103 protein-coding genes and 5 pseudogenes (1 of these 108 running past the window's edge) are annotated in these 115,343 nt (G+C 64.8%); 58 read left to right on the top strand and 50 right to left on the bottom strand.

Translation table 11 applies throughout. From position 1 onward, the window contains the following. The first annotated feature begins 429 nt into the window (after nt 1-429). The 3 genes from AB0J47_RS17555 (at nt 430) to AB0J47_RS17565 (ending at nt 3,763) form a co-directional block, all read left to right on the top strand. Complete coding sequence (locus AB0J47_RS17555) at nt 430-1,770, top strand: lipase family protein (RefSeq protein WP_364346553.1); 1,341 nt, start codon at nt 430-432, stop codon at nt 1,768-1,770. A gap of 722 nt (nt 1,771-2,492) precedes the next feature. Then, nucleotides 2,493-3,134, top strand: a complete 642-nt coding sequence (locus tag AB0J47_RS17560; RefSeq protein ID WP_364346555.1) for an integrase core domain-containing protein — start codon at nt 2,493-2,495, stop codon at nt 3,132-3,134. A gap of 257 nt (nt 3,135-3,391) precedes the next feature. Continuing rightward, nucleotides 3,392-3,763 carry a pyridoxamine 5'-phosphate oxidase family protein gene (locus AB0J47_RS17565; RefSeq protein ID WP_364346557.1) on the top strand — a complete coding sequence of 124 codons (372 nt, stop codon included), beginning with the start codon at nt 3,392-3,394 and terminating at the stop codon, nt 3,761-3,763. On the opposite strand, the gene AB0J47_RS17570 is transcribed toward AB0J47_RS17565, so the two are convergent. The 3 genes from AB0J47_RS17570 to AB0J47_RS17580 all read right to left on the bottom strand — a co-directional run bounded on the left by AB0J47_RS17570 (nt 3,755) and on the right by AB0J47_RS17580 (nt 6,007). Continuing rightward, on the bottom strand, nt 3,755-4,645 hold the full coding sequence (locus AB0J47_RS17570; protein WP_364346559.1) for an alpha/beta hydrolase: 891 nt from the start codon (nt 4,643-4,645) through the stop codon (nt 3,755-3,757). The two genes, AB0J47_RS17565 and AB0J47_RS17570, sit on opposite strands and share 9 nt — an antisense overlap. After that, entirely contained in the window at nt 4,642-5,610 is a 969-nt protein-coding gene (locus AB0J47_RS17575) for an alpha/beta fold hydrolase (protein WP_364346561.1), read from the bottom strand. Before AB0J47_RS17575 ends, AB0J47_RS17570 begins: the two co-directional genes overlap by 4 nt. A gap of 157 nt (nt 5,611-5,767) precedes the next feature. Continuing rightward, nucleotides 5,768-6,007 carry a hypothetical protein gene (locus AB0J47_RS17580; RefSeq protein WP_364346563.1) on the bottom strand — a complete coding sequence of 80 codons (240 nt, stop codon included), beginning with the start codon at nt 6,005-6,007 and terminating at the stop codon, nt 5,768-5,770. A gap of 474 nt (nt 6,008-6,481) precedes the next feature. Here AB0J47_RS17580 and AB0J47_RS17585 point away from each other — a divergent pair, with 474 nt between their 5' ends. The 5 genes from AB0J47_RS17585 (at nt 6,482) to AB0J47_RS17605 (ending at nt 13,454) form a co-directional block, all read left to right on the top strand. After that, nucleotides 6,482-9,220: a LuxR C-terminal-related transcriptional regulator gene (locus tag AB0J47_RS17585; RefSeq protein WP_364346565.1), complete on the top strand. Its 2,739-nt coding sequence runs from the start codon at nt 6,482-6,484 to the stop codon at nt 9,218-9,220. A 273-nt stretch (nt 9,221-9,493) separates the two neighbouring features. Next, on the top strand, nt 9,494-9,727 hold the full coding sequence (locus tag AB0J47_RS17590) for a hypothetical protein (protein WP_364346567.1): 234 nt from the start codon (nt 9,494-9,496) through the stop codon (nt 9,725-9,727). A 736-nt stretch (nt 9,728-10,463) separates the two neighbouring features. Continuing rightward, nucleotides 10,464-11,198 carry an SDR family oxidoreductase gene (locus AB0J47_RS17595; RefSeq protein WP_364346569.1) on the top strand — a complete coding sequence of 245 codons (735 nt, stop codon included), beginning with the start codon at nt 10,464-10,466 and terminating at the stop codon, nt 11,196-11,198. A 215-nt stretch (nt 11,199-11,413) separates the two neighbouring features. Continuing rightward, on the top strand, nt 11,414-12,130 hold the full coding sequence (locus AB0J47_RS17600) for a class I SAM-dependent methyltransferase (protein ID WP_364346571.1): 717 nt from the start codon (nt 11,414-11,416) through the stop codon (nt 12,128-12,130). Nucleotides 12,131-12,620: 490 nt separating this feature from the next. Next, nucleotides 12,621-13,454 (top strand): NAD(P)H-binding protein, encoded by an 834-nt coding sequence (locus tag AB0J47_RS17605; RefSeq protein ID WP_364346573.1) that lies wholly within the window; start codon nt 12,621-12,623, stop codon nt 13,452-13,454. 438 nt (nt 13,455-13,892) lie between these two features. Here the strand turns inward: AB0J47_RS17605 and AB0J47_RS17610 are convergent, their stop codons facing one another. Continuing rightward, nucleotides 13,893-14,096 (bottom strand): hypothetical protein, encoded by a 204-nt coding sequence (locus AB0J47_RS17610; RefSeq protein WP_364346575.1) that lies wholly within the window; start codon nt 14,094-14,096, stop codon nt 13,893-13,895. Nucleotides 14,097-14,302: 206 nt separating this feature from the next. On the opposite strand from AB0J47_RS17610, the gene AB0J47_RS17615 reads away from it, so the two are divergent. From AB0J47_RS17615 to AB0J47_RS17625, 3 genes are all read left to right on the top strand, one after another. Continuing rightward, nucleotides 14,303-15,235 carry a haloalkane dehalogenase gene (locus AB0J47_RS17615; protein ID WP_364346956.1) on the top strand — a complete coding sequence of 311 codons (933 nt, stop codon included), beginning with the start codon at nt 14,303-14,305 and terminating at the stop codon, nt 15,233-15,235. A 220-nt stretch (nt 15,236-15,455) separates the two neighbouring features. After that, nucleotides 15,456-15,947, top strand: a complete 492-nt coding sequence (locus tag AB0J47_RS17620) for a MarR family transcriptional regulator (protein WP_364346577.1) — start codon at nt 15,456-15,458, stop codon at nt 15,945-15,947. Nucleotides 15,948-16,216: 269 nt separating this feature from the next. Next, the gene (locus tag AB0J47_RS17625) at nt 16,217-16,498 is read left to right on the top strand and encodes a hypothetical protein (protein ID WP_364346579.1); all 282 of its coding nucleotides are present in this window, start codon (nt 16,217-16,219) and stop codon (nt 16,496-16,498) included. Between the two features lie 128 nt (nt 16,499-16,626). Here the strand turns inward: AB0J47_RS17625 and AB0J47_RS17630 are convergent, their stop codons facing one another. Then, complete coding sequence (locus tag AB0J47_RS17630) at nt 16,627-18,153, bottom strand: MFS transporter (RefSeq protein ID WP_364346581.1); 1,527 nt, start codon at nt 18,151-18,153, stop codon at nt 16,627-16,629. Next, complete coding sequence (locus AB0J47_RS17635; protein WP_364346583.1) at nt 18,150-19,031, bottom strand: alpha/beta fold hydrolase; 882 nt, start codon at nt 19,029-19,031, stop codon at nt 18,150-18,152. The genes AB0J47_RS17630 and AB0J47_RS17635 overlap by 4 nt, the downstream gene beginning before the upstream one ends. A gap of 68 nt (nt 19,032-19,099) precedes the next feature. Here AB0J47_RS17635 and AB0J47_RS17640 point away from each other — a divergent pair, with 68 nt between their 5' ends. After that, complete coding sequence (locus AB0J47_RS17640; protein WP_329408038.1) at nt 19,100-19,738, top strand: helix-turn-helix domain-containing protein; 639 nt, start codon at nt 19,100-19,102, stop codon at nt 19,736-19,738. A gap of 184 nt (nt 19,739-19,922) precedes the next feature. Here the strand turns inward: AB0J47_RS17640 and AB0J47_RS17645 are convergent, their stop codons facing one another. From AB0J47_RS17645 to AB0J47_RS17655, 3 genes are read right to left on the bottom strand one after another with little or no spacing between them, the layout of a single operon-like run. After that, nucleotides 19,923-20,474 carry a TerD family protein gene (locus AB0J47_RS17645; protein ID WP_364346586.1) on the bottom strand — a complete coding sequence of 184 codons (552 nt, stop codon included), beginning with the start codon at nt 20,472-20,474 and terminating at the stop codon, nt 19,923-19,925. Between the two features lie 18 nt (nt 20,475-20,492). After that, nucleotides 20,493-21,782, bottom strand: coding sequence for an ArsB/NhaD family transporter (locus AB0J47_RS17650; RefSeq protein WP_364346588.1), 1,290 nt, complete (start codon nt 21,780-21,782; stop codon nt 20,493-20,495). Nucleotides 21,783-21,810: 28 nt separating this feature from the next. Continuing rightward, nucleotides 21,811-22,263, bottom strand: a complete 453-nt coding sequence (locus AB0J47_RS17655) for a CBS domain-containing protein (protein WP_364346590.1) — start codon at nt 22,261-22,263, stop codon at nt 21,811-21,813. 311 nt (nt 22,264-22,574) lie between these two features. Between AB0J47_RS17655 and AB0J47_RS17660 the strand changes: the two genes are divergently transcribed. Together AB0J47_RS17660 and AB0J47_RS17665 are read left to right on the top strand one after the other, a co-directional pair. Next, nucleotides 22,575-23,789: an FAD-dependent monooxygenase gene (locus tag AB0J47_RS17660; protein WP_364346592.1), complete on the top strand. Its 1,215-nt coding sequence runs from the start codon at nt 22,575-22,577 to the stop codon at nt 23,787-23,789. A gap of 61 nt (nt 23,790-23,850) precedes the next feature. Then, the gene (locus AB0J47_RS17665) at nt 23,851-24,114 is read left to right on the top strand and encodes a hypothetical protein (RefSeq protein ID WP_364346594.1); all 264 of its coding nucleotides are present in this window, start codon (nt 23,851-23,853) and stop codon (nt 24,112-24,114) included. Nucleotides 24,115-24,253: 139 nt separating this feature from the next. Here the strand turns inward: AB0J47_RS17665 and AB0J47_RS17670 are convergent, their stop codons facing one another. After that, nucleotides 24,254-26,407 carry a hypothetical protein gene (locus tag AB0J47_RS17670; RefSeq protein WP_364346958.1) on the bottom strand — a complete coding sequence of 718 codons (2,154 nt, stop codon included), beginning with the start codon at nt 26,405-26,407 and terminating at the stop codon, nt 24,254-24,256. 253 nt (nt 26,408-26,660) lie between these two features. Here AB0J47_RS17670 and AB0J47_RS17675 point away from each other — a divergent pair, with 253 nt between their 5' ends. After that, nucleotides 26,661-26,777 (top strand): multicopper oxidase domain-containing protein, encoded by a 117-nt coding sequence (locus tag AB0J47_RS17675; RefSeq protein ID WP_364346596.1) that lies wholly within the window; start codon nt 26,661-26,663, stop codon nt 26,775-26,777. Here the strand turns inward: AB0J47_RS17675 and AB0J47_RS17680 are convergent, their stop codons facing one another. The 7 genes and pseudogenes from AB0J47_RS17680 to AB0J47_RS17710 form a co-directional block, all read right to left on the bottom strand. After that, entirely contained in the window at nt 26,778-27,350 is a 573-nt protein-coding gene (locus AB0J47_RS17680) for a nitroreductase family deazaflavin-dependent oxidoreductase (RefSeq protein ID WP_364346598.1), read from the bottom strand. Then, on the bottom strand, nt 27,347-28,084 hold the full coding sequence (locus AB0J47_RS17685; protein ID WP_364346960.1) for an ABC transporter ATP-binding protein: 738 nt from the start codon (nt 28,082-28,084) through the stop codon (nt 27,347-27,349). Before AB0J47_RS17685 ends, AB0J47_RS17680 begins: the two co-directional genes overlap by 4 nt. Continuing rightward, nucleotides 28,059-28,685: a TetR/AcrR family transcriptional regulator gene (locus AB0J47_RS17690; protein ID WP_364346600.1), complete on the bottom strand. Its 627-nt coding sequence runs from the start codon at nt 28,683-28,685 to the stop codon at nt 28,059-28,061. The genes AB0J47_RS17685 and AB0J47_RS17690 overlap by 26 nt, the downstream gene beginning before the upstream one ends. A gap of 111 nt (nt 28,686-28,796) precedes the next feature. Further along, nucleotides 28,797-29,243, bottom strand: a complete 447-nt coding sequence (locus tag AB0J47_RS17695; protein WP_364346602.1) for a chloride channel protein — start codon at nt 29,241-29,243, stop codon at nt 28,797-28,799. A 40-nt stretch (nt 29,244-29,283) separates the two neighbouring features. Beyond that, nucleotides 29,284-29,775, bottom strand: a pseudogene (locus tag AB0J47_RS17700) (chloride channel protein); the annotation flags it as partial. 555 nt (nt 29,776-30,330) lie between these two features. Further along, on the bottom strand, nt 30,331-30,930 hold the full coding sequence (locus tag AB0J47_RS17705) for a nuclear transport factor 2 family protein (RefSeq protein WP_364346604.1): 600 nt from the start codon (nt 30,928-30,930) through the stop codon (nt 30,331-30,333). A gap of 1 nt (nt 30,931) precedes the next feature. Continuing rightward, entirely contained in the window at nt 30,932-31,765 is an 834-nt protein-coding gene (locus AB0J47_RS17710) for a TauD/TfdA family dioxygenase (RefSeq protein WP_364346606.1), read from the bottom strand. Nucleotides 31,766-31,859: 94 nt separating this feature from the next. On the opposite strand from AB0J47_RS17710, the gene AB0J47_RS17715 reads away from it, so the two are divergent. Beyond that, nucleotides 31,860-33,395, top strand: coding sequence for a zinc-binding dehydrogenase (locus AB0J47_RS17715; protein ID WP_364346608.1), 1,536 nt, complete (start codon nt 31,860-31,862; stop codon nt 33,393-33,395). Nucleotides 33,396-33,565: 170 nt separating this feature from the next. Further along, nucleotides 33,566-33,901 (top strand): pentapeptide repeat-containing protein, encoded by a 336-nt coding sequence (locus tag AB0J47_RS17720; protein WP_364346610.1) that lies wholly within the window; start codon nt 33,566-33,568, stop codon nt 33,899-33,901. A gap of 305 nt (nt 33,902-34,206) precedes the next feature. Here AB0J47_RS17720 and AB0J47_RS17725 read toward each other — a convergent pair whose 3' ends face one another. Further along, nucleotides 34,207-34,572 carry a hypothetical protein gene (locus AB0J47_RS17725; protein ID WP_364346612.1) on the bottom strand — a complete coding sequence of 122 codons (366 nt, stop codon included), beginning with the start codon at nt 34,570-34,572 and terminating at the stop codon, nt 34,207-34,209. 886 nt (nt 34,573-35,458) lie between these two features. Between AB0J47_RS17725 and AB0J47_RS17730 the strand changes: the two genes are divergently transcribed. Beyond that, nucleotides 35,459-36,253: a hypothetical protein gene (locus AB0J47_RS17730; RefSeq protein WP_364346614.1), complete on the top strand. Its 795-nt coding sequence runs from the start codon at nt 35,459-35,461 to the stop codon at nt 36,251-36,253. Nucleotides 36,254-36,270: 17 nt separating this feature from the next. On the opposite strand, the gene AB0J47_RS17735 is transcribed toward AB0J47_RS17730, so the two are convergent. Next, nucleotides 36,271-36,432: a hypothetical protein gene (locus tag AB0J47_RS17735; RefSeq protein WP_364346616.1), complete on the bottom strand. Its 162-nt coding sequence runs from the start codon at nt 36,430-36,432 to the stop codon at nt 36,271-36,273. Between the two features lie 475 nt (nt 36,433-36,907). On the opposite strand from AB0J47_RS17735, the gene AB0J47_RS17740 reads away from it, so the two are divergent. The 4 genes from AB0J47_RS17740 to AB0J47_RS17755 all read left to right on the top strand — a co-directional run bounded on the left by AB0J47_RS17740 (nt 36,908) and on the right by AB0J47_RS17755 (nt 39,452). Next, complete coding sequence (locus AB0J47_RS17740) at nt 36,908-37,087, top strand: hypothetical protein (RefSeq protein WP_364346618.1); 180 nt, start codon at nt 36,908-36,910, stop codon at nt 37,085-37,087. 254 nt (nt 37,088-37,341) lie between these two features. After that, nucleotides 37,342-37,770, top strand: a complete 429-nt coding sequence (locus AB0J47_RS17745; RefSeq protein WP_364346620.1) for a DoxX family protein — start codon at nt 37,342-37,344, stop codon at nt 37,768-37,770. A gap of 530 nt (nt 37,771-38,300) precedes the next feature. Then, nucleotides 38,301-38,786, top strand: a complete 486-nt coding sequence (locus AB0J47_RS17750; protein ID WP_364346622.1) for a hypothetical protein — start codon at nt 38,301-38,303, stop codon at nt 38,784-38,786. A gap of 273 nt (nt 38,787-39,059) precedes the next feature. Further along, entirely contained in the window at nt 39,060-39,452 is a 393-nt protein-coding gene (locus AB0J47_RS17755; RefSeq protein ID WP_364346624.1) for a hypothetical protein, read from the top strand. A 138-nt stretch (nt 39,453-39,590) separates the two neighbouring features. Here AB0J47_RS17755 and AB0J47_RS17760 read toward each other — a convergent pair whose 3' ends face one another. Then, on the bottom strand, nt 39,591-39,797 hold the full coding sequence (locus AB0J47_RS17760) for a hypothetical protein (RefSeq protein ID WP_364346626.1): 207 nt from the start codon (nt 39,795-39,797) through the stop codon (nt 39,591-39,593). A 542-nt stretch (nt 39,798-40,339) separates the two neighbouring features. On the opposite strand from AB0J47_RS17760, the gene AB0J47_RS17765 reads away from it, so the two are divergent. After that, the gene (locus AB0J47_RS17765; RefSeq protein ID WP_364346628.1) at nt 40,340-41,749 is read left to right on the top strand and encodes a pentapeptide repeat-containing protein; all 1,410 of its coding nucleotides are present in this window, start codon (nt 40,340-40,342) and stop codon (nt 41,747-41,749) included. A 255-nt stretch (nt 41,750-42,004) separates the two neighbouring features. On the opposite strand, the gene AB0J47_RS17770 is transcribed toward AB0J47_RS17765, so the two are convergent. The 3 genes from AB0J47_RS17770 to AB0J47_RS17780 all read right to left on the bottom strand — a co-directional run bounded on the left by AB0J47_RS17770 (nt 42,005) and on the right by AB0J47_RS17780 (nt 44,466). Then, nucleotides 42,005-43,060, bottom strand: coding sequence for a site-specific integrase (locus AB0J47_RS17770; RefSeq protein WP_364346630.1), 1,056 nt, complete (start codon nt 43,058-43,060; stop codon nt 42,005-42,007). Between the two features lie 3 nt (nt 43,061-43,063). Continuing rightward, nucleotides 43,064-43,489 carry a hypothetical protein gene (locus AB0J47_RS17775; protein ID WP_364346632.1) on the bottom strand — a complete coding sequence of 142 codons (426 nt, stop codon included), beginning with the start codon at nt 43,487-43,489 and terminating at the stop codon, nt 43,064-43,066. A 479-nt stretch (nt 43,490-43,968) separates the two neighbouring features. Next, nucleotides 43,969-44,466 (bottom strand): hypothetical protein, encoded by a 498-nt coding sequence (locus tag AB0J47_RS17780; protein WP_364346634.1) that lies wholly within the window; start codon nt 44,464-44,466, stop codon nt 43,969-43,971. A 32-nt stretch (nt 44,467-44,498) separates the two neighbouring features. On the opposite strand from AB0J47_RS17780, the gene AB0J47_RS17785 reads away from it, so the two are divergent. Genes AB0J47_RS17785 through AB0J47_RS17795 form a run of 3 tightly spaced genes read left to right on the top strand, consistent with a single transcriptional unit; the run spans nt 44,499 to nt 46,130 of the window. Beyond that, nucleotides 44,499-44,864, top strand: a complete 366-nt coding sequence (locus AB0J47_RS17785; protein WP_364346636.1) for a hypothetical protein — start codon at nt 44,499-44,501, stop codon at nt 44,862-44,864. Nucleotides 44,865-44,916: 52 nt separating this feature from the next. Continuing rightward, entirely contained in the window at nt 44,917-45,723 is an 807-nt protein-coding gene (locus tag AB0J47_RS17790) for an MBL fold metallo-hydrolase (protein WP_364346638.1), read from the top strand. Next, a complete protein-coding gene (locus tag AB0J47_RS17795; RefSeq protein WP_364346640.1) occupies nt 45,714-46,130 on the top strand; it encodes a nuclear transport factor 2 family protein in 417 nt (138 codons plus the stop codon). Before AB0J47_RS17790 ends, AB0J47_RS17795 begins: the two co-directional genes overlap by 10 nt. 308 nt (nt 46,131-46,438) lie before the next feature. Here AB0J47_RS17795 and AB0J47_RS17800 read toward each other — a convergent pair whose 3' ends face one another. Both AB0J47_RS17800 and AB0J47_RS17805 read right to left on the bottom strand, forming a co-directional pair. Beyond that, nucleotides 46,439-47,605 (bottom strand): beta-ketoacyl synthase N-terminal-like domain-containing protein, encoded by a 1,167-nt coding sequence (locus tag AB0J47_RS17800; RefSeq protein ID WP_364346642.1) that lies wholly within the window; start codon nt 47,603-47,605, stop codon nt 46,439-46,441. Between the two features lie 85 nt (nt 47,606-47,690). Continuing rightward, a pseudogene (locus AB0J47_RS17805) lies at nt 47,691-47,822 on the bottom strand (DNA-binding protein); the annotation flags it as partial. A gap of 44 nt (nt 47,823-47,866) precedes the next feature. Here AB0J47_RS17805 and AB0J47_RS17810 point away from each other — a divergent pair. Continuing rightward, nucleotides 47,867-48,295, top strand: coding sequence for a hypothetical protein (locus AB0J47_RS17810; protein WP_364346644.1), 429 nt, complete (start codon nt 47,867-47,869; stop codon nt 48,293-48,295). Between the two features lie 158 nt (nt 48,296-48,453). On the opposite strand, the gene AB0J47_RS17815 is transcribed toward AB0J47_RS17810, so the two are convergent. Both AB0J47_RS17815 and AB0J47_RS17820 read right to left on the bottom strand, forming a co-directional pair. Next, on the bottom strand, nt 48,454-49,389 hold the full coding sequence (locus tag AB0J47_RS17815) for an alpha/beta hydrolase (protein WP_364346646.1): 936 nt from the start codon (nt 49,387-49,389) through the stop codon (nt 48,454-48,456). Nucleotides 49,390-49,830: 441 nt separating this feature from the next. Beyond that, nucleotides 49,831-50,757 (bottom strand): LysR family transcriptional regulator, encoded by a 927-nt coding sequence (locus tag AB0J47_RS17820; protein WP_364346648.1) that lies wholly within the window; start codon nt 50,755-50,757, stop codon nt 49,831-49,833. Between the two features lie 134 nt (nt 50,758-50,891). Between AB0J47_RS17820 and AB0J47_RS17825 the strand changes: the two genes are divergently transcribed. From AB0J47_RS17825 to AB0J47_RS17835, 3 genes are read left to right on the top strand one after another with little or no spacing between them, the layout of a single operon-like run. After that, a complete protein-coding gene (locus AB0J47_RS17825) occupies nt 50,892-51,986 on the top strand; it encodes a tartrate dehydrogenase (protein ID WP_364346650.1) in 1,095 nt (364 codons plus the stop codon). Between the two features lie 35 nt (nt 51,987-52,021). Beyond that, nucleotides 52,022-53,449: a C4-dicarboxylate transporter DctA gene (dctA, locus tag AB0J47_RS17830; RefSeq protein WP_364346652.1), complete on the top strand. Its 1,428-nt coding sequence runs from the start codon at nt 52,022-52,024 to the stop codon at nt 53,447-53,449. Between the two features lie 31 nt (nt 53,450-53,480). Further along, on the top strand, nt 53,481-54,623 hold the full coding sequence (locus tag AB0J47_RS17835; protein WP_364346654.1) for a glycerate kinase: 1,143 nt from the start codon (nt 53,481-53,483) through the stop codon (nt 54,621-54,623). A gap of 515 nt (nt 54,624-55,138) precedes the next feature. Here the strand turns inward: AB0J47_RS17835 and AB0J47_RS17840 are convergent. The 4 genes and pseudogenes from AB0J47_RS17840 to AB0J47_RS17855 form a co-directional block, all read right to left on the bottom strand. After that, nucleotides 55,139-55,420, bottom strand: a pseudogene (locus tag AB0J47_RS17840) (PPOX class F420-dependent oxidoreductase); the annotation flags it as partial. 95 nt (nt 55,421-55,515) lie between these two features. Beyond that, complete coding sequence (locus AB0J47_RS17845; protein ID WP_364346656.1) at nt 55,516-55,752, bottom strand: hypothetical protein; 237 nt, start codon at nt 55,750-55,752, stop codon at nt 55,516-55,518. A gap of 44 nt (nt 55,753-55,796) precedes the next feature. Continuing rightward, a complete protein-coding gene (locus AB0J47_RS17850) occupies nt 55,797-56,435 on the bottom strand; it encodes an NAD(P)H-binding protein (RefSeq protein WP_364346658.1) in 639 nt (212 codons plus the stop codon). 37 nt (nt 56,436-56,472) lie between these two features. After that, a complete protein-coding gene (locus AB0J47_RS17855) occupies nt 56,473-56,844 on the bottom strand; it encodes a DoxX family protein (protein WP_364346660.1) in 372 nt (123 codons plus the stop codon). A gap of 154 nt (nt 56,845-56,998) precedes the next feature. Here AB0J47_RS17855 and AB0J47_RS17860 point away from each other — a divergent pair, with 154 nt between their 5' ends. Next, on the top strand, nt 56,999-57,688 hold the full coding sequence (locus tag AB0J47_RS17860) for a TetR/AcrR family transcriptional regulator (protein ID WP_364346662.1): 690 nt from the start codon (nt 56,999-57,001) through the stop codon (nt 57,686-57,688). Between the two features lie 484 nt (nt 57,689-58,172). Continuing rightward, on the top strand, nt 58,173-59,504 hold the full coding sequence (locus AB0J47_RS17865) for an ATP-binding protein (protein WP_364346664.1): 1,332 nt from the start codon (nt 58,173-58,175) through the stop codon (nt 59,502-59,504). Nucleotides 59,505-60,308: 804 nt separating this feature from the next. Here AB0J47_RS17865 and AB0J47_RS17870 read toward each other — a convergent pair. From AB0J47_RS17870 to gabT, 5 genes and pseudogenes are all read right to left on the bottom strand, one after another. After that, nucleotides 60,309-61,127, bottom strand: a complete 819-nt coding sequence (locus tag AB0J47_RS17870; RefSeq protein ID WP_364346962.1) for a CoA ester lyase — start codon at nt 61,125-61,127, stop codon at nt 60,309-60,311. Between the two features lie 205 nt (nt 61,128-61,332). Further along, nucleotides 61,333-62,802, bottom strand: coding sequence for an NAD-dependent succinate-semialdehyde dehydrogenase (locus AB0J47_RS17875; RefSeq protein WP_364346666.1), 1,470 nt, complete (start codon nt 62,800-62,802; stop codon nt 61,333-61,335). Continuing rightward, nucleotides 62,799-63,125, bottom strand: a pseudogene (locus AB0J47_RS17880) (alcohol dehydrogenase); the annotation flags it as partial. The pseudogene AB0J47_RS17880 and the gene AB0J47_RS17875, both read right to left, overlap by 4 nt. Nucleotides 63,126-63,283: 158 nt before the next feature. Next, the gene (locus tag AB0J47_RS17885; RefSeq protein WP_364346668.1) at nt 63,284-64,537 is read right to left on the bottom strand and encodes a Glu/Leu/Phe/Val dehydrogenase; all 1,254 of its coding nucleotides are present in this window, start codon (nt 64,535-64,537) and stop codon (nt 63,284-63,286) included. Then, nucleotides 64,534-65,856 carry a 4-aminobutyrate--2-oxoglutarate transaminase gene (gabT, locus tag AB0J47_RS17890; protein ID WP_364346964.1) on the bottom strand — a complete coding sequence of 441 codons (1,323 nt, stop codon included), beginning with the start codon at nt 65,854-65,856 and terminating at the stop codon, nt 64,534-64,536. The genes AB0J47_RS17885 and gabT overlap by 4 nt, the downstream gene beginning before the upstream one ends. A 90-nt stretch (nt 65,857-65,946) precedes the next feature. On the opposite strand from gabT, the gene AB0J47_RS17895 reads away from it, so the two are divergent. Further along, nucleotides 65,947-66,831 (top strand): LysR family transcriptional regulator, encoded by an 885-nt coding sequence (locus AB0J47_RS17895; RefSeq protein ID WP_364346670.1) that lies wholly within the window; start codon nt 65,947-65,949, stop codon nt 66,829-66,831. 6 nt (nt 66,832-66,837) lie between these two features. Here AB0J47_RS17895 and AB0J47_RS17900 read toward each other — a convergent pair whose 3' ends face one another. The 3 genes from AB0J47_RS17900 to AB0J47_RS17910 form a co-directional block, all read right to left on the bottom strand. After that, on the bottom strand, nt 66,838-68,166 hold the full coding sequence (locus tag AB0J47_RS17900) for an NAD-binding protein (RefSeq protein ID WP_364346672.1): 1,329 nt from the start codon (nt 68,164-68,166) through the stop codon (nt 66,838-66,840). Between the two features lie 377 nt (nt 68,167-68,543). Beyond that, nucleotides 68,544-70,376 carry a hypothetical protein gene (locus tag AB0J47_RS17905; protein ID WP_364346674.1) on the bottom strand — a complete coding sequence of 611 codons (1,833 nt, stop codon included), beginning with the start codon at nt 70,374-70,376 and terminating at the stop codon, nt 68,544-68,546. A 116-nt stretch (nt 70,377-70,492) separates the two neighbouring features. Continuing rightward, on the bottom strand, nt 70,493-71,389 hold the full coding sequence (locus AB0J47_RS17910) for a LysR family transcriptional regulator (RefSeq protein WP_364346676.1): 897 nt from the start codon (nt 71,387-71,389) through the stop codon (nt 70,493-70,495). 209 nt (nt 71,390-71,598) lie between these two features. Between AB0J47_RS17910 and AB0J47_RS17915 the strand changes: the two genes are divergently transcribed. Then, a complete protein-coding gene (locus tag AB0J47_RS17915; RefSeq protein ID WP_364346678.1) occupies nt 71,599-72,477 on the top strand; it encodes a carbon-nitrogen hydrolase family protein in 879 nt (292 codons plus the stop codon). Nucleotides 72,478-72,500: 23 nt separating this feature from the next. Beyond that, the gene (locus tag AB0J47_RS17920) at nt 72,501-73,877 is read left to right on the top strand and encodes an APC family permease (RefSeq protein WP_364346680.1); all 1,377 of its coding nucleotides are present in this window, start codon (nt 72,501-72,503) and stop codon (nt 73,875-73,877) included. 1,633 nt (nt 73,878-75,510) lie between these two features. Here the strand turns inward: AB0J47_RS17920 and AB0J47_RS17925 are convergent. Then, the gene (locus tag AB0J47_RS17925) at nt 75,511-75,765 is read right to left on the bottom strand and encodes a 3-hydroxyacyl-CoA dehydrogenase NAD-binding domain-containing protein (protein ID WP_364346682.1); all 255 of its coding nucleotides are present in this window, start codon (nt 75,763-75,765) and stop codon (nt 75,511-75,513) included. 682 nt (nt 75,766-76,447) lie between these two features. Between AB0J47_RS17925 and AB0J47_RS17930 the strand changes: the two genes are divergently transcribed. The 4 genes from AB0J47_RS17930 (at nt 76,448) to AB0J47_RS17945 (ending at nt 83,629) form a co-directional block, all read left to right on the top strand. Beyond that, nucleotides 76,448-76,606, top strand: coding sequence for a hypothetical protein (locus AB0J47_RS17930; RefSeq protein ID WP_364346684.1), 159 nt, complete (start codon nt 76,448-76,450; stop codon nt 76,604-76,606). Between the two features lie 49 nt (nt 76,607-76,655). Further along, nucleotides 76,656-81,185, top strand: a complete 4,530-nt coding sequence (locus AB0J47_RS17935; RefSeq protein ID WP_364346686.1) for a hypothetical protein — start codon at nt 76,656-76,658, stop codon at nt 81,183-81,185. A 789-nt stretch (nt 81,186-81,974) separates the two neighbouring features. After that, nucleotides 81,975-83,129 carry an ImmA/IrrE family metallo-endopeptidase gene (locus tag AB0J47_RS17940; RefSeq protein ID WP_364346688.1) on the top strand — a complete coding sequence of 385 codons (1,155 nt, stop codon included), beginning with the start codon at nt 81,975-81,977 and terminating at the stop codon, nt 83,127-83,129. After that, nucleotides 83,126-83,629 (top strand): hypothetical protein, encoded by a 504-nt coding sequence (locus AB0J47_RS17945; RefSeq protein WP_364346690.1) that lies wholly within the window; start codon nt 83,126-83,128, stop codon nt 83,627-83,629. Before AB0J47_RS17940 ends, AB0J47_RS17945 begins: the two co-directional genes overlap by 4 nt. On the opposite strand, the gene AB0J47_RS17950 is transcribed toward AB0J47_RS17945, so the two are convergent. From AB0J47_RS17950 to AB0J47_RS17970, 5 genes and pseudogenes are all read right to left on the bottom strand, one after another. After that, entirely contained in the window at nt 83,621-84,466 is an 846-nt protein-coding gene (locus AB0J47_RS17950; RefSeq protein ID WP_364346692.1) for a DUF6602 domain-containing protein, read from the bottom strand. The two genes, AB0J47_RS17945 and AB0J47_RS17950, sit on opposite strands and share 9 nt — an antisense overlap. A 241-nt stretch (nt 84,467-84,707) precedes the next feature. Further along, the gene (locus AB0J47_RS17955; RefSeq protein ID WP_364346976.1) at nt 84,708-85,556 is read right to left on the bottom strand and encodes a hypothetical protein; all 849 of its coding nucleotides are present in this window, start codon (nt 85,554-85,556) and stop codon (nt 84,708-84,710) included. A 69-nt stretch (nt 85,557-85,625) separates the two neighbouring features. After that, a pseudogene (locus AB0J47_RS17960) lies at nt 85,626-85,772 on the bottom strand (DUF4236 domain-containing protein); the annotation flags it as partial. 670 nt (nt 85,773-86,442) lie between these two features. Continuing rightward, on the bottom strand, nt 86,443-87,495 hold the full coding sequence (locus AB0J47_RS17965; protein ID WP_364346694.1) for a tyrosine-type recombinase/integrase: 1,053 nt from the start codon (nt 87,493-87,495) through the stop codon (nt 86,443-86,445). Further along, the gene (locus AB0J47_RS17970) at nt 87,492-87,764 is read right to left on the bottom strand and encodes an AbrB/MazE/SpoVT family DNA-binding domain-containing protein (protein WP_364346696.1); all 273 of its coding nucleotides are present in this window, start codon (nt 87,762-87,764) and stop codon (nt 87,492-87,494) included. Before AB0J47_RS17970 ends, AB0J47_RS17965 begins: the two co-directional genes overlap by 4 nt. Before the next feature lie 623 nt (nt 87,765-88,387). Between AB0J47_RS17970 and AB0J47_RS17975 the strand changes: the two genes are divergently transcribed. Together AB0J47_RS17975 and AB0J47_RS17980 are read left to right on the top strand one after the other, a co-directional pair. After that, a complete protein-coding gene (locus AB0J47_RS17975) occupies nt 88,388-89,644 on the top strand; it encodes a tyrosine-type recombinase/integrase (protein WP_364346698.1) in 1,257 nt (418 codons plus the stop codon). A gap of 282 nt (nt 89,645-89,926) precedes the next feature. Continuing rightward, nucleotides 89,927-90,700, top strand: coding sequence for a hypothetical protein (locus AB0J47_RS17980; protein ID WP_364346700.1), 774 nt, complete (start codon nt 89,927-89,929; stop codon nt 90,698-90,700). An 811-nt stretch (nt 90,701-91,511) separates the two neighbouring features. On the opposite strand, the gene AB0J47_RS17985 is transcribed toward AB0J47_RS17980, so the two are convergent. Further along, a complete protein-coding gene (locus AB0J47_RS17985) occupies nt 91,512-92,495 on the bottom strand; it encodes an LpqB family beta-propeller domain-containing protein (RefSeq protein WP_364346702.1) in 984 nt (327 codons plus the stop codon). Between the two features lie 125 nt (nt 92,496-92,620). Then, nucleotides 92,621-94,012 (bottom strand): hypothetical protein, encoded by a 1,392-nt coding sequence (locus tag AB0J47_RS17990; RefSeq protein ID WP_364346704.1) that lies wholly within the window; start codon nt 94,010-94,012, stop codon nt 92,621-92,623. A gap of 184 nt (nt 94,013-94,196) precedes the next feature. On the opposite strand from AB0J47_RS17990, the gene AB0J47_RS17995 reads away from it, so the two are divergent. The 4 genes from AB0J47_RS17995 to AB0J47_RS18010 all read left to right on the top strand — a co-directional run bounded on the left by AB0J47_RS17995 (nt 94,197) and on the right by AB0J47_RS18010 (nt 99,750). After that, nucleotides 94,197-94,388: a hypothetical protein gene (locus AB0J47_RS17995; RefSeq protein ID WP_364346706.1), complete on the top strand. Its 192-nt coding sequence runs from the start codon at nt 94,197-94,199 to the stop codon at nt 94,386-94,388. 200 nt (nt 94,389-94,588) lie between these two features. Then, nucleotides 94,589-95,833, top strand: a complete 1,245-nt coding sequence (locus AB0J47_RS18000; protein ID WP_364346708.1) for a site-specific integrase — start codon at nt 94,589-94,591, stop codon at nt 95,831-95,833. Further along, on the top strand, nt 95,830-98,220 hold the full coding sequence (locus AB0J47_RS18005) for a site-specific integrase (protein WP_364346710.1): 2,391 nt from the start codon (nt 95,830-95,832) through the stop codon (nt 98,218-98,220). The genes AB0J47_RS18000 and AB0J47_RS18005 overlap by 4 nt, the downstream gene beginning before the upstream one ends. Before the next feature lie 177 nt (nt 98,221-98,397). Continuing rightward, nucleotides 98,398-99,750: a hypothetical protein gene (locus tag AB0J47_RS18010; protein ID WP_364346712.1), complete on the top strand. Its 1,353-nt coding sequence runs from the start codon at nt 98,398-98,400 to the stop codon at nt 99,748-99,750. Nucleotides 99,751-100,000: 250 nt separating this feature from the next. Here the strand turns inward: AB0J47_RS18010 and AB0J47_RS18015 are convergent, their stop codons facing one another. The 3 genes from AB0J47_RS18015 to AB0J47_RS18025 all read right to left on the bottom strand — a co-directional run bounded on the left by AB0J47_RS18015 (nt 100,001) and on the right by AB0J47_RS18025 (nt 103,864). Beyond that, nucleotides 100,001-100,936, bottom strand: a complete 936-nt coding sequence (locus AB0J47_RS18015) for an NYN domain-containing protein (RefSeq protein WP_364346714.1) — start codon at nt 100,934-100,936, stop codon at nt 100,001-100,003. Next, complete coding sequence (locus AB0J47_RS18020; RefSeq protein ID WP_364346716.1) at nt 100,933-101,586, bottom strand: hypothetical protein; 654 nt, start codon at nt 101,584-101,586, stop codon at nt 100,933-100,935. Before AB0J47_RS18020 ends, AB0J47_RS18015 begins: the two co-directional genes overlap by 4 nt. 1,468 nt (nt 101,587-103,054) lie before the next feature. Then, the gene (locus AB0J47_RS18025; RefSeq protein ID WP_364346718.1) at nt 103,055-103,864 is read right to left on the bottom strand and encodes a helix-turn-helix domain-containing protein; all 810 of its coding nucleotides are present in this window, start codon (nt 103,862-103,864) and stop codon (nt 103,055-103,057) included. A gap of 886 nt (nt 103,865-104,750) precedes the next feature. Between AB0J47_RS18025 and AB0J47_RS18030 the strand changes: the two genes are divergently transcribed. The 13 genes from AB0J47_RS18030 to AB0J47_RS18090 all read left to right on the top strand — a co-directional run. Then, the gene (locus AB0J47_RS18030; RefSeq protein ID WP_364346720.1) at nt 104,751-105,410 is read left to right on the top strand and encodes a hypothetical protein; all 660 of its coding nucleotides are present in this window, start codon (nt 104,751-104,753) and stop codon (nt 105,408-105,410) included. Continuing rightward, nucleotides 105,407-106,660 carry a cutinase family protein gene (locus AB0J47_RS18035; RefSeq protein ID WP_364346722.1) on the top strand — a complete coding sequence of 418 codons (1,254 nt, stop codon included), beginning with the start codon at nt 105,407-105,409 and terminating at the stop codon, nt 106,658-106,660. Before AB0J47_RS18030 ends, AB0J47_RS18035 begins: the two co-directional genes overlap by 4 nt. Nucleotide 106,661: 1 nt before the next feature. Continuing rightward, entirely contained in the window at nt 106,662-107,801 is a 1,140-nt protein-coding gene (locus AB0J47_RS18040; protein WP_364346724.1) for a lipase family protein, read from the top strand. A gap of 79 nt (nt 107,802-107,880) precedes the next feature. Further along, on the top strand, nt 107,881-109,377 hold the full coding sequence (locus tag AB0J47_RS18045) for a cutinase family protein (RefSeq protein WP_364346726.1): 1,497 nt from the start codon (nt 107,881-107,883) through the stop codon (nt 109,375-109,377). Nucleotides 109,378-109,753: 376 nt separating this feature from the next. Then, a complete protein-coding gene (locus tag AB0J47_RS18050) occupies nt 109,754-110,206 on the top strand; it encodes a hypothetical protein (RefSeq protein ID WP_364346728.1) in 453 nt (150 codons plus the stop codon). A 3-nt stretch (nt 110,207-110,209) separates the two neighbouring features. Beyond that, nucleotides 110,210-110,863: a hypothetical protein gene (locus AB0J47_RS18055; RefSeq protein WP_364346730.1), complete on the top strand. Its 654-nt coding sequence runs from the start codon at nt 110,210-110,212 to the stop codon at nt 110,861-110,863. Then, a complete protein-coding gene (locus tag AB0J47_RS18060) occupies nt 110,860-111,156 on the top strand; it encodes a hypothetical protein (protein ID WP_364346732.1) in 297 nt (98 codons plus the stop codon). Before AB0J47_RS18055 ends, AB0J47_RS18060 begins: the two co-directional genes overlap by 4 nt. A 162-nt stretch (nt 111,157-111,318) precedes the next feature. Then, nucleotides 111,319-112,152, top strand: a complete 834-nt coding sequence (locus AB0J47_RS18065; protein ID WP_364346734.1) for an alpha/beta hydrolase — start codon at nt 111,319-111,321, stop codon at nt 112,150-112,152. After that, nucleotides 112,149-112,382 carry a hypothetical protein gene (locus tag AB0J47_RS18070; RefSeq protein ID WP_364346736.1) on the top strand — a complete coding sequence of 78 codons (234 nt, stop codon included), beginning with the start codon at nt 112,149-112,151 and terminating at the stop codon, nt 112,380-112,382. Before AB0J47_RS18065 ends, AB0J47_RS18070 begins: the two co-directional genes overlap by 4 nt. A gap of 22 nt (nt 112,383-112,404) precedes the next feature. Further along, nucleotides 112,405-113,043: a hypothetical protein gene (locus tag AB0J47_RS18075; RefSeq protein WP_364346738.1), complete on the top strand. Its 639-nt coding sequence runs from the start codon at nt 112,405-112,407 to the stop codon at nt 113,041-113,043. Between the two features lie 15 nt (nt 113,044-113,058). Further along, nucleotides 113,059-113,859, top strand: a complete 801-nt coding sequence (locus tag AB0J47_RS18080) for a hypothetical protein (RefSeq protein WP_364346740.1) — start codon at nt 113,059-113,061, stop codon at nt 113,857-113,859. Beyond that, nucleotides 113,856-115,316, top strand: coding sequence for a hypothetical protein (locus tag AB0J47_RS18085; RefSeq protein ID WP_364346742.1), 1,461 nt, complete (start codon nt 113,856-113,858; stop codon nt 115,314-115,316). The genes AB0J47_RS18080 and AB0J47_RS18085 overlap by 4 nt, the downstream gene beginning before the upstream one ends. After that, nucleotides 115,313-115,343: the 5' end (the start) of an SCO6880 family protein gene (locus AB0J47_RS18090; RefSeq protein WP_364346744.1), read on the top strand. The gene runs 1,442 nt beyond the window's last position; the window shows 31 of its 1,473 coding nt (coding positions 1-31); its start codon is at nt 115,313-115,315; its stop codon lies beyond the right edge, outside the window. The genes AB0J47_RS18085 and AB0J47_RS18090 overlap by 4 nt, the downstream gene beginning before the upstream one ends.

Genomic DNA, 115,343 nt, shown 5'->3' on the forward strand with positions numbered 1-115,343 from the left:
GCCGCCTCCCGATGGCGCCGACGCCACCAAACCCGCGTCCGACAAACCAAATACCATCGACAACGACTGTCACACAACGAAATACAACTGTCGTGTTAATACTCCAGCCGGACTCCGTGATCGTTGATGCTGCTGGTCAGGGCGCTGAAAGTGGGGCGGCCACGGCGTGATCATGTTGTGCCGTTGGCGGTCGAAACGCATCGACGCCGAGGAGTTCTACCGGCTGCTCGACGGCGTCGTCATCGACGATGTCATCGCGCGGACACACGAGTGAGAGTCGCTGACACTGATCCGGCGTGCTGTGGAGCGATCAGTAACTATGTTACTGTCCCGTAGCGCGCAGCTGTGGCGGGTCTCATTCCGTCGAGTGTTATGCGGCCTAGGGCACTCTGGCGACGGCGCCAGGGTGGGAGTTGAAGAGGGTTATTGATGCAGCAGCAGGGTTGGCGGCGTCCCGCGCCGGGATTGTCGACATACACCGGACGGCTGGCTCTGGTGGCGGCCGTGGCCTGCGGGACCGTGGTGGCCGGGGTCGGAACCAGCGCGCCGCAGGCGGCGGCCGCGCCGGTGAGCGCGTTCTACACCCCGCCCGAGCAGTTCTCGTCGCAGCCGGGCGCGGTGATCAAGACCGAGCCGATGACCGTGTTCGCGGCCCCGCCCAGTGTTACCGGGTGGCCGGTTCGAGCCGAGCGCATCATGTATACGACGCGATACCAGGACGGTTCCCCGGCCGCGGTGACCGGCACCTATGTGGAGCCGACCAACCCGTGGCGAGGCTCGGGTCCGCGCCCGACCGTGGTGATCGGTCCCGGGACCGCCGGTCAGGCCGACCACTGCGCGATGTCGGTGGCGTTCTCGACCGGCGTGACCATCACCGCCGACCCGTCGGTGTCGCTGTCGGCAAATCAGGAAGCGCCGTCGGCCGCGGTGTGGAGTGCTCTCGGCGCCCGTGTCCTGGTGACCGACTACATCGGACTCGGGACACCGGGTATGCACACTTTCGCCAACCGGATCGAAGGCGCCCACGCCATCCTCGACGGTGCTCGCGCGGCGCAGCACCTGGGCGGTGTCGGACCGGAAACCCCCGTGGTGTTTTGGGGTTACTCCCAGGGCGGGGGCGCGACAGCGGGGGCGGCGGAGATGCAACCGGACTATGCGCCGGAGTTGAACCTCAAAGGCACCTGGGCAGGTGGGCCGGTCGCCGACCTTGCCGCGATCCTGCAGCGCATCGACGGCGCACTTATCGGTGGCGCCATCGGTTTCGCGATCAACGGACTGCTCGCTCGCTATCCCGACCTGCACAAAGCGGTCGACCGAGTGACCAGCCCCGCTGGACGCGCCATGCTCGATACGCTGAGCACCGAATGCATCGGGGATGTCATCACCCGTCAGCCCTTCCTGAAAACGAGCACGCTGACAATCGATGGCCGTTCGCTGACAGAGCATCTCGACGCGATTCCGGAAGCGGCGCCCGCCTTGGCCGACATGCATGTCGGCAGTCTGACCCCGAGGACGCCGGTTCTGATCACCAGCGGCCTCAATGACGACACGGTGCCGTACGGGCAGGCTCGTCGGCTGGCCGAGGAATGGTGCGCGAAGGGGGCGGCGGTCACCTTCCGCACCAACGATCTGCCGCCGATCTTCTCCGGCGCAACAATCCCCAACCATTTCGGACCCGAGATCATCGACGGATTCGGACCCGATAACGCGATCACGTACCTACTCGATCGGCTCGCCGACAAACCGGTCGCCGGCTGCACTATCGACTGACCGGTGTGTGCGTGTGCTCCGACTCGCCGGAGTCGGCGGATCAGAGCACACGCCTTCCGGCACAGCGGACATGGCCGGATGCCTCGACACCAGCCCGACTTGGATGCGGCGCACCCCCAGCCAACCCCCGATCGCTCTCGTGACCTCTTGCGGAAAAGCGATCGGGGTGGGGTTTGGACCGCGTCCACGATCGAACCCTTCGCCGGGCGCTCATAATTCGGATGCCACGTAGGGGCCATTAGAAGGAGCGTCGACAAACCGAGGCAAAGCTTCGGCAACGCGACCGAGACTTGCAAGAGCACCTCGACCTCGCGGTCACCGCGATCCAACGCCTGAGGTTGGAAAACCACCGACTGCGGCAAGAACTCGAGGCAGCCCACGCAATCACGCCACTTCGCCCTGGGCACGGGCTCAGCTCTGACCGCCATCGGTGACTGCTGTCGCCGCAGTGGCCCCGCGAATGACCGTCGGCAATGGCGACTATCGTGCGTCGCCACGCGGGGTGGCTGGACAAGAATCGATCAAAGCAGTTTGTCGGACGCAACTGGGTCTCGCCAGATTTCTCGACACCGCCTAGGGCCGGCCTGGGGACATCGCAAGATCGCCGCCATGATGCGCGCGACGGATACGAGGTATCCACCTCGACGGTGGAGCGGGCACTGAGGCGTCGCGGTTTGCTGCTGCCACGCGAGTATCGCGCCGACCGGAAATCATGGGCAGTGTTGCGACGCAAGGTATTCCGCGATCCACCCACGCAACGCAATCGGGTATGGCAGACCGATTTCAGCGAGTTCGAGACAACCGGTGGCGGTATCCGGCGGATCTGCGCGGTGATCGACTACGCCACCAAGTACTGCCTAGCGGTCGCCGTGACACCGACCGCCCGCGGCGCCGACGCACTCGCCTGCCTGACGCTCGCGGTCACCGAGGCCGAGAGAGTTCTCGGGCTGGGTGACCTGCGGGCTGACCGAGGGCTGACCGAGGTAATCGGTCCGGCCGGCGAAGTGCTCGGCATGGTGCCCGCCCCGATCGCGGTGGTGTCGGATAACGGTCCCTGTTTTCGCGGGGAGGTGTTCAAGACCGCTTTCGCTGGGCCGGACCCGTTGCTCCGGCATGTTCGCACGCGGGTGCGTTCACCGCAGACAAACGGTGTGATCGAGCGGCTCTTCGGCACCTTGAAGTACGAGCACCTGTTCCGCGGAGTGATCACCGACGGTGACGCTCTGGACATGGAAGTCCACCGATTCCGGATTATCTACAACTCGATCAGACCGCACCAGGCGCTCGGCGATCGAACACCGATTACGGCCTTCTCAGCCACCGCCAGTGAGGAGGCAGCGGACGCGGGTCCCTGCTCTGGCTGAATGATTGCGTCGGGTAACCCTTCGGTCTGACGTCGTGCCTCGGCGTCAATGTCTTCCCGCAGTGGGGTCGGCGACGATCTACCGCATCACTTGGGTTACGCCGGAACGGCTTGCCGATACCTGCGCTAACCGATGAGTTTCCCGGCGCGTTCACGTCTTTTATCAGTAGCCACGCAAAACCTGTTGGAGAGCGTGGAGGTCGGCTTGCTGCCGCTGTTTCACTGGTGTCGCATGCCTCGGTGACCGAAGGAGGTGACATGTCAGACTGTGAACCGGATGTTGTGCTGGGGCCGTTCTCGTCTCCGGACGCGCAGGCGACGCCGTGGGCGTCGGCGTTGGCGGTCGTCGGTGCGGCGGAGGTGTTCTGGCTTTCCACAGTGCGCCCGGACGGGCGACCGCACGTGACGCCGTTGCTGGCGGCGTGGAGTCTGGGTGGGTTGTGCTTCACCACGGGCGACAGGGAACGCAAGGCGCTTCTCGTGCCGACAACGGTTGGCGATCAAGTAAGCAGATCGCCAGGTGTCACATCGATCCGTTGTGCCCCAACGAGATCGGGATACCCACGTCGGACGAGTGAATCCCCAAAACCTATCCACTTTGTCCCGACGTACATGGGCGAGTCACGCTGACCGGGATGTTCCGCGCGGCGGCTCGGTTGTACGTGATGGGCTAGCGAACTGCCGGATGACCCGGGCGAGTCTGGCTGGTTGGTCGAGTGGGATGAGAGTGTAACTATCTGCTATCTCGATCAACTGTGCGTGGGGGAGCAATTCGACCAGGCGTCTGCCGTGTTCGGGTGGCATCACCCGGTCGTCGGCCGCCCAAACCACGAGGACGGGGCGGTCGAAGCTCGGCAGATACTCGGCTGAGGCGAGCAAGAAGCTCGTATCTGCCGCCGCGGCTCGCAGCATTCGCACTGTGTCGCGACGGATCTCCGGCTGAGTCAGGGGCGGCTCCATCCAACCGGCGACCGTTGCGTCTCCGCGTTTGGTAAGCCACCCGAACGCGAGCGGGCTGTGCCGGAGCATCCGGAACCGCATTTGCTGCATGAACAGCCCGAACAGTGCTGGCGAGAGCTTGCCGGTGAGCATGAGCAGCTTGCCGGTCAGCCCGGGAGGGAAGTTGTCGAACGCCTCGCACGAGACGAGTACGACCCGCCCCACGCGTTGTCGCGCGAGTACAGTGCCATCGCCCATGAGTAGCTGGACAAGCGCGCCGCCGGTGTCATTGCCGACGAGGGTCACGTCGTACAGGTCGAGGCGGTCGAGGAATTCCGCGACCAGCTGGGCTATCGCGGGCAAAGAAAGGTCAGCCTCGGCGTGCATCCCGTGCCGATGCGCGCCGAGCGGCAATGTCGGCGCCACGCATCGGTGGTCGAGGGATAGTTCGGCAATTGGTCCGTCCCACAGTGAAGCGTCCATCATCAATCCGTGCAGTAGCACAATCGGGGGGCCGTCACCGCCGGTGTCTTGGTAGTCGATAGTTCCCGCGGACAGCTCGATCTGCTTCATACCTTTTGCTTCCGCGAGGTATGGGGGATGCCGGAGTGATTCGCTGCCGGATGATCGAATAGGTGCCGGTGCAGGAAGGATAACTGCGCCTCGACGGCTTGCTCGTGCTTATCCAAGAACGGGGCGTAGTGGGGACCGGATATTTCGACGAGCTCCCCGCGTGGAGCGCGGCTCGCCGCCTTCACGGATGGCTTGACGAGCGACGTCTGATCGCGGTCACAGACCATGACAAGTAGCGGCGACTGCACCTGGGACGCGGCGCGGCCGGGCCGATAGAGAGTGAAGCGAAGCGCGGTACGGGCAGCGACCGTCTGCTGCCAGTCCGGGTACATGTGCGAACGCAGTGCGAGTCCGGTATCGAGTCCGTCCGGCGTCGTGAGCATCGCGACGGTCCCGGGCTCTCCGACGAGCGGCACCAATCGCGGTGGACGCCCCACGAGACTACCGAGGGCATCGACAACGCCCCGGCCGGTGAAACGTAGCATCGCCAGTGGCTTCTGGTGGCGCATGGCGTTGCGGCTGAGGGCCGGACCGTCGGGGTTCGGTGTCTGTGCGATCGCCGCGCCGAGCTGCGGGTTGCGTGCCGCGACCCGGAAGATGTGACCGCCGGAGGCGGAGAACCCCCAGACCGCGAGTTTGGTCGGATCGACTCCCGGCAGAGTCCGGGCGAAGTCGATCGCGGCCTGCCAATCGTTGAGCTGGTTTCTGGCCGAAAAGGCGAGGCGTGGCTGCCCGTCGCTCTCACCGACGCGGCGGTAGTCGAAGGCGAGGACCGCAAACCCCGCATCGTTGAATCGCTTCGCGAACTGGTCGGTGGCCGGCTCCTTGGGTACCGCGAACCCGCCTGCCATGATCACGCAGGCGCCGTTGGTTCCCCGATAATGCCAGGCGGCACATACGGTGTCGCCGCTGACGAATCGAACCTTCTCCCGATCGACGGACTCGGGTGTGTCTTGTTCGGTCATTTGGAGCTTTCCTCTTCTGATAGTTGGGCGCTGATCGGTATGGCTGCTAGCTCCGGTATCCGCGTCGCTGGTGGTGACGGGCTCCTTATCTCGGGTGCCCGCGGGATGTGGTGAAAGAATCGGGCCCCGGCGTCCGAGTGCCGGTTGCGTCTCATTGCTACGTTCCATCCCTGGCTTCGTCGGGGCTCAGTCGACGCACCGAGACCAGACATAGCCCGAGGTCGCGGACTTTGGTCAGAACACCGTGCAATGCGGGTTGATCAGCAATCAGGCCAAAGATGGCGGTCTGACTGGCCTCGCCGTTGACCTGCAGTCCGCCGAACCAGTCGGCCCACCGATCGTCGAGGAGGCCATCGACGCGGATCTCGTAATGCGCCGGCCATCCCGAGCCCTTCACACCCCCTCACGGTCCTGGCACAGAACCAATGCCCGGCCGCATTGGCGCTGCCGCTCGAGGAGCCAGAGGGCGGCGGGCCATGGCATGGGGCAACGCGTTACGCGTAGGGAGCGCCTCCCCGGCGCCTGAGGGACAGGTCGTGTATTGGTCGAGACTGAGCGCATCCATTCCCGATTCCTCCCGCTGATGGCCATTTCCGTAACCGATACGCTACGAACGCCCCCAGACCGGCGCGTCACCCAAAGGTGGATATACAGGTGGAATCTCCGAAGACGCGTCCGGCCCAAAAGTGGTACTAGGGCAGGCCCAGGATTCTCTCGTTGCCGCCCATGCCGGGCGGTCCGCAGCGGGAGTGCCTGGTTGGCCGCCATTACAATCGGCCCAGCCAGCAACCGAGCTAACCATCGCTGGACGTGCTGAGCGGTGGGTTACCGACGGCTGAGCCCGCCCGCGGCTTACCCGTTACGAGGTGCCATGTCCGAGCAGGATGCGCTGCTAGCCACCAAATTGCGTGTGCCCGGGCTGCGCCTGGGCTTCGTGCCCCGCCCGCGGCTCGTGGGTCGGCTCGACGCAGATCTGAAGCCGGGGCTGGTCCTGGTCTGCGCTCCGGCAGGGTTCGGCAAGACGGGCTTGCTGGCCGAATGGGCTCGAAGTGGCCGACGGCCGGTTGCCTGGCTATCGCTTGATGCGGCGGACAATGACCCGGCGCGGTTTTGGCGGCACGTGGTTGCGGCGCTCGATCGGGTGCGCCCGGGAATCGGCGAGCAGGTCGGCCCGCTGCTGGGCCCGCCTGCCCCAACCTCGTTCGAAGGACTGGTGACGGCGCTGATCAACGAACTCGACGCCTGGTCTGGTGAGGATGAGGTACTGCTGGTCCTCGACGACTACCACCTGATTGATGCACAGGCGGTTCACGCCGCGCTGACGCTTCTGCTGGAGCACCCGCCGACAGGTCTGCGGCTTATGCTGGCCAGCCGGTCCGACCCGCCGCTGCCGCTAGCGCGGTTGCGGGCCCGGGGTCAGCTGGCTGAACTGCGCGCCGACGAGCTCCGCTTCGCACCGGACGAAGCAGCGGCGCTGCTGCGTGGAGCGACTGGCGGCGGCTTGCCCGACGCGGTAGTAACGATGCTTGCCGCCCGCACCGAGGGCTGGGCAGCCGGACTGCAGTTGGCCGGCCTCTCGCTGCGAAGCCAGGCGAATCCCGCCCAGTTCGCAGCAGCGTTCAGCGGCAGCCACCGCTACATCCTGGACTACCTGGCAGGGGAGGTTCTCGAGCAACTGAGCGAGCAGGTGCGCGGGTTCCTGCTGGAGACCTCAGTGCTCGAGCGCCTCAGCGGGGAGCTCTGCGACGCCGTCACCGGCCGGGCGGATGGTCAGGAGATGCTGGAAGGGATCGAGCTGGCCGGCCTGTTCCTCGTACCGCTGGATGAGGTACGCGGCTGGTGGCGCTATCACCATCTGTTTGCCGAGCTGCTCCGCGCCCAATTGCAGCACGAACAGCCCGGACGGGCCTCAGCACTGCACCGGAACGCGGCAGCCTGGTGCGAGGCGCATGGGCTCGCCGACGAGGCCGTACACCACGCATTACGTGTGGACGACACAGCCTGGGCTGCGCGGATGATCGAACGGTACTTTGACGGGATCTTCCGTCAGGGCGAGCAGGCGACGGTGCATCGTTGGCTTTCCGAACTGCCCGCCGAGCTCATCCAGTCACGGCCCCGCCTGTGCCTGGCACAGGCGTGGATGGCGCTCGTGGGTAGCAACATGGACGCGGCTGGGCCGCGGCTCGACGCTGCTCAGCGGACGTCTGCAGACGCTGGTGAAGAGCCGTTCGAGCCGTCGGTCGGCAGACCCGCGAGCTGGCTGGCGAACGTCCCCGCAGCGATCGCACTCGGTCGTGCCTGGCTCGCCTATTTGCACCGCGATGCCGAGGGAACGGCCGCGTTCGCCGCACGGGCACTGGCCGAACTCGGTGAGGACGAGTGGATGCTGGAGTCCGTAACCTGGTGGCAACTGGGCTTGGCCGAATGGCTGCGTGGCAGGCTCGAAGAAGCCGAGCGGGCTTTCACCTCGAGCATCGCCCAGTGGCAGGCGGCGGACGAGTGTTCCCTGGCTGTTCGAGGTTACTACCACCTCGGCCAGGTGCAGCGCGCCCAAGGCCGCCTGGACGCAGCACTCGGCGCATACCAGCAGGCACTCGAGATCACCGCACGACCCGGTGTGTCCACTCTGTCGACTGCTGGCATGGGGTACGTCGGCATGGCGGAGGTGGCCTACCAGCGAGGCGAGCTTGATGCGGCCCTCCGGGACGTAACAGAGGGCATCCCACACTGCCGGCAGCTAACCTACACTCAGCCGCTGGCCGCGGGGCTGACAACGCTGGCCTGGATTCGGCAGGCCAAGGGTGATCCGGCCGGGGCGATGGAAGCGATCGGCGAGGCCGAGCAGCTCACGTTGGGCACAGCCATGGCTGACCTGTTCAACCCCGTTCCAGTGCAATGGGCGCGGTTGCACCTCGCACAGGGCGACGTTGTCGCGGCGGCCCATTGGACGAAGGAACGCGCCCTGAGCGCGGAGGGCGAGCCGGACTATTCCCGGGAGCCTGAGTATCTGGTGCTGGCCCGGTTGCTGCTCGCACAAGACTTGCCCGACCCGGCACTTGCACTGTTGGAAAACATGCTCGCGGCGGCGGCCACCCAAGGCCGTGTGGGGAGCATCATCGAGATCCAGGCGCTACAGGCGCTGGCCCTCGCCGCTCGCGGTGCGGAGAAAAGCGCTGTCGACGCACTGGCCAATGCGCTCACACTCGCCTGCCCGCAAGGCTATGTTCGGGTTTTCGCCGACGAGGGTGCCCCGATGGGCGTCCTACTCCGCCGACTGATCGCGGCCCAGCAGGCGGACCACGCAGCCCGCGGCGTGCCCCTCGGATATGTGGCCCGGGTGTTGCAAGCGCTCAGCCACAAGCACGTCGTCCAAGGTTCCGGGTCGAGTGCCGCGGCATTGGTGCCGGGCTTGGTCGAGCAACTGACCGCCCGTGAGCGCGACGTTCTGGGCCTGCTGGTCGCAGGCAGATCGAATCGGTGGATCGCCGACGAGTTGGTGGTCAGTGTCGACACCGTCAAGAAACACCTCACCCATATCTTCGGCAAGCTCGGCGCCGTCAACCGCACCGAGGCTGTCGCCCGGGCGCGGCAACTGGGTTTGATTCGCTAGAGCAGCGCTTCACCTTCACCGAGGCAGCTCAACGGAGGTGCGGGCCTGCGATTTTCGCGTCCAACGCAACGTCTGGTTCACATCCTGCACAGCCGTCAATCGGCCCGAGCACGAAATCAGCTTCGACAACGGCTGGGTGACCGAGAAGGCGCTGGCGTCCAGAACATCCGCACGAAATTTACTCTCCTCCAACACTATTGACTAGCCGATCGTATGGAGCATGGGCGTCACAGTCTGCCGGCCCCGGTGACGAGGGCGGCCGAGGTGTGTCCGGTGGAGTTGCGTGACGAGCAGCTGCGTGAGGCCTTGTTGGTGCGCTACCGGGCCGAGCGGATCGAACTGACGACGCCGGGGCGGATCGACCGCCTGATCAGTTCGGCGCGGGCGACTTTCGAGGATCAGTTCTGTAAGCGCACCGTGTCACGGCTGAGTGAGCTGTCGGGCGACCGGTTGAACAACCCTGGTCGCGGTCGGTGTGATCGGCTGTGCGAACGTGCTGACGGGTGAGCGGAAGTCGGTGCTGGCCAAGGGGTTCAGGATCAGTCGGGAGACCGTCTACAGCTACCTGCGTGTGGAGGTTGTCACAGGCTGAGCCGGGACCCGCAGCTGCCCGAGATCGTCTTCGCTGATGAGCTCGGGCTCGCTGTCGTCCTAGTCGTCGAAGCAGCGACGTAGCTGGATCTCGTCGAGATATTCGCGGATACCTATCCCGGATCACGAGAGCAGCGGCACGTTCGGCGATTGCGAGCACGCTCGCGTTCGGGCTCACGTCGGTGAGTTCGGGCATGACGGCTGATCAATCAGAGAATGCTCGAATTCGGCTATCGCGCGGAGGATATGGAAGAACATGCGGATGCCGCCCCGTTCGCAGACCGAATCCTGACGGGTGTCGACGCCCGCGAGGTCGCCGTCGGCCCAGAAGCACATCGTCAACCAAACCAGCAGACCACTGCTGGTAGAGGCACTAATCGCCGCTAAAAGGTGGGCTTAGCGCGAGACTGGCTCAGACCGAGAAGGTCGGGCTCAGCATGGTTGCGACGACCGCGATATTTCGATAAGATGATATCGAAAACATATAATATCAATTCGACAAGATATGATTCGGGTAGCGCCTCGAAGGATCATCGAGGCTCCGGCCGAACGCCAGGCGCCACGACCGCGACTCCAGGTGTGCGTTCCCTGCCGTGCCGACCGCTGATTACGCAGTTTGCTGAGCTTCATCCACCTATCAATGGAGAATTTCATGTCGAATACCGATCGTGTCGCCGTTGTCACCGGCAGTGGGCGCAGCATCGGCCGGGCGATCGCGCTGCGTCTGGCTGCAGACGGGGCGAAGGTCGTCGTCAACTACAAGAGCAATGCCAAGGCTGCCGAGGAGGTCGCCTCTGCGATCGAAGTAGCCGGTGGGCGGGCCACCGTCGTGCAGGCGGATGTGACCGATCCGGCTCAGCTGACGTCGCTGTTCGATGCTGCGGAACGCAGGTACGGCGGGCTGGATGTGTTCGTGCACAATGCCTACGGGTTCGCTGCCGGGCCGATCGCCCGGGCGTCCGACGAGGACTACGCGCGGTCGTTCGCCGCCAACTCCCGGGCCACGTTCGTCGCGTTCCGGGAGGCTGCCGAGCGAGTACGCGACGGCGGCCGGATCGTGTACATTTCGTCGTCGGCCACCCGGGCGAGCGACCCGTCCATGTCGTTGTATTCCGCGAGCAAGGCGGCGGGTGAACAGTTGGTCCGGGCCTTCGCCCGCGAGGTGGGGCCACGGGGAATCACCGTGAACAGCGTACTGCCGGGGCCGACGAATACCGATGCGATGCAGCCCATGAAGGAGATGTTGACGGAGCGGGCCGCCCGGACACCACTGGGCCGCTTCGGTGAGCCGGAGGACATCGCCGATGTCGTCGGTTTCCTGGCCTCTCATGATGCTCGATGGGTGACCGGTCAGAGCATCGCCGCCGACGGGGGCCTCACAGCGTGACAGGCCGGCCATGCACCGCGACATCTCACGGGCTTGGCCGTTGACAGCGCGGGATACAGGTCACGGTCGCCGGCGTCGCGACAGTAGCCGGCGTGCCCCCTGCGCCGCCCCGTTGGTTCAGGCAAAAAAGCGTGTCCAACCGGATCCGCCACCGGAACCCGCGCAGTCGCATAGTCGCCGAACGTCGACCGTTTTGTTAGAAAGGACCAGGCCAGATGGCCGAGAGCAGTGCAGTATCGAACAACGAATCAGGCGCAGTCGACTTCGACCTGGTGTACCGCGGCGAAACAGCCGCCCAGGGCTTGAGCTTCGAGCGGGTGCCCTGGGACATCGGTAGGCCGCAGCCGCTGCTCGTGGAGTTCGAGAAGCGGGGCAGTATCACCGGCGAGGTACTCGACGCCGGTTGCGGACCGGGCGATACCGCCATCTACCTGGCCGGTCTCGGGTACCAGGTAACCGGGCTAGACATCGCGGCCACGGCGATCGACCAGGCAAGCCGCCGGGCGGCGGAGCAAGGGGTGTCGATGGTGTTCGAGGTCGCCGACGCAACCGTCCTCGACGGATATGACGGCCGGTTCGACACGGTCGTCAGCAGTCAGCTCATTCACTGCCTGAATCCCGAGCAGCGCCGCGCGCATGTGGCCGCGCTGACCCGGGTGCTCAAACCTGGCGGCCGGTTGATCCAATTCAGCGCCAACTTCGCCGACGGTGTCGAAACCTTCGGGCTGTATTCCATCTCGGAGGACGAATTGCGTACCACGTTCACGGCGCCGGACTGGTCGATCGTCGGTCTGCGAGCCGGCCGTATGGAGGGCACCAGGCCGCCTGAGCCGTTGTTGAATCAGTTCGCACAGTACAACTTCCATCCTGAATTCACTGATGACGGACTGATGCTGATGCCCGTCTTGGCACTGGAAGCGCAGCGGCTCTGACGAACTCGCCAGTGCGGGTGGCTCGTACAGCACTGACCCAGCGCGGTGTCGGCTGAGCCCGATCGGACGTTTACGCTGCGCGGGCGCGGCGCATACGTCCCAGTGGTCGAGCTCAACCGAGCCGTCGCGATCGTCCGAGCCGGCGACCCCCGCTGCGGCGTTGCGCGCCGTCAACCGCCTCGACTTTGATGGCTACCTCTACTTTCACTCGACCCGCAGAGTTGTTGCGGCTTGTCGGCCGTGATGCCGAGGCCCGAGCGGCGTGCGGCCGGGCGCTCGAGCCACCTCGACCCGAGCGGAGGATTCCTGACCCGGCGGGTCGAACAGACCGTTCGATGAGACCGACAAGGCGACTCACCCCTTGTTCGACACCGACCATGCCGGAACCGCGGCGATTGCGCCTCTCATATTATATGAAATCAATATTTTATGAGATAAAATGGTTCATGTCGGCCGGATTGATCCGGGACCAACTCGAGAAGGAGCTGCTATGTATCTCGTCACCGGCGCAACAGGGGTGATCGGTCGACCGCTTATGGACACGCTCCTTGCGAGCGGAGCGCAGGTCAGGGCGGTGACCCGACAGTCCAACGTGAGCCTGCCCCAAGGGGCCCACGCAGTGACAGCCGACGATCTCGACTCCGCCCTGCAGGGCGTCGACTCCCTTTTTGTTCATCCACGAGCGACTAAGGACGACATCGCGAGCCTGCTCGCTCACGCCGCCGAACACCGTGTCGGACGTGTGGTGGTGATGTCGGCGATCAACGCCGACGACGATGTGTCGTTGCAGCCTTCGTGGTTCAACGGTGACCGCAATACCGAGGTCGAACGCGCGGTTGTGAACAGCGGATTGCCGTGGGTGAGCGTGCGGCCGAGTTCGTTTGCGATGAATACGCTTACGATGTGGTCCGGTCAGGTTGCCAACGGCGACATGGTGTTCGGTCCGTTCGCCGAATTCGCTGAGCCACTGATCCATGAGTGGGATGTCGCCGACGTGATCGCACGTGCCATGGTCGATGATGCGCTGCTCGGCCGAACGATCCCGATTACCGGCCCCGAGGCGCTGCGTATGGACCAGCTTGTCGCCATCATCGGAGAAACGCTCGACCGGCCATTGGGTTTTCAAGAGGTTCCCTCCGAGATGGCCGCCAAGGGCATGATCGCGCACGGGCTCGACAAGCAGTTCGTGGACGCCCTGATGGCTCGATACGCCCGCGAGATCAAACAGCCGCTCACGGTGACCAGCAATGTCGAGGACATCCTCGGCCGTCCAGCTCTCCCATTCGCCACCTGGGTAGCCGATCACAAGGATGACTGGTCATAACCCGCAGTATTCAGCTCCCGACGCACGGCGTAGGGGTGTGCGGCCGAGCACGACAGCGCGCTGTCGATACGGTCATGTGCTTTGCGTGGCTTCTCGGTGGGTGAGAACGACTTCGTCGAGCCAGTTTCCGTAGGTCAACGGGTGTGGTCGGCGCGTGTGTTCCCCCAGGGCGCGGACGTTCTGCAGGCGGATGGTTGTGGAGCAGTTTCGGCCACGACCACCGTTTTCGTGGTTGTAGGCCCTGGCCGCCAGCACTCGATACATACCGCCAGCGCGGTCTCGTTCCGTCGTGAATGTGGCCGGACCCACCTCATTGGGAAGCCGGACCACTTGTGCCGCAGGAGATTCCAGGGGTTAGCCGGTGCCGCAATGTCGCCGCCGACCACTGCTGCTCTGAGGTAGCGGTGTAGGGAGGTCTTCGGGACACTGGAGGCATTGTCACGCGTCCCACCTGGAAGCCCTCGCCATCATCACCAGCAGTCGATGCAGGACCTTCGCGGGACCGGGGGCAGCCTCACCGTTCAACTCGACGGCGGCGAACGCCTCCGCCAGCGCTGGCGCCGGCGCGAACACGCCGTGACGGAAGCAGTTGTGGCTCAGGTCGCTACGCCACCGTTTGTAGTCGCTGACCACCCGCGCCAACGTGTCGCCTTTCGCGCCACTGACCCGGGGATATTCGTGATCAGCACACGTTGGCCCCGGTACGGGACCGCTGCAAGCCTCATTTGAGGCTATATGAAGTTCATATAATATGATAAAAATATTGTAGTTCGTAGGGTATCGGCCGTGCGAGAGTGAGGAGCCTGACGATGGCCAACGCAAGAGTTCGCGTGGGTGCTGCGCAGACGATGTCGGTGTTGCGCACGCCGGAAGAGCGGTTCGAAGGCTTGCCCGGCTATCCGTTTGCACCGCACTACACCGATATCGACGCTGGTGATGGCGCTGGCACGCAGCTGCGGGTGCACTATCTCGACGAACGTCCTGTCGACCCGGCGCGAGCGTCGGGGCAGACCATCCTGCTGCTACATGGAGAGCCGTCGTGGAGCTTCCTGTACCGGCACGTGATACCACCGTTGGTCAGCGCCGGGCATCGCTGTGTAGCGCCTGATCTCGTCGGGTTCGGCAAGTCGGACAAGCCCATCGACCGTTTCGTGTACACGTATCAGAGCCACGTCGACTGGCTGGCGCGAACGGTATTCGATCGCCTCGACCTTCACGACATCACGATGGTGTGTCAGGACTGGGGAGGTCTGCTGGGGCTGCGGTTGCTGGCGGAGCATCGAGAGCGGTTTCGTCGCGTGATCGCGACGAACACCTCGTTCCCGACCGGCGACCAGGACCTCGGAGGTTCCTTTGCGCTGTGGCTTCAGCTCAGTCAGCGTTCGAATCCCTTCGACATCGGCCAGGTCGTCGACCGTGGCACCGTGACCGATCTCGATCCGGCGGTCCTGGCGGCGTACAACGCACCGTTTCCCGATGAGTCGTATCTGGCGGGCGCTCGCCAATTTCCCCTACTGGTGCCCATCGCGCCGTTCGACGACGCTGCAGCGGCGAACCGCAAGGCGTGGGCCGCGCTCGGGATGATGCGGATCCCGTTCTTGTGCGCGTTCAGCGACAAGGATTACGGGGTCGGCGGTGGGGACCGGGTGTTTCGTGAGCACGTTCCAGGCGCCGCTGGGCAACCGCACGTCACGATCGCCAACGCTGGTCACTTTGTGCAGGAAGATCAGGGGGCCGCTCTGGCCGCCATCGTCGACGAATTCATCCGATCGACTCGCTGAACCGGTCGCGGGGTGTGCCGTCCCGGCCGTGGCGGAAACCGCCCGTCGAACGAGTTGTTTGGTGCCGACATGGCGGCGGGGGCGCATCGAATTGCGGTCTTCAACGTCATTCCGGTCTGATGATGCGCGTTCGCTCGTGGTTCGCGGCGCGCCATTTCTATGCTTGCGCGGTTCTGCGTATGATATGTAAGCCGTATAAACGTGGGCGAGGTGGCGCAGGATGAGTTCAGTAGCAGGCCGTGCTCCGACGCGAAGCCGGCGGAGGTTGACGGCTGACGTGCGGGAAGCATTGCGTGACTTGAATATTCAGTTGTCGCTGCTCAATCGGAGGTTTGGTGGCCGCGTTGAGGTCAAGGATGTCGATTGGACGTGCCTGGATCTGATCAACCGATATGGCCCGCTGTCACCTACGGCGCTGGCACGTCGTGCCGGGTTGCATCCTGCGACGATGACGGGGATTTTGGATCGGTTGCAGAAGGGGGGATGGATCGTGCGCGAGCGTGATCCAGAGTCCTCGGATCGTCGTGCGGTCATGTTGCGTGCTGTGCGCGAACGGAATTCCGAATTGTTCGAGTTGTTCTCCGGGATGAACAACCGCATGGATAAGTTATGTGCTCGATATTCGGTGGCCGAGCTCGAAGTGATCGCAGACTTCCTGCAGCGGACCGGCGAGGTGGGGCACGAGGCAGCGGAGGAGTTGGCGGAAGGCTGAGGGGTAGCAGCCCATTGGTGTTGCTGGGTTTTCTGGCCGTCGGTAGTACGCTCGTGCGCGGCTTCGTCCTCGGTGAATTAGCTCGCCCTTTGGCCGTCCCGGCGCTATCGGCAGTCATCTGCGATGAAAGCGTAAAGCTAGCGATGGGGCTTCCAAGCTTCTCGCGTAGGTGGCGTGTCGGCGCTATTTGCTGCCGATTCCGTGCCGCGCTGCGGTCCGGAGTGCCTTGGATCAGTGAGCAGCATGAGCGGATCGCGTACCACTGTGGAGTGAAGCCGTCTTCTCGGGCGCGTCCTGACGACGGCGACGCCATCCGGCTCGCGGGTCTGTCGGGGCTGCGAGTTGCGCGCCGCCAGGTGCGGTGGAGTCGTGTGGTCTCGCTCGACTTGCACCTTTCCAACATCACCAGTCGCTCGGCGTTCCTTGTCCTTGCCGAGGAGGACAAGCGTGCCTTTCTCTTCGAGGAGCGCAGGCGACTACGGGAGATGTTCCCCGGCGAGGCGGTGGAAGAGACCTACGTGGTTGATTTGCTGATGACCACTCGTCCGTGACGTGCTCCGGTGTCCGGGAATTCGCAAGGACGGTCAGCCGACTCCGGCGACAGGGGGATGCATCGAATCTCGGATGTCTTTCTCACTGCGCGTGCGGCAGCGTTCACGCCATTGGGCGGCGCCGGGGCTCAGGCCAGGGTCGTCGAGTTGGATTCGTTCACCTGGGCGGGAAGGACGTGCGGGAACCGTCGGCCTGGCAGCGCGACCAGACCTGCAACGGCCGCCGCGTAGCAGAGTGCGGCGACCACGGCGCAGCTTACGGAGAGGCCGGACAGGAACGAGTCCTGCGCGGCCGTGAGCAAACTCGGATTGCGTGCGGCGATCCCGAATGCGACCGGCACCGAGTCAGCGGCTTCAGCAGCCTGCCCGGTCGTAGCGAACGCGCTGTCGAGCAGGCGGGAACCGAAGATCGATGAGAACACAGAGCCGACCACGGCGACTCCGAGCGTCGAGCCCAACTCGCGAGTGGCATCGTTGACCGCCGAGCCGACACCCGCCCGAGACGCGGGTAGCACGAGCATGATCGACTCCGTCGCCGGGGTCGAGATCAGACCCATGCCGAGGCCCATGAACATCATCTGCGGGACGATCACGGTCCAGTAGGGCGTGCCGACGTCCGCGGTTCCGGCAATCCACGCCATGGCGGTGCCGAACGACAGGAGCCCGGTGACCACCACAGCGCGTGTACCCAAGCGCGGAGCGAGCAGCCCGCCGACTACCGAGGCAACCGCGATCGATAGCGCGACCGGGAGAATGCGGGCGCCGGTGGAAAGTGGGCCGAACTCGCGGACTACCTGGAAGTACTGGGTGATGAGGAAGATGAAGCCCGATAGCGCGAAGAAGGTGACCGCGACCGCTGCGCTGGCGGCGCTGAAGCGTCGATCCGTGAACAGTCGGACGTCGAGCATGGGGTGCTCGGCCGCGCGTTCGGCCACCACGAAGGCGACGGTCAGTCCGGCAGCGATCGCGAACCCGATCACCGTGGCGCTGCTACGCCAACCGCGCTCGGGGGCCTCGATCACCGTGTATACGAGCACTCCGAGCAAGGCGATCGAGCTGGTCAGGCCCCGGAAGTCCAGGGCAGGCACGGAACGGTCGCGGGATTCGGGCACCAGCAGGAATCCGAGAACGGCGGCCACGAGCGCGAGTGGCACCAGTGCCCAGAACACGCTGCCCCAGTAGAAGTGCTCGAGCAGCAATCCGCCGGTAACTGGGCCGGAGGCGACGCCGACCCCGACGATCGCACCCCACCCGCCGAGCGCGGCGGCGCGCTGTCGGCGGTCGGGGAAGGTGTTGGTGATGATCGAGAGCGTTGTGGGGAAGATCAGCGCGGCGAATGCTCCCATGCCGAAGCGTGCCGCGATCAGCGCGACCGTGCCGTCGACCATGGCTCCTACCGCGCTGGCGGCGGCGAATCCGAGGAGCCCAGCCAGGAGTGCTGGTCGTCGTCCGTGGCGATCCGAAAGGCTGCCCGCCGCCAGCACCAACGTGGTGAACGCGAGGTTGTAGCCGTCGACGACCCACTGCAGTCCACGGGTGCCCACATCGGACTCGGTCGCGATGCTGGGCAGCGCGACATTGACGATCGTGATGTCGAGGTTGATGGCGAGCACCGCGACGTAGACCGAAACAAGGATTCCGGCCTTGCGACTCACGAGGGTTCCTTCAACCACCAGTCGCGGATCGCGGCCGCGAACCGGTCGGGTGCGTCGGACTGCACGAAATGCCCTGCGCCTTCGACGATCACGGTGTGGTGGTTGGGGAAGAGCTGCTCCCATTGCCGTCGCTCCTTGTCCCCGAACACGACGTCGGCGTTGCCCCAGATGATGAGCGTCGGGAGTGACGCGAGGCCGGGAAGGCCGGCTTCGACATCGGCGAGAAGGGCATGACTGGCGGTAATAGACCGGGGCAGTACGGCTGACGCTTGGCGCCGATCGGAGGTGGCGAGCGCCTTGCGGTAGTGGCCTATCTCCTCGACGGTCGGCTTCCGCAGTCGGTGCCCGATGGGGATCGTCGCCTCGACGAACAGGTTGAACTGCCTGATCAGCAGACGCCCCAGGGGGCCGCCCATCACGTGAGAGGCGATGTGCGCCTTCGGATCACCATTCATCGGCCAGCCCCAGGTGTTGGTCAGCACCAGACGCTCGAAGGCGGCGGGCCGCTGCTCGACGGTGGCGAGACCGATGGGGCCACCCCAGTCGTGGGCCACGAGGGTGATCTCGCTCAAAGCCAGAGCGTCGACGAAGGAGGTGACGATGTGGATGTGTTCCTCGGGTAGATGCCGATAGTCCGGGCGGGCCGTTGACAGGCCGAAGCCGGGGTAGTCGAGTGCGATGCAGCGGAACTCGTCTCGCAGGGCACCGATCACCTCGCGATACACAAACGACCAGGTCGGGTTTCCGTGCAGGAACAGCAGTATGGGCCCCGAACCTTCATCGACGTAGTGGATCGTGTGCCCGTCGATGGCCACGAACCTGCTCTCGAACGGGAACAGTTCGTCGTCAACCCATGCAGGTCTTTCCATCTCGGTCATGACTCCACCTCACTTCGCGACTACACTTGATATAGTCACGTGAACTTTAGAATGTCAAGCAGGTGGAGATGAGTCGAAGTTACGGCCAGTACTGCGGTCTTGCCCGGTCGCTCGATGTCGTGGGCGACCGGTGGAATCTGCTCATCGTCCGCCAGCTCCTGGTGGCTCCCGCCCGCTACCGCGAACTGCTCGATGGGCTCCCCGGCGTGGCCACCAATCTGCTCTCCGACCGGCTCCGCGACCTCGAGGCCGCAGGCGTCGTCGAGCGCCGGCTTGCCGAACATGGCAACGCGGTAATGTACGCACTCACCGCGTGGGGTGCCGGGTTGCGCGAGCCGATCGAAGGGCTCATCCGGTGGTCCACACCGCTGATGGTGCGTGGCCCCGCCAACGACCGCTTCCGTCCCGAATGGCTGGCTGTGGCTCTCCCGGCCTTGCTCCGCGGCAAGGTGGATGCAGATCGATCATCGACGGTCGGGGTTGGGATCGACGGTCAGATGTTTCAGGTGCGGTCGACCCGCTCGGGCCTGGATGTCAGTCCGCACGATGGTCGAGCCCTTGATGCCGTCGTGCGCGCAGAGGCCGCGATCGTTCTCGGCCTGGCGGCAGGCATGCTCGACCTCGACGCAATCCGTACACTCGTCGACATCGAAGGTGACGAGACAGCCCTGCGAGCCATCTTCGGTGCGCGACAAGCCCCCCAATGACGCGGCTCCGTGCGTCGATGACCACCCCCAAGCTGGCTTGCCGATTCCTCTGGACACTCGCCGCTGGTACGTCTGCCAGCGAGGCACTGGTTCGCCGAGCAAGCTGAGAGAAGGCTCGCCGACAACCATCTTTCCGGTATCGGCGCCGACGCGGTCACGACATCAACGTTCTGTCCCACAACAGCTAGATCAAGAATGCCCGCAGTTGGGGGATCGCCTCGACCGGGTGTTGTGCGCGGATGGCTTCGCCGATCGCGTCGAACCGCCACACCCCGTTCATGCGGGACAGTTTGCCCATGACCAGGCCGGTGTGGGTTCCACCGCCGGTCAGGTCGTAGCGGGCGATTTCGGTACCGGACACGCCGTCGACCAGGCGGCAGAACGCGTTCTCGATCTGGTCGAAGGTTTGGCCGGAGTAGGAGGTGACGATGAAGACGACGGTGGTGACCTCAGGGGGTAGTCGGGTCAGGTCGACGGTGATTATTTCGTTGTCGCCCTTGCCTTCTCCGGTTGTGCTGTCGCCGAGGTGTCGTACCGAGCCGTCGCGGGAGCTGAGTTGTTCGTGGTAGACGACATCGACGATCTGGTCGGCGGCGAACAGCAGCGCCGCCGCGTTCAGGTCGATGTCGACCGACCGCGAGCGCAACCAGCGGCGGGCGCGGACCGGATCCCAACCCAGCGCCATGGTGACATGGTTGAGGGCCGCTCCGCTTTGGTCGCGCAGCGTTACGAACAATGGTTTCTCCCTTTGTTGTCAGGCGAATATGAAGTAGCGCAACCACAGATACGGTGCGGCGACCGCGATGGTGATGGCGGTGACGACCGCGCCCTTGCGAGTGAATTCCCAGAACGAGATGGGTGCTCCGGCGCGGGCGGCGATGCCGAGCATCACGACGTTCGCGCTGGCGCCGACCGCGGTCAGGTTGCCGCCGAAGTCCGAGCCCAGGGTCAGCGACCACCACAGGGCGTCGGTGTGCCCGGGGTTGTCGATTCCGGCCGCGAGGTCGGCGACCAATGGGCTCATCGTCGCGACGTATGGGATGTTGTCGATGATCCCGGACAGCAGCGCCGACACCACGAGAATCAACATGACGGCCACCAGCGCGCTACCGCCGGTGGCGTCGGTGGCCCAGCCTGCCATCGTCTCCACTACACCGGTCTTCACCAGTGCGCCGACCATCACGAATAGTCCGGCGAAGAACAGCAACGTTTCCCATTCGACTCCGGACAGGTAGTCGGTGGGTTCGGTGCCGGAGATCAGGACCAGCACCCCGGCGCCGAGCAGCGCGACCACCGAGGGATCGATGTGTAGCAGTGAGTGGCCCACGAATCCGGTGAACACCGCGAGTAGTACGACGCCGCATTCGATCAGGAGTCGGCGGTCGCGTATGGCTTCACGTTCGTCCAGTGCCATCACATCGGCGATCCGTTCAGGGGCGGCGTCGAAGGAGCCGCGGAACAGTCTCGGCAGGATCAGGGTGAACACCACCAGTTCCAGTACCACGATTGGCGTCATGTGTAGGAGGAAGGCGTTGAACGACAATCCGCTTCGGCTGGCGATGATGATGTTGGGTGGGTCGCCGATCAAGGTCGCGGCGCCGCCGATGTTGGAGGCGAATACTTCGGCGATCAGGAACGGTGCGGCGCGGATGCCGAGTCGGTCGCACACGAGCAGGGTGACCGGTGCGATCAATAGCACGGTGGTGACGTTGTCCAGGAACGCCGAAGCGACGGCGGTGATCAGAGTGAGCAGGATCATCACCCGCACTGGGGATCCCTTGGCGCGCTTGGCCGCCCAGATCGCGGTGTATTCGAAGACGCCCGTTTGACGCAGTACCCCGACGATGATCATCATCCCGAACAGCAGCAGGATGACATCCCAGTCGACGCCGGTGTCGTGGGAGAAGAACGCCTCCCCGGAATCGAGCACTCCCAGTGCGAGGATCACCGCCGCGCCACCGAGCGCGGCTTTGGTTTTGTGGATGCGTTCGGTGGCGATGAGCAGATACGCCACTACGAATGCGGTGACCGCGATGGTGGTCACCGTGGTCCACCCATGCGCGGGCAGCCGTTTACATCGCGGCGAGTGCCACCTGCAGTAACCGTGATGCGGTGATCACGCCGATCATCCGGGTTCCGTCGACCACCGCGATCAACGGGCATCGGCAGCGGGCCATCAGGGCGGCGACTTCGATCACGGTGTCGTCGGCGCGGGCTACCGGCAGGACGGTTTTGGGTTTCGATTCCGGGAGTAGATCGCCGACGGTCTTGCCGCGCAATGCTTCCGCGACCCGATCGGCCATCGATTCCGACAGCACCCCGGCCAGCGCCGGATCGTCCTGGACATATCCCGGCACCAGGAACCGCACCACCTGCGACGCCGGTAGCACCGCCTGGGGCACCCGGTCGGCGTCGGTCACCACGATGCCCGGCAGCCGATGCTCGGCCAGCAGCCTCGCCGCCGCCGACGCCTCGGAATCCTTGGTCACCGACGGATAGTCCTCGGCCATTTGACTTGCGTGCACACCAGCACGATACGACCGCCCGACCCCACACCGACACATATCGACCATCGACATCGTCACGATCAACCGTCGCCGTAGCGCCCGCCACCATGAGCCACCCCTTCGCCGGACCGCCCGACCCGCCGACCGGGTCGGGTTGCCGACCAGACTTCCCGGCGCACCACCCGTAAAGATGCCGTAAAAACGCCAGTTGAGCAAACCGTGGGCGCGGAGGGCAGCGCTCGATTCGATCCGTGAAGAAGTCGGGAGGTGCAGGATCGAATATGGGTCCCTGCTGCGGGCCGATGAGTTCGATAACCCGAGGTGCACCGATGCGCATTCTGATTTCCGGGGCCAGCGTCGCCGGACCCGCGCTCGCCTACTGGCTCAACCGGTACGGATTCGACGTCACCGTTGTCGAACGCGCACCAGCGCCGCGCAAGACGGGCGGCCACGCGGTGGATCTGTTCCGACCGGCCATGGCGATCGTGGAGCGGATGGGAGTAGCCGAGGAGATCCGAGCGAAGGCCACCGGGACCGATACGCTCGTGATACACCGGCCTGCCGCGCGTCCGGTAACACTCGATCTGCGCAAGATGTTCACAGCTGTCTCCGACAACCACGTCGAGATCATGCGCGACGATCTCAGCGAAATCCTCTACAACACAACATGTTCCGACGTCGACTACATCTACGCCGACTCTATCTCCGCGATCAGCGACGACGGTCATGTCACCTTCGAACGCAGCCCGGCACAGCGCTTCGACGTGATCATCGGAGCCGACGGGCTGCACTCGAATGTGCGGGCACTGGTCTTCGGCCCGGAGTCCCGATTTTCCACCTGGCTCGGCGCCTATCTGGCGATTTTCTCCGTCCCCAACTACTCGAATCTGGACGGGGTGATGGAGATGATTGTGGACGTCGGTCGGGTCGCTGGCGTCTACGGTGCCGCCCACATCGATGATGGGCGCGCGGGGTTCTTTCTGCGCCCGCCGCAACCGTTGGACTACCACTATCGTGACATCGAGCGGCAGAAACAGTTGCTGCGTGAGCACTTCGGCGATATGGGATGGCAGGTGCCTCGGCTGCTGGCCGAGCTGGAGAACACCCCGTCGTTCTACTTCGACTCCATCACGCAACTGCGGTTGGACACTTGGTCGCGTGGCCGGGTCAGCTTGGTCGGTGATGCCGCGTACTGCCCAGGCCCGGCGGTCGGTGGCAGCACCAGCATGGCTGTGGTCGGTGCCTATGTTCTCGCGGGTGAACTCGCTGCCCACTCCGGCGACTACGCCGCCGCGTTCGCCGCATATGAACACGAGATCGGCGACTATGTCCGCCGCAGCCGTCGTTTCGCCGTTGCCGCCGCGAAGACTATCGTTCCCGCCCAACGCTACCAGCTGTGGGCAATGGTCCAGGCGGTGCGCCTGATCGACATCTTGCCCGCACCGCTCGCCCGTGCCGCCGCCGAACTCAACGCCAAGGGGGTGCGCCTGCACGACTCGATCACCGTCAAGGACTACGCGGGATTCGACAAAACTCGCGGGTAGTTCGCAACCGATTCTCGACGTCGCGCACGGTGATGCGACGGTCTCGCGGCAGGTGTCCCAGGTGTCGCGCACCATAGCGGCTAGCGCGGACCCCGATCTGAAAAAGCAGATCGGCACGATTCTCGCGGGTAAAGGCAGCATCCGCGATCTCACGTGCGTCGAATCATTCAATCGGACGATACCCATTGTAGTGCAGCGCTATTCACAGATGACCGACGCCCAGCGCAACCAGTTGGCAGAGCAAGCGCAGGCCGGAACTGGCAAGGCTGCGCAGCCAACCACCGGCACCCGCTCCTGGGCTCGAGCCTCAGACGCCAGATCCTGAACCGGCTCCCGCATCTGCATGACCAATCCAGGAGCACCAGCCGTGACAGCTGTCCGAGGACATCATCGAGGGCCGACGACGAGTATTTCCGCGAACGATGGCATGATCAGCGTCGGAGTTCGGGAAGTAGCCCCAGCTGCTATGAGACGCTCGCCAATACCCGCTCTGGCTCGTCCGGTACGTGGTCCTGCGACGACGGCAGGTCTTCGTCACGCCGTCGCGGTCGGAGGTGTCCCCACTGCAATGCGCAGATGCCCGCGATCGCGGCCAGCGCGGTCGCGATGCCGATTTTCCAGCCTGGTGGTCGCCAGGTGAGGATCAGTTCGCTGTTGTTCGTGCCAGCTGGAATATCGAGGGCGACAAAAGTTTTCGCCACCATATGGTATGGGATGTCGCGGCCGTCGAGGGTGGCTCGGTAGCCGGGCCAGGCTAGCCGTGCGAAGACGACCCGGCCGCCGTTGGCCGAGGTCACCCGGATCCTGCTGGTGAGGCTGGTGCGCTCGGCCGAGGTGGCGGTGACGCCGGTGGTGTCGGCGATGAGGCCGTTCTTGGTCGAGATCGGGCCGCCGTCTCGTTCGAGGACCCAGATGTAGCGCTCGTGACCTGGATAGTCGACCCATTTCCAGCCGGGCGGCGCGGGATGGTTGCCCGCCTCCGGATACTGCGCCCGTTGCAGCACAACCCTGTCGACCTTCATCAGGTCGACAATCGTTCGGCCCGTGGATGATTCGGTATCGAAGGCGCGTCGGTAGGCGTCCGGGCAGGTGCTGCCGTCCCAGCCCATGCACAGAATGGCGCTGAACGCCGCATAGCCGATCGGGGTGTAGGCGTTGACGTAGTCCAGTCCCATGTTCTTCGCGTAGTTGCCGAAGGACAGGGATCCGTAGGCACCGGCCAGGCTCATGTCGTCACCCCGCAACAGCGCGCGATCGGCGAGTTGCAGTGTGACACCGTCGAAATGGGGGAACGTGGCCGTCATTTCCGAACGCCGCTCCGGGAAGCCGTAGGACATCGGCGTCGGTGGCGCACTGTGCACCTGCCAGTAGGCGATCGGGAACATGGACACGATGGTCAGCACGCATCCGATGGCGACGCCTCGGGTGCGGACGAGCCAGACCGCGGCGGCCCCGAGCGCCGCGACCGCCGCGGCGGCGGCGAGATGCCGCAGCACATCGTGCGGGTCCGCGGAAAACGAACGCACGAATAGCAATCCGATCAGCACGCCAGCGGCGATCCCGCGTTGGCGCCAGTGCGCGAAGCTGCCGTAGCGGCTGAGCAATACGCACACCAGCACCAGTAGTGCGAGAGCGACCATCGGCAGCACGCGTGCCGGCCACCGTAGTGGCCCGATGCGGCCCGGCCCGGCGCACCACATCAGTACCGCTGTCGCGAAGAGAGTGACCCCGCTTAGCTCGCGTGCCGAGGCTCGAGCTGCCCGCCAGTCGATGAACGCCAGCGCCGGAATAACGAACCAGGCGATATAGACCATCGGCAGCGGCTGGACATATCCCCACCAGCCGGTGAACGCGGGCACGGTACTGGGCAGGCTCGCGTTCAGCGATTCCGACCACGGCACGGTCAGAAAGGGGTCGTTGAGAATTCGTTCGTTTCCCCGCCAGGTCACCGGCGAGGACAGCATTCCGGGCAGGTAGGTTTCCAGGCCCGCCAAGCCCGCGCATCCGGCGGCGAGCAGCAGCCGCAGCGATGGTGCCCACCGCCGCTGGTAGATCGCCTCACCCACCGCGACCGCGACGATCATCAACGCGGATTCGACTGCGGGAAACACATATTGGACCGAGATCGCCAGATACAGGAAGACAAAGACCGGAATCGGTCCACTACGACCCCGCGCGTAGCGGACCGCCGACGCCCAGGCGTGCACCATCCACGCGGTACCGGTGAGCGAGGTTGCCCAACTGGCCTCGTCGAAGAACAGGAACCATCCGCTCAACGGGAAGGCCACACCCGCGACCGCGGCCCATTGCGGGCGGGCGCTGTAGACCAGGCAGATCCGGTAGGCCCCGAGCGCGGCGATGATCGAGAAGATCAGCTTCACCACGGTGACGTAGAGGGCGAGATTGTCGACCGAGGGCGCGATCAGATCGACCAGCAGTTGCGGCGGGTTGTAGAGGCCCGCCTCTTCCATCGAGTAGTTGCCCGACATCCATTCCCATGGCACGAGCGCGGGGAAGTGGCCCCCGCGCAGCTGCCTGCCGAGCATCACCCACATCGGGCCGTACTGGGATTCGGTGTCGTCGGTGTAGAAGTGGCGGGCGTTGGCGAGTAGCACCATCGCATAGCCCGTGACCACACCCAGTGCGGTAATCGCCGCCCATCTACCCACGTCTTTCCGCGATTCGATTGCCGCGCCAGCCACCACGAGCTCCAGACCCTACCGGAAAGAGGCACTCTGCAACAGTTGCCATATGCATATTTCTCGGGCGGTCGGCGGCGCAGCGAGACCGACCGCGCACCCTGCACCGGCATGGCAGCACCGTCGTGATCCCGGGCCATCGCACCGACGTCGCCGTGCTACTGCCGCCGGCATGATTACCGCGGACATGCGCCCCGATAACCCGGTATCCGGGAAATTCCGCTGCCATGTCGACGACCACATGATGGAAGGTATGACCACTCGCCGCGAGGTCCGTGCTCGATCGTGATCAGGACGCGGCCCTCGATACGTTCAGCCGTACCATCGGCAGCGTGTCGACCGGTCTGCCGGTTGCGTGTTCGATGGTCTCGCGCAGCTTGTCCCAGGCGCCGGGGTGGTGGTGGATGTAATGTTCGAGCGCGGTGGACGATTCGTCGTTGGTCATCGGAGTCGCGGTCGCGGCGAGGTTGCGTCGGATGCCGGTGGAGATCCGGACGTGTGGATGTGCCTGGATATTGCGGTACCACTGGGCTTTCGTGCCGAATCCGGAGACGATGACGAACTCGTCGGGCGCGGGCCGGTCGACGACCTCGAGTACGACGAATCGGCGTTCGCCGGATGTGCGCCCGATGTGTTGCAGCATGAGCATCCGTGTGCCGAACAGGAATCCGAGCCCGGCTCGGTAGAGCCAGATGGGCGCTCGCACCAGCCATCGGGTCTGCAGGGCTCGGGCACCGAGCTGGGTGGCGAGGTTCGGTGAGGCCGTTTCCGTTCTCCTCCAGTAGGTTTCAGCAGCGGGGCTTACTGGGCTCAGCATCTTCTTGGGCAGCACGCGATTCGATGCCAGGAGCACACCGATCACCACCTGATGGTCGCGGCGTCGACGGGGGCGGCGTTGGTGTCGGCAGAGACGATGCGGCCGTCGCGCATACGGACCACGCGGTCGGCGATCTCGGCGGCAACCTCGTTGTGGGTAACCGTCACCACACCGCGGCCCGCGCGGCTGGTGCGCTGCAGCAACTCGAGTACACCGCGTCCGGTGGCGACATCCAGCGCACCGGTGGGTTCATCGGCCAGTACCAGGTCCGGGTCGGTCGCCAGCGCACGCGCGATCGACACCCGCTGCTGCTGACCGCCCGACATCTGGGCCGGGAAGTGATCCGCGCGGTCGCTCAGCCCGACCGCCGCCAGCAGATCCGGAACCTGGCGGCACTCGCCGCGGCCGGTCAGCTCGACGATGACCTCGACGTTCTCCCGCGCGGTGAGACTCGCGATCAGATTGAAGAACTGGAACACGAAGCCGACGTGATCGCGCCGGAACGCCCCGAGAGCCGCCGGGTGTTTTCCCGAAATATCTTGGCCCGCAACGATTACCGATCCACTGTCGGCTGATTCGATGCCGCCGATGATATTGAGCAGCGTGGTCTTGCCCGAGCCACTGGCACCCAGTATCGCCACCAGCTCGCCCGGTGCGACGTCGAGGTCGATATCGGTGAGGGCGTGCACGGCGGCCTCGCCCTTGCCGTAGGTCTTGCACACTGCGTGCAGGTGGAATCCACCGCGCGGTCGGTCAGTCGTCGGTGCGCTCGCATTCATCTGTTCGGTCACCGGAAATTCCTTCGCTATCTGGGATTTCGGTCAATCCCGCCGCCCGGAGCAGCGGGCCGGTCACGTTCACCGCGCGCAAGGTGGGGTCTATGATGCGGTGCAGGATCGGGCCGTCGACAAGTGCTAATACCACCGCTGCGGTGGCTTCCGGGTCCACAGTCGATCCCTGCTCACGCAGCCATGCGGTCATCGCAGCGCGCGCTTCGGCGACGAAGCGCCCCAACTCGATTCGCAGCCGCTCATGGCGGGTGGCGGCCAGCATCATCTCGCTCATCGCCACCGTTGCCGTGTCCGTCCCGGTGTAGGAACCGATCGCGATGAGCATCTGCGTCATCGCGGCAGGTCCGGATGCCGCGAGCACCCCGGCCATCACGGCGTCGTATTCCGTGCGTGCCAACTGCAACGACGCATCGACCAGCAGGTCGGTCACCGATGGGAAGTGGTAGTGCACCAATCCTGGGCGCACACCCGCGCGTTCGGCGACCATCCGAGTGGTCACCGCACCCCATCCCTGCTCCGCGATCAGCTCAACAGCCGCCGCCATCAGCTTGGCGCGCGTTTCCTGTCCCTGCTCAGCCGCCGTAACCACGGATTTCCTCCCATCGGAGCCCGTATTGGGCAATCGCCTTGGGCGGTTACCCAATCAACAATAGTAGCACTATGCAACAATTGCTATAGGCAATTTCGGGTGATCGGCCTTTCAATGCGCGCGTTCGACATCGGTGTCGTCTCGCGACACAGTCCGCGTGCAGATCGTGTCCTTCGACAACAGTCGTGCCGTGAGAGTGGCCATCGTGACCGCGGCCAGCAGTGGCAGGATCCTCGGGTATTCGCCGGTGAGCTCGAACACGATGGTCACCGCTGTGATCGGGGCGCGGGTGGCGGCGCCGAGCGCGGCGCCCATGCCGATCAAGCCGTAAGAGCCTGCGGATGCGGTGGCATCGGGCAATAGATGATGGGCGATATCCCCGAACGCGACTCCGGCCATTGCGCCGATGAACAGCGTCGGTGCGAATACGCCACCGGAACCGCCGATGCCGCGGGTCAGGCTGGTCGCGAGCATCTTTGCCACCAGCAACACCAGCACCAGCCCGATCGCGTAGCGGCCTCGGATCGCGGCCTCGAGCGCTGGATAGCCCAACCCCATACAGCTGTGGCAGTGCCAGCAGCATTGCCCCCAACGCCAGCCCGCCCACGGCGGGACGTGCCCACTCCGGTCCTCGCCACACCCGATCGCACAGGCGTCGCACCAGAAACAGCACTTTCGAAAAGCACACGCCGACGACTCCGGCGGTAATGCCGAGCATCGGATACAGGACGTATTCGACCGGATCGTGAACAGCGAACTGTGGCAGCGACAGCAACGGCTCATCGCTGCGCATCACCTGCCCGATGACGCTGGCCGCCGCACTCGACAACGCGACCGCGACAACCGATTCAACGGTGTAACTGCGCAGAATCAACTCCAACGCCAGGAACGCCCCGGCCAAGGGAGCGTTGACCGCGGCCGCGACACCCCCAGCGGCCCCACAGGGGACCAACAGCCGCATCCGCGACGCGTCGAGCCGAAAGGTCTGCGCCACAGCCGATCCGGTCGCCGATCCGATCTGTACGACCGGCCCGATCAGACCCGCCGACCCACCGCCGCCGATGCACACCGCCGACGCCAGCGCTCGCACTCAGCGGGGTGTGCGAGGGATCGCTCGTGCACATGTCCGTCTCAGTTGTGCGGTTGCCGTGTGTAAGAGGGCGAGCGAACCTGTACTCGCGCACGCGAAGGCGTCACCGGTGACGGAACTGTGTGCTGCGAGCGGCTTCGCTGTCGCGGGCCACGTCTGACTGCCCGAGCCGGCGGGGAAGGTGCATGAGGAGGTGATCGAGCACGTATTTGCTTCAGATTTGACGCAAATACGTGCTCGAGTAATGCGCGAGAGGGGACTTGAACCCCTCAGTGCGGCAGATTTGCCTGAACCATGTGTTCGATGACATCTAATATAGGTAATTGCTGTGGTGGTTTCAATGTTGGCGGTGGCGTGTTCTGCCGTAATCGGCTGCGGCTGAGCGTCTTTCATACCGGCCGCGGTCCCGGCAGTGGGCGCTCCATCGGGGGCGGGTTGGTGAAGTGCGGTCAGGAAGGCGGCCAAGATAGTGGCCGCCTCGGTAGCGTGCGTGACGGGGGGCGGCGGCAGGCGTACCCGGCACCCCAGGTGTGCTCCTTGTTGTCGAAGCGGGGGTCAGCGGCCTTCGGGCCGGGCAGATTCGGCGGCCGGACTCCAGCGTGCCGGGGCCGGTGTCTGCAGGAGCAGCGGACGCCGGTACGACAGGTCGTCGGTGTTCCCGGTGCCCTTCTGATAGCCCTGGTCGGTGAAGAAATTCGAGTTCAGAACCGAGGCGTCGGCGGTGAACATGACCTCGACCGTGGAGCGGCGCAGGGCGATTCGCCAGTGGCCGTCGCGGCGTTCGAGGCGGTCGAGGTAGCGGCCGCTGATGAATTGCGCTGTGCGACGGTCGGTTCCGAGTAGCACCACGATCGAATAGCTCTCGCAGTGCGCGGTGTCGCCGTCGATGTCGCACGTGTGGGTGGTGATGTTGTGGGTGTGCACCCGGGAGGACGCAGCGTGGGCGGTGTTGGCCCACTGCGCGTAGTCGGCTCCGGTGTTGGTGGCGTTGCCGTGCTCGTCGACCGCGTCGGGGTGGTAGGCGCTGGTGATCAACTCGCTGTCGTGGCGGTCGCAGCCGCGGGCGTGGCGCGCGATGCAGTCCAGGATTTCCGCGCGGTCCTCGAGGTAGCGCACGCGCCGCCCCAGCGCGGCCAGGTCGGGTTCGCTCGACATCTCAGGCGACCGCCTCGACACCGACCACAGTTGTGCGGTGCATGAGCCGCCGCGAGGTCGGCTCGAAGGCGACGGCACGGTGCAACATTCCGGTGTTGTCCCAGACGACCAGGTCACCGCGACGCCACCGATGCCGGTAGGTGAACTCCGGCCGAGTCGCCCACTCCAGCAGCCGGTTCAGCATCGCACGCCCGTCTTCGATCGGGCGGCCGACGATATGGTCGGCGATCGCGCCAATCAACAGCGACTTGCGACCGCTACGCCGGGTCCACACCAACGGGTGAATCCGGGTGGGGACCCGCGCCCACGCGGCCCGCTCGGCATCGGTGGGATCGGGATTCGCGAGCAGTTGCGCGGCGGTGAAGCTGTGCTGCACCCGTAGACTGTCCAGCTCCGCCTTCTCCTCGGCGGACAGCGCCTGGTAGGCGAGGAAGGTATCGGCGAAGTCGGTGTCGCCGCCGGTGTCGTCGACCTCCCGCGCGGCGAGCAGAGTAGCCCGCTGCGGGACCTCGAGGGTGGCGCCGTCGATGTGCCAGTGAAAATTGCCCTTGCGATAGGAGGCCAGCACGGCACCGGTTTTCGCCGGGTCGAGAGTGATCGTCTCGATCTCGGCGAGTCGATGCTCGCCGGTGCGCGAGGCCACCGGCTCGCCCAGGAGACGGGTGAACGCGACCAGATCGTCGTCGGCGATGTGCAGTTCGCGGTAGATCACCACCCCGTATTCGTCCAGGGCCGCCCGGCAGTCGTCGGCGGCCGCGCGGCCGACCAGATCACGACCCGCGACGCCGTGGAATTCCACGCCGAACGGGTCCAGGGTATTGACGGTGACCGTCATCGCGATCCCTCCTTACTGGTGGTCCGTACAAAATGACTGTAAGCCATATTCGAGAATGCTATTCTCGTTTCGGGCAAACATATGGTGTCCGTGGATGGCCGGCAATCCGAGTGCCGGTGGTATCGGAGGACAGGCGATGGGGTTGCAGCGGGGCGTCGGCTCGCGGGGGTCGCAGGCCCGCAAGCAGATCGTGCGGGCGGCAGGCACACTCATGCGTGAGCAGGGGTACGCGGCGGTCACCTTCCGCAGTACAGCGACCGAGTCCGGCGTGACGCCGGGGTTGGTCCAGTACTACTTTCCATCACTCGACGAGTTGTTCATCGCGGTGCTGACGAGGTGGACCGACCGGGCCGTGACGCGTCTGGCCCGGGCCGCCGAGACCGACCGGCCGTTGCGCGCGGTGTGGGCATACGCCAATGACCCGACCGGAACGAAGCTGCTCCTGGAGTTCATGGCGCTGGCCAACCACCGCAAGGCCATCGGACCGGTGATCGGCGAGGGCGGCGAGCGGGTGCGGCAAACCCTGCGCGCGACGCTCGATCACGCTGTGCGCCGATATCACGTTGCGGGCCACGATATTCCGCCCGCCGCGGCCGCCTTCCTGATGTCGGCCATACCCCGGATGCTGCATCTCGAGGAAATGTTCGGCACCCATACCGGCCACGCCGAAACGGTCGAGCTGATCGAGAACCTGCTCGACGAGCTCGAACCGCGCGCCACGACCATGAAAGCCATCCGCCAGAACAGTTTCGGTGGTCCCGAGGTGCTGGAGACCGTCGATCTGCCGCGGCCGGTGCCACGCACCGGCGAGCTGCTGCTGCACATGGCGGCGACCGCGATCAACCCCGTGGACTGGAAACTGCGGACCGGCGCCGTGACACACCTCGGGCCGCCGCCGTTCACCCTCGGGTTCGATATCAGCGGCACCGTGATCGAAGCAGGTCCGGAAGTCATCGAATTCGAGCCGGGTGATGAGGTTTTCGGCATGATCTTCGGCCGCACAGGAACCTATAGCGAGTATGTGGTCGCCCGGGCCGATTCTCTCGCGACCAAGCCACCCCGCCTGGATCACCCGCATGCGGCAGCTTTGCCGACCGCCGGACTGACCGCGTGGCAGGCGCTGGAACTGGCGCAACTGCGCGGTGGGGAACGGATTCTGGTCCACGCCGCGGCCGGTGGGGTCGGTCACCTCGCCGTGCAGCTCGCGGCGCTGCGCGGCGCGCAGGTGCTCGGCACCGCCCGTGCCGTCAACCATGATTTCCTGTACTCACTCGGCGCATACACGCTGATCGACTACACGACAACCGATTTCACTACGGCCATCGATCCGGTCGACGTCGTGCTCGACCTGGTCGGTGGCGGCTACGGCACCCGCTCGCTGAGCGTGCTGCGCCACGGCGGCCGCTACATCACCGCCCAGGACTCCGACGCGGCCGACGACGCGCGCTGCCGCCGCGTGACCGGACGGCCGTCCGCCACCGACCTGGCGATGATCGCCGAGCTGGCCGATGACGGCCGACTGCGCGTGCACATCGACCGGATCATGTCGCTCACCGATGTCCGCGCCGCCCACCACCTCGCCGAATCCGGCCGCACCCGAGGCAAACTGGTCCTTACGCCCTGGTCCTGACGCCGCAGATGGACTGGTGAAGTAGCGGTGTTGCATCCGTGCAGTGTTCGCCTGTCCGGGGGCGTTATTGTCCGCTTTGGCGTATTCCGAAGGGCGATGACTACTCGTCGAATTTCATGGGTTCGTGTGAGGTGCGGTCGCGGCCGAAGTAGGTTTCGTGTTCGTCATCGGTGAGCCTGTTCTCGTTCGGCATCGTCCATTTCGACGGTGCCACTTTCAGCAGCGACGCCTGGTTCGGCGGAGCAACCTTCAGCGGCACCGCCCGGTTCCAGGGCGCGACCTTTTCCGGCAGCGCCGGGTTCGTCCAGGCGACTTTCAGCCGCGCCGCTTCGTTCGGCAGGGCGACCTTCAGTGCCGACGCCATGTTCAGCGGAGCAGCCTTCAGCGCCAACGCGGCGTTCAGCGGAGCGGCTTTGCTCAGGGGTGTGCCTCTACGGCACGAGCCCGAAACGTTTCGCGCGATCGGTGAACGCCCAGGAGGTGAACGCCGTGATCGGAGTGGATGATGGTGGCGCCCGGTCGGGTGCCCCGGTTGGCGATCGCCATGCCCAAAGCGTTGGTCACCCGCGCCGCGGTCTGGCTGGAATCAATCGACCAACCCACCACCCGCCGGGAGAAGCGTCGAGCACGACCGCGCAATACACCTTGCCTTCGCCGTCACCTGCTCGGGGGTCGAGGAACATGTTTGAGAAATCCGGCGCTTAGCGCTTACCGCATATAGCCGCACACTATGTGCGGTTGCTCTTATGCCGACCTGGGGAAACGACCCTTCCCGGGGTGTGACGACTCCGGAAACTATGTGCGGTAGGGCTTACCGCCAGATCTGACGGACTTGGACCCCACGGGCCTCCTCGCGCTGTACGGCGGCGACCTGCTGTACGGCCGCGAAAGTAGCTACCGGTCCCGACCGAACAGAAGCAGCTGGGCCTCGGGGTAGGTGCCGCCCAGGATCCGCCGGCACCGCGCGCAGCTGACCTCCGCGCGAGTCGCGACGAGCGCGCCCGGATCCCACCCCCGCCACACCGGTCCGGCACACCAACTCGGGCACCTCCTCCCCACCGACCCACTGCCCGAGCCGCACCGCGTGCACGGTGCGGCCGGATCGGACGAAGGCGTGGATCCCGGGGGCACCGAATTTCGCCCGCGCGGCGTTGGCGAGCGGGCTGATGTCGGTCATGGCCGAGAAGATACCGAGCCACCCCGACATACCGGGCCGTCACGTGTGCCACACACAGAGACATCCCCTTCCGCGCGCTCTGCCAGTCCTGTCCATTCCGCTTCAACCTTGCGGACAGCGCCGCGCTGATCTGCAGGCCGCAAGGTACATTCGAACAGTTCGGCGGGCGGTTGTTCGGACCTACCTTGCGGATTCGACGGATCGTGAACGCTCGGAGCGAGTTACATGTGAGTCCGGGTATCCGTAGCCGGGTCCCGGTACGTAAGAGCGGACGCCGTCAAACCCCGCGATAGCCAGCCCGGCCGACGGGCAGCGATCAGCTCAGCAGCCCGGTCGAGGTCGAGATTGCTGAGGTCGACGCGGCGTTCCACAAGGGCATTCGTAACCTCCATCGACACCCTGGCCGGATACCGCAGCAGCCACTGGCCGGTCCAGCCACGAGCAAAGCCCTGATCCACTGAGGCCATTTTCACCGTTCACGAATGCGCCCGATCATCCCGGACCGACGTCGGAAATCACCGCACCACAAGCGCGCGGACCATCCAGAAACCAAATCGGTGGAATCAGGCTGAAATCAGAACCCGAACTTACTGACTCCAAGTAGAGTAAGCCGACCGAATTAGAGATAGTCCCGGCCAGCATGATCACACTTGGCTAGGCTGCATTGCAGCAGGACCTCTCCATCTGCCGTGGCTACGGCGCACTCGACCTCAACAACTGTTTCCCAACGCCAGCACGATGCTCGCGTAGGGTCCCCAGGGCGCGAATGCCCGGGTCGGCAGCACGGACAGCTACATCGTTTCGCCACCTTGCCTGGAACAGCTGAGTCCTTCAAACGTCGTCTCATCTCGCTGTGTAGCACCTCACCCGCAGACAAGGAGCAGTCATGACCGAGATCAGTCAATCCCAGCTGCGCCGAGAGGCCGTGGAGATCACGCTGTGGCAGATGCCTTCCCACAAGCCGGACGCCGCCACGATGTCCGAGCTTTCGCAGTTCGACTCTGAGAGCGCCGAACTGGCGGTGGGCAACATAGCGGTGGAAGACGGCAGCTCGCTGCCCGATCTGGGGCCTTTGAGTAAATTCAGCACGTGGGAGTCGGTCGCCGCCACCCTCATGCGCAAGGCCGCGAGCCTCAGCGGCTTCAACCCGGAGAGCACGGCCTTCGACCCGGTCGCTTGGAACAACTACATCTATAAGTTTTCCGCGATGCCGGCTTTCTCAGGCTACCGAAATGACACCCGCTCTACGTTCATCTCCCCGCTGTCCCTGGGGAAGGTCGTCGACGCGGTGGAGGACTTGGCCCAGAGCTTCATGACTCCGGAGAACTTCAACGCCGTCATGGAGACCATCAAGAAAATAGGCCAGCTGGCGCTCGAGAACCAAGGGGAGGCAGAGAAACAAAGCTTCCAGCAGGTCGGGCTCCTGTCGCGCAATCGCGGCAATCTCTACCTCGGCGTCGTCCGGACCGAGGTGACGATGATGTACAAGGCAGGCAAAGGGTACGAGCAACTGCAGCAGGACCTCTCCATCTGCTGTCGCTATGGCGTGCTCGACTTCGACAATTGCATTCGCAACGCCAGCACGCTGCTCCAGTGGGATCCCGTGGACATGACTGAGTGGGAGGGCGGGACGGCCAGCGCCTCGTACTCCCCCAACCAATGCCCCGCCTGGAACCAGTAGTCGGTTCAAGACCCTTTCTACAATCCACCGGACTCCCAGGACGAGCAGATGGTGTACGCCACCACCCGGGTAGCGTCGTCCGGATGCCGTTGCACGCTGTCGACGGTGCCGGTGTACGTCCCGTGCCTCGGGATCGACGGGGCGGCCGTCGATGTCGCTGCACCACTCGATGCGGTCACCCACCGCGATCTCCTCGCCCATGGCCGTGGCTATCGCCCGCGTCGCGGATCTTTCCGGCCCGTGGGGTCCAAGTCCGTCAGATCTGGCGGTAAGCCCTACCGCACATAGTTTCCGGAGTCGTCATTCCCCGGGAAGGGTCGTTTCCCCAGGTCGGCATAAGAGCAACCGCACATAGTCGGAACCTATGCGCGGTAACCGCTTAGCGCCGGTTTTCGCAGAAATGGGCTGGCCACCGGGAAACCTGCTGTTCAGGACGTTGCTGATCACGCTAGCGCCGAATCCGGCGGACTTGGACCCCACGGGCCTGCTCGCCGCCGGGTTCAGGTTTGGCGACCAAGATTGAGCCGCTCATCACCAACCCAGCTAGCGACGAACTAACGACTCAGGACACTAGCGATCAGCTGGCGTGGTTCGTCCTCGGCTTCGCCGCAGTAGCAGCCGTCGCACGTCGCGCATGAGCCGCAACCATCGCAAGTGCGGGAGCAGTCGGGTGCCACAGTTCGCGTGCACGTCGTCGTGGTGCGCCCGCGCGATGCGCCAGCAACGGGGGTAGGCCCGCAAGGCGTGCAGATCCCTGCGGCCGGGATCGTGCGCACCGCTACCGACACTTACCGCTTGTCCACACTGTGGCTGATCGCCCTATCTGTCACCTGATCAGTCAATCTGTCACCGAGCGTTTGCTGGAGTATCACTGTGGCTCGGAGTTGCCCCGCTCGGCGGCATTTCAGTGCGCGATCGGGATCAGTTCGAATCCGAGGACCAGCTCCGGCCAGAAACACAGCCCACATTCAGTCCCGACGGCGCGGTGAAGATTCTTTCGACCGCGGCGATGAATTTTCCGAACCACCCCCGTCCTTACCGGTGAACGCGCCACCAACCCGGCGCTACCGACCCAGAAGGATGACCAAATGACCGCCGTCACCGCCACCCAGACCACCGCCTCCGTCCGCCCCGGCAAGATCCGCAACCGTGTCCTGTGGACTCTGCAGATCGTGCTCGGTCTGTTCTTCATCATTGCCTCCGGCGGCCCGAAGCTCCTCATCCCGCAGACCCTGATGGAAAACAACGCCACCGCTTTCTCGATCCCGTTGGCGCTGCTGGTCTTCATCGGTCTCGCCGAGGTCGCGGGCGGCATCGGACTCGTGGTGCCCCGACTGACCGCGGCCGCCGCGATCGGCCTGGCGATTGTCACCTTCCTTGCCGCCGGCTTCAACGCCTTCGTGGCCGGAACCCCGGAATTGGCGCCGTTCCCGCTGGCGCTCACCGCGATCTTCGCCTGGATCGCCTACGAACGCCGGGCCTCGATCACCGCTCTGCGCGCGCTGATCCAGCGATGACCCGCGCATAACGCCCGGCTACCGGCGGCACCCCAGCCGCCGGTAGCCGCGTTGTGCGTGACAGGGGACGGTCCGGTCGGGTTGGTCGGGCTGTCCCATCGCAGTCGCGCGGCGGGCGTCACCGGGTCGGGCCGCCCACCCCGCGACCCTCCGGGTCATGTGATGACAGTTTTGTTTCGCTGCGGGCGGTTTGGTGCCCCAGTCCGACGCGCGAGCCTGTGCCGTACGCGGGCGAGTCCTCTTATCGCTGGTCCACGCGCGTCACCGGAGCCGATGCAGGATGTTCAACGCGGCAATCGATCTCGCGCACTGCTCGACCGATATGCGGCATGAGTGGACGCTACTGCCAGCCAAAGCTTGTGCCGGCAAGGGCTGGCAGGTACCGAAATAAACCGTGATCGGCGCGGCGGCAGAGCTGGGCAATCGGAATCGGTCACCGAACCGGCAACCTTCTGACAGACATGGGATTTTGTGACGGCCTCGATTAGCATCGCCCGGCATTCGCACTCAACGACAGGGGGTACCACCTCGTGACCAAACCCGCCTACCTCGCCCTCGGCCTACTCGCGGTCGCGCTCACCGGCTGCTCGACGCATCCCAGCACCTCACCGATAGCAGCCCCGATATCCACGACGACGACCGCGGCCAAGTTTGGCGCACCAACCACCACCGCGACCACCCCAGCCGACGACAGCCACGCCGGACCCTCCCACATCCCCACGTACGTATGCGATGAGGCCATCGTCGTGCCACCGCTGGGGTACAAGGATGGAGACACCGTCGTGATCACCGGCCGAGGCGACTGCCAACCCACTGAAGGCACTGTCGGACAAGACAACACGATGAGAGGTCCCTGGCAGATCACCCAACGCAGCCCGACACCGATCACCTACAACTGCGGAAAACAACCTCCAGCGCCCATCGGCCTCGACGGCAAACCCATCGAGTTCGTCACCATCTCCGGCAACATCGCGAATGCTCCGGCCTACGTCAACGGCTACGACTGCATCCCGTAGCGATCACACGCCGACCGGTTCGGTCAGCGCGATCAGCGGCATTACCGTGCGTTGGCGCCGCGGGCCAGTCGGTTGAATCGAACCGGTAGACACCTGATGCACCCGACCGGAATCCGAGCCGCCCATACAGCCGGTCAACCGCCGACTTCAACGCACCGCCTGACAGGTCTTGACTGCCGCAGGATTGCCCACCGCGGGATTGATCGCCGGGGCGGCAGTATTCGTGATCGGTTAGCATCCCCGGGATCCAGACCAACTCGATCGGGGGACACTGTGGCCGCTCGTGCCGCCGTCATCGCTATCGCCGTGCTCGCGCCTGTCGTCCTGACAGCATGCGGTTCGTCGAGCACCACTCCGGCCGCACCGAGCGCGCCGGCCTCAGCACCAGCGAGCGAGTCGTCGGTTCCGGACGCTACGGTGCCGGGCCCGGCTACTTTCATTCCCGGCGGCGCAGGCTTGCGACGGGAGACCTGTCTGGGTTGGCTCGACTTCTTCACCGAGGCCAAAAGGCTCGCCGACGCGGAACCCGGATGGACTGCCGAAGAGGCCGCTGAGGGAGTCATCGAGGATGCCTCGAAGTCGCCGAGGTGGAGCGACACGTCCGAGGACGACCGCGCCGCGATGAAGGCCGGAATCCGCGATGCCGCCGACGGGGCCTGCGTATAAGCCCAATCCGTCACACCACATCAGCCCCCAGAGCGCCGTGCAATCGGCAGATCAGTGCGTTCGGCTGGCCGCGGCTTGGCCGGTTCTCTCAGCGCGCAACGCGGCATTACCGCGCGTTTCGTATCGCTGAACTCTTAGCTAAGCGGTGTCGGCGGGCTGGCGAGACTCGTCGACGGGCACGAGTCGCCTGATATCGGTCGGCCACTGATAGACGCCAGGCTTCGGTTCGTCGACGGCTTCGACGATCGCGCGGTTCAGGTCACCGTCGACGCCGATCTCGATCACGCGGAACACGCTGACGCCGCCTTCGCCTAAGCGGACCTTGGAGCCTTCTTCGATAGCCACAGGGGCAGGCTAACGGCGCAGACCGACAGGTTCGGTTTGCTGGGCTCACGTCCCTGGACGTCCGCACACGCCGGATACCGCGCATCGCAGTCCGGTCGGAGCATTGTCCAACCACTCTCCTGGTGAACGACCTTGGTACGTAGGCGACGAGGAGGTGAGCTACGTCAGAACATGAGATCAAGTTTCCGCCAACCACAGAGGGTGACAAAGCGGCCGCCGCTGAGTTTGATCGACTTTCCGCCGTTCCCGGCGTATACGACCTGGCCAAGAAGTCCGGGAAAGCCGGTGCGGTGATCAGCTATAAGACTCGTGACTAGCGTGCATGGTTCAACCAGCCGTCACGACCCACAGGTCTTGTCTGCCGGATTGTCCTGACGCTGAAACCACCTGCGCTGTACCGTCTTCCCATGTCCGAGGGGGAGAAGGCTGTCACCGGAGCCGCTGCCGGGAATCTGATCCGCAGGTGGAGCGCGACGCACCGCCGATCGATCTGGACCGGGCTCGCACTAGCCGGTGCTGGCGGAGCGGGCTTCGGTGCCGCTGTGTTGTCCGGGGTCTCGCCCGCCTTCGGCCAACCGCTCGCGACGCTGCTCGCCGGAGCCGGAGCGCTTTCCGCTGGCATCCTGGCGTACCTCCACGGTGAACGCACCCGCGATCTCACCAAGCGGCAACATGAAGCTGATACGACGCGCGAGCGAGAGCGCCACCGGACCGAGATGGACCGTGAGCGCGAACGGCACGCGGAAGACTCTAGCCGAGCACAGGTATCGACCCTGCGTGATCGCTACACCGCCATCGCGGCCCAGATCGCCCATGAGTCGGCTGCGATCAGGCAAGCGGGTGTCTATGCGCTGACCGCGCTCGCCGATGATTGGCATGCCTTCGGTGAAGACGACGAACGCCAGGTCTGCATCAATTTGCTCCAGTGGTACCTGCGTGTCCCATTTCCCGAGAGCGACGACCCCAAGAAACCGGATCTGTCCGAACGCGAGATCCGTCAGACCATCATCACGATCCTGGCCGAGCGTCGCCACCGTCCCGCCGAGCACCCGAAATCCTGGACTGCCACCGATATCAGCCTGCATCAGGTATCGCTCCCGGGTTGCATCCTGCGCAGGAACAATCTCTCTGATCTCTTTCTGGTCAGCGCAGACCTGGAGAACGCGGACCTCGTCGACGCAAACTTGAACGGCGCGAACCTGTTCTTCGCGAATCTGACTGGTGCGATGCTGATCAACGCGGAACTAACCAGCGCGAAGTTGGCCAACGCCGCCTTGAACGGCGCGAAACTGAACGGCGCGAAACTGATCGGCGCGGACATGACGGTCATGGACCTGACCAATGCGAGCCTGAGCTACGCGGATCTGACCGATGCGAACCTGAGCCTCACGGACTTGACGGAAGCGACACTGGTCAACGCGACACTGGTCAACGCGAAACTGGGCAACGCGAAACTGAACGGCGCGAACTTCAACGGCGCGGGCCTGAACGGCGCGGACCTGGTCGATGCAAACCTGGAATACGCGAACCTGACCAACGCGAAACTTACTGGCGCGAAACTGACCAGCGCGAACATGACGGGCGCGAAATTGATCGGCGCTGACCTACACAAAGCGGACCTGGCTGAGGCCGAACTGAATCGTGTGGATCTGACCAACGCGAACCTGACCGAAGCGCACATGTACAACGCGGGCCTAGACAACGCGGACCTGACCAACGCGAAACTTACTGGCGCGGATCTTTCTGGCTCGGACCTCACCAACGCGAACCTCACCGGCGCGGACCTAGCCGGCGCGGACCTGACCCACGCGGGCCTGACCGGCGCGAATCTGACCTTGGCGAACCTAACCGGCGTAGACCTGACCGGCGCGATGCTGGACGACGCGACCTTTATATTCAACGCGACATACGACGAGACCACACAGTGGCCGGAGGGGTTTACTCCACCATAATCCGACCCTGACCACCGATAACGATCGTTTGCTCGCGGCCAGTGCACGCTCATCGGCATGAGCGAATGTTTGCTAAGCATGCGCTAGTCCGGTCAGCTCGTGGGGAACGAGCAAGATCGGTGATACATGCGATGGAAAAACGGTGACAGATACCGTGATCAGAACCTCGGCTCGTCCCAGCTCACCAACGCCGCTGGTGACAGATGTGGTGGTCAGTCACACACACCCCGCCCGGCACCTACGGCTCACCGAATGTCAGTGAACTGTTGTCGTGCTCGTCGGTCGGGTGGCGGTGTGAGTTGCCAGTGGGTGTGGTTCGGCTGTCAGGATAGACAGTGCTGCGGCGACCTCATGGAGGTTGGCTTTGACGTAGGTGGCGGTGGTGCCGCCGGTTTTGCCTGAATGCCCTGCGTATTCGCGGGCGACGGCGTAACTAAAGGTGCGTTCGACCCAGGTCAGTGTGGTGTGGCGTAGCCAGTGTGTGGTGATGCCCTGAGTGGCGACCCAGGGGAGTTCTTGGCCGATGCGGTGCCAGAGGTGGTCGTGGCGTCGGTGGGTGATGGGCTTGCCGTTGCTGTATCGCAGGAGTTGTCCGGATTGGGGGCTGTGGCGTTCGTGGGCGTGGGTGGTGAGGTGGCTCATCAGGGTGGGGGAGACCGGTTGCCAGCGGTCGGTTCCGTCTTTCTCGCGGAGGTAGAGCAGGCATTGTGTGGTGTCGAGGTCGTGGGGGCGTAGTGCGAGGGCTCCGCTTCGGCGGCAGGCTGTTTCGAGGTGCAGGCGCAGGAGCAGGGAGTCCAGGTCGGGGTCGTTGCCGGTGGTAGCGGCGACCTGGCAGATTTCGGCGAGTTGGTCGGATGGGATGGCGTAGCGGTGCGATTTGCGGCGGGTCGGGAATGTGAGCTGGCGGGCGGGGTTATCGCTGGGGCGGATCCACCCCCTGTCTTCTGCGTATCGGTAGATGCAGCGGACGGTGGAGATGAAGTGTTCGACGGCGCTGATGCCTCCGCGGGAGGCTCGGTTGGTGCGGGCGGTCGAACGGATGGTGTGTGCCATGGCATCGAGTTCGGGTTTGGTGACGTGGTCCAATCTGCGGTCGCCCCATTGCTGTTCGAGGTGGTTGAGATGGGTGCCGTAGGTGCCTCGCGTACCGGCTTCGAGGGTCGCTCGGACCGCCGGGATGATCTCAGCGAATGTCGGCACGGCTGCGGTGGGGGCGACGAGGTCTGCGGGTGACAGGCCCATCTGCGTGAGTAGCAGGCGTGCCGCGGCGATGGTGTCACTCGTAGCGACTGCCGGATTCGGAACGACCACAGGTCACCGGTCCAGCAATGTCAGGCGGGCGGCCAGGAGCCTGCCCAGCGCGGAGGGCGGATGGACCAGGAGCTGTTCGCGGCTGCGGCGGCCGGTCAGCAGGACGCGCTGGCCGATGAGGAGGCTGACTCGGCGTCGTTGCCGGAACGGGATGCGGAAATAGCCGTCGCCGGTGACGCGTACCTGACCGTCGGGAGACGGGCCGACAAGTAGAACGTCGTCGACAGGCTGTATCTGCAGCTTCGTTCCCGGCGACCAGTCGAGCGCTGCCATGACATACCGGTCGAGGACTCTGCCGGCTTCGCCGAGCGTTGATATGCCGCACAGGATGTCGTCGTCGGGGATGGACGCCGGTTCCGGCGGGCCCGGCAGCGGACCGCGGATCAGCTGTTCCAGTGGTGCCTGCGGGAGAACGAGCGGGGGAATCATCGGCGGCCCCGATCGTTTCCCGTGTCCGGCCCGGCAGGGTCATCGATGGTCGATCCTGGCGGATCTGTCAGAAGTTGTCGCAGGTGGGTGCGCATTTTCCCTGGTCACCTCCGTGTGTTCGAGTGCGCTCGAACACACGGCACGCAAATCCGGCAAATCTGCCGGGAATCTGTGCGCGAGAGGGGACTTGAACACGCGGAGGCAACAATATTGGTGCAGATGTGTGCACGAGTACTTCTATTGTGCGTCGCTAGAGAGTAGCACAGGTTGGGCGATCATGTTGTGTTGTCTCAATTCTATTGATCTGAAACAGTTTTCAGTGCTTCGATAGAAGTAGCTGAGCGGGAGGCTGGGGTCGTGCTCTGTCGGTTGGTTCAGCCTCGTTTTGTTTGGCTGCTTCAAACGTGTTGTGGCGTGGCCGAACTTGTTGGGGGAGACGGGTTGCCACCGGTCGATTCCTTCTTTTTCGTGTAGCAGGATCAGGCATTGGTGTGGGTCGAGGTCGCAAGGGCGTAGGCGAAGGGCGCCGCTGCGGCGGCAGGCGGTTTCGATGTGTAGGAGAGGAGGAGGGTGTCGAGTTCGGGGTCGTTGCCGGTGAGGGCGGTGATGTGGCAGATCTCGGTGAGTTGGGGTGAGGGGATCGCTTGGCGATGTGATGGTGGTCGGGTGGGTATTTCTAGGTGGCGGGCGGGGTTTCGGGTGGGGTGGAGCCACTTGTTGTCTTCGGCGTAGCGGTAGAGGCAGCGTGCGGTGCTGATGAACTGTTCTTGTGCGCTGGTGCCGTTGCGGGCGCGGGGTTTGGCACAGCTGGCGGTCTGTACGGTGTGGGCTCGGTAGTCGAGGTCAGCTTTGGAGATCTGGTCCAATTGATAGTTGTGCCAGGTGGTTTCGAGCCAGTTGAGATGGGTGTTATAGGTGCGCAGTGTTCCTGAGGTGAGCGTTGCCCGCAGTCTCGGGCCTGACCGAAGGTTGGGCACATTCATGTCTGTGCAGGAGGGAAATGTGCGTTATGAACACCGCAGACCGACCCGATGCCGCCGTGGGCCGGGGGCCGTGCGCCGCCATCCCCGCTGAGCAGATGCACTTCGTCCGGCAGGTAGTGGACCGGGTCTCCGATCCCGCGACCTACCTGCGCATTGCCGAGCAGCACGAACTGGACGCCGACCGGGTGATCTCAGATCTCGCGGATACGCGGACCCGTGCCGTGGCACTTCGCGACTTCGGCCGCGCCGCGGAACTGGGCGTGCACTCCTATCCGATTGTGCTACTGCAAATTGACACCGGCACGGTCCGGCTCGGCGGATCTGTCTCCGACGCGGCGCACCTGTCCGCGGTTCTCGATCAGTATCTCTCGGCTGTCACCACCCCTCGCTGACCGAATCACCAATCGCGACAACGAGTTCCGACACCCCAGAAGGGACCCCCTCATGGCAACGCTCGACTACAAGATCATCGATTTCGCCGACAGCTCGCTGAACAAGACCAGTGTGCTGGTGACCGGAGAGTCCGAGGCGCTGGTGGTGGACGCCGCATTCACCCGCGCCGACGGCCACCGCATCGTCGCCGAGGTGCTCGACTCGGGCAAGCGGCTCACCACGGTGCTGATCACCGCCGGTGACCCGGACTTCTACTTCGGCGCCGAGGTCATTGCCGACGCCTTCCCGGAGGCCGTATTCCAGGCACCCGCCGATGTGATCGACCACATCAAGGCGTCCTATGAGGGCAAGTTGCAGGCTTGGGCGCACCTCGGCGCGAACCTGCCCACCCGGCTGGTCGACATCACGCCGCTGACCGTCGCCACCCTCACCGTCGACGGGATCCCGCTCGAGATTCGCCGCGCCAGTGACGCCCTCGGCGACCGTGCTTGGTACGTCTACGACCCGGCAGCCCGCGCCCTGATCGGCGGTGTACTGCTATTCGAGGGCCTGCACGTGTGGACCGCCGACTCCGCGACCACCGCGCAGCGCGAGGAGTGGACCCGCGCCCTCGACGACCTCGCCGCCCTGAACCCGGCCTTCGCCGCCGCCGGACACCGTGCCGCGGGCACTCCCACCGATCTCACGGGCATCCGCCATACCCGCGAATACCTGGCGTTCTTCGAGAAGACCATCGCCGACTCGGAAGATGCCGCCACCGCCGAGAAAGCGCTGCTGGCCGCCTATCCGGACGCCGGTCTGCAAATCGCCGCCAGCTTGGGAACCAAGGTCGCGAAAGGGGAAATGACATGGGGCTGAACCGATTCGACGACGACACCGCGCCCGCGGCAGTGGTCCGCCGCCAGTATCTCGCCTCCGCCGCGGGCGACCTGGCCGCCCTGCGCGAGACCCTCGCACCTGATGTGGAGTGGACCGAGATGGCGGGCTTCCCATTGGCCGGCACCTACCGCACTCCGGACGGTGTCACGTCCAACGTGATGGAGCAACTGGCCAAGGAATGGGACGGCTGGACCGCCCACGACGACACCTACGTCGTCGACGGCGAGAACGTCGTCGTCCTGGCCCGCTACACCGCCACCCACAAGCACACCGGCAAACCACTGAATGTTCGTGTGGCACACCACTTCACGGTGCGCACAGGCCACATCGTCCGCTTCGAACAATTCGTCGACACCGCCCTGGTCCGCGACGCCGCCACCGCATGAGCGCAGAAGCAGCCTCGGCCGCACGAGGCGCTACCGGCTGGACGGGTAGGGCAGAGGGAACCGTGCGCGGCCGGCGACTCATCGGTCGTGGGGCCATGTGACGGCCTTCCGGTTCTAGCGTGGCGAATCGGTCCAGCGTATCGCTCTTGACGGGTCCCGATGATTCGGTCCACCGGGTGTGAGAGCCGGTTATCGGTGGATGCAGGTTGCAGTTGCGATCGCTGGGGCCCTGCCGCCACTCGGACAGATCCGCGCGGCGTTCATTGCTACGGGTCTGTGAGGGGCGGTGCGAAGCGCGACCACGTCACTCATCTCGGGTCTGTGGGTCCCGCCAGGATGGTGACTGCTGCGACGGCGGTGGGGCCGCCGACGTTGTGCGCCAAGCCGATTCGCGCGCCGTCGACTTGGTTGGCTGCGTCTCCGCGCAGCTGTTCGAACAGCTCGACACACTGGGCCACACCCGTGGCGCCGGGCGGGTGCCCCTTGGCCTTCAAACCGCCGCTGGGATTGACCGGTAGCGCGCCGCCGACGCTGGTGACTTCGGCTTCGAGGAGTTTGTGCGCCTCGAAGCGGTCGGCGAAGCCGAGATCCTCGTAGCTGATCAGCTCGACACCGGTGAAGAAGTCGTGCACTTCGGCGACGTCCACATCCGCGGGTGTGAGCCCGGCCATGGTAAATGCCGCCTTGGCGGCGCGGACCGTTGCGGGGAAGGTTGTCATATCCCGTTTGTGCTGGTGCATGACCGAGTCCAGGCCGAGCCCGACCCCACTGACCCACACCGGGCGATCGGTGTAGCGATCCACGACATCCTCGGCGACAAGTACGAGCGCCGCCGCGCCGTCGCTTTGGGGGGCGCAGTCGTAGAGCCCGAAGGGGGTCACCACGGTCGGTGCTGTGAGGGCTTCTTCGATGGTGATCTCGAAACGCAAGCATGCCTTGAGGTTTCGGACACCATGGTGGTGATTCTTCACGGCGACCATCGCCATATGCTCGCGGGTAGCGGGAGACTCGTGCAGATACCGCGCGACGTGCAGGGCATAGCCTGCGGGGGCGACCAGGCCGAGGGGATAGTCCCAAGCCATATCCCGCGTCATCGCCCCCCACTCCCACAGCATGTCCTTCGACGCCGACTCGCGCAGTTTGTCGGCGCCGAGCACGAGCGCGACGTCGACCGCACCAGAGGCGATACCGAAGACCGCGTTGCGCACCGCGTCATGTCCGGTGGCACAACCATTTTCGACGCGGGTAACAGGTATTTCCGCTAGGCCGAGCGTGTCGGCGAGGATGCCGGAGGGGAATCCATCGGTGGTGCCCAATTCGCCGAACCACGCGGCTTCGATATCGGATTTCGGCAATCCCTTGTCGACGCTGGCGGCGCATTCGGCGAATACCATCGGCACCAAATCCTTGATGCCAAGGGCGAAATGCTCGGCGAAGGGCGTCATCCCGGCACCGACGATGGCGACTCTCCTCATGTCGCCCTACCTTTCGGATGTTCCTCTCGTGTCCTACCGGAGTTGCCGCATCTCCTGGGCAGTATGAGCGCTGCACGATTGTGTCTCACGCCGCCACCTCCTGATCTGGTTCGAACGCATAGCCGTAATCCGGCACACCCGTTCGCACGGCCACTCGGCGCAGCACCATGCGGCCACGGTCGCCGATATCGACCGCGCCCGGCTCCGCACCGGTGACCCGAGTACCACGACCATCCGACCCTGGTTGGTCCAGGCCGGCTCATGTACCGGCCCGGCATCTTCAAGTACGGCCCGGCCGGCGCCTTCAACTTCGGTTCACGGCCACCGGGCGCCGAACAGAACCACGGCAATCAGACGATGAAGATCGATGGGACACCCGGACTCGTCAAAGGCACCCTGACCAATGTCGGCCGCTGGGATCTCGGCCCGAGTGACGATCCGGATCGCGGTGTTGCCCTCGGTACCAGGCTGGCGCCCGGCGAGAAGATTCCCGCACACAAGCTCCGCGACTGGTGCTGGTCGCTGGTGACCGACGGTGACCTGACGTTGGGCGAGCGGCGCCTCGCCGTCGACGACATCGTGATCACCGAACCGAACATCGAGGTGCCTGAAGCCGTGGCGGGGCCCAATGGGGTGCAACTCCTCGAACTCTGCCGCACGGCGGCTTCGGAAACGCGGTTGTTCACCTGACGCCCTGATCAACGGTGAATCCCTCGACGACATCTCGTCCGAGGACGCCGTCTGGGCCGCGGGCAAGGTCATCGACGGCATCGAACTCTTGTGCTGGCCCAGGACCGTGCCCATCCCGCACACGGGGTGACCGATGACCTTGTCGGGGACCCCTTCGCTCATGGCCGCACAGGCGTCAGACCGAGAATGCGTCCGAGCCACTCGTCCGCGCGGGCGTTGTACTGCCGGGCGATATCGGTGCCCGCGGCCCAGTGGTCGAATCCGTGCGGCGCGCCGGGCACCACATCCACGGTGACGTCGACGCCGACGGCCTGCAGCCGTTGCGCGTACGCCAGGTTCTCGTCGTGGAACAGGTCGAGGTCCCCGACACCGATCCAGGTGGGCGGCAAGCCGGTCATGTCGTCGCGGCGCGCGGCCACGGAGTAGGCCGGGGCAGTGGCCGCGCCCGGCTCGGCGCCGAGGTAGCTCCGCCAGCCGATGCGATTGCGGTGGTTGTTCCACACCAGATGATCGGGGACATCCGCCTCCCGCCGGGCCGCGGTGCGATCGTCGAGCATCGGTGCGCTGAGCATCTGGGCGGCCGGAGCGCGATGGTCCTCGCCGTGCAGACGCTGGACGAGGCAGGCCGCGAGCCCGGCGCCCGCGCTCTCGCCGGCGACGGCGATGCGCTCGAGGTCGACACCGAGCCGTTCGGCATTGCGCTGCAACCACATCCAGGCGGTGTAGCAGTCATCCAGCGGGACCGGAAAGGGATGGCGGGGCGCGAGGCGATAATCGACGGACACCACGGTGATGCCCAATGTGCGCGCGAGTCCGGCGCACCGGGCGTCGTCCTGGCGCGGATGGCCGAGCACGTACCCGCCGCCGTGGATCCACAGCAGTGCGGCCGGTGTGCCCGCGTGCAGCGGCTGGTACATCCGCAGTTTCGGCCGCACATCGGTAACGTCTTCGATCCGCACGCCTTCGACCGGTGCCGTGCGCATGTGTTTGCCTGCCGCCTGTACGAAGCGCAGGAACAAGCGGCTGCCGATCGGCAATGCCGGAACGTGGCGGACCGGGCGGCGTAATTCAGCGGCGACCAGAGAGATGTCCATCGGAATGCATTCTTTTCTAAGATGTTCGGACCGCCGCCGAATTCAGCGGGGCCCGCCACGGGCGGCGGGTCCACGAAGCGCTGCGGGTAGGACGCGAAGGTCGCCTCCCGGTCGAACAGTCCGCGTCAACCGTGTCCCATGCTAATTTGGTTTGTACCGATCGGCCAACAAAACGAAGGGATCGGGAGAAACAACCCGCCAACCAACTGCATCGTCGGTGGCGGCAGGTGTGCCACCACGAAACCATCTGCGAGTCCTTCAAGGGCTGGGCGGCGCAAATGACCGCGCCGGCGCGCCACTTCATCGCTGACACTGTGATCACCTCCTGGACCGCAGACGAGGCATCGGCCACCAGCGACCTGGTTTTCCTGCTGCGCAGCGAAACCGTGGTGGCGGTCTGCGTGATCGCCGACGACTCGATCGGGTGCACGAGCCTCGAACTCAGTCGCCGGAATCGTCCGACCTCGACGACACCTGCTGGCGAGTTCGTATTCCGCTGCGCCGCGCTTCGGCCATCAGTGCGGTCGCGGGAGCGGTGAGATGGTTGCGGCGGCTGAGGGCGGCGACGTGCAGATACGACTCCGGGACGATGCGGTGCACGTATGCGCCGGCGCGCTGCGCCGACTGTGTCCACGACGCGGGCATCACTGCTCGCCCGATGCCGTTGAGGACCATCGGCAGGATCGACGTGCGATGCGCGACCTCGGCAACGATGGTGACCTGGATGCCGTCGGCGAGCACATCGTCGACGAGCGCCCGCATCAGCGAACCACGCTGCGACACGATCAGCCGGCAGCCGCCGAGGTCCTCTCGGCGAACCGTTGGGCCTTCGGGCACCTCGTCGTGCGGACCCGAAATCAACACCAGTGCTTGGTTTTCCAGCGGGACGACGTCCAGGTCCGGAGCGCGAGTCGGGTCGGCGGATCCGAGCACGCCGATCTCACACGCCCCGCTGCGCACACTGCTGAGAACCTCTTCCGGGGTGAAGCCGGCCTCGATGTTGACCGTCACGTCCGGATGGTTTCGGACGAATGCGGTGAGAATTGTCGTCAGCGGTTCCATCCCAGGTGAGGGCATGGCGATCACGTCGACCCGACCGCCGCGCAGACCCTTCAGCGCGCGCATTACGGCGGCTGCCTCGTCCACATCGCGAAGCACGACCCGCGCCGGCCCGACGAGCGCTTTGCCCGCGTTGCTGAGCACCACGCCGCGCCCGACGCGGTGAAACAGCGGCATCCCGAGTTCGCGTTCGAAGCCGGCGATCGCCTGCGACAGTGACGGTTGGGCGACCATCAACTGCTGTGCGGCCTTGCCGAAACCGCCGTGATCGACCACCGCAAGGAAGAACTTCAGCTGCCTGACGTCCACAAGGGCCCACCCTATCTGCATGGATAGGCTGAACCTATACCCCGGATCGCAAGTAGGTCTTAGACGACGCCGCCGCTGTGACGCGTAATGGATTCGACACGCAATGTGACGCACACAACAGCACGGAGTTCCTCATGGCACAGCAGATATTCACGATCGCCTCCATTCCCGCGGACGGGGTAGGAAAGGAGGTTGTGGCCGCTGGCCGCCGGGTGCTCGATGCGTTGGCCGCGCAGTCGCAGGGCAGGTTCACTTTCGCGTGGACAGAGTTTCCGTGGGGATGCGAGTACTACGAGCAGACCGGGCGGATGATGGCTGACGACGGTCTGCAGATTCTGCAGTCCTTCGACGCGATCTACTTCGGTGCGGTCGGCTGGCAGAACGTACCGGACCACATCAGTCTGTGGGGATTGCGGCTCAACATCACCCAGAACTTCGACCAGTGGGCCAACGTGCGGCCGGTGAAGTTCCTGCCCGGCGTCGTATCTCCCCTTCGCGCCGCCGACGATCACAAGCTGGACTGGGTAGTGGTCCGGGAGAACAGCGAGGGCGAATACGCGGGCCTGGGCGGGCGCAACCTCAGTGGCCGCGGACCGGGAAACGAAGTCGCACTGCAGACCGCGCTGTTCACGGCGAAGGGGTGCGAGCGCATAATCCGCTTCGCATTCGACCTGGCCCGCACCCGCCGGGTCAAGAAGGTCTCCAGCGTGACCAAATCCAATGCCCAGCAGTACGGCATGGTGCTGTGGGACGAGGTTTTCCGGCGCGTCGCGATCGACTACCCGGACGTGCAGACCGAGAGCGTGCTGGTCGACGCGATGAGCGCGAAGTTCGTCCTGCATCCCGAGGACTTGTCGGTGGTCGTCGCGTCGAATCTGAACGCCGACATCCTCTCGGATCTGGGCTCGGCTCTGGCCGGCAGCCTCGGTGTGGCAGCCAGCGCGAATCTCAACCCCGAACGACGTTTCCCCAGCATGTTCGAACCGGTGCACGGCTCGGCCCCGGACATCGCCGGCCAGGGCATCAGCAATCCGATCGGCGCGATTGCCAGTGCCGCGCTGATGCTCGATCATTTCGGCCTGCACGACGAGGCTCGCCGGGTCGAAGCCGCGATCGAAACCGCAACCGGCTGTGGCGTGCTCACCCGTGACATCGGCGGGTTCGCCACCACCGACGACATCACCGATGCCGTAATCGCCGCGCTGACTTCGGCGCTCACCCACGCCTAACCGACATCGCAACGGCCACAAGAGGTTACGTCATCATGGCAACACAGAACTCGGGAGCTGACCGGGCCACGAAGCGGTGGTACAAGCAGCTGTACATCTGGGTACTCGTCGCGATTGTCCTAGGCGTCCTGGTGGGCTGGTTGACGCCGGGCACCGGGGTTGCGATGGAGCCGATCGGCACCACATTCGTGACCGCGATGAAGATGCTCATCGGGCCGATCGTGTTCCTCACGATCGTCGGCGGCATCGCCGGCGTCGCCGATCTGAAGAAGGTCGGTCTGACCGGGATCAAGGCGCTGACCTATTTCCAGGTCGGCACCATTCTCGCGATGATCAGTGGCTTGGTGGCGATCAATGTGTTCCGGCTCGGCGAAGGGGTCGATGCGGACCCGGCCAAGATCGAGGCCAGCACTTCGGCGCAGAAGCTGATCACCGCCGGCGAGAAACAGCATTGGTGGGAGTTCATCACTCATGTCGTGCCCAACAGTGTCGTCGGACCGTTCGTCGAGGGCGATATCCTGCAGATCATCTTCCTGGCGGTCATCTTCGGGGTCGCGCTCAACGCGGTCGGCCAGCTCGGCGGCCCGGTGCTCGACGCGGTCAACCGGCTCACCAAGATCGTCTTCAAGGTCCTGTCCTACATCATGAAACTCGCCCCGTTGGGCGCGTTCGGGGCCATGGCCTTCGCGATCGGCAAGTACGGGGTTTCCACGCTGACCAGTCTCGGCAGCTTGATCCTGTTGTTCTACGCCACATCCGCACTGTTCGTGTTCGTGGTGCTCGGATCGGTGCTGGCGTATCTGCGGATCAATATCTTCAAGCTCCTGCACTACCTGCGCGAAGAGTTGCTGCTGATTCTGGGCACGTCCACCGCCGAACCGGCGCTACCGGGACTGATGCGCAAGCTCGAGCACGCCGGGGTCAGCAAGACCACCGTCGGTCTGGTGGTGCCGACCGGGTACAGCTTCAACCTCGACGGCGCCGCGATCTACCTGTCGCTGGCCTCGATCTATATCGCCCAAGCCACGAACACCGATTTGACCATCGGCCAGCAACTCGGCCTGCTCGCCGTCATGCTGCTGACCTCCAAGGGCGCGGCAGGTGTCGCCGGCGGTGGTTTCATCGCGCTCACGGCGACGCTGAGCACCGTCGGCCACATTCCGGCCATCGGCATCATGCTCGTATTCGGCATCGACAAGTTCATGTCCGAGTGCCGGGCCCTGGTCAACTTCATCGGCAACTCGGTCGCCACCCTGTTCGTGGCGAAATGGAATAACGAACTCGACATCGATCGGGCTCGAAAAGTGTTCGCGGGCCACGATGTTCCGCCGCTCGACGATCCGGCAGACGACGCAGGCACACCACCAGCAGTGAACGCCGAAAGCAACACGATCGCGTCGTCCACCGCACCGATCCGCTCCGACTCGTCGGCCACGCTCGTCGGCCCCGCCGCGCGGTCCTGAACGGACGCGCCCTCCCCAGGAAGGAACACCGATGCGAGTCCTCATCGCGCCCGACAAGTTCAAAGGCAGCCTGTCGGCCACCGAAGTCGCCGACAATCTCGCCCACGGACTTGCGCGGGCGGGTGTGGACAGCGTCACACTGCCACTGGCAGACGGCGGCGACGGAAGCGTCGCTGCCGCGCTCGCCGCCGGGATGCGCCCTCGGACATGCATCGTCGCCGACGCACTCGGCCGTCCGCACAAGGCGACGCTCGCCGTCGACGCGACGACCGCCGTGGTGGAAGTAGCGAACACATGCGGCCTCGCGACACTGACGCACGCTGAGCTCGCCCCGATGACCGCCACCAGCTACGGATTCGGCGAAGCCGTCCGTCACGCGATCAGCAACGGAGCGCGCCGAGTCGTCTTGGCCCTCGGCGGCAGCGCCAGCACCGACGGCGGCGCGGGCATGCTCGCCGCGCTCGGGTACACCTTCCACGACCACAACGGCCGCACCATGACACCAACCGCGGACAATCTGGGTCGCATCGACGTAGTGCGCGCCGCCGACGCGGGCGATCTGCGCGGAATCGAACTGGTCGTCGCCGGCGACGTGACCAGCCCGCTCACCGGCCCCAGCGGCGCGGCCGCCGTCTACGGTCCGCAGAAAGGCGCGACTGTAATCGAGATCGATCGCCTCGAAAGCGGGCTCGACCATCTTGTCACCGCACTGCAGCGGTCCGGCTGGCATAACGCGGCCGCCCACGCGCGCACGCCTGGTGCCGGTGCCGCAGGCGGCTGCGGTTTCGCGGGTCTGCTGCTCGGCGCCCGCATCGTGTCCGGCGCCGACTACTTCCTCGACCTCCTCGACTTCGACCGACACCTGCCCGGCAACGACCTCGTCGTCACCGCCGAAGGCCGACTCGACGAGCAGACGCTCACCGGCAAACTTCCCGCCGTCGTTGCTCGACGCGCCGCACCGATCCCCGCGGTCGCCGTTGTCGGCAGAAACGACCTCACCTGTCCCACAACACTTTTCGCGGACACATACGCTGTCGCCGACCACGCGGGCACCGACACCGCGCACGATCCCCAGCGCACCGCCGCCCAGCTGCGAGACATCGGCGCACTGATCGGGGATCGCGCACGCACCTGCCGACCCAACCAGGCGCTGCACCGTGACGTACGCGACTGATCGTGACTACAGTCCCGGCCGGTATCCGCGCGAGCATGGTCGCAACAGCGTGCGACCGAAAGGGTCTGTACCGCAAGGCCAGACGAGGAGGGCTGGTCACCGGCACCGACGCGATCACGCGATGGCATGCGAACGGCCGATACTCTGCGGCGAGCCGAGTGCCACTTGGGACCTGAGGTCGGGCGAGTGACTCCCATACACGTCAATGAGGTAGATGCAAGGGCCTCGCAGAGAGATGAGCGTGCTGAGGCGCCGGTGCAGCCGCCGGTCGTCGCAGCGGCGCTGACAGTGCTCACCGGCGTACAACACCCACTTGCAGATGGAATGACCCCTGACATCGCGCATCGTTCGAGGCGCCGGCGAAGGTGCGGCTCGAACCGCAACTTTGCTGGGCCGCAAGTGGGTCGTTTCAGCCCTGCGCGACTACTCGCGTCGAAGTGAGACGCAGGAACACGGTTGTCGCGAGGAGCGGGAAAGGTGTCGGGGTCTTGGCCGTAGTGGCGGACGATCCGTTCGAACACGGCGAGTTCGGGATCAGGTTCGATCGTCGCGATCGCGCGGATCTCCAGGGTGCGGTACGGGTTGGCTGGATCGGCGATGAACAGTGTGGCCTTCGGGTGGGCGACGATGTTCTTGTACTTCTGCCGGCTGGTCATCAGTGATGTGGCGATCGTGTCGCCGTCGGTGAGGTACCACAGCGCGGTAACTTGCGGTGTGCCGTCGGCCCCGACGGTGCTCAATGTCGCGACGTGCGGGGTTTCGATCAGGTCGCGATGGGTGTTCGGGATGGACTTCATGGTTTCCTTCCGATGGTGTTTTCCGTGGTCTGGTATGGGGCTGGTTCCGTGGTTGGCGGCGGGGCCTGCGGACCGCGACGGCGGGAACGGGAGTTTCAGGGAACAAACTGCTGGTGGGTGTTTGCCGAATGTGGCGGCGTCGGAGGGCGGGTTTCACGGCGGATGACGGGAGCGATCTCCGTGGCCAGTAGTTCGATGGAGTCGCTGACCATGTGCGCGGGCAAGCCGCCGAAGTCGGCGATCGAATCGTTGTCACGAAGGGCCAGCAGCAGTTCGAGTTTCCCGGCGACAGCGGCGTCGTAGTCGCTCCGGTCGACACCGAACAGGTTCAAGGCTTCGGCGAAAGCGCTTCGGCCAGCAACGCAGCGCCGCAGGGTCAGTTGCTGATGGCGGGCATTGTCCGGTGATAGCGGGTATCGGTGAGTTGGGAGACGAGGAACGCGGCGATATCGGCGCGGCTGGCCGCCGAGCCGATGCGGTCGTGACCGAGGAATCCCGAGCGGACGCGGCCGGTGGCGGGTTTGTCCTTCGGCGCGGTGATGCGGGCGATGGTGTAGTCCAGGTCGGAGCCGGTGACTGCGGTGGTCATGTTCTGCAGCTCGGTCAGTGCGTTGGGAAACGCCAGCCTGGCCATCACGGGCAGGACCTTGTGCTTCCAATGTGGTTTGTCGCGCGAGTCGGGCAGCGAGGGCGTCGCCAGCCCGATGAACCGTGCCACCCCTACCGCCTGCATGGCAGCAACGATCGTCTTTGTGCCCTCGGTGAGCGGGCTACCGGTATCGGAGCGTTTCAGGGAGGGGCCGAGGGCGCTGATGACAGCGTCGACACCGGTGACGGCCTCGGTCACCGCAGTAGAGTCAGTGAGCTCGGCGGCAATCACTGTCAGCTTCGGATGGGTAAGCCCGAGTTTGGCGGGGTTTCGGACCAAGGCGGTGACCTCGTGCCCAGCGTCGAGCAGTTGGGTACTGACCAGACGGCCGATACCACCGGACGCGCCGAATACGGTGACCTTCATGCCGGGAAATCTCCTCGAGTTGTGCGATTAGGGGTTCTCAGAAGCTGTAGGGGCCGAAGCGTCCCCACGCGACGAACACCGCCGCCGCCAGCAATACGAGGTTGAACACGATCGCCGACGGTTCTTTGCGGCGAGCGTGGACCACCACGGCCAGGGCCATGATCACAGCCAGACCGACCGCCGCGGTCGGTGTCAGTACCGGCGCGATGCCGGTGACCGCGGGCAGGATCAGCCCAAGCGCACCGAGCAACTCGGACACCCCGATCACGCGCAGCGTGCCGACGGAGACGTCCTCGACCCACCACAACTTCTCTGCGAGCTTGTCCTTGGGCTGGGTGGCCTTCATCACCCCGGCCATACCGAACATGGCGGCCAGTGCCCCGGCCACGATCCACAACGCAACGTTCAAAACGAACTCCTCGATAAGGCGACAACCGCCGCCAGGCGAGGGGCTATCGCAGTTCAGGGGCCGAACCAGAGGAAGTGGAACGGGGTGCCCGGTTCTGTCGGGTAGTGTAACAGCAAAAGTGGGTAGGGTGTTCCACTTGGGTAGGATGGGAGCCATGAGCAACCCTCTCCCACCCGGACCGACCACCGACGACCAGCAAGGATCGGAGCTCCGTGTGGATGCCGAACGCAACCGCGCGCGCATCGTGGCCGCCGCACGCCGGTTGTTCGCCCGCGAAGGCCTGGGGGTGTCGATGGCCTCGGTAGCCAGGGAAGCCGGGGTGGGCAAGGCGACGCTGTCGCGGCGATTCGCCACCCGTGAGGAGTTGATCTCAGCGGTGTTCGCCGACCGCATGGACGCCTACGTCACCGCCGTGACGACCGCGCTGGAGAACCCCGACCCGTGGCACGGGTTCGTCGGCTACGTCCAGGCGGTCTGTGCGATGCAGGCCGCCGACCGCGGCTTCGCCGACGTGCTCACCATGACCTTTCCCGCCGCCAAGCCCCTTGAAGCCCGCCGCACGCAGGCATATAACGGCTTTCTCGAACTGATCACCCATGCCAAGGCCAGCGGTCACCTGAGTCCGGACTTCACTGATGAGGACATGGTCGTGCTGCTGATGGCCAACGCCGGAGTCATCGCCGCCACCGGCGAAGCCGCCCCCGACACCTGGCAGCGCCTGGTCGGGTACATGCTGCGCGCATTCGCCACACCCGGCACCGAACTCCCCGCACTACCCCCACCACCGCAACCACGAGCCCTCTACCGCGCCATGGTCCGCCTCACGCGCCCTGCCCCGCGCTGAGGGCGTCGCGTCACACCCTGAGCCTGCACATCGATGGGATAGCGCCACATAGTCTTTTGGGTAGGCTCGCTTCGGAATTGCGCCTCTTAACCAGGACGTGGTTCCGACAGCGACCTTGCGCTCGCTGGCCTTGATCTGGCCGATTCCGCCCTATTCTATTGCCGGAGTATCGATGGTTGCTGAGGTGGGCGCGACGGTTCCCTGACCGTCGTTGGGCGGTGGAAAACGCTTGGGCTTGGCCGATTTGGCACAGTGGCTGATACGAACCGCTCTTTGTGGCTGGTTCCGCTGCGTCCACTTGAGGAAGTACACTTAGTGTAAGTATGGTTCCTCAAACTCGGAGGTGGTCTCGCTGATCGAAAAGCCGGCCGACATGTTCGACCGCGATCGGGAGTGGCGTGCCCTCACGGGATTTGTGACAAGCGGTCAGCCACATGCGACCTTGGGTGTGGTTTCTGGTCGCCGTAGGCAGGGGAAGACGTTTTTGCTGGAGGCGGTCTGCGAAGCGACCGGGGGCTTCTATTTTGCCGCGGATCAGGCCACCGAGGCGGAATCGCTGCGGTACTTCGCGGCGGCGGTTGCCGAGTTCAGTGGGTCACGGTTGCCCATCCGATTCGATGATTGGCGGCAGGCAATCGATGCGTTGCTGGCCGTGACCGAGGATCGGGAGGTGCCGGTCGTGATCGACGAGTTCCCGTATTTGGCAAAGGCCACTCCGGAGCTCCCGTCGATCATCCAGTCGGCGTTGGCGCCGCGCAGAGCGGCACGGCTCCGATCGCGGGGTCGGTTGTTGCTGTGCGGGTCTGCGATGTCGTTCATGGGGTCACTGCTGTCCGGTGGTGCGCCGCTGCGCGGCCGGGCCGGACTGGAATTGATAGTCCCTACGCTGGATTACCGGCTCGCTGCGGAGTTCTGGGGGATAAGCGATCCTAAGTTGGCGATCCAGGTGCACGCGATCGTCGGCGGAACACCGGCCTATCGACGCGAATTCGTCGAAGGCGATACTCCGGCTGATATCGAGGACTTCGACAATTGGGTGCTGCGGACAGTCCTCAATCCGTCGAGCCCGCTGTTCCGCGAGGCGCGGTACCTCCTCAGTGAAGAACCGGGACTGCGCGACCCTGGCCTCTATCACTCGGTCCTGGCCGCCGTCGCGCACGGGAACGCGACCAGCGGCGGGATCGCTTCCTATGTGGGACGCAAAGCCAGCGATATCACACATCCGCTCACAGTTCTCGAAGACTGCGGGCTGTTGCGTCGCGAGCACGACGCGTTCCGAGGCAACCGCATGATCTACCGCATCAACGAACCACTCGTTGCGTTCTATCAGGCGATCCTGCGACCCGACTGGACCGAGTGGGAACGTGGCCGCCGTCCGGCACGGTTGTGGGAGCGCCGCCGGCATCGCTTCGAAAGCAATGTGCTGGGGCCACATTTCGAAGAGATCTGCCGAAACTGGGTTGCCGACTACGCGCCGGAGGACCTGTTCGGCGGCCATGTCACCAGAGTCGCCAGCGGTATGGTCAGTGATCCCGCTCAGAAGACCACCCATGAGATCGACATCGCGGTATTCGGCGAGCTTTCCGACGGCCGCGAGGTGCTGCTATCCATTGGCGAAGCCAAATGGAACGACGTGATGGGGCTGGGTCACCGAGACCGACTCGGCCGCATCCGTGACTTGCTCTCGGCCAGGTTCGACACCAGCCACACCCGGCTGGCTTGCTACAGCGGCGCTGGTTTCATGCCGGCACTGACCGAGACGGCCGAAGCGGACGGTGTGGTGCTGGTCGGCTCGGATGCCCTCTACAGCAGCTGATACGAGCGCAGCCGCAGCCTCTTCGGCGCCGAGGAGTATGTGATCGCACCACCCGCCGCTTCGAGCACCCTCTGCATTGCTTAGGCCGGCGCATGCGCGGCCGTAGTTGGCGATGTCGAGCGGCACTCGCGAAACAACCGGAGCGAATCCGCGCCAACCGCGCCCGGTCTGCTGGGTGTTCGAACACGTATTTGCGTCAGATTTGACGCAAATACGTGCTCGAGTGGTGCGCGAGAGGGGACTTGAACCCCTCAGTGCGGCAGATTTGCCTGAACCATGTGTTCGATGACATCTAATATAGGTAATTGCTGTGGTGGTTTCAATGTTGGCGGTGGCGTGTTTCTGCCGTAATCGGCTGCGGCTGAGCGTCTTTCATACCGGCCGCGGTGATAAATGACTTCTGGCTGTTGATCGTGTTACGGCTTCGGTGAGACCTTCCGGACTGTTTGTCAATGGATTGCGCCTCGCGGTGATGGCAGGGCCGAGCTGTGGAGTCGGGAGGAAGTGATCGGGTACCGCCAGGGATTTAGGCGACTTCGTCTTCGATCAGTCCGTATGGTGGCTGGTCTGCTCTTCGCGAGTAGCGGACGACGATGTCGTTGGCTGCCGAAGCGCTCGGTCGCCGATTACAGGATGTTCGAAGCCAGCCCAGCAACTGGGCGTCCACGGTTGCAGGTCCGCGACAGAGACACTGCTTAGACCTCTGCCGACGTCGGTCTCGAGGGCTACAGCGAAGAGTGGTCTCGGCTCTACTCGTTCGGCGGCCGCGCAAAGCTGGAATACCTCGACGTGTGCGCTGATCGGTCAGGGCGAAAATGTCTGGCTGAGGTTGACGATCTTGCGCGCACGGGCAAGTCGGGGCATGTCACTGCCGTCTTCGACTCCAGAACCATCGGGACCCAGTCGCTCCAATACTTCTCGCGCCCAGGCGATCTCGTCGCGAGACGGAGCGAGACACTGGTTGACGACAGCTACCTGGTCGACATGCATGCAGAGCTTTCCGGTCATGCCCATTTGGACTGTCGATCGTGCGGCCTCGGCGAGGGCGTCCTCGGCACGGTCCAGCGTCGGTCCGTCGATCGGTCCCGGTAATCCCGCAATACGACTCGCAATGGTCAGCCTGCTGCGGGGGTAAGCCAACGCGATGGCGAGGTCGGCAACGCCGGTGTCGCGGCGGTAGTCACCGCTGCCGAATGCCAGCCGGAAGGTGCTCGCGGCTCCGGCGATATCAATGGCTGCCTCGACTCCACGAGCGGACTCGAGCAAGGCGATGATCTTCGTGCCCGCTGCCAACTGAGCAGCAGTCGCTTCGACCTGCGCTGGATTCTCGGTTTTTGCCAGCACCACTCCGTCAATCCCGGGTAGAGACGCCAGCAGTCTCACGTCGTCCTGCCAGTAGGCGCTGGTCACATCGTTGATGCGTACCCAGGTCCGCATACCGGCTCCGACCCAGCGCGCGACCGCGTCGCGTGCCGCCGGTTTCGCTGCGGGCACGACAGCGTCCTCGAGATCGAGCACTACTGCGTCGGCTTGCGAGGCGGCGGCCTCGGCAAACAACTCCGGTTTACTCGCGGGTACGAGAAGCCATGACCTGGCGTTAGCCGGTGGCGGACGCCACCGCATTTTGCCGGGGGACGGGACGTTGGTTACATCAATCGTCACGATGCGCCTTTCGCTGCGCTGATGGACTGCCGGGCACGGGGAAGGAGGGTTCACAATTTTTGCGGCTGGGACATGATGCTGAGGCCGGGCGCTCGAGATGACGCCCGGCCTTTGCGCACACGACTGGTACACACCCCGCGAGGACGCGAAGCGGGTTTAGATCATGTCAACGAGGATTTGATATTCCGACGTACATGGTCTCGAGGTATTCCTCGATTCCCTCGCGCCCGCCTTCTCGCCCCAACCCGGACTGCTTGACTCCGCCGAACGGAGCCGCGGGGTTGGAGATGACACCAGCGTTGATGCCCAGCATTCCGGTCTCCAATTGCTCGGTGAGCCGGAGCACGCGCGAAAGATCCTTCGTATAGGCGTATGCCGCGAGTCCATAGGGGGTAGCGTTCGCCAAAGCGATAGCTTGTTTCTCTGTGCGGAACGTGGCGATCGGCGCGACCGGCCCGAAGATTTCTTCACTCAGGATGCGCGCCCCTGCGGGTACGTTCGTTAGCACGGTCGGCGGGTAGAACCAGCCCGGCCCGGGGAGGGGTACTCCACCCGCAATCGCGGTCGCGCCTGAACCGAGCGCTTCCTCGACGAGCCCGTGCACCTTCGAGCGGCTGGGTTCGTCGATGAGCGGCCCGATTTCGACGCCGTCCTCGGTTCCCCGACCGATGTGCTTCGCGGCGAACCGGTCGGCGAGTTTCGTAGCGAAAGCGTCAGCGACGTCCTCGTGAACGTAGAACCGGTTGGCAGCAGTGCACGCTTGACCAATGTTTCGAAGTTTCGCCGCGAGAGCACCCTCGATCGCGGCATCGAGGTCAGCGTCTTCGAAGACCAGGAACGGCGCGTTTCCGCCGAGCTCCATCGAGGTACGGAGAACGGTGGGGGCGGCCTGCGCAAGCAGCTTCCGACCAACTTCGGTCGAGCCGGTGAATGAGAGCTTCCGCAAACGCGGGTCGGCGATCAACGGGGCAACAGTGGATGCGGCTGTTGATGTTGGGATGACATTGACCACCCCGGCTGGGACACCCGCCTCGATCATGATCTTGGCAAGTAGGAGTGTGGTCAGTGGTGTAAGGGGCGCCGGCTTGATGATGGAGGTGCACCCGGCGGCGATGGCTGGTGCGAGCTTCCGAGTGGCCATGGCCAGCGGGAAGTTCCACGGAGTGATCAACAAGCTTGGCCCGACAGGCTTCTTCGTGACGAGGAGACGGGCGTTGCCGTCAGGAGCGGGCGTGTATCGGCCCTCGGTGCGAACGGCTTCTTCGCTGAACCAACGGAGGAATTCCGCCCCATAGTTGACTTCTGCACGGGCTTCAGCCAGCGTTTTGCCCATTTCCAGGGTTATCAATAGGGCAAAGTCCTCCGCGCTCGCATGTACGAGTTCGAACGCACGACGCAGGATATCGGCCCGATCACGAGGTGCGGTCGCAGCCCATGACGCTTGTGTGCTGGCCGCCGCGTCCATTGCCGCGCGGGCGTCGACCGCCGACGCATCGGCGACTGTCGTCAATTCAGCGCCTGTGGCGGGGTCGTCGACGGCGAATTTCAGACCGGTAGCGCTGTCCTGCCAAACGCCATTGACCAGAAGTTGGGTGGGGATTGATGCGAGCAGTCGTTGCTCGGTGGATATGGTCACGATTGGTCTGCTTCCTCGAACAGGATGATCTGGCGGATAGCGGATCCGTCCGCAAGGTGGTCCATCGCTGAGTTGATGTCAGTGAGTGAGATCGTGGATGAGATCAATTCCCCCACAGGGAGTCGCCCTTCTCGCCACATCTGCGCGAACTGCGGAATGTCACGGGAAGGTACGGCGGATCCGAGATAGCTTCCGACGATCACACGCGCCTCGGCGGTAAGATCTAGCGGGTTGATCGTGGCGCTGTCGCTGGGAGAGGGGAGCCCGACGGTCACGGTCGTCCCGCCGATGCCGGTCACCGCGACTGCTGTTTCGAACGCGCGGTGCAGGCTCTCCGAACGCCTGCGCGGCGGCGTGCCGGCCCAGTCGGCGACGGCGGCTCGCGTGGCGGCGTCGACCGCGCCGGTGGCCTCGGCGGGGCCGCCGGCGGGGACACGGCCCACGGTCCCTCCGGTTGCGGGGTCTTCGGCGATGAACTCGTTCATGGATACAGCCCTCTCGTCTGATGAGCCTGGGCCACCCTTTCGACGGCCAGGCAGGTCGCGGCGGTGCGCAGGGTGAGCCCGTGGGCGGCGGCGTGAGTCCGGACGTCGTGCCAGGCACGCCGCATCCGCTGCGCGAGCCTGGTCTCGACCTCTGTTTCGCTCCACCAGTAGGCCTGGTTGGCCTGCACCCACTCGAAGTACGAGACGATCACCCCGCCGGCGTTGGCGAGGATGTCGGGCACGACCAGGCAGCCGGCGTCGGTCAGGACCCGGTCCGCGTCTGGTGTGGTGGGCCCGTTCGCCCCTTCGACGATCACCCGTGCCCGCACGCGTGGCGCGTTGTCGGCCCGTAACACGCCTTCCACCGCAGCCGGGACGAGCACATCGACGTCCAGTTCCAGCAACGCCGCACCGTCGATGGGTTCGGCGCCGTCGAACCCGACCACGGACCCGGAAGTGTCCACATGCGACTCCAGTGCGGCAACATCCAGCCCGCCGGGCGCGTACACGGCGCCGTGCTGGTCACTCGCCGCGAGCAAGCCCACCCCGGACTCGGCCAGGAAACGCGCGGTGCCGCGACCCACCTTGCCGAACCCCTGCACGGCGGCGGTCGTCCGCTGCGCCTCCATCCCGAGGCACTCCAATGCGGCGAGAATGTTGTGCACCACACCGCGCGAGGTCGCCGAGGCGCGGCCGAGCGAACCGCCGAGGCTGACCGGTTTCCCGGTGACGGCGCCGAGCACGGTGTGCCCCTGCGCAACCGAGAGCGTGTCCATCATCCACGCCATCGTGTGCTCGTCCGTGCCGATATCAGGGGCCGGAATGTCGCGGTCGGGACCGAGCAGCGGGCTGATCTCACTTGTGTAGCGGCGAGTCACCCGCTCCAGCTCGGCCGCCGAGTAGCGGTGCGGATCGATTCGCACGCCTCCCTTGGCGCCGCCGTAGGGCACGTCGACAAGCGCGCATTTCCACGTCATCCACATCGCCAGGGCGCGGACCTCGTCCAGATCCACGTCTGGGCTGAACCGCACACCCCCCTTGGCGGGGCCACGCGAGAAGTTGTGCTGCACCCGGTGTCCCGTGAGCAGCTCCACCGACCCGTCGTCGCGGCGCAACGGCACGCTGACGGTGATCTCACGACGGGGTGTGGCGAGCATGTCGTAGGTGCCCTGGTCGTAGCCGAGCAGTTTCACCGCATCGGCCAACTGCTCGCGCGCCCCGTCCAGCGGGCCGACAGCTGGCGCGCTCATGAGTCCAGGCTGGCGCGGAAGGCGTCGGCCAGCATGTCGAGACCGTCGTGCAGCAGCTCATCGTTGATGGTCAGCGGGGGCAGCAGGCGCAGCACGTTGCCGTAGGTGCCGCAGGTCAGCACGATCACGCCCCGCGTGCGGGCGGCGGCCGACACTGCTCGGGCGAGTTCCGCGTCGGGTTCGCCGGTGCCGGGGTGAACGAGTTCGATCGCGATCATCGCGCCGCGGCCGCGCACGTCACCGATCCGCTTGTCCGCCTCCTGCAGACGGATCAGCCGGCCGGTCACCAGTCGCTCGATCTGCCGGGCCCGGTCGAGCAACCCGTCGGCCTCGATCGTCTCGATCACCGCCAGCGCGGCGGCGCACGCGATCGGGTTTCCGCCATAGGTGCCGCCCAAGCCGCCGGCATGCACCGCATCCATGATCTCGGCGCGGCCCGTGACGGCCGACAGTGGCAGACCGCCGGCGATCCCCTTCGCGGTCACCACCAGATCCGGCACCACATTTTCGTGCTCGCTGGCGAACCACTGCCCGGTACGGCCGAATCCGCTCTGCACCTCGTCGGCGACGAACACGACGCCGTTGGCTCGGCACCACGCGGCGATCGCGGGCAGAAACCCGTGCGCGGTCACAATGAATCCGCCCTCACCCTGGATCGGCTCGATCACCACGGCGGCAGGGGTGCCGACCTGCTTCTCGATCACCTCGATCGCGCGGCGCGCCGCGGCTGCCCCGTCCAGCCCGTCCCGGAACGGATACGACAACGGCGCGCGGTAGACCTCCGGTGCGAACGGACCGAATCCGTGCTTGTACGGCAACGCCTTCGCGGTCAACGCCATCGTCAGGTTCGTCCGGCCGTGGTAGGCATGGTCGAAGGCCACCACCGCCTGCCGCCCGGTGAACGCGCGAGCGATCTTGACCGCGTTCTCCACCGCTTCCGCCCCGGAGTTCACCAGCACCGACCGCTTCTCGTGTGAGCCGGGGGTCAGCCGGGCGAGCTGCTCGGCAACCGCGACATAGCTCTCGTACGGCGTCACCATGAAACACGTATGCGTGAACGCCTCGGCCTGCTCACGGACCGCAGCGACCACGCGGGGGGCGCTCGCTCCCACCGTGGTCACCGCAATACCGGAGCCGAAGTCGATCAGCACATTGCCATCGACATCCTCGACCACCCCACCTCCGGCACGCGTCGCGAACACCGGCATGGTTGTGCCCACCCCGCTTGCCACCGTGGCTGTCTTGCGAGCCATCAGCGCACGCGAACGCGGGCCGGGAATCTCCGTTGCCAGGTGGCGCACCTGGCGCAAGTCGGTCATCGTCGTCATGAGCCCATCGTCGGCGTCTCGGCCCATGCGGTCCAATGCCTATCTTCTTCCAAATACATGCCGATGAGGCATACTGCCCGGGTGGAGCTACGCACCCTCCGGTACTTCGTCGCCGTCGCCGAACATGGCTCCGTCAGCGCCGCCGCTCAGGTCGTACGCGTGACTCAGCCCGCGCTGTCGCGGCAGGTGCGGCAACTCGAACGCGAGCTCAAAGTTGCCCTGTTCGACCGTGGTGGCGGCCGGCTCGAACTCACCGCGGCGGGCCGCCAGTTCCTCCCGGTCGCCCGTGGCGTGCTGGGCCACGCCGACGACGCTCGGGCCGCCGCGGAGGACTTCGCCGCCGGCCGCCTCGTGCGCCTGACCATCGCCGCCCCCGTTACGACGCTCAATGACGTGATCGCGCCCTTCCTGGCCACGCTCGGACCGCACGACCCGCTTCCCACCGTGGTCGAGACCACTGGTGCCGAGGCGTTACGCCGCGGCGCCGATCTCGCCATCGTCACGCGTATTCCCGAGTCCTCCTGGCGACAGCGTTTGCTGGCGGTCCTGCCACTGTGGGCCTACGTGCCGCCCGGCCACAGATGGCACCGGCACGACTCGATCAGCCTCCCGGACCTGCTCGGGGAGCCGCTCATCGTGCTCGACCCGGCACTACGGCCACGGCAAATCCTGGACGAGGCGCTGGAGGCCAACGGTCTCGGCGCACCCGAGATCATCGAATGCGGCAACGCCCAAGTCGCGCAGGCACTCGCCGCGGCGGACCGCGGTATCGCGATCGTCTCGGACGACCCCCGATTCGGCCTGCACCCCCTCCACATCACCAGCGCCCATGGACCCTTGCGGATCACCCTCTACGCCGCCTGGGACCCCGCACACCATGCCACGACGGCGCTCGCCGACATCGCCGACAGGCTCCGTACCTTCTGCGGACGGCGGTACGGAACCGACGTCCTGCCACCCAGCTGAACGGGACTACTTCAAGACCGGAGTCCCGTCGCATTCGCACCGCACCGGAGCGGCACTCGCCGAATCGAGCGCAGGGTACGCGAGCAGATCGTGATCACTGGCGTACACCGTTTGCCAGGGCTGTCCGGTGATACTGAGCGTGACCGCGGCGGTCGTCAGTGCTGTCACGTCACGAACCTCGCCGATGTGGAACAGAGACCGGGTCTCGGCGATGACCTCGTTCTCGCCGGCGCGCAGCACGATCCGAAGGTCGGAAGCGACCGAAAGGGCAGTGATGGCGACCGCGACGTTATCCAGCTCATCAGCGCCCATCGCGGCGAGTGCGCGGGCACGGTGCAGGGAAAGCGTGCGCAAAATATTGCGGTCGCCGGCGTGCGCGATCAAGACCGGCACGTTGGCCTTCCGGGCAAGCCTCAGATTGGTCGCGCGGGGATTTCGTTCGACCGCGACGACGGGGATCCGCAGTCTGCGCAGGTGCGTACAGAGACGGAGTCCGACCTGTCCCAATCCGACTACGACCACATGGTCCCGGGTGGGCAGCGTGCGCCGGCCTATGAGGCTGACGCTGCGGGGCGACCGGAGCCGGTTGACGACTCCGGCGGTGAACAACGCCGTGGTGCCAATGGTCAGCAGCATCGCGGCGGTGGCGAACGCGAGGTACCAGGCTGGCGCGTCGGCGTCGGCATCGGCAGGGCCCACAGTCGCCACGATGCGGGCGGCCGCATAAAGGGCCCGGCCAGGTGAGTGGTGCAGAGCGGTCATCGCGATGAGCCAGTCGGTGCCGAGTGCCAGCAGCAGCCCAGCCAGTCCCGCCAGGAGAATGGTGCTGGTGGTGTCGTGTGGCCTGGCTTGGCTGGCGAGGGCGTTCCGGAGCAATCCAAGCCGGGAATGTCTTGGCCGCCAAGGCGTCCTGGTCACCCCGCCCGGCGCCCGGGTGAGCACGAACGGGCCGTTCGCGTCCTGATCGACGGCGAGGACGTCGCCAAGACACGCGCCGATGATCGACGGCACGGCGATATCCGCCGGCGAGGTGACGCGGCAGTTGGGTACGGCGCGGACGAGTTGGCCGGCGACCGTGCGATCGAACAGCGTGACGACCAGTGGTACCTCAGGGAGGAGATGCTCCACGAACAATGCGTAGCGCAGGGCGGTGACGTCACCGCGGACCAGGACGGCCACCGCGGTGACACCGGCGGAAAGTGCGGCACGGATATCTGTTTCGGTGGGCTGGAGCAGGTGGATCACGCGTTGTCCGCGTGCCATGAGCGCGGCGCAGGTCCGGCGAGCGATCTCCAGCGAACCGATGACCAGGGTCGTATCGCCGTCTGGCTTCATGCGTTCATCATCGAGTCCTGCAATCATGCCGTCCAATGCCAATTTTCGCCGGACCCGATGCCTGGCGGGCATATCGGCCGAGCGCTCTGTGGCAGGACATCCCGCCCTCCACCGCCAGCGTCACGCCGGCGATACAGGACCACGCCGGACTGGCCAGAAAGACGCTGTCAGTTGAACCTGGGTGCGTCATTGCTTGATCGATCCCGCCCCGGTGACGTACCCAGGCACACGAAGGAGGCTGAACTGTCCGCCCCTCAGCGACTGTCGGCTGGCTGGAGTCTCCTATCGAACCTGGAAGGGTTCCGGTGGGACACCCCGGCAACGCTCATAGTCAGGCGAAGCGCATCCCAGGCCGATAAGGGCGCGTTCGATGTTGTCTACCTCGTAGTACCTGCCGCGCCGGACATGGGCGCTAACTTGTCGGCCTCGGCGACGGCGGCGTTCCAACTGAACTCGTTGTTGTCGCTGAAGTAGTAGTAGGCGGCGCCGTTCGGCATCATCGCGACCGTGATGCCGCCGTACCCCGACATGAACGGTACGTAGAAGGGGCTGGTGTAGGCGGGGTTGTCGGCGGAGGTGAACTCCTGGCCCCAGAAGCCGTTCTGGTACTTCATGGGCTTGGCGCCGGTGGTGGTCATGCCCCGGGCCTCCGGGTCGCGTTGCATGGTGGCCGCGAGCAGTGCCGGGTCGAGGATTTGTGTTCCGTTGACGGCGCCGTGGTCGTTGTTGAGGAACTTGGCGAACCGGGCGACGGAGTCCTGCGTCCAGAACATGCCGTACCCGCCGAAGGGTGCTCCGCCGGGGCTGTTGTCGGTGCGGGAGGAGACGAGCGAGTCGGGCCCGACGCCGACGGGTTCGAGCACGTCGTCACGGAGCATGTCGAAGATGTCGGCGTCCGAACCGGCTTTGTCCCGCAGGTAGTTGTTCATCGCGCGGGTGGCGAGGAAGGTGTCCGAGGTGTGGTAGGCCCACTGGCTGCCGGGGCTGGCCTTACGCGGGAAGGACAGGGCGAGTCGCATCTTGTCGGCGTAGGGCTCGGCTGCGAAGAAGTCCGCCATGGTGGGGCCCGATTCGTCGGTCTCGTAGCCGGGCGAGGTGTAGTTCCCGGTGGCCATGTCGAGAGTGTGGTCGAGGGTGACACCGCTCCAGGCGGTATTGCTGGCGGTCTCGGGGATTCGGTCGGAGAGCATTTCCTGGGTCACGGCAGGGCCGTAGCGCTTCGCCAGACGCAGCATGGCTGTTCCCGCGAACGCCGACTTCGCGGTCGAGTACGAAGGCAACAGCATCTGGCCGCAGAACGGGTACTCCCCTTGCCGGGTCCGGCAGTTGCCCACATAGTGCACTCCGCCGAAGTAGAAGCCGAAGGTGCTCAGCGCGGACGGCGTGATGCCGGCGCTGAACTTCGCCACGTCCACCCCACTGTCCGGGTAGTCGGTGGCCAGCGCCGAGACAGGCTTGGTCGGGAGCCGGTCCGCGACTTCGGAGGCGTACGCGTCGCGCAGCTTCTTGGCGCCGTCGACGGCGCCGGGCCGGTAGTCGGCCGGTACCTGGCCCCACATGTCGAACTGGAAGTACTCGCAGGTCTCCGTGGTGATCTGGTAGCGGACTTCGGAGACCGATGTGGCGTCGAAGAGGAAAGTCAGAGCGCCGTTGTGCACGCAGTTCGCGTTGCGCTCGACGAGCGCGAACGGCAGCGAGGCGCGGGTGCGGTCGCCATCGCCGTCCTCGTTCCACGCGCGGCCGGGGCCCACCGCTAGGTTCCACGCCTGGTTCCCCGTGTACTGCAGCCCGCGCTTCGCCGGGACGAGGTGGCTACCGTTCTGCACGAGGGCGATGTCGACCGGTGGCAGGTGCCGGGTGGGCGTCGTATCTCCGTATCCGGCCGGGTCTTTCAGCACACGGAAACCGCCGGTGGTGGAGAGACCGTTGAGGGTGAGGGTGCCTTCGAAGCTGTGGGTGGGTGGTGCTGCCTGGGCGGGCAGTGCGAAGGCGCCGTCGGGCACCGTGTCCGTGGCAGCGCCCTTGGTGAGTTGGCCCGCGGTGAGTTCGGTCCGGTTCACCGCACCGCTTCCGGTGAGCGGATCGCCCGGTACGGGCACGAATTTAGTGGGCGATGCGATCGTCGGTGGCGAGACGATGCACAACGCCGCGAGTGCGACGGTAACGACGATGGCACGGCTCAGCCGTGGGGGATAGAGGGGTCTTGGCACGGTGAATGTCCTCTCGGGCCAGCAGATGCGGGTATCGCGCATCCTGGGGGCCCGCCGCGCCCGCCGTCCAATGCCTGTCCGGTCTGATCAGGCTGCCCGCGAGGTATACGTCCAGCTCATCCGTGGGCGGTGACCTGGGGCCCGTACTGCTCGACGCAGAAGCGCGACAGCCCCGTGGCGAAGGCCTCGATGCTGCGCAGCGCATAGTGGCCGGCGTCCCACGCGGCGTGCAGATGGATCTGCAGCGGCTCGCCCGTGCCATCGAGGATCAGCAGCGGGTGCAGGTCGAAGCGGGGATCGTCGGAGACCACCGCAATTCCATGGCCCGACGCCGCCATGGCCTGGGCGACGTGCGGAGTGTCGCATTCCAGCACGATGTCGTACGACGCGTCCGCGTCCTGCACGGCATGGTCCAGGATGCGTCGGGTGCCGTGCGCTGGGGTGAGGACGATCAGGGGCGCCACGGCGAGTTCCGCGATCGTGACGCTGTCCCGGTCCGCCCAGGCGTGGTCGGCTCGCACATAGGCCCACAGCGGCAGACGCGCCACATGCAGCCCGGCGAAACGGCGCCTCGGAGGCGCCGAGGAAATGGCTACGTCAGCGCCCCTCCCCAGGGCCTGGTACGCACGGGCCGGGCTCTCCGCCTGCACCGTGACGAGCGGATCCTCCGGTCCCCAGGTGGCCAGGAACGGTGCGATCACATCCGTGATGGTGGTGGGCGGCGCCGCCACAGTGATCCGCATCGCGCGGCCGGAAGCAAGTGCTCCGACGGCGGCCTCGGCGGCGTCCGCTCGGACGACCAGATCTTGGGCCAACGGAAGGAAGCGCCGACCGGCGGCGGTCAGGACCAGCTGCTTGCCACCGCGGTCGAAGAGCGTCATGCCCATCGACGCCTCCAAGCCGCGCAGTTGGCGCGACAGCGAGGGCTGGGCGACGCGGACCTCCTCGGCGGCCTTGGTGATCGAACCGGTCTCCACGATGGCCAGGAAGTAGCGCAGCACCCGTAATTCCATGGTAGTGGCCTCTCCAAGGACGGAGGAGTTATGGCGCCTGCATGCCTCAAAGGCATGCGAAGCAGCCCTAGGAAGTATTTGAAATTATATGTGACGCGGCCCACGCTTGTTCTCACGTTCGACCCCGCCCTCGGCCTACGCCCCGGCGCATGAACCTTCATCAACCGCTCCCGCCAGAGCCCTACCTTCGATTGGCTGGTGTTTCTCGCATGGCCCGCCCCCTGCCCCTGATCCTCGCCCAGGCGCCCGGCCGCCCGGCCGACGACCTCGCAGGCTTCACCTCCGACGTGGAGCGGCGCGTGAAGCTGCGCGCACCAGGCGCCCTCGTCGTCTACCCCGAACTACACCTCGGCGAGAGCGCCCCCGGCGTTGCGGCCGCGCCCGAGACGGCCGCCGAGCCACTCGACGGCAAACGGGACGCTGTCCTCTCCGACCTCGCCGGCGACCTGGGCATCTGGCTTGTACCCGGCAGCGTCTACGAACGCGGCGCCGACGGTCGCGTCTACAACACGGCACCCGTCTACTCGCCCAAGGGCGAGCGCCTCGCCGCGTACCGCAAGATCTGCCCGTGGCGCCCCTACGAGACGATCGCACCCGGCAACCGGTTCGAGGTCGTCGACCTCGCCGGGGTTGGCCGTATCGGACTGTCCATCTGCTACGACACCTGGTTCCCGGAGGTCTCCCGCCATCTGGCCTGGATGGGCGCAGAGTTGATCGTCAACGTGGTCCGCACCCCGACGAGCGACCGCGCGCAGGAAGTCGTCCTCAGCCGCGCCAACGCCATCACCAACCAGGTCTTCGTCGCCAGCGTCAACTCCGCCGCCCCGTCCGGGATCGGCCGCAGCCTCGTCGTCGATCCACAGGGCACGGTGCGCGCCGAAACCGTCGATGCCGGCGACTCCACCCTCACCGACGTGATCGACCTCGACGAGGTCAGCAACGTCCGCCGATACGGCACCGCCGGCCTCAACCGCGTCTGGGACCAGTTCCGCCCCGGTGACGCGCCCCTCGAACTCCCGCTGTACGGGGGCCGTATCGACCCCGCCACCTGGAACGCCGCCCACACCACCGAGGAGCCACCACGATGAACAGCGAGACAACTGGGAACACCATGAGACTGAAAGGCGACCTGAGCCTCTTCTCCGTCATCCTGTTCGGCCTGGCCTACATCTCCCCCGGCATCGTCGTCACGATCTTCGGCGTGGTCGCCGCCACCAGCGGCGGCGTGGCCCCGACGGCGTTCGCCGTCGCCACCCTCGCGATGGTGCTCACCGGGCTGAGTTACGCAAGGATGGCGCGCGCTGTGCCCGGTTCGGGGTCGGTCTACACCTACGCCCGCAAGATGCTCGACAGCCGCATCGGTTTCCTGTCCGGCTGGGCGATGCTGCTCGACTACTTCTTCATCCCGATGGTCGGCTGGCTGATCACGGCGATCTACTTCAACGCCCAGTTCCCTGACATACCCAAGTGGGTCTGGCTGATCGTCTCGGTGGGCATCACCACCGCCATCAACATCTTCGGCATGAAGCTCGCGGACCGAGTCAACAAGGTCCTGATGTTCATCGCTCTGGGGTCGCTGGTCCTCTTCGCCACCCTGTGTGTCGTCTTCCTCGGCAAGCACGGCTCCTCCGCCCCCGCCACGGACGCCCTGTGGAACTCCGGCACTTCGATCGGCGCGGTCACTGCGGCCGCCGCCATCGCCGCGTACTCCTTCCTCGGATTCGACGCCGTCTCCACGCTGGGCGAGGAGGCCAGGGACGGGGCGAGGACGATCGGCAGAGGCATCGTCGGGTGCGTCATCGCCGCCGGCGCGATCTTCATTGTGCTGTCCTTCGTGATGCAACTCGTCCACCCGGGCGCGCTGTTCGCCGACGTCGACGCGGCCGCCTACCACCTGAAGGTCCAGGTCGGCGGCGAGACGTACGCCGAGATCATCAACTTCGTCACCATCGCCGGATCCATCGCCTCCTGTATCGCCCTGCAGGCGGCCGCCGCCCGCCTCATGTACGTCATGGGACGCGACGGCGTACTGCCCAAGGCCGTCTTCGGCAGGCTGTCGGCGAAGACCGGCACCCCGGTCAGCAACCTGCTGCTGACCGCGGCCGCCGGTGTCATCGCCATGAAACTCGACCTGACCACAGCCACCTCGTTCATCAACTTCGGCGCTTTCCTCGGCTTCGCCGTGGTCAACGTCTGCGTGATCGCCCACCTGGTCCGAGAGCGCAGACACGGCCGCGCCCCCAACCTCTTCTCGTACCTGGTGATGCCGGTCATCGGCGGCGCCGTCTCCGTCTATCTGCTCACGAGGCTCGGTGACGTCGCGCTCCAGATCGGCGGCGTATGGTTGGCGATCGGCATTGTCTATCTGGCCGTTCTGACCAAGGGCTTCCGCCGGCCCGCACCGGAGATGACCTTCGACGACGACACCGCGGCCTCGGAGATGACCTTCGACCACGACACCGCGGCCACGGACAGAGCCACCGCCTAGTGTTCCGTGCCGCGAGTGACTCGAAGAAGAATTTTGCTCAGCGGGGTGCAATGCTTATCTCGTACTGCCGAATCGATCTCGCGCAGGTCGGTGGTGACTTCGGGAGAATACTGTTGGGCGTCTACCGCAGGTGCGATAGAAGACGGTGTCGGGCGAGGCTCCGGGGGCTGCAAGCCGTGAAATCTGGACGCTATGTGTTTCCGCTGCCGGAGATCCGAGTGCCCGATATGGAAATCACATGCATTGTTGGTAAGTATATCGATTCTCAAACCGCTCTGCAGGCCGCTATATCAGCCGTCGATGTGCGATATCCCGACACAATGGAAGCCATGCTTGCCGCAACAGACCAGTTCTCGCCCACGCGTCGTCGCCGAGATGTCTTGTTCCTGCGCGCTCTACCCGGCGACGGCACTATTCCCACGGCCCTGATCGCAAAGTTCGGTATCGGCCACGAAGACCTCCACCGGCTGGTGCCCGGACTCGCGCCGATGACCCCCGGCCGTGTATGGACGGCCGTGATCCCGCAACAACCGCGAGGAATGTCGCGCCGGTCGTATGCAGGCTCTCTGTTATTCTGCGACGATTGTTCGAATAGCACGCTTGGCGACTATTTGCGGAAACGGCCGCAATGTTACCGGCGTTCTCGGGGTCCCCCGGCCGGACGCGGACATATGGCCAGAGTCCGAACCAGGCTTGTCATCGAGACACTGCTATAAAAGCTCAGGTCTGTGCGTTCCGATCGTAACGGGAGTGCGGTGGCATAGGAAGCCGGTGATTCTGTGCGGCAGTCGCTAATTTCTGAACTTGATAATCCGCTCGGTTGGGTGCCTGATGAGGGGGCGCCCAACCTTGCCTTCAACAGAATTATCTACGGTTCGTAGGGGTGAGGCCGGGGATCAGGCGATGTATGTGCACGTGGCTGATTCCAAATTTGTCGATCACGTGTACGGGAATGGTGCCATCGGTCGGGAGGGCTCGCAGGAAAATCGCATCCCGGTCGCGGCGAGCGGCCGCGAACTCGGCGGTCGCGGCGAGCATAACTTGTGTTGCGCCGGGGCAACGCTCGCGCAGGGCTGCTTTCGCGGTCCGGAGCGTGCTGTGGGCATCGTGGTATCGCGCGACCACTGCGGCGATTTGGTCGTCTGGCGCAGAGCATGTGGGCGGTGGGCAGTCGTACTCACCTGCTCGCCACCGTACAAGGCACCATTCTGCGGCAAGCCATGCTGGGCGACGTTGACCTCGACGCGCTGCAACACGGACTCCGCATGCTCTGGCCCAGAGCTGCTTCACCCGTCACGCCGGACGACGCAGGAGCGGACGCCGTCGGCGCACCAAACGTGATCAAAGGCGGGCGAAGTACCGGATGCGCTACGCGGGATCCGATTACAACTGTCGCCCGGCGTGGTCAGCAGTGCCACTCGACGTCGCCGGTGAGCGCGGGTTCAGCACACGCGTGCCCGCCGCGTGGACGCACGGATTGTGGTCACTCAGGCGTACCTTTCCCGAGCGATTTGCACGGGCTGGCACTGCGCTTCGATGTGACAATCCCGATGACCGCAATCACACCATGTCATTCGAGGCGACAGCTCGAATGTCGGTCGCACCCTGTTCGCCGAGCTCTGCGAGCACGCGCTCACCACCTACGGCGATGCGTCTTGCGCAGGGACCGGGCAAGCCCCGCCGCCGTCGCCAACGCGTCCGAGTCGCTGAGGGCGGCGCGCACGATCTCGACGACCTTCGTCGCGTGGGCGGGCGCGAAGAAGTGCGCGCCTGGGCGGTGAGGCGAGTGCCCGCGAGGAGTTCGGTCCAGGTGGCTTACCTCGGAATGGAACTCAGGGAAGTGGCGGCGCCAGTCGGCGAGGGGTCGCCGGCGTTGGGCTGTCTTCACGTTCTGTCCGCTGGGTTGCGAGATTCCTACCTGCCGGATGGAAGGATCTCCGCGCTGGCTCGATCAGGATCCGTGGTCCTCGACGTTGTACAGCAAACATTCCGTGTGGCTGAACTGTGTCATGCCCGTGTGTCAGCGGGTGTGTGAGGGATCGCTTATGCACGCGTCCGTCTCAGTTGTGCCGTTGCCGCGTGTTAGAGGGGGAGCGACCTTACTACTCGCGCACGCAGATGCGTCACCAATGACGAAACTGTGTGCCGCGAGCGGCTTCGCTGTCGCATCTGAGCCACGTCTGACTGTACGAGCCAGCGGGGAACGTGCGCGAGGAGGTGATCGAACACGTATTTGCACCAAATTTGATGCAAATACGTGCTCGAGTAATGCGCGAGAGGGGACTTGATCACGAATCTCTGTCATCAATGACGCAGATTCGTGTTAGAGGCGTTCTAAAACTAGATCGCTGGTCGGTAGCAGTCAACCCTGTTGCTTGCGCTGTTGGGTGTAAGGCATTGCATTGGAACTGCTTTCGCAGATTGCTCAAGATTGCTGCTGCTGGTCGGCTTCGAAACCTCGTTGGTGAGCGCGACCGGCGCACCGACATTCACCACAGATTCCTCAACCTCGCTGCCGCCCTCATCTGCTGGCGACGACTCAGCAACCGAACCCGATAGGAGCTCTAACCATGACGAGGCAGCCCGGCATGGCCGAGCTTGGTGTTGGAGCGGGCGAAGAAGTACTGGTAGAAGACCGCAATGAGGGGCACGGGGAGGAAGACGGCGGCGAAAAGTCTAAGAGTAAGAACAAATACGGTCATGAAGCCGGAGGGATGATCGACGATTAGGCGTTGCCGGGGGAGTCTGCGCCCTCGACGGTGAAGGAGGTGCATTGGCATGCCGGGAGTAGCCGCGTTGAGCTTCGACACTCTCCGAACCTGGAATGGTGAACAAAGCCGGGCGTTCGAAGAACTTTCCTTTCAACTACTGAAAGAAGATGTACCGCCCGGCACGCGCGCGATTCGCACGGGCAATCCCGATGGTGGTGTGGAGTGGTACGCGACGCTGCCGGGCGGTGGTGAGCACGGTTGGCAAGCCAAGCATGTCCGCGGGATCGATGCGCTGCTGACGGCGATGACGAACTCGGTTGAGCGGGTCGTCAAGGAGCGTCCCAGCCTAAAGGTGCTGACCTTCGTCATATCTTGGAACCTGGCCACCAGTACACGAGGTGGAGAGCGTAAGTCCCAACGGCAAAAATACGAGAACAAGGTCCAGGTCTGGCAGACGACTCTTGCTGGAGCCGCCGACATTGAGTTTCTCCTGGTGCAGGAGAGCGACCTGTTGGCCGAGTTGGCAAAACCCGAGCACATTGGCAGGCGGTGGCTCTGGTGGGGGGACCTCATCCTCGGCAGCGAATGGTTGGTCTCGCGGTACGAGCAACAAGCTTCCGCGGCAAGCGAAAAGTACCGTCCTGACTTACAAGTCGATGTCCCCATACAAGAGGATTTGCTGGCCCTGGGCTTCGATCGAACGATCCTTGCCCGCCTGAACAGCCTGTTGCGCAGACTAATTTCTAACGTCGCCGATCTGCACGTGCGTCCGGTCGACGGAGACGCACAGGCAGCGTCGCTGTGCCGGACCATCCGGGAGACAGCGGCCACGTTGTGCGACACGGCGCGAGCGCTCGAGTTGCAGGCAAGTGACCCGCCGACATCCTTGGATGTCTTGCTTTCCGCAATGAATGCCAGCCAGAGTGCCATCTACGCGGCCGAAGAATATGCACGCGAGCTATCGGACACGTGGGAGAATCTCCCGGACGATGCCCGAAGGCAGACTGCGAAGCCAGTGGCGTTCTCCAGTACACTCAGGGTGCGCGACCTGGCCACGGCGATACGCGAACTGGACTCCTGGCTCGACTCCTCGGCAGGTCGATCATTGCGCAGGCGGGCCTACTTTCTGACCGGCCAGGCAGGATCAGGAAAAACGCACTTGCTGCTCGACGCGACCCGACGAGCTCTGGACGCCGGCCGTCCAGCAGTCTTCTTGGCGGGCGCGCAATTCGGCCAAGGCAATCTCTGGGCGAGCATCACAGATCAGCTCGGTCTCGAGACCGTCGGAGCGGATGTACTACTTCGGGCGATGGACGCGGCTGGGGAGGCCGCCTCGGTGTCCGGTAGCCGGTTCGTGCTGTTCATCGATGCGCTCAACGAGACCACTCCTGCGGACTTCTGGCGCGTCCATCTGCCTGCGCTCCGGGCAGCCGTCGCACGATATCCCCATATCGCACTCGTGGTTTCCTGCCGAGACACCTATCAGGACCTGGTGATGGAAGGAGCCGAGAGCACACATTACATCCGTCGTGCGCATCCCGGCTTCGCCGAACGGGAGATCGAAGCAACACAGCGCTACTTCTCGCACTACAACCTGGAAGCGCCCAGAATTCCGTTGCTAACACCGGAATTCACACTTCCGTTGTTCCTGCGAATGTATTGCGAAAGCCTTTCTCAGCCCGGAAGCGGTCTTATTCCGGAGGGGCACCAGGGCCGCATCACGATCCTCGAACGCTACCTGGCGGCGAAGACCGCGACAGTTGCCCGGCGTTTCCGCCCGAACGCGACCTCAGCCTATGAGCTCGACATAGCGAAATCGCAGGTGAGTCGCGTCCTCAATGGATTCCTCGATAAGCTGTCGGTCCTCGGCGAGGAAAGCATGAGCACCAGCGACGCCGAGGTGGTAGCCCGCAAGTCACTGGACAGCACGGAGGCAACGCGGCTACTGGGGCTGCTTCAGGAAGAAGGCGTTCTCACTCGCGAGCGCCTGTACCTTGGCACCGGAAACATCGGCGAAGGCGTCCGGATCGTTTTCCAAGCCTTTTCAGATTTTCTGTTGTTGAAGCGCCGACTCGCGCTCTCCGATGACCCGCTGACAGACCCGAGTGTGAAAAGCTGGCTGGCCGAGGAATATAGCGGGGGAATCGTTGAGGCAGCCACGATCCTGTTCCCTGAATTGTATGGCGTAGAAGTGCCCGACCTATTGGGCATCACACTCGGCGACGAACCCGATCAGACGGCAGACCAAGATGCTTGGACACACCATTATCGAGCCGTTAACCTCTACCGCTCGGTGGTTAACACCTTGCCGTATCGCGAATCTCGAGCGGTCACCCAGCGCACCATCGATCTCCTCAACGACGCGCAACGCTACATTCGACGTGACACGTTCTTCCGAGTGTTGTTCATGGTCTCGCCCCAACCTTGCAACCGCCTCAACGGTGCAGGATTGCACCGCTACCTCATTGGGCATCGGATGCCCGAGCGAGACAGCGACTTCGGGATCGCCACCTTCGACGCGCTGACCGACTCCTACGAGCCTGTGGCTCGACTTGCCCGCTGGGCCGCAGCCGGACCCTACCCCTCATACGACGCGGAGGTGATCGAGCTCGCCTGTATCCCTCTCTGCTGGCTGTTCTCCTCGCCGAACCGGTTCACGCGCGATTGGATCACCAAGGCTCTCGCGCAACTGCTCCGTGGCCATCTCGACGTCATGTGCGCTCTGGTGGAACGATTCTGGACCGTTGATGACCCATACGTCGTGCAACGGGTCATCGCGGTCGCCTACGGGGCCCTGTTACGAAGTACACCCGACCAGACGGGTCAGGCCACACTCCTTGCTGACCTTGTGCGTACGCGCGTATTCACGCCACCAGTCCGACCAGATGAGCTGCTATTGGATGCAGCTCGAGGCATCGTCAGGTGGGCGACCGGAAACGGGATATTGCCTGACACCGCGTCGGACTCGTCCAGGCGCCCCTACGGCTTGAAACTGCCCGGGTCGCCGCCGACCGAGGCCGCGATCAAGGCCAAGTACGTCTCGAAGGAGGGGCAGCCGGACGACGAACACTACTCAGCCATCTATCATTCGCTGTTCCGCACGGGCGATTTCGGCCACTACGTCGTCGAGTCAGGGCTTCACCACTTCACGCGGTACCGAATAGGCCAGCAACCTCCCAAGGGAGGCCCGCGCGAGCCGCGGTTCATCCAGAGACGCTGGCAGAAGTTCGTGGACTCCTTGAACGATGCCCAAGTGAACACCATGGCCGACTGGCTCAACGACCCTGGCAAGCAGACCATGTGGCACTTCAGCTCTCAGCGTCTTCACCAGGAGTTCGGCCTCAGTGACGATCAGGTACGGCTGCTCCATGCCGTGATAGAACACCCGCGTCCTGTCAACCACGACTACCCGGCCGATATCGGCCGCCGGTGGATTTTTCGCCGAACGCTGAGTCTCGGCTGGACGCCGCAGCTTTTCGGACACGCGGATGGTCGCATCGGGTATGGCCGTGGTGATCGGGAAGGGCACAAGGCAGAACGGTGGGGCAAGAAGTATCAGTGGATCGCATATCACGAGCTACTTGCGCGAGTAGCAGACAACTATCAATCCTCTCGTCACTTCGACGACAGCGAACCGTACGAAGGTCTGCACCAGATCGTCGGCGACCGAGAGATCGATCCAACCCTTCCTCCGATCGACTTCCGAGCATTCAGTGAGCGCGAGAATTCTGGTGTGACGGCCTGGCAGCCGCCACCTATTCAGATAGAGGAGTGGCCGCCAGTGCGTCTCGACTTCGGGCGGTACCGCCAGGACATCACAGCCTTCCTGACAGACACCGATTCAGAGCCGAATATCGCCAACTCGGCTTTTGTGCGAGACCTGGACGGCAACGACTGGATCGTACTCGAAAGCGAAATCAGAAAGGTCGATCCAGTAGGGCACCACGGATGGCGAGGTTTGCAAGAGAAGAGCGCCATAGAATCGCTGCTCGTCGCAGCGGACGACGCCCGAGACTTCCTCGCGTGGCTCCCGAACCCGGTCCACCATGCGATGGGGGGTGACCTCACCGATTCTTACGGTCACGTTGGTTGCTGCTACGTGGGCGAAGTAGGCAGGATCGGACCTGCCTGCTACCACCGTCACGACGACGTCCGGGAAAAGTACCTCGGGGGTAAGTCCTTTAAAATCATGGCTACTGCCGAGCGCTACAAATGGGAAGGCGGCAGTTACGACTGCTCCATCGAGGAGACAGCGCGCACCACGATGCCCTCTACATTCATGCAACGAGGGGCAGGTCTGAGTCTGGATATGCGCGGTCCGAGTTGGGTCGACTCGGTAGGCGATCCAGTTTTCGTATTTTACGAGGAGCAAGATGGCCGGTGCAGCGCCTTGCTTGTCCGAGCATCGCACCTCCGGCGTTTCCTCGTAGAGCGCAACCTCGAACTCATTGTGTTGCACTGGTTCGACCGGATGGAGATCACCGGAGACGGCAGCGGGGGGCGACCATACGTCGAGTCGAGTTCCGCAGCCCGGATCACAGCTGATCTGGCTGTGCATACAACCGAACCACATAGGGCGGTGCGGACTTTAGAGTAGGGGGCGTGTCAGAGTCGGTTTGCGAAGATGCTCCAAACGCGCGCTGAAGGTCTCGCGGGTGAGAGCGTCGCGCCAACAACAGTGACTGAAGTGCGCGACGTTGCCGACAGGCCTCACCTGTCGCCGGCCAGCCCATACTCAGGCAACACCGGCTCCGAAGTGTCCCTTCTACATACAGAAAACTAGCGGTTCGCCATACCGTCGGTCCGCTGAGTGGGGAGCAGGTCCGCAAGCAACTTCTCCGCAACGGCACATTCGTGCCCGCTGATTCAACCGTCGAGTTGTTGCGCACCCCATTGCACTTCGCGGTGTACGCCCGATTGCCCGAACAGCCCGTCGGAGCCACTATCGGACCTCGCAAGATCTCTATGACCGATTCACCACCGAAGTCCGACAGCGTGCCAACCGCCATCTCAAGCGCACCGCCGGTACCGCCGCGGCGCACGTGGACGATGCTACGGTCGCCCTGCTCTGTGAATGCCTCTGTCTCTGTCTCGCCAGTACAGGAGATCGCGCTGGGTCGCGTGGGTGCCGGGTGATCGGCCCGAGGACGCGCAATTGTTCGCCTAATAGTTTCGAGATTCTCGCGCTAGTATATTTATCGGCTGCTGTATATTCAGCATGTGCACATTTAAGGAGTATTCGCCATCACTGGTGCGACCCGAGACGAACCCTTCTTGAGCCGATTCGCGATTCGCTCCCCAGGCTGGATGACTTGGCAGTAAGATGGCATCACTGGGGTCACACGGCTGGTGAGCCTTGGGTAGGCCGCTTAGGAGGGAGGCAGCCGTGGCGTCGAAGCAAGCGCCGATTACTGGTTCAGTCCTTGAATGGGCAATCCGCGACCGATTGACGTCGATTGGTTTCGTCGCTGACAGTGCCGAGGTCACTGAGAGTGAGCTCAGGGCCTGGATCTACGAAGATGACCAGCCAACCGAAACTCAACTAAAGAGATTGGCAAAAACTCTCCGCAGGCCGGTTTCGTTCTTCTTCCTTGAGCAGCCTCCTTCGCATTTGCCCGTTGCTGCCGAGTTTCGGCGCTTCGCGGGTTCCAGCGACCGAGCGACTCAAGAGGCTCTCGACGCCATCAATCTAGCTCGTCGTATACAAAAGACCCATGCCTGGATCAGGTTGCGACTTGAGGAAAACCCGATAGCTCTTCCGCAGCTTGACGTGTCGGCTGATATCGAGGAATCTGGCGAGAATCTACGCAAGTGGCTTGATTGGTCTACGGACAATCAAACCGGTAAGAAGGCGACCGACGCATCTGCGGCAAAGGTAATGAGAAACCGCCTTCAGTCCAAAGGGATCATCACGCTCAGTTTGACGTTGGATGAAGACATCACTAGGGGATTTAGTCTGCATAATGAATGGGCGCCTCTCGTTGCTGTAAATACGCGAGATGCACAACCGGCGCGACTTTTTTCCTACGCACACGAACTAGTCCATCTGTGTCTAGGTGAGAATGCCGTATGCGGCACTGCAGGCAAGAAGACGGGCGTTGAAAGATTCTGCAATAGAGCAGGCTCCGCACTGCTCATGCCTAGGCATGCCTTTCTCTCATTTGTAAGTGAACAGTTTCGGGGATCGCCTGTATCAACTGTTCGGCAGGTGACGCGGTTGAAGAACCATTTCCGTGTCAGCTACCGGGCAGCGGCGATACGGGCTGAACAATTGAATATCGCATCGCCCGGTTTGTACGACAGAATCGATGCTATCGCGAAGGTTGATATGAAGCCGCGAGGAGGTCGCGCTGCGCCTGGGCAGGTGCGTGATCGACCGGCAATTCGGGTAGATCAGTACGGACATGAGTTTGTTTCGACGCTGTTTGAGGCAGAACGCTCAGGTCTGCTAAAGCGGCATCAGTTGACGGACTTGCTGAGAGTGTCAGATAAGGAACTCTCGAAAGTAAAGCAACTGTCGGCAGCTGGTGCGAATGCATGACTGGTGTATTCCTCGCGGATGCCAGTGCTCTCCAGGGGATGTTCGAATTATTCGCTCCGCCGAACATTCATCGCTTGGTTGATCGCTTGACGAAGGCTGTTGATGACAGGGAACTTGGTTTTCCGCGAGAGGTCGTCACAAATCTGCAAGTTGTTGCGCGCGACGACCCGGTGTCCTTCTGGGCGGGTGGGCTCGGCAGGCGCCTGAACCACTTCAGGGCCGATATCGTGCACGATCGTACATTGATGAAGCATGTCGACGCGTTGGGTTTTGAAGAAGGTTTCGAGACTCTCGACGGCAGCGATCCTTGCATAGCAAGTATCGGACGTCTTGCGTGTCAGTACCAACACGAGAGGACAGAATTCACCGTGGTGACAGAAGACGTCGGCGAAGGTCCGCTGTCGCCGACTATGGAGCAACTATGCACCACAGCTTTGTGGCCATACTGCGATGCGTCCGCCTGTATTCGATACCTGGGCCTGGGAAATTATCTACCCTAGATATATGAGCTCTCGCCCTACATCCGTGACGTAGTGTGACATGACAGATTTTTCATCGCCGGGCTTTAAGGCGTTGAGAACAGCCTCACAGAAGAGCAGTAATGCCCGCGATGGCTCCGCAATGACATAGTCGCCAGGCATCTTTACAGTTGGATATTTCCTATCCCCGCGCAGTACATAGGCGCCATCTTCCGAAGTTAAAGGCGCGCAAGTACCGGGAAGCGGCTTCCCGTCTTCATCGGTATCCTGCAATGCCGTCACGCCTACGATGTAATCGTCAGCGTTCGAATCACCCACCGAACCAAACTCACCTCTTGCAGCAAAAAGTGCAGATTGAAGCACGCATGCGATATCAATTCGATCGTTGCTAGATGGTGCGCGTAGGTGTTGGGCAATGGTAGGTGGATGACAGGAACTGTTATAGCCGACGAAAGCGAATGCTGGATGACCGCCTCGGGAAGCTAGCTTATTGACGCTATTCCGTTTTTCTATGGCGTCACCTATCTCGTCGCCATCAACCGTAGTCTTCACCTCAATGCATAGATGTACAAACTCCACTGGGAATAACACCTGAGTGGTCTGAGCCATCAAAGCAGGCTGATCGGCCTGATCATAGACCACGATGTCGATCTGTTTGGAGTATCCGCCCTGCGAGTCGATCAACAGACCTGAGCCGATGCCATATCTTGCTGGGACGAGGCGCTCCAAGATGCGAGCTAGCGCCAGCTCATTCTCGCGCCCTTTCTCGCCCTGGTGTGCAATGAGTCGGTTGAAGCTGTCGACCTCGGCCTGCAACCGACGGAGGACACCGGACCAGTACTCTTCGAGGATTGACATGTCGCTACCTTGCCATGAGCTCCGGATTTGCATCGATACCTTGGGGGAAGCCGTCCGTGCACGCTCCAACGGACACTGCCCATGCTGCCCCTCGGTCGGATCGCTTCACTGCTCTCCGGCAGCACCTTCAAGACAATGTCAAGCACCAGTCACCAGAGAAGGCTACTGTTGAGCGTTTTCGCGAGCCAGTACCGCCTTGGATGGATTGCGGAATCTCGTTGTGTGGCAGTGCCTCTCGGTGTTACCTGGGGCGGTTCGACAGCGCGGTTGCGAATCTCTCGGCGACTTCGGGGCGGGAGCAGTCGATTACCCAGCTCAGGCCGTTGGAGGTGGTCAGCGTCAGGTGTCCGTATTCCATGATTGGTAGCTGGGGGTTGTGGCGGTATCGGCGGTCGGGTCCGCCGCGTACGTTGACGAACTGCCATGTCGTGTCGACCTGGGTGCCATCGCGGGGCGGCTGCTCGTACTCGATAACTCGCTGTCGAGTGCATGTCACGCGCACGTGTTGGTAGTCGACGTCGCTCCAATCGTCGAAGGAGCGCACCAGGATTCGATCGGGCAGGAATAGCAATGCTTGCCGGTCGTGGGAGATTGTCGGCACCGCGATATTGGTGGTGAGCAAACGGGGTGCTGTCAGGCTGCACGTGACCGGCTTGCGTTTGACTGCGGCATCGGCTCCGCCGCTGACCTTGTATCCGTAGGTGCCGACGATGGTCGCGGATGCCTCGACCCGCCAAGCCCCGCCCAAGACGACCATCGCGCGATGACCCTCGCAGAACTCGGCAAACCAGTCCGCGACCTGCCCACTCACCTCATACACAGCTGTCGCTGTCCGTTTTCCGCGTTCCCACCACCACAAACACACCAACGCGGGCACGCCCACAACCATGGCAGCGATCGGCATCCACAGCACTTTCGACGTAGCGGCGACACCGATCGTCATCACCAATGCTATTGCCGCCCACGGCAATAGCATCTGATACCGGCTCGCGGCACGCAGCTGCTCGATCAGTTCGCCCGGTCCGGTTGGCAGCAGCTGCGATGCGCCGACCCCGGTCATATCGGCCATATCCGCCGCATCGAACCTCAAGCGGGCTGTGGACGGTTTCGGGACGGCGCGGGCGCCAGATTGGGAAGACAGCACTCGGCGGTAATAGACGCCGTGGGTACCGACATGAACATACGTACCGCGTGGTCCGGAACCGACCCGCAACCCGCGAACCCCGACACTGCCGCCCACGCCGGACTTCGAGAAGTTAACCCGAAACGGACCGGCATTCACCGACTTCCGGAAATACAAGCCCACCGCCGCCCCCAATCCCCTCCAGACCTGTGCGATCAGATTCTATGTCGCCACCGAGGGGCTCGGGGCGCAACGCGCGGACTTCTTCGGCGCACGGATTCGGGCGCGTGCGCCCTCCGCGTCGACATTCGACGCTGGGCGGTCAGTCGCAGAAAAGGCCTACAGGGCGATCACCTCCACGCTGATGGCGCACCAGCCCTTTCGCCTAGTGTGCTTCGGCCAGGTCCGGCCGCCTCCGACGCCGCGCTCAGGGCATCGATTCCATACCTGATCACCCGCCGCGAGTTACCACAACATGAGGTATGCCGAACGGTCGTTGTCCATTGCTGAGGTGGTGAAGGAGTTGGCTGGCCAAAAAATAGGTAGATCCGGACAAGCGAGGCGACTTCGCCATCGGCGTCGGGGTCACTAACGTGGATGTTGTGCCGGAGTCCAGCGACACCGAGCACAGTTGCGGCATGGACGATGCGACACATCGCGAGCCACGAGGCTTCTCGGCTAGACCGACCGCCTCGACGTGATCGCCTTACCGCCTCGTGGCGGTCACGGATGAATTCGATTGTCGGCAGGGGACATCCGCATCGGAGCGAGGAACCACGTTGGTGTCAACGGCGCAGCCGCAGGTCATAGGTTTTGACGCAGCGCTAAACCCGGTGTTGGCCATTGCGTTTGGTCAGAGGATTTTGGTCGCGGTGGGCGGTGGCGTGTCATCGTCGTGTGGAGGCGCGAGGGGGTGGGGCTCGCCGGTGAGTGCGGCGAGGGCGGATGCGACTTCTTCGATGGATGCTCGAACGTAGGTGAGGGTGGTGCCGTCGTGGCCGCTGGGTGTGGCGTGCGCGGCGTAGGCGCGGGCGATTGCGTATCCGAAGTTGCGTTCGACCCAGGTGAGTGTGGTGTGTCGTAGCCAGTGTGTAGTTATCTGTTGTGTTGCGACCCAGGGCAGGTGGCGGCCGATTCGATCCCAGAGGTGGTCGTAGCGGCGGCGGGTGATCGGGCGACCGTGTCGGTATCGCAACAGTCGCTGGCCGGGATCGGGGCTGCGTTCTCCGTGTTCGATCATTCGGGTCATGAGGGTGGGTGATACCGGCTGCCAGTGCAGGGTTCCGCCCTTGCCGAACAGTCGGATCAGGCATTGTTCGGGGTCGAGGTCTTCTTTACGGAGGTTGAGGGCGCTTCCGGTGCGGCAGGCGGTTTCGAGGTGCAGTCGCAGCATGAGGGTGTCTAGTTCCGGGTCGTCTCCTGTGGTTGCTGCGACGTGGTTGATTTGTGCGAGTTGGCGGGTGGACAGCGCGCGGCGCGTGCTCGGCAGTCGTGTGGGCATGTCCATGTCGGTTGAGGGGTCGGTGGCGGGGGAGATGTAGCCGTCGCGGGTGGCGTATCGGTACAGGCAGCGCAGTGCGCTGACCATGTGTTCGGCGGCGGAGCGTCCGCCGCGGTTGTTGCGGCGTACGACGGCGGTGCGTCGGGTTTGCTCGATGAGTTCCTGTAGTTCGAGCGCGGTCGGTTCGTCGAGTGCCCGGTCGGGCCAGCGCTCGCTGAGACGACGCCAGTAGGGCAAATAGGCGCGTCGGGCGCCGGGAGACACTGCTTGGGCGACTTGCGGTACGTACTCCTTGAAGGTGGGGACCTTGCTGCCTGGGGCCGTCGCTCGCAGTAGTTCTTCGGGGTGGATTCCCAGGCGGTCCAGGAACAGTCGAGCTACTTCGTGGTCGTTCGGGGTGTTCATGCGTCGCCTTGGAGGTTGGCCAGTGCGGACGACAGGGCCTGGTGCACGATCCGCGACGGGACGACCGCGACGACGCCGACGCTGGGCAAGCCGATGAGCAGTAGTGGGTCGCCGAGGGCGATGCCGGTGGCACGGCGCGTCGCTGCAGGAAGTCGTATCTGTCCTAGCCGGCCGACCTTGTGGCGCGCTGCCTCCGGTTGGGCAGTGCGGATCGCGATGAGGTTCCCGGCGACCGAGTAGGTGATGGGGTAGCCTGCTGGCCATCCCATTTCAGCGAAGATACGTCGACCGGACAGGCGTGCGCGATCGTTGATGATTGATACCGCCATCATCGAGCTTGCTGGCCGCCGCTGGCGCGTGGGTGGGGCAAGTCCTCGAGGTAGGGGAAGACCTACTGGGCGCGGCTGAATAGGCATGGACGCTTCTTTCTCATCCAGCCTGCTGATTCTCCCAAATCCATAAAAGCTGATTTTTGGTCGTGGCGCCACATTGATTCCCGTGATGAGGCCGGTGATGGTGACGGAGAACTGGGGCGGTCCAGCGCGTTACTGCACTTGATGATCGCAGCGTCTTACCAATTGGTTCGGTGACAGGCCGGCGCTTTGTTCGCTTTGTTCTGTCATCAGAAACTGCAACTTAGCGTCTAAAAATGGCGTGAATGGTCCTAAAATGTCGTCAAATGTCGATTGTCGGAGACGGAGGTCGATGTTGAGAGGGCGCTGACCTGCGGTTTTAGGTTGACGAGGGGATCGGGGGTTCGATTCCCCCAGGCGGCTCAAGCAAAACGCCAGGTCATAGATTGTTCCGGTAGTCTGGAACGGACCGCGTGTCATCACCGCGGTCATCAGACGCTTCTCAGGCGACGTGTCTTCCGACAAACCGGAAGGTTCACATGTCCGCCACACCCCGCCCACGACCCCGTCGAGACGGCAGCGTCGCCTGGCAGGTCTACTTCTACTACTACGACACCGACAACAAGCGTCGCCAGTCCTCGGAAACCTTCGACGAGTACGCAGACGCCCAGTGGTGGGCCGAACTCATCGACAAGGTCGGCATCGCTGAAGCGCTGAAGGTCCTTCAAGCCAAACGCGACACCGGATCCGACGCGGTGCTGTTGTCGGCCTGGCTGACCAAGTACGTCGACCGGATGACCGGTGTGCAGGAGGATGGCCGCCGCAAGTACCGCAGGTTCATCTGCAACGACATCGCCCCGTTCTTCGGTGAGCGAGCGCCACTGGACGCGGTTACCCAGGACACCGACGCCGCCTGGATCGTCTACCTCGAACAGGACAAGGGCAACGCGCCCAAGACGATCGCCAACAAGCACGGGTTCCTCAGCGCCGCGCTGCGGGCGGCCGTCGAGCAGCGCCCAACACCGCTGCTGCCTTTCAATCCGTGCGCCGGGACGCGGCTGCCGCGCCACGATCCGGCCGAGATCGACATTTTCGACAACGACGAATGGGAGTTGTTCGAACAGTTGCTGCTCAAGCGGTGGCGCCCGCAAGCCGAATTCGGGCTGGTGTCCATGGCGCGCCCGAGTGAGGTGGGTGCGCTGCTGGTCCGTGACGTCGATCCAGAGACCGGTGCGGTGCGGATCAACAAGGCGTGGAAGGACGACGGCACCCGCCTGCGGCTCGGCAAGCCGAAGTCCAAGCGTGGTATCCGCACCGTCAACGTGCCGCTCGAGACGCTGGACCGGCTGGATCTGGACCGCGCGGGCGATGCGTTGCTCTTCCACACCAGAAACGACACACCGGTCACCGCGTACCACTTCTACAAGAACGCCTGGCAGCCCGCGCTCCGCCGACTGGACGGGTTGTCGCGACGGGACTTCACCCTGTTCACGAAGAAGGCCCTGTGGCGCGGCGCTGACCCCGAGGAACTGCTCGCCCGCTATAGCAAGGCGATCAACAGCCTGCGGGGCAAGCGCCTGAGCCCCTACACGCTGCGCCATACCGGCATCTCCTGGAAGTTGCAGGACGGGGTACCGCTGTTCGTCGTCTCGCGCGACGCCGGACATGAATCGGTCACCACCACCGACCGCCGCTACGGCCACAACGACCGCGCGGCAAGCCAATCCGCCGCCCAGGTCATCGCGGGCCGCCTGCCGCGCGTGCGGGCCAGCCTACTCACCCTGGCCGCCGCCTGACGTTCTCGTTCTCCGACATCCGCACCGAGCGAAATCCATTCCATTTCATTCCATTCCGTACTGGTGGAATGAAATGGAATGGATTGGAACGGAACTCGCATGCTCCAAGCCGTTGCACCGACGACCCCGCCCACATCGGGCCGCTGCCAGTTCCCCGGCTGCGGCACCGTGCTCCCGCCCCGTGCACCCGGTCAACGGGGCGCCCCACGTCGCTACTGTGACGACCCCGCGCACTCCGCCCAGAAGGCCCTCCGGTTGAGCCGGGAGGCTCAGCGAAAAGCCATGACAATTCCCGCACGGTCGTCATTGCGGCCGGTTACCGATGGCATGGTCACCTTGGCGGGGCTACTGGACCGGTACGGAGAACTCCGCGGCGAACTAGCCGCCGTCGCAGGTGACGTCACCGACTTGTTCGCTCGACTGACCGACCCGGTCGCGGTCGATCAGGAGATCGCCGAGATCGAGCACGAGGCCGCGCGCCGTATTGCCGCCGCCGAGCAGGCACGCATCGATGCCGAGCAGGAATCGGAGGCGATGGCAGTGCATCTCGAGCGGGCCGCCGAAGTCGAAGGGCTCGCCCTAGCCGCCGCTGCTGAGGCGCGAGCTAACGCGAAAAGTGCCATTCAGCAACTTCAGCGCGTCGAAACTGAAGCGGCGGGACGCGTTTCGGACGCGGAGCAAGAGCGTGACCATGCCCACGCCGAGGCCGAGACCATGCTGGCAGAACTCACCTCGGCGCGTATGGCGCAAGCCCGCGCGGAGGGCGAGCGCGATCTCGCCCTCGGTGAGCACCGAGCTCTCATAGAGGAGAACAAGCAATTGCGCCAACTCCTCGACGCCGAGCGGGCCGCGCATCGCGAGCAGATCGAGCATCGTGACGTCGAGTACGCCCGGGCGATCACGGCCGCACACGCGATGTCCAGCCACGCCGCTCGCGAACACCGTCAGCAGCTCAGCGAGGTGATGCGCCGATACAGTGCGGACACGCACGCAGCACCGAGCCGGGCCAACGACGAGAAGGTGCCAGCGGTGCAGGCGGAGTCCTCGTCGACCTAAGCTGGGCGGGCGCCGTCGGCCCACAGTCAGAGCGCACGACTCCACGCTGCGGCCGACGGCGCACCCCCTGTCACCTGTGCAACCGCTACAGCCGCGGTGCCACAACAGCCAGGATTCCCCGGCCATGTACGTCGCTGCGGTTGTCGCGCTCGGTCGGTGGCATCGCGTGCAGGCCACCCGGTTTGGCAGTGAGGGCTTTTGCAAAAGAGCGGGCGCCACTGCCAAGCCGAACTCCTCGCTGCGGTAACGCTTGCCGGCGCTTGCATCGCGGTACCTGTTCGCTTAGGCGGAATCGTCTTCATGACACCGGCTTGGCGCGGCTGACGGTTTCGCCGGGTGCGAGCCGAGAGACGAGTGGATGTGCCCCGGGGTCCGCGATCGCAGCGCATTGGTTAAAGTGCGTGCAGGGCCGACCGCGCTGGCCCGCGCCGTGCCGGACACCGACGCCCACGCCGTCCCCGGGTAGTTCACGGTCAAGGTCTGGGATCGTGCGGAGCGTGTTCTGTTGTCGTGCCCTGAACCCAAGAGGCGCGGAGCGTGGAAAGCCGTGCCGCACAAGGAGTTCCGGATGACCCGTGACTACTGGCGTCCTGTTGACCGGACTAAGTCCCCTTGAGGGGTTGTTCCGGGTGGCAAAACCGTCGAATTCTCGAATGTCGGTCGAAGGCCGAGACCCATTCGTATCGGTGGAAAGTCACTATCAACATCTCCGGGGCACTGGAGGCACTGGCTGTGACAGCTCGATCTGGCTCCGGCTCAGTGCTGAGATATGGCCTGCACCTGAGCGTTTGGCGTGGGCCCTGCAACTGGGTCATCGGAGACGGAAGACGTCCACGTCACCGCTGGATCTGGTGACGGCCAGCAGCTGGCTGTCGGAGCTGAAGGTCGCGACGGATGAGTCGTTTACACATATCCCTATCGGGCAGTCGGGGATCTTGGTGTAGCCAGCGAAGCTGTTGTCGCGCAGGTTCCACAGCAAAATCAGGCCCGCAGAAGTGACGCCAGCCAGCAGGGTGCCGTTCGGGCTAATCGCTACCGCGACGACGGGGGAGAATCTCAATGTTATCGGGCCGAAGAGTTTGACGGCCGAATGTTGTCCTGTGGTGTCTGCCAGGATGACGCTGTTGTCTGGTGCCGCCATTGCGAGCAGACGATCGTCGGGACTGAAAGTCACCTCTTTGATGGCGCGGTAATCGAAGGTTGTTTCCTTCCTCCCGTTCGCCAGCTGCCATATCTCCACGGCTGCCGGGTCGGTACGGGCGATGACGGCCAGGTGTTGCCCGTCGTGACTGATGGCAGGTTCGCCGACGATGGCGTCGAACGTCATGCGCGCGAGTACTCGTCCGCTCGGCACATCCCATGTGGTCGCGACATGTTGGTAATCGCGTCCTGCCTTCTCGTCGCCGATGCCGATCAGCACATGGGGGTCGGGGCCGAATACGAGGCCACCGGGAGTTATGTCCGTGTTTGCGAATGTGGCGACCAGTCTCCGTGTCGGCAGGTCCCAGATGTCCACCACGCGGTAGCTGTAGTCGCCGGAAGACCGCACACCTGCGGCCGCGAGTGTGCGCCCATCCGGGGCGATCGCGGTACTCGAGTACCAGCTGTCAGAACATGAGACTCGGGGGCAGGTGTTCCGCTGGTCGGGACAACCTTGATCGCCCGCAGAGCAGGGGGTGAGCGTGGTAATCCGGTGGTGGGTGCGGACGTTCCATAGTTCGACAGTATCGGCTGCGGAAACGATCAAGGTCTGGCCGTCAGGGCTGAACGCGGCTTCGGAGACGAGGCCGTTCATATGCAGCGCCCACTCCAGTTGTGCGGTGCGGTGGTCCGGCGTCGCCAGGCCACTGGATCCGGATGCGGTCGGCAGCAGCAGCGCGGCGATTCCGACCAGGGTTCGTATCGAGCGCGCCGGGCGGATCATCGCGGCGGTCCGTCGGATGAGGCGTTGAATCTGTCTCGATACCACTGGGCGGGGTCGACCGCCTTCAGGTCGGCATCGCCCGAACCGAAGGTGTATACCGCCTGGTAACCGGGAGCGGGAGCAAAGGAGGTGAGCCGGAATGGTTGTGCGCCGTCGCGGATAGTGAGATGGCTCGTTTTGCCGTCTTCGACCATCGTCAGCAGCAATTCCCACTCATAGGATCCGATTGACCGTGATGGCAGTGGACTCTGTTTGCTCACCTCGGCGCGTACGTTGATCACCGCCTGTTCGCCGCGATTGAGCGTCAGGTAATGCTCAGCGAAGAACGGTCTCGCATCCGGCTCGCACAGTCCGGCCTGTCCCCCGCTCGAGTTCGCCGTCATCAGGCCCGCAGCAGGATCGTCCAGGTACACGCAGCCGCTGACAGTGTCGTTCGTACCTTGCGCCGGAGTCTCGAAGAGCGTCCCCGTCACCGGTGACGACCTCGTGAGCACGCGGGGTCGCAAGTCGGTGATCACGACCGGTCGACTGCGCCTACCCTCCAGGATCAACTTCAGGTTGAAAACCCCCACCGATAACGCATCCGGATGTGCCGCCACCAGATCCGGACCGAAGTTCAGGTGTGGCGGGTGGTCCGGCAGCGTGCCCGGGATCGCATATTTGCCTGGAACCGTCAGAGGGGCGTCAGTTTGCACAACCACCGCGATTGGAGGGCCCGAACTGACCGCGGCGGTGATAGCAGGTCCGAAAATGGTGAGCAACAGCGTGATCACACCACCGATCACGCCCGTGACCATGAGGCTCAACACCGCCTTGCCTGGTGTCGCCACGTATGAAAGCGGACGCTTCCACTGCGGCGGCGTCGCACTCGCCACCGGCCTGCATACGGCTCCTGTCACGTGCACGCGTCGTCGAGCGGACCGAGCCATGTCCACCACTACGACTTCCGGGGCTTCTTCCCGGCCTGCGCCGTTCTCCGCAGTGGAGTCCGGGCCGTGTCCTTCCTCCGAATCCACCGTGTCCGCGTCGGGCGCGCTAGCGGACCCCGTCCTCGAACGCGCCGTGGTGGAACGAGCTTCGGCGAAGGCATCGGCCCGACGTTGCTTCCACTGGTCGAGTACCGCAGACGGCAATGGCCATGGTTTGCCACCAAGAGTGTGCAGGCATTCGAGGACCAGCAGAAACGACTCGTCCGTTCGCGGGATCACCGGATCGGGTTTGAGCCATTCCCCGATCGTGTTGGCAGCGACCCTGCGGTTCCTCCTGGCACGTATCCAGGACGAGATGCGCTCCGGAGAGGGGGCATTCGCATCGGCGTGGAGCTTGGCGAAGGCGTTGATGTAGTCCGCCCGCGTGAACCTGCGGCGGCCGGACTCCCTGCCCGTCACGGTCTGCTCTCCTTCTGACTCGGGTGACTCGGCGCCGACTCAACTGAGTCGAGGACCTTGAGAAACCCGCTCCGACATGCGTTTTCGATACCCTAGCCGAAATCGCGTGCTATACGGCGTCGAACCCGATCCGGCTACCTGGTCTCGACCACCAAGCCCGATCGGGAACGGAGAACCACTCCACATGTCCACCATGACCAAGGCCCTGCTGCTCACCACGGCCGTCCTGTCCGCTGGCATCATCGCCATCGCCGCTGGACTGCTCGCCCATGCCGACGGCACCACACTCGCCTCCACGATCCGCGCTGGCGGCCTCGGCTTCGGTGGCACCCTCACCCTGATCCTGCTCGCCATCACCACCTACAAAGCCCTGTAGCCCCACACACCTGCCTGGACTCACGATCCAGGCGCGACACCCCAAGCAGTCCGCTAGCGGGCGTGTCGAATTCCTGGCTCGGGTGCGGCCCTGTACGTTGTCCGGCGGGGCAGCCCGCGCCTGCCCGAGCCAGCCATCGCGGCCACGGCCAAGGTTCTCGGAATCGCGCTTCTTCCGTTGTGTCCTGGGAAGGAGCTTCGATGTCCGTCCATCGTGATGTTCTCACGATCGTTCCGCCCCGGTGGGGGAGAGTCCGCCCGAGGCCGGGCGAAGTGGTGCCGTTCGTGGTTGTGGACGACGCAGGGGCTGAAGTCGAGCCGATCAGCCTCTTCCTGCGCGAATTCATGGCTTGCGGTAATCGGTCTTCGTCTGCTCGCAGCTACTGCTACGCGTTGCTGCGGTGGTGGCGGTTCCTGATCGCCGTCGGCGTGGAGTGGAACCGGGCCACACCTGAAGAGGGTCGCGACTACGTCCTGTGGCTCCTTCATTCCGCCAAACCAATTGCAGGGCATCGCCGTTCGTCGGAAAGGATGGCCGGGCGGACGAATTCGGTCACTCGCAAGCCATATCCTGGGGACACCTACAGCCCCAGGACGATTCGGCACGCCAACGCGGTCGTCCATGGTTTGTACGAGTTCAGCATCGACCGCGCCAGCGGGCCGTTGGTCAATCCGATTCCGCTCCGGCATGGCGATCGGCGCACCGCGCATGAGAACCCGATGCGTCCGTACCTGTCACAGCAGCGGCTTCGCTACAACCCGAAGGTGCCGAAGCAGATGCCGCGGGCAATGCCTGACAGAGAGTGGGACCGGTTCTTCGGCGCGCTGCGCTTCGACCGTGACCGTGCGATCGTCGCCTTGGCGATCAGCACCGCCGCCCGCGCAGGCGAGCTGCTCGGCTTGCGCGTCTGCGACATCGATTGGGGCGATCAGCTCATTCGGGTCAGACGCAAGGGCACACAGGCCGAGCAGTGGCTGGCGGCTTCTACCGATGCGTTCGTCTGGTTGCGGCTCTACCTCAGCGAACTCGGCGAACTCGGTCCCGACGACGCCCTGTGGTGGACGGTGCGGCGGTACCGCAGGGCATCGCCACCAGCGCGGGCGCTGTTGAACTACGACGCGCTGCGAGCCGTCTTCCGGCGGGCGAATGCGGTGCTCGGGACGAACTGGTCGATGCATGACGCGCGCCATACCTGCGCGATTCGAATGACCCGGGACGGCAACCTGTCGCTGCGCGACGTCCAGACCGTTCTCGGCCACGCCCACTTGTCCACCACCGAGATCTACCTCGTGGAAGACGATGACGCGGTGATCAGCCGGGTACGCGAGCACCATCACACCCAGCGCCAGCCGCCGACACCACCGCCGACAAATCGATCACCCGCCGCGGGCTACGACCCGGCGGTCATGGACATCCTCTTCGGCAACAGAGGCGGCCGACGATGAGCACGATCATCAATACGGATCCGGTCGAAGTCGAACGGCACACCTTCAAACCGACCGACCCAGCCGTCGGGTTCACCGCGCCACACGTCCACCGAGCGGGTCCCTACGACACCTTCACGGCCGCCGAGGTGCTGGATCTACTGTCGACCTTGCCGTTCTGGGCGGACATGCCGCCTCGGGCGGCGTCGGGATTGCGGCGGCGCACTCGGCGGTTGCTGGACTGGCTGGTCGGCTTCGCCGGGGAGGGCTGGCAGGATCGCTGGTTCGCTGCCGACGGTGACAACATGCCATGGTCACAAACGTCCCAGGGCGACGCAGTATTCGGAGACCATCGCATCGACATCGTCGCCGGGCTGCGTCCGCTTCTGCTGCTCAGAGTGATCGCACCGGGATACGGATTCTTCCGCAACTACCGTGCCAATATCGTCTATCAGGAGACGCTCGACACTGTCCATCCGCCGGGCACCAGGGAACTCATCGCCCGCGCCTTTACTGATCTGTCCATCAACGGCCGTCACCGGCACGATGTCGTCAAATCGCTGGCGAAGATCGTCTTGCACACCGGCAAGCCGATCACCGATCTCGAACCCGACGACCTGTTCGAGCTGCGGGCCTGGTCGCTGGCCCACGGCCGAAGCGCAGTCGGCCTGCACGGAGTATGGGAAGTCGTAGTCGGTGTCGGCGCACTGCCGTTCGGCAGCAGCTTGCGCGCGGCGCTGCGAGAAGGACAACGGCCCACCGCCGAACTCGTGGACCGTTACCGGCTACGGCCCGGCCCCGTCCGCGATCTACTCATCCGCTATCTCGATGAGCGCCGTCCAGCGCTGGACTACAACACCTTCCGCTCGCTGCTGGGAGTGCTCGTCGGCACGTTCTGGGCCGACATCGAACGACACCACCCCTCGCTCGACACGATCGACCTTCCGGCGGAGGTCGCCGAACAGTGGAAACAACGGCTGCAAACCTGTAGGGGCCGCAAGGGCCCCACCGCCCGCAGCGTCTCCGACCAGTTCTCGGTGAAGATCAAGGTGCGCGCGTTCTACCTCGACCTTCAGCAGTGGGCGCTGGAAGACCCCTCGTGGGCGCAGTGGTCGGTGCCCTGTCCGATTCGCCGAACCGAGGTCGCCGGCACAGCGAAGAGCAAACGCGAAGCCAGTGCCCGGATGCACCAACGAGTCCGCGACCGGCTGCCGCACCTGGGTGACCTCGTGACGATCGCCGAGCAAGCGCGGCGAGAGGACACGGGCCTGCTCCAAGCAGCGACCACGGCGGGGCCCGGAGCCGGATTCGAGTACGCCGGGCAGTCCTATCAGCGAGCAACGACCAGGACATACGAGTGTGGTCCGTTCACCCGGCGGCTGGCGCACCCCGACGTGCTCGTAATCGACGTGGCGACCGGCGAACAGCTCAACCTCAGTGTCCGCGAAGAAGATTCGTTCTGGGCTTGGGCGATCATAGAAACGCTGCGTCACACCGGGATTCGACTCGAGGAACTGCTCGAACTCACCCACCTGGCGCTGGTCTCCTACACGCTCCCAGACACCGGTGAGACGGTTCCCCTCCTTCAGATCGTGCCGTCGAAGAACAATCAGGAACGGTTGCTACTCATCCCGCCGGAATTGGCCGCGGTCCTCGCCGAGATCGTCGCACGGCTCCGTGACCGCCACGACGCCGTTCCCCTTGTTCCACGTTATGACCCTTACGAGCGCACCACTGGCCCGGCGCTTCCACACTTTTTCCAACGCCGATACGGATGGCGGCGAGAAGTCATGAGCAGTTCCTACGTCTACCGTCTCCTCAACGTCACCACCGCGAAGGCTGGCATCGTCGATGTCAGCGGACAGCCAATTCGATTCCTGCCGCACGACTTTCGCAGAATCTTCGCCAGCGACGCCGTCAGCGGCGGCCTTCCGGTGCACATCGCCGCGAAACTGCTCGGCCACGAACACCTCAGCACAACGGAGCACTATCTCGCAGTCTTCCAAGACGACCTCATCCGCTCCTACCAGGCATTCCTCAGTGGTCGGCGAACCAGTCGGCCTGCCGAGGAATACCGCGAACCCACCGACCAGGAATGGGCGGAGTTCCAGCAACACTTCCATCTTCGGCGAGTCGAGCTGGGTAACTGCGGGCGCCCGTATGCGTCGCCTTGCCGCCACGAATTCGCGTGCATCCGGTGCCCGATGCTGCGTGTTGAACATCGGCAACGTCCGCGCCTGGTCGAGATCATCGACAATCTTCACCATCGCATCACCGAAGCTGACAACCACCGCTGGCATGGCGAAGCACAAGGACTGAGGACCAGCCTTCGCGCAGCCCAGGACAAACTCGCCAGCCTCGACCGCCAAGTCCCTACGGCCCTGCCGTTTCCAGAGGTCCGCCGATAGACTCCCAGCCGGAGTCAGGACGCGCACGCTCCTCGCCGCTGTCACCCCGCCCACGCCGGAGCTGGTGACGCCGTCGGCCAAGGTCCCTCGGGCCCGCGGGAGCTTTCGCCCGCGTTCTCACCCGACGTTGAAGGCGAGGCAGGCGTGGGCAGTCCTCGCCAGAACGGACGAGGAACCGTGCCGAAAGACCGATACTCCGCACGCCGTGAGCAAGCCCGCGAACTTGCAGCCGCCGAAGGCATCAAATACACCGAAGCGCTTCGCCGACTCGACCAGGCCGCCGAGGCAGGCAATGACGGCCAGGAGCCCGTAGTTCGGAAAAGCAAGAAGGTCGTGCGTGAGCATGCCGCAGCGACCGGCAGAACCTACCTCGACGCTGCTTCTTCCATCGGCGCCACCCCGCCGGGAGGAGTTGCCCTGGCGAGCGATCTGCGCGACAGCCTGGCCGACGGGCTCGAAGCGGCGGGATGGCCGGTCGTGATCGAGCATCACCCGGAGGCGACCGGACTGCGTTTGTATGCCGGGCCCGCGACGATCTCCGTCGAGCGACAGAACGAGCTGTCGAGTTTCACCGGCGATGAGCACCCCGACGACCCCGACACGTTCGACCTGTCCATGCCGCTTCGCGTGATCATGTGGGCACCGCTGGTCGTCGACTTTTCCGAGGAGTTGGGGAGGGTCGGCGGCGTCGATGCCCACGAGATCCCTTCCGGTGGTGGTGTATCCGGGATCATCGCTGAGATCGACCGCGTGGTGGGGCAGGCTCGTCAATGTGATCAGGCCGAGGCAGCCGTGGACACCGGCTGCGGAATTTGCGGGGACTCATACCCCGCACCGGCGCTGTTGGAGCCCACCACGACCAGGGTCGGCGTCTGTCCTGCGTGCGCATTCGACGGCGATTTGCTCGGTGCCCATCCTGCCCAACTCGCCTTCCAGCTCGATCAGGCCGCCACCAAGAACCTGGCACTCGCGGCTGGCTGGGCGGGAGTGCAGGCTCTGTTGTGCTGTCTGGGCGGCGATGAGTTCTACACATGGCTGAAGCGGGAATGGACGGCAGCCGGAACCGTTTTCGAACCACTGGAGTGGTGGCACGATCCAGGACAGACGTGGATCTGGCTGCCTCCGGCAGATCGCCGACCGAGCGCGCTCGCCGATTTCGGCTGCGGCGCCTGCCTCACACACATTGCCGCCGCGATCGACCAGGCCCACCCGGATCTGCGCGCCATCAGTCGCGCGAACCGAGCCGACGAGGTGAGCGAGTACCTCGAGGACGGCGAGAGCGATGATCTCGACGACGCGACGCTGGAGCAGATCTGGCCCGCGGCCATCGCCTACGCTGTCGCACTGCTCACCCAGAAATATGAACGCCCGACGCACCGCGCGCCCTGGCACGTAATGGAGTCATTCGAACTGGCCGAGTGGCTCGACGAACTGGAATCCGATCTCGACTACTTTCAGGTGGAATCCGTTCTGGGGATGGCCATTCCAACCATCCTTAATGCCCTCGACCCCGATAGCCAGGAAATCTGAACACATACACGCGGTGACCCTTGCATGACGTGTCAGTACCGGGTGGCATCGTTGTCGACGGGACTCGATCCGAGACGCTGACCCGCATGTATGGATTTCGATGCCCAGCAACAACTTGCGCCAATGGTGGCACATCGACAAGCGAGGCGGCACCCGGCTGAGGTCGTCGCGGAGCTTCGCCGAACTCGTCGCGCGTCTCCAGCAGCTCGATGGCCGCGCGGATTCGTGATCAACAGCCGGGGCCAAGATCTCAGGAGCTGGATTTGTTGCGGATGTATATCGTTGGAGGTTTGCCATTGCCGGGATCGCGCTTCTGGATGTCGAACAGGCCAGTGGCAGCGATGAACTCACCGAATTTGACCTGCGGCGGGATCATCTCCCGCAAACCGGGAATGCGGGAGGAGGCGAGGTGCCCGACCGTGGCTTGGTTGGTCCAGCCGTCAGGGCCTGCTGCTTGCTGTACCGCCGCAGATAACTGCAGACACTGCTGAATACTCAGCCCGCCGCGGCTGGTCGGCTCCCCGTCGGCAGGCTTGGGTTTCGTCGCTGCATGGACGTCTGATGGAGTATGCGGCCCAGGTGGGGTGAGGTCTTCCAACCGCAGAAACGCTGTGCAGGCAGTGGCAAAGGATGCCGGTGTCTTCCGTTCTCCGAAGCCATAGACGTCGCAGCCGGATTCGCGAAGGCGCAGTACTAGGCCGGTGAAGTCGGAGTCGCTGCTGGCGAGCACAAAGACCCTGATGCCGTTGAAGAGAAGTTCCATCGCATCGATGGCCATGGCGAGGTCTGAAGCGTTCTTGCCGGTGGTCCAGCTGAACTGCTGCACCGGTCTGATCGCGTGAGCGAGCAGAGGCGTGTGCCAGCCTGCCAGGTGTGGTCTGCGCCAGTCACCATAAGCACGTCGGATTTGGTGGCCGCCGAATTCCTGCGCGCGTGCCAGTACCGCACCGATGCGTGCGGCCGGTACGTTGTCGGCGTCGATCAGCACGGCGACCCGCGGTTTCCCTGTTCGAGCTGTGTCCCAACCCGAGCCGTCCCAGCGAGGAGCAGCATCGTCGCGACGGTGCTGAACAGCGGGCAGCAGCGGCCGTATCCACCTTTGCGCCGCTGTGACCGAGCGAGCGAACGCTGCGATCGGCGTGTCGGTTTTGGGTGTAGTTCGGCGGCGCAGCATCGAACGATTCATCGGGCGCTCCCGTAGCGCAAGTGCACCATCTCGGCGGTTGGCGCAGTGACCGCGGCGATGTTCCGCAGTGCAGGCGGGGCCGACTCGTCTTCGGCGACAACCTTGAGCAGGTGGTGTAGATGACGGCCGAGGTGGGCCATGGGTTCGGCAAGCAAGTCCAACTCCAGACCTGCCCACAGCCAGGCGACATGTTCGAACATGTCGGAGTCGCGCAACAATGCTCGAGGCGAATACTTGTCTGCCAAGTGCGGTCCGACCGCGGATTCGATCTCGGCCGCAGCTGCGCGGCAGGCACGGTGGACGGTGCCGTAAAAGTCGTCGGATGGCACGACGGCATACCAGTGCAGTCGTTCGCTGACATATCCGGCGGCGACGAAACCGCGGTGGCAATGCGCCAACCAGATCACGGTCGGCGAGGTAGGTGGCAGGTCGTCGATTCGGCCAACAGCGTCGGTCAGCAACTGCCGCAGCCGGTGATGGCCGCAGCGGCGAGTGATCTCGGCCTCTGGCCCGCCGGGCTCAGGCCAGTCTTGCCAGAACTTGGAGGGCGCCTCGAACTCTGCCCGGCGAGCGGCCTCGCCGTAGGTGATGCCGGGGTACATCGTCATCAACGATCGAATCCGCCGTTTGCGGTTGGCGAAACGCACCATGCGAGCTCCTCGCGGCACGGACCCACGCCCCGTGCCCGGATCTGCGCCGGAACGGGAAAGTCGCTGAACATAGTTGGTCTGCGGGATCCGCTGGGGACCTTGGCCGATCGAGGTGGCGTGGGCACTCCCGACCCGGTTGGGGCTCGCAACAGCCGAGGTGAGCTTACCGCCGCGCGGAGTGGTCGCGACACCGCACGAGTGACTGCCGCGCGGACGAGCGCATCCGGGCACGGTGACGCGAGTGACAACGTGGGGTGTCGGCTATCTCGTGTCCGGCGTCGTCGCTGCTGCATCTGGATATCGACGGCGCCGGTGCAGAACCCATGCAACGATCTTGTGCTCGTGAACTCATCGACTGTTGCACACGCCAATTCCCCAAGGCCGCATCGGCTCTGGTGATCGGTCCACAGAGTCATGGCCGCAGTAGAGATAACTGCCGGTGACCGTGAAGCTTTCGCTGACGCCGAGCATCCGGGCCAGATGATCTACAACGCTCACCAGCTCGTCCACTCCGTCGCGACTCTCGAAGTCGACAGCGGCACAGTGGCCCACGGCGACCCTTGTGTGGGTGGCGACGGACAGGCTTCCGGTGCGGCCGCACATCGGGCCGAGGGTCGGTCACCTGCTGTGTTCGATGAGGGCTGCCCGGACCCGCGCTGGTAGTGCGCTGGTTCGGGGGCCTCACGCAGTTGTTGGCCCTGCTCGCCGCGGACCTGTTTACTGTCGCTGACAGATCCAACCGGCGAGTGTGTCAGCGCCGATCAGGTTGGGGTGGGATGGGACGGCGGCGACGGTTGGCGCGCGGACGTGACAGGCGAGGGCGAGGGGATATGTTCGCTGGGTCTGTGTTGGGCCTGGATGACGGCTTGGCGGGGCGCTTGGTGGACTCGATTGCCGCCGCGATGTCGCCAGCGGTGAGGAACCAGGATCGGCCTGCCTTGTGTCCCGGTAGTCGTCCGGTTTTGAGTTGCTGTTCGTACCAGCGGCGCGACTTGTGTAGTGCGCGTGCGCCGACGTCGACGGGGTAGGTCGGCTCATGGGGCGCTTCGGGTTCTGGCTCCTGCGGCGGCATCGGCGGGGGGTTCGCGTCGTCGGTCATCGCGAACCCCCTGGCTCGCAGTGTGTGTCGAATGCCGGATGACAGCGAATGATCGGGCTCATCGGCGACACCTCTTTCACTAATCGAGAGAATTCCCTCTCACCATGGAAGCGCAATTACGATGTTGTGCGCCAGCAAATCTCGTCGTCGTATGCGACAGCAGATGTAGTTGACGCGGAGTAGTCAAAGTAGTCACGCATCGGTCGTCGGTTTCGTGGTGTTGCTCGCATCGATCTCGCCAAGCCTTTACCGGACATGGCCCGGGTGGGGTGGGATATGTAGGGCGATCACCGGTTTGGATGGCCGATACGCGCGGGGGTAATTCACTGCTGGCGTGTCGTTCCGGCGTGTCGTGGTTGAGTTCGATGGCTAGGTGGTTTTGGGTCCGGAGTAGGGCTTGCGGATTGCTGTGAGGAGCAGGATGTTCTGGGTTTGGGTGACGTCGGAGACGCTGAGCCGGTAGGAGGCGGGTTCACCGGTCGCGGGGTCGCGCACGTGCAGCAGGTCGTTGGTGTCGCGGCCGTAGGAGACGTCGGTGCTGGCCGACCACTGGCGTCGGAATTCCTTGACCGGCCGGAGCTGGCGCATGACGTCTTTGGCTTGTTCGGAGTCGCGGTAGCGGCCGAGGACGGCCTTGAGTGTGGCCACACTGTAGGCGGATTCGTGGGGCCAGTGGAGGTAGGCCGTCTGGGGTGCCGGGCTGAACATCCATACCGGGACGCAGTTGGAATCCTCCAGGCCCGGTGTCGCTGCTCGAAACGAGTCGTTGCAGGCCAGCACATTCCAGAGCGGGTCGACATACGCCGCGAGTATATGCCGATCTTCGAGGTCGTCGAGGTGGCTGATCATGTCGGCGTTGTCATGCACGCACTGGCGCAGATCGGCGACGGGCGCGAGTTCCTCAGCGGGGATGCGCAGTTCGCGTAGGTAGCGGGCCTGAATGGAGTTGAGCCCGTAGCCGGTGATGATCTTCTCGAGCGTTTCGAAGGTCGGTGTGTATTCGTCCTTCTCGATGTTGAACAGGTAGGAGGGGCTGATTCCGTGGCGCTGCTGTGCGCCGAAACGGGACAGTCCCAGGCCCTCCCTGATCAGTCGTAGCGTGCTGCCCAGAGTCGGGATGCGGGGTAGTGACCCGCCACTGGTGTTGTCGGATGAACGGTCTGCGGGATTCCGGGTCATGCGGAGTCCCCCCCTTTCAGTGTCTTCCTCTATGGTGCGAGCGGAGATACGATGAATGGTTGCCCCCAAGCTGATGCCATCGTTCCTACCAGAACGTGCAACCCTCGGCAAGAAGTCTGCACCTGAGAGATCGCAAAGAGATTGCTGGCTGCTGGGGACATCCGTCGCCTCTCGGTGGCGAAGCTCCCTCTCGCACAGCGGATTCCAAAAAAGTTTCTTTCACGATCAGATCGTGAAACATGCGGCAAACGCCCTGCGTACCGGCAGAATAGCAATTTGACACTCTCACCCTCACCTAAAATTAGGAGAGTCGAAACCCTGGTATTCCAGCAGGTTTCGAGGTTTGGATGGAATAGCAAGTCCAAACCGATTGAGAGGAAACCACATTGGACCCCTTGATGATTCTGGGTTGGGTGAACACCGGACTTTCGGTGCTGTCCAACGGTCTTTCGGTGGCAGCCCAGGCGCTGGCGCTCATTCTGCCCTTCATCTGACGCGATTCGCCTGAGAAGCGGTCTCCCAGAGGCAGATTCGTCTCTGGGAGGCGCGCGAATCATCGCGCCGTCGTGCGCATTCAATCAGTAATCCCCATTCCGCCCTGATTACCTGAAGGGTCTTTTTCGGCATGCCCAAAACCAGGAAAGCCAATCGATTTCGTATCTCCACTGCAGGCGCGCGTCAGGCGCGAAATCACGTCAACGTCACCGTTTTCCGGGGCAGTCGCGCTCTGCTGGCGGGAGCGGTGCCCATCGTGATAGTGCTGGCGACGGCAGCGTCGGCGCACGCTGCCGACACTGGCGCTGCCATCGCTGATCAGCCCGGTGTCACTGTTCCCGCCCAGCCGGGAACAATCACACCACCGCCGCCAGCACTGGAGCCTGAACCTGTGCCGGAGCAATCTGCGCCGACACCGCCGGTGTACTACACGCAGCCGCCCGAGGTGCGTAACAACGCGTCCTCGCGTCCGATGCCGCCACCGGATGGACCGGTGGAGCCGGTCCGGATCGAGAACCTGCATCTACCGGAGCCTGTTGCGCCCGTCGCGCCGATCGAGCCGCCTACGGACACGATCCGCGTCGGGCTATGGCAGGCCCCGCGACCGGAGTGGCTGCCGACGGAATGCGCCGATGCGATCAACGATGTCGCGGCAGGCGCGGAAGCACAGGTCGCGACCGCCTTGGACTCGATCGGTATTCCCGCTGGGCGTTCGGACAGGGTCAGCGGCTCTACGCTCGCCGGTGCAGGGATCGGTGGCGCTGCCGGTGCCGCAGTCGTCGGTGGCCCGGTCGCGGCCGTGGGGGCGGTGGTCGGTGGCCTGATCGGCGGCACGATCGGTGGGATCGCGGGAGCGGCACTGGGCACGGTGGTGCCGGTGCCGGTCATCGGCACCGTGACCTCCGGCGTATTCGGGACCGCGGTCGGTGCCGCTGCTGGTGCGGCTGCTGGTGCCGCGATCGCTGGTGTCCCGGCCGCGGTCGTCGGCGGGCTCGCCGCAGGCACGGTCGGCGCGGGATTCGGCGCCGGGGTCGGGGTCGGGCAGCCATGAGTACCGCGACGACCCACCACGCGCGCATCCTCGCCGCGGCCGCAGCCGCGGCCACCGCGATCGGCCTCGCCGGGGCCACCACCACTACTGCTGGTCCCGCCGCAGCGGTCCCGATCGGCCCTGGATGCCCCGCGCTGTACGTGCTGGGAGTCCAAGGCACCGGCCAATCCTCGCCAACAGCGGACCCACTCGCCGATACCGGTGTCGTCGGAGCGTTCATCGCACCGGTGCTGTCGGGGGCTCCCGGTCTGGTGCAACGCTCCTATATCTCCTACGGCGCGGGGTTCGGTGGCGCGGTTCCCGGCGGTGGCCGCGATCCCTATGTCGTGTCGGTGACCGATGCCCGTAGCCAGCTTGATGCCGCCGCGGCGCAGATCGCCGAGACCTGCCCTGACACGATGATCGCTGGTGTCGGATATTCCCAAGGCGCGCAGGCGGTTTCGAGCTTCGCCCGCGATGTCGGTGCAGGTGTGGGTCCGATCGGGCCGGAGCGTGTCGCGGGGATCGCGTTGTATGCCAACCCTGATCGCGCACCGGATGCGCCGATCTTCCCCGGCCGGCCGGGACAAACGGTGCCCGATCCCGCACCGGGTACCAGCGGTGCCGCGGTCGCCGGGGTTCAGATCATCAACCCGCCCGCGGGTGGCGGCGGGATCGCCGATGGCGCGACCAGTTACGGGGCCCTCACCGGTCGGGTCGCCGACATCTGCACCGATGGCGATCTGGCTTGCTCGGCACCGGATCGTGCGGCGCTGCTGCGCGTCGGCGCGGAAATCGCCGCCCAAGCCGACCTGCGCGACCCGTTCGCCGCTATCGGTTCAGTGGGTGCTCTGTTGTCCTCCGTGTTGGGGGATGCCTGGACCACGGTGGTACTCAACGACTTTCAGGTGGGGGGCGGCAACGTCGACTACGCGCCGCAGTTACCGCTGGCGGCCCGGTTGATCGACGCCGCCGACCCCCGCGTTCCGGCCCCGAACCCGTACGACATCGGTGCGGCGGCGGCGCGGTGGAACGAGGTCACCGCCACGGTCGCGGGCAACCCGATCGGGTTGCTGCCCAAACTCGCCGGCCAACTCGCCACGGCATGGGGGCAGTTGGTCGCCGACAACGCCGACCTGCTCAATCCGGCGGTCTGGGTCCGCTTCGTCGACACCGTGTCCCGCCACAACAGCTACGCGATCAACGGCCAGCTCAATTCGGGCATCGCCTGGATGGTCGCCCTCGCCCACGACATCGCTGGGAGCAGATGACATGACCGACCCGACCACCGTTGATGACTTCTACCGCAGCCCCGCGCTGGACTTCACCCCGTATCCGGGCGAGATCCTGCGCCGCCGCGCGGTCGCCACCCCGGGCCTGCACGGCGCCAACCGGGCATGGCAGCTGGTGTATGCCAGTCGAACGGGGTTGCGCGCCCCCATTCCGGCGTCGGGGATCGTGATCACCCCCGATATCGCCGAGCTCGCCGGGCCCAGCCCGATCCTGTTGTACTGCCCTGTTTTTCATGGACTCGGTGGGCGATGTGCACCCTCGCAGCTGCTGGCAGGGGAGGGAACCGAACCGGAAACCGGGTTCATCGCCACCGCACTGGAACGCGGCTGGACGGTCGCGGTGCCCGATGGGTTGGGCCTGGGCATGACCGGGCTTGGGCCACACCATTTCCTGGCCGGGGGCGCCGCCGCGCACGCCGTGCTCGATCTCGCCCGCGCGGCGCGTGCGCTGCCGGAACTCGGAGCTGCGCAGGCTCCGTGTGTGGCGTGGGGTTATGCCGATGGCGGGCGTGCCGCGATCTGGGCTGCCGAACAGCATCCCGTCTATGCCCCGGAGTTGGATTTGCGGGGCGTCGCCGCCGGTGCCGTTGTCGCCGACCCCAGCGCGTTGATCGGTGAGATCGACGGCGGCCCGTGGGCGGGACTGGCGGTGGCCGGCCTGATCGGCCTGAGTCGCGCGTATCCGCATCTGCCGATGCGACACCTGCTCACCGACGAAGGCCACGCCACGATCGAGCGCGCCCAAGAACTCGACGCGGCCGAACTGCTGCTCGCCTACCGCAACACTGCCTTGGGGCCCTGGTGCGAGCGCCAGGACCCGTGGAACGACCCGATGTGGCGCTACGCCCTGGCGAACGAGACCAGCGGCCGTGTCGCCCCGCAGGTGCCCGTGCACCTCTACCACGGAATCGAAGACGTCCTCGTCCCGGTGGCGATGGGACGGCACCTGTTCGCCGAATACCGCACGCACGGAGTCGATTTGAGCTGGCGCGAATACGCGAGCAGCCATATCGGCGCCGCCACCGATGGCGCCGCCGAAGCCGTCGCCCGCTTGGCCAATTACCTGCTGCGGCGCCCTGCCGCCGCCGGACCGACACCACCAGCCCCGCAGACCACCTGAATCGCCTGCCCGCACCTTGCCTCCCTCGCCGGGGTGCGGGCAGGCCCCCGACCAGAAGACAGATCGAGGTCGAAAGCCCATGCACACCACCAAAACACGAACACCGCAGCGCATCGCCGCGACGGTCCTGACGTTGGTCACCGTGTCAGCGGCCGGTGTCAGCACAGTGCGTGCCGATCCCGGTGTCCCCCTGGGCGCGAGATGCCCGAGCCTGTATGCGCTGGGGGTGCAAGGCAGCGACGAAGCCGCTCCCGACACCGCGATCACCAGCGACTCCGGCGCACTCGGGCAAGTGTTCGGTCCCCTCGCCGCCGCGGCAGGAGATCTTGTGCAGCGCGCCTACGTCCCCTACGGACACGCACCTGACGGGACCGCACTGCCCTACGATGCTGCGGTCACCGCCGCCACGGCGCGGCTGGAGCAGATGGCTGCCGAGGTCGTCGGGCGCTGCCCGGCCACGAAGATCGCCGTCGCCGGATACGCCCAGGGCGCTCCCGCGGTCGCACAGTTCGCCCAGCGAGTCGGAACAGGCAACGCAGCACTCGGTGCCGATCAGGTGGCCGGGATCGCGTTGCTGGCCAACCCGAACCGCGACACCAACACCCCCGTCCTCCCCGGCCGACCGGACGCCACCACCCCTTCGGCGGCACCCGGGACGACGGGGCACAACGTCGCCGAGATCGCGCTGCTCAACCCGTCGCTGTCAGGAGCCGGTATCAGCGCCGCAGCGCCATCGGGGGGTTACGGGGCATTGACCGGCAGAGTCGCCGACCTGTGCGTAGCGGGGGATGCGACCTGCGATACACCCGCCGCAAGCCCCCTGGCCACCACCGCAGCGAATATCGCCAACCGGTCGGACCTGCGCGACCCCATAACAGCAATATCCACGATCGCCCAAGCCTTGTCGGCGACGGTCTACACCACCGCCGTCAACGTGGTCAACGAGGACCTGGCCGGTACCAGCCTCGATCAACTGTCCTACCAACCCGCCAAACCCCTCGGGCAGCGCTTGGCCGAAGCCTCCGACCCCAACACCACTCCACCCGGGCCGACCGATGCTCTGGCAGCGTTGTTCAAGATCGGCACCATCGGCTTGAACGCCGCGCTCTCGGTCGCGCGGAAGGTGTTCACTCCGGCCACGATCACCGAACTCGCCACCGTCGGCATGGGCGACCCCGTCGCTGCGATCGCAGTGCTGGGTACCAAACTCGCCTCCGCGGTCGTCGAGCTCATTCCGCCTCAGACCGCCAGTCGCTGGGTCAACGACACCTTCACCGCGATCACCAGCACCGTCACCGACCACAGCGAGCTGTACACCCTCGCCGGGGCGGCCCAATACAGCGACACCACCGGCCGCCACGGCTCTTACAGCAGCGTGCCCGCCACAGCCACCGGACGTTCAGCTTTGGCCGCGACCGCTGACTGGTTCACCGCGCTCGCGCGCGACCTCGCCGCCACCGGAACTCCCTCGGCCCCACCACAATCCGCCCGCTCGGCGACAACGACCGCGCCCGCGACCACATCGAGCAGCAGCCCAGGCGCGCAGTCGGCTCCGACATCGAGCGCTGGGCCCTGAAGACCCCTTCGGGCGGAGCCCGGACTCCGCAGACGTACCCATACCCGGTCTGCAGATTCTCCCCCTGGCACCCCGCCCGAAGGGCCCGTGCATCGTCCATCAACCCCCACTGAGGAGGTGAGAACCCGATATGCCCAATACCCACACCGACGCCCGCCTTCAGCACGGCTGGGGATGGCTGCGCCGCAGCGAACCCACTGCACTGCAACCAATCTCGGGGGTGACCGACGACCCGGACGCTGGTGGCGATCCATGGCAGTGGATCAATCAACCGGCTCCCCAGCCACCATCACCACGATCGTGGCGCACACGGGTGCCTCGGCGCGTCTGGCTAGGACTTGGTGCCGCACTCGGGGTAGCCGCCGTGGCTGTCGGGATGGGAATCAACTCGGTCGCCAACCACCCGGACACCGTGACCGCGATCCCTACCCTGACCGCGAGGCCTCCTTCGACCGCAACACCATCGGGGGGCGCGTGCGCCGGGCTGTCCGGGGCGACCGTCACCGACACCGCGGGCGACACCCACAGCCCGGCCGGAGTGATCGTCGCGTTCGAGCACGCCTACTACACCCAGCGCAGCGCCGAGGCCGCACTGCGTGTGGTCGCCCCCGAAGCCGGACTCGAGCCGGATGCGTTGGCGGCGGGCATTGCCTCGGTCCCGGTCGGTACGACGCACTGCGTCGCGATCACCCTGATCGCCGACGGTGCTGCCGAGGTCCACGTGGTCGAGTTGCACCCCGACGGGCAGCGCGTGGACTACCTGCAACTGATCAATGTCCGCCCCGACTCCGGCGGTGTCGTGATCACGAATATCCAGAAGCGGGGGTGAACGATGGCCGCGCCGCTACACCTGCACCACGACGACCGCACCGTCCGGACGCACCGGCTCGAACCAGGCACTATCGCCGCGCCGCAACGGTTGGCACCGGTGCGGGAAACCCCGCTACCGACCACCGCAGCGCACCCACCGCTGTTCGCGGTGCTCGGCGCACACGGCGGCGCCGCAACCTCGACCCTGGCGCGATGGTGGGCACCGGCCGCCGACACCGGCCTGGAATGGCCCGCCTCCCCGGCCACCACCCAACACGTGATCGTCACCGCGAGGCTGTGCATACCGGGCCTGACCGCCGCGGCCGAACGCTTGCGCGAATGGCACGCCGGACTGGCACCAGACGGGGTGCAGGTCATCGGGCTGGTACTGAGCGCGGCGCGCCCGGGGCGAGTCCCTGCCCTTGTGCGCCGGTATCGCGGGGTGGTCGCCGAGCTGGTCGAGCACGTCTACGAGATCGGTTGGCACGACGAGCTCATCACCTGCGAACTGAGCGAGCTGGCCCAATACGCCCCCTACGACCCGGCGCCGCCGCGCCGCTCCAGGCTGCGTGAGGCGGTTCCCGCCGACGTGCACCGCGCCGGAACCCAGATCATCACCCACCTCGCAGCCACCCATTCGATTGCTGCACAACCCGATTCGGAGACATCGCCATGACCACCGCCACTGCGGTCGGCGAGGCGCTGAACGTCCTCGCCCAACAAATCAACATCACCCCCACCAAACCGCCCGGGGCGCCACAGCTGATCAACCTGGTCAACTATCTGTCCTGGATCGTCATGCTCGCCGGGATCGCCGCCCTGATATACGCCGGCGGCAAATTCGGCTGGGAACGCTTCCACGGCGGCGCGGTGGAATCACCCAAGATCATCCTCGGCGCGCTCGTCGGCGGCATCATCGCCACCAGCGCCGGAACCATCATGAACGCCGTCGTCACCGGAAGCGCATAACCCATGCGCCGCTTTCGAATTCATCCCCAACCCTCCACAACCAACCGGCACAGCGCCGTCGACACATCCAGTCGCCAGGCCGACGCGCGCGGATTCACATCCGCACCGACCTCACGGCATGAAACTTTCGCAACCACCCCGACCGACGCCAGCTCGTTCACCGTGGACGCACCGGACGGAATCCGGCTGTCAGCCAAACGTATCGGTCCATTGTCGGCACCGGCGAGCGTGGTCTACGTCCACGGCATGCTCACCAACTCCGCCTACTGGAGGCCGCTGACCGAGCACCTGCACCAACGCCTCGACGGCGGTATCGCCCAGATCACCTTCGACCAACGCGGACACGGTGGCTCCGAGCACACCGGTCGGGGGGCGCGGAGCACGTTGCCGACGCTCGTCAATGATCTCGACGCGATCGTGGCTCAAGCGCGCGGCGCGGTTGTGCTGGTATCGCACTCGGTGGCGTCGCTGTTGGTGCAGGCGTGGGTCGAGCAGTACCCCGAGCGCGCTCGTGCTCTGGCCGGCATCGTGATGTTCAACGGCTGTCCCGAATTCCCGTGGATCCCAGCCTCCGACGTTCACGACACCGGGCGGCGCTCGAGGCGCCGCAGGAGTCAGCTGGTCGAGGAACTGGTCAGCTACCTGCACGAACCACCGGCTCGCTACGGCCTACCGCGCCGCAGTGTCTTCGCCAATCTCGGTTGTGATGCCAACCTCGACGCGGCTCTGGCCGCCTACAGCAGCGTAGGGCTGAGCAGCGAGATAGCCAGCATCCTGCGCTTTATCCCGACCTGGGTGTTGACCGGCGAACTAGACCCGGTTGTGGCACCGCGCAGATCTCGGCACCTGGCCGAACACATCTGGGGCGACTACGACAGCGTCGCCGGTGCCGGGCACTCGCTCCCGCACACTCACCCAGCCGCAGCGAGCGAGCCGATCCTCGCCGCACTCGAGGTCGCCTACCGCACCCACCAGCAGGACGGCGGCTCACTGTGATCGCCAAACCCCTTCCTGCTCAGGTTCTTTCGCCTATCACCCAGTTGCTGGGTTGGCTGGCGTGGTTCGTGCTGCTGCTGTGCATCGCGCGCGCGGTGTGGGTCGGTGGGCTGCTGGCGATCCGGACTTACCGCGAAGAAGCCGTCGAAGGACTCCTCGGTGCTCTGCTCGGCGCGGTGTTGCTCGGCGCGGCCAGCTCCATCGCCATCGCCGTCCTACCTCCCACCTGACCCACACGAGGAGACCAACCCCGTGAACCCTTCCCGCGCACACCATCTCAGCGTCGTTGCTCTGCTGGCTTTCACCGGCCCCATCGCCGTGGCCGGACTGATCGCCTGCGGCAGCGCGAACCCCAGCGAATCCGATGCGACGCCCTCCACGGCAGCGGTCGCTGAACCGACCGGATTGCGTTGGCAGTCCTTTCAAGGTGTCGACCTTCCGGTCGCCGAACAAGGTCCCCGCCACATCGAGGCAGCCGTAGCCAGCGGATACGACCGCTCACCGGCAGGTGCCGCGCTGGCCGCGATCCAGACCACGGTCCGTATGTCGATCGCCACCGACAGCCAATGGCCGACGGTGGGCCAACGCATGCTCGCCCCAGGACCGGGCCGCGACGCCTGGGCCACCGCCCGCGCCCAGATCTCGATCACCGCCCCGATCACCAGCGGCGCACCGAAGGTCTTGGGCTACCAGGTCCCTCGCTACACCCTCGACGCCGCCGACGTCGACATCTACACCAGCCACCCCGACAACTCTGTCACCTGCAACCACACTCACGTCCTCTGGCAGGGCGAGGACTGGCGCCTGCAGGTTCCCGACAACCCGGCTGCCGCTTCGGTCATGGCCGTTGCTGTGCCCCCGGTCGACATGGTCGCGCTGACGCCACGCTGAGGAGGCCACCAGATCATGAAATCCCATCGCCTGCTGATCATCCTGCTCACCGGAATCACCGCCGTCGTAATCGCCGCATTCGTGTTGACGATCACCAACGACAACGGATCCCGCGAGAGGCCAGCCGATCCCGGCAGCACTACAGCTCCGACCGAGCGAACCTTTCCTGACCTGCCGCCGAGCACCTCACCGCCGACCACGGACCTGTTCGGCAATCGCCTCGAGGTTCCACACGACGAATCCGGTGCCGTCCTTGCACAAATCCCCTCTGATCGGGCCGACCGCACCCGCCCGGACTTTTTGACCACCGCGCCCGCGCGGATGCAGTGGCAGCGCGGCTGGGGTGGAGCGGCATTGCCTGTCTCGGGCAGCGACGGACCGGGCCGGATCCAGGATGGGATCGCGACCGGATTCGCCCGTACACCCCAAGGCGCGGCGCTGGCCGCGGCCGACGCGTTGGCCCGCGCTCTAGCTGCCCCTGAGAGCGTCTGGCAGCAGGTCGTGCGCGAACGTTATTACGGCGGCGGTCAACCGCTGCTGGATCGCTTCGCCCGTTCGCGTGAGCGCACCCGCGACGCCGCCCGATACGTCGTGGTCCCCGACGGCGTCCGAATCCAGCCCGGCTACCGAGACGACCTTGCAATCGTGCAATTCGCCAACCGAGGCAACCTCGGCTACACGATCTCGACCTGGCCGATGGTCTGGATCGACGGCGACTGGCGCGTCCGCGTTCCCGACAACATCGAAAGCCTCTGGGGACCAGGCACATCCACGGCCACCCTGGCCGAGTTCGGCTCATGGAAGTCCACGTCATGAGCCGAGCCCTTCTCCTCGCTGCCCCGGCCGACGCTTCGATGCCCTGGCGCTCGCAGCTACCGGTACCCGACGTCTGCGACATGCCATTGGGTCCCCAACAGGCATGCGAACAACTCGGGCAAGCCGCCACCGACGCGGCCAGCTCCGTCCTCGACGACATAGCAACCAAATTCGGGGCGGGCTTCGGCGATCTGCTGCGGTTCGTCATGACCTGGTGGACCGCGCTGCCGTCACCGCAACTGACCGACAACCAAGGAGGGCCCGGAACGACGTTGTCCGGGATCCGCGAATACACCAGCGGCCTGCAGGTGCTGCTACTCACCTGCGGAATCATCTTCGCTGCCGCACGCCTGGCATTGGCCAAACGCGGTGGCGTCGCGGGCGAGGCACAGGAAAGCTTCCTGATGCTGGCCCGAGCCATTTTCGCCTCGATGGCCTTCGCTGCCATCATCACCGCTGGAACCCGGGCCGGTGACGGATTCGCCGAGTGGGTGCTCTTCGACGCGTCCCGCGGCGATGCACACAACATTGTCGCCGCACTGGCCCGGTTCGATCTCGAGCACGACTCCGGATTGGGCACCGGTGTCCTGCTGGTGCTGTTCCTGCTCGGGATCATCAGCATGCTCATTCAGCTGGTGATGCTGGTTTTGCGGCAAGCCCTGCTCATTCTGGTCGTCGCCGTCATCCCCCTTGCCGCAGCTGCGTCGGGGACCGGGCCGGGATCCCAGGCGTACAAGCGTCTGCTGAGTTGGTCGCTGGCGTTCGTGCTGTGGAAGCCTGTCGGTGCGTTGGTCTATGCGATCGCGTTCACCGTGGCCGGGCGCGACCAAAAGGATCCACAGCTGGTGCTGCTGGGCCTGATCTTGCTGGTGATGACGGTGGTCGTCCTGCCCGCGCTGATCCGATTGGTCGCACCCGCGGTCGCGACACTCGGAAGTGGTGGTGGCGCGGCGGCTGTGCTGGCAGGCGGCGCGGGCGGTGTGGCGATGGCATCGCTAGGTGATCGCTCAGGCGGCCGCAAGGTCAGCGAGGGAGAGAACGCACCCGGCGGCGGAGGGGCATCCAACGGTTCGTCATCACCTGGCGGTGGTCCGGGTGGCGGTGGCGGTGGCGGCGGTGGCCGTCCGATGTCCGGTGGAAGCGGCGACAGCGGTGCCTCAACCTCCGGAGCGGCGAGCCCGGCCGGCGGTTCGAACGGCGGTGCGGGCGGTGGTGCACGGTCCAGCGGGGGCGCAGCCGCGCAGTCATCGAGCACGCCCGGTGCATCCGGCGCGGGCAGCGGTGGCGGGCAGGCGGCTGCTGGCGGTGCCGGGATCGCCGGTGCGGTGGTGATGGGTGCTCAGATGGCCGCGGACATGGCGCAGCGGGGCGTTTCGACGGTCGACAGCCAGACCCGTGATGCGACAGCGGGTGGGTTGGATCCGGATGCGTTGGGGCCGGGGGAGGTCCGGCGATGACTACTCGCATGTATGGCCGCTGGGAAC

The sequence above is a fragment of the Nocardia sp. NPDC049737 genome (assembly GCF_040674755.1).
In the GTDB taxonomy this organism is placed as follows: Bacteria; Actinomycetota; Actinomycetes; order Mycobacteriales; family Mycobacteriaceae; genus Nocardia.

Excerpts from the sequence above, each read along its gene's own strand:
- AB0J47_RS17615 (WP_364346956.1), top strand. The coding sequence starts at position 14,303 with ATGTCGGTGTTGCGCACGCCGGAAGAGCGGTTCGAAGGCTTGCCCGGC.
- AB0J47_RS17975 (WP_364346698.1), top strand. The coding sequence starts at position 88,388 with ATGTCCGCCACACCCCGCCCACGACCCCGTCGAGACGGCAGCGTCGCC.
- AB0J47_RS17555 (WP_364346553.1), top strand. The coding sequence starts at position 430 with ATGCAGCAGCAGGGTTGGCGGCGTCCCGCGCCGGGATTGTCGACATAC.
- AB0J47_RS17660 (WP_364346592.1), top strand. The coding sequence starts at position 22,575 with ATGCGCATTCTGATTTCCGGGGCCAGCGTCGCCGGACCCGCGCTCGCC.
- AB0J47_RS17850 (WP_364346658.1), bottom strand. The coding sequence starts at position 56,435 with ATGAAGGTCACCGTATTCGGCGCGTCCGGTGGTATCGGCCGTCTGGTC.
- AB0J47_RS17815 (WP_364346646.1), bottom strand. The coding sequence starts at position 49,389 with ATGGACATCTCTCTGGTCGCCGCTGAATTACGCCGCCCGGTCCGCCAC.
- AB0J47_RS17725 (WP_364346612.1), bottom strand. The coding sequence starts at position 34,572 with ATGACCGACATCAGCCCGCTCGCCAACGCCGCGCGGGCGAAATTCGGT.
- AB0J47_RS17795 (WP_364346640.1), top strand. The coding sequence starts at position 45,714 with ATGGGGCTGAACCGATTCGACGACGACACCGCGCCCGCGGCAGTGGTC.
- AB0J47_RS17950 (WP_364346692.1), bottom strand. The coding sequence starts at position 84,466 with ATGTCAATCCTCGAAGAGTACTGGTCCGGTGTCCTCCGTCGGTTGCAG.
- AB0J47_RS17585 (WP_364346565.1), top strand. The coding sequence starts at position 6,482 with ATGTCCGAGCAGGATGCGCTGCTAGCCACCAAATTGCGTGTGCCCGGG.
- AB0J47_RS18015 (WP_364346714.1), bottom strand. The coding sequence starts at position 100,936 with ATGAATCGTTCGATGCTGCGCCGCCGAACTACACCCAAAACCGACACG.
- AB0J47_RS17790 (WP_364346638.1), top strand. The coding sequence starts at position 44,917 with ATGGCAACGCTCGACTACAAGATCATCGATTTCGCCGACAGCTCGCTG.
- AB0J47_RS17995 (WP_364346706.1), top strand. The coding sequence starts at position 94,197 with ATGTCCACCATGACCAAGGCCCTGCTGCTCACCACGGCCGTCCTGTCC.
- AB0J47_RS18020 (WP_364346716.1), bottom strand. The coding sequence starts at position 101,586 with ATGGTGCGTTTCGCCAACCGCAAACGGCGGATTCGATCGTTGATGACG.
- AB0J47_RS17980 (WP_364346700.1), top strand. The coding sequence starts at position 89,927 with ATGACAATTCCCGCACGGTCGTCATTGCGGCCGGTTACCGATGGCATG.
- AB0J47_RS17605 (WP_364346573.1), top strand. The coding sequence starts at position 12,621 with ATGTATCTCGTCACCGGCGCAACAGGGGTGATCGGTCGACCGCTTATG.
- AB0J47_RS18005 (WP_364346710.1), top strand. The coding sequence starts at position 95,830 with ATGAGCACGATCATCAATACGGATCCGGTCGAAGTCGAACGGCACACC.
- AB0J47_RS17670 (WP_364346958.1), bottom strand. The coding sequence starts at position 26,407 with ATGGTGCTACTCGCCAACGCCCGCCACTTCTACACCGACGACACCGAA.
- AB0J47_RS17600 (WP_364346571.1), top strand. The coding sequence starts at position 11,414 with ATGGCCGAGAGCAGTGCAGTATCGAACAACGAATCAGGCGCAGTCGAC.
- AB0J47_RS17705 (WP_364346604.1), bottom strand. The coding sequence starts at position 30,930 with ATGTCGAGCGAACCCGACCTGGCCGCGCTGGGGCGGCGCGTGCGCTAC.
- AB0J47_RS17595 (WP_364346569.1), top strand. The coding sequence starts at position 10,464 with ATGTCGAATACCGATCGTGTCGCCGTTGTCACCGGCAGTGGGCGCAGC.
- AB0J47_RS17885 (WP_364346668.1), bottom strand. The coding sequence starts at position 64,537 with ATGAGCGCGCCAGCTGTCGGCCCGCTGGACGGGGCGCGCGAGCAGTTG.
- AB0J47_RS17715 (WP_364346608.1), top strand. The coding sequence starts at position 31,860 with ATGGCCGGCAATCCGAGTGCCGGTGGTATCGGAGGACAGGCGATGGGG.
- AB0J47_RS18055 (WP_364346730.1), top strand. The coding sequence starts at position 110,210 with ATGGCCGCGCCGCTACACCTGCACCACGACGACCGCACCGTCCGGACG.
- AB0J47_RS17870 (WP_364346962.1), bottom strand. The coding sequence starts at position 61,127 with ATGCGGTGGCGTCCGCCACCGGCTAACGCCAGGTCATGGCTTCTCGTA.
- AB0J47_RS17930 (WP_364346684.1), top strand. The coding sequence starts at position 76,448 with ATGACGAGGCAGCCCGGCATGGCCGAGCTTGGTGTTGGAGCGGGCGAA.
- dctA (WP_364346652.1), top strand. The coding sequence starts at position 52,022 with ATGGCAACACAGAACTCGGGAGCTGACCGGGCCACGAAGCGGTGGTAC.
- AB0J47_RS17970 (WP_364346696.1), bottom strand. The coding sequence starts at position 87,764 with ATGGGATGGCCAGCAGGCTACCCCATCACCTACTCGGTCGCCGGGAAC.
- AB0J47_RS17640 (WP_329408038.1), top strand. The coding sequence starts at position 19,100 with ATGAGTCGAAGTTACGGCCAGTACTGCGGTCTTGCCCGGTCGCTCGAT.
- AB0J47_RS18045 (WP_364346726.1), top strand. The coding sequence starts at position 107,881 with ATGCACACCACCAAAACACGAACACCGCAGCGCATCGCCGCGACGGTC.
- AB0J47_RS18035 (WP_364346722.1), top strand. The coding sequence starts at position 105,407 with ATGAGTACCGCGACGACCCACCACGCGCGCATCCTCGCCGCGGCCGCA.
- AB0J47_RS17575 (WP_364346561.1), bottom strand. The coding sequence starts at position 5,610 with ATGACCGAACAAGACACACCCGAGTCCGTCGATCGGGAGAAGGTTCGA.
- AB0J47_RS17775 (WP_364346632.1), bottom strand. The coding sequence starts at position 43,489 with ATGATTCCCCCGCTCGTTCTCCCGCAGGCACCACTGGAACAGCTGATC.
- AB0J47_RS17745 (WP_364346620.1), top strand. The coding sequence starts at position 37,342 with ATGACCGCCGTCACCGCCACCCAGACCACCGCCTCCGTCCGCCCCGGC.
- AB0J47_RS17730 (WP_364346614.1), top strand. The coding sequence starts at position 35,459 with ATGACCGAGATCAGTCAATCCCAGCTGCGCCGAGAGGCCGTGGAGATC.
- AB0J47_RS17565 (WP_364346557.1), top strand. The coding sequence starts at position 3,392 with ATGTCAGACTGTGAACCGGATGTTGTGCTGGGGCCGTTCTCGTCTCCG.
- AB0J47_RS17900 (WP_364346672.1), bottom strand. The coding sequence starts at position 68,166 with ATGAAGCCAGACGGCGATACGACCCTGGTCATCGGTTCGCTGGAGATC.
- AB0J47_RS18040 (WP_364346724.1), top strand. The coding sequence starts at position 106,662 with ATGACCGACCCGACCACCGTTGATGACTTCTACCGCAGCCCCGCGCTG.
- AB0J47_RS18025 (WP_364346718.1), bottom strand. The coding sequence starts at position 103,864 with ATGACCCGGAATCCCGCAGACCGTTCATCCGACAACACCAGTGGCGGG.
- AB0J47_RS17710 (WP_364346606.1), bottom strand. The coding sequence starts at position 31,765 with ATGACGGTCACCGTCAATACCCTGGACCCGTTCGGCGTGGAATTCCAC.
- AB0J47_RS17685 (WP_364346960.1), bottom strand. The coding sequence starts at position 28,084 with ATGAATGCGAGCGCACCGACGACTGACCGACCGCGCGGTGGATTCCAC.
- AB0J47_RS17800 (WP_364346642.1), bottom strand. The coding sequence starts at position 47,605 with ATGAGGAGAGTCGCCATCGTCGGTGCCGGGATGACGCCCTTCGCCGAG.
- AB0J47_RS17635 (WP_364346583.1), bottom strand. The coding sequence starts at position 19,031 with ATGACCGAGATGGAAAGACCTGCATGGGTTGACGACGAACTGTTCCCG.
- AB0J47_RS17695 (WP_364346602.1), bottom strand. The coding sequence starts at position 29,243 with ATGGGGTTGGGCTATCCAGCGCTCGAGGCCGCGATCCGAGGCCGCTAC.
- AB0J47_RS17910 (WP_364346676.1), bottom strand. The coding sequence starts at position 71,389 with ATGGAATTACGGGTGCTGCGCTACTTCCTGGCCATCGTGGAGACCGGT.
- AB0J47_RS17620 (WP_364346577.1), top strand. The coding sequence starts at position 15,456 with ATGAGTTCAGTAGCAGGCCGTGCTCCGACGCGAAGCCGGCGGAGGTTG.
- AB0J47_RS17915 (WP_364346678.1), top strand. The coding sequence starts at position 71,599 with ATGGCCCGCCCCCTGCCCCTGATCCTCGCCCAGGCGCCCGGCCGCCCG.
- AB0J47_RS17810 (WP_364346644.1), top strand. The coding sequence starts at position 47,867 with ATGTACCGGCCCGGCATCTTCAAGTACGGCCCGGCCGGCGCCTTCAAC.
- AB0J47_RS17945 (WP_364346690.1), top strand. The coding sequence starts at position 83,126 with ATGACTGGTGTATTCCTCGCGGATGCCAGTGCTCTCCAGGGGATGTTC.
- AB0J47_RS18050 (WP_364346728.1), top strand. The coding sequence starts at position 109,754 with ATGGGAATCAACTCGGTCGCCAACCACCCGGACACCGTGACCGCGATC.
- AB0J47_RS18080 (WP_364346740.1), top strand. The coding sequence starts at position 113,059 with ATGAAATCCCATCGCCTGCTGATCATCCTGCTCACCGGAATCACCGCC.
- AB0J47_RS17825 (WP_364346650.1), top strand. The coding sequence starts at position 50,892 with ATGGCACAGCAGATATTCACGATCGCCTCCATTCCCGCGGACGGGGTA.
- AB0J47_RS17570 (WP_364346559.1), bottom strand. The coding sequence starts at position 4,645 with ATGAAGCAGATCGAGCTGTCCGCGGGAACTATCGACTACCAAGACACC.
- AB0J47_RS17985 (WP_364346702.1), bottom strand. The coding sequence starts at position 92,495 with ATGAACGGCCTCGTCTCCGAAGCCGCGTTCAGCCCTGACGGCCAGACC.
- AB0J47_RS18085 (WP_364346742.1), top strand. The coding sequence starts at position 113,856 with ATGAGCCGAGCCCTTCTCCTCGCTGCCCCGGCCGACGCTTCGATGCCC.
- gabT (WP_364346964.1), bottom strand. The coding sequence starts at position 65,856 with ATGACCGACTTGCGCCAGGTGCGCCACCTGGCAACGGAGATTCCCGGC.
- AB0J47_RS17935 (WP_364346686.1), top strand. The coding sequence starts at position 76,656 with ATGCCGGGAGTAGCCGCGTTGAGCTTCGACACTCTCCGAACCTGGAAT.
- AB0J47_RS17965 (WP_364346694.1), bottom strand. The coding sequence starts at position 87,495 with ATGAACACCCCGAACGACCACGAAGTAGCTCGACTGTTCCTGGACCGC.
- AB0J47_RS18000 (WP_364346708.1), top strand. The coding sequence starts at position 94,589 with ATGTCCGTCCATCGTGATGTTCTCACGATCGTTCCGCCCCGGTGGGGG.
- AB0J47_RS17835 (WP_364346654.1), top strand. The coding sequence starts at position 53,481 with ATGCGAGTCCTCATCGCGCCCGACAAGTTCAAAGGCAGCCTGTCGGCC.
- AB0J47_RS17920 (WP_364346680.1), top strand. The coding sequence starts at position 72,501 with ATGAGACTGAAAGGCGACCTGAGCCTCTTCTCCGTCATCCTGTTCGGC.
- AB0J47_RS17675 (WP_364346596.1), top strand. The coding sequence starts at position 26,661 with ATGATTACCGCGGACATGCGCCCCGATAACCCGGTATCCGGGAAATTC.
- AB0J47_RS17785 (WP_364346636.1), top strand. The coding sequence starts at position 44,499 with ATGAACACCGCAGACCGACCCGATGCCGCCGTGGGCCGGGGGCCGTGC.
- AB0J47_RS18060 (WP_364346732.1), top strand. The coding sequence starts at position 110,860 with ATGACCACCGCCACTGCGGTCGGCGAGGCGCTGAACGTCCTCGCCCAA.
- AB0J47_RS17860 (WP_364346662.1), top strand. The coding sequence starts at position 56,999 with ATGAGCAACCCTCTCCCACCCGGACCGACCACCGACGACCAGCAAGGA.